This window comes from Streptomyces sp. RK62 (genome assembly GCF_018070255.1).
In the GTDB taxonomy this organism is placed as follows: Bacteria; Actinomycetota; Actinomycetes; order Streptomycetales; family Streptomycetaceae; genus Streptomyces; species Streptomyces nigra.
In genome coordinates, this window is sequence record NZ_JAGPYD010000003.1 from 168,260 (window position 1) to 279,370 (window position 111,111).

General features: G+C 72.9%; 105 protein-coding genes and 1 pseudogene (2 of these 106 only partly in view). 49 read left to right on the plus strand and 57 right to left on the minus strand.

Annotated elements, in window-relative coordinates; all coding sequences use genetic code 11:
* Both tgmA and tgmB read left to right on the plus strand, forming a co-directional pair.
* On the plus strand, window positions 1-180 hold the 3' portion of the coding sequence (tgmA, locus tag KBY32_RS07125; protein WP_055619769.1) for a putative ATP-grasp-modified RiPP. It extends 12 nt beyond the left edge of the window; only the last 180 of its 192 coding nucleotides appear in the window; its start codon lies off the left edge, out of view; the stop codon is at window positions 178-180.
* A 16-nt stretch (window positions 181-196) separates the two neighbouring features.
* Complete coding sequence (tgmB, locus tag KBY32_RS07130) at window positions 197-1,171, plus strand: ATP-grasp ribosomal peptide maturase (protein WP_055619768.1); 975 nt, start codon at window positions 197-199, stop codon at window positions 1,169-1,171.
* A gap of 10 nt (window positions 1,172-1,181) precedes the next feature.
* Here tgmB and KBY32_RS07135 read toward each other — a convergent pair whose 3' ends face one another.
* Together KBY32_RS07135 and KBY32_RS07140 are read right to left on the minus strand one after the other, a co-directional pair.
* Window positions 1,182-1,397 (minus strand): hypothetical protein, encoded by a 216-nt coding sequence (locus tag KBY32_RS07135; RefSeq protein ID WP_055619767.1) that lies wholly within the window; start codon window positions 1,395-1,397, stop codon window positions 1,182-1,184.
* 136 nt (window positions 1,398-1,533) lie between these two features.
* Complete coding sequence (locus tag KBY32_RS07140; protein ID WP_115506545.1) at window positions 1,534-1,995, minus strand: DUF2269 family protein; 462 nt, start codon at window positions 1,993-1,995, stop codon at window positions 1,534-1,536.
* Window positions 1,996-2,187: 192 nt separating this feature from the next.
* Between KBY32_RS07140 and KBY32_RS07145 the strand changes: the two genes are divergently transcribed.
* Both KBY32_RS07145 and KBY32_RS07150 read left to right on the plus strand, forming a co-directional pair.
* Entirely contained in the window at window positions 2,188-3,162 is a 975-nt protein-coding gene (locus KBY32_RS07145) for a GlxA family transcriptional regulator (RefSeq protein ID WP_210979276.1), read from the plus strand.
* A gap of 73 nt (window positions 3,163-3,235) precedes the next feature.
* A complete protein-coding gene (locus KBY32_RS07150; protein ID WP_210979277.1) occupies window positions 3,236-3,583 on the plus strand; it encodes a hypothetical protein in 348 nt (115 codons plus the stop codon).
* 13 nt (window positions 3,584-3,596) lie between these two features.
* On the opposite strand, the gene KBY32_RS07155 is transcribed toward KBY32_RS07150, so the two are convergent.
* From KBY32_RS07155 to KBY32_RS07165, 3 genes are all read right to left on the minus strand, one after another.
* Complete coding sequence (locus KBY32_RS07155) at window positions 3,597-4,436, minus strand: transferase (protein WP_210979278.1); 840 nt, start codon at window positions 4,434-4,436, stop codon at window positions 3,597-3,599.
* Window positions 4,433-5,701 (minus strand): glycosyltransferase, encoded by a 1,269-nt coding sequence (locus tag KBY32_RS07160; RefSeq protein WP_210979279.1) that lies wholly within the window; start codon window positions 5,699-5,701, stop codon window positions 4,433-4,435. Before KBY32_RS07160 ends, KBY32_RS07155 begins: the two co-directional genes overlap by 4 nt.
* Before the next feature lie 106 nt (window positions 5,702-5,807).
* Window positions 5,808-6,665: an aldo/keto reductase gene (locus KBY32_RS07165; RefSeq protein ID WP_210979280.1), complete on the minus strand. Its 858-nt coding sequence runs from the start codon at window positions 6,663-6,665 to the stop codon at window positions 5,808-5,810.
* A 232-nt stretch (window positions 6,666-6,897) separates the two neighbouring features.
* Here KBY32_RS07165 and KBY32_RS07170 point away from each other — a divergent pair, with 232 nt between their 5' ends.
* The gene (locus KBY32_RS07170; RefSeq protein WP_210979281.1) at window positions 6,898-7,785 is read left to right on the plus strand and encodes a Gfo/Idh/MocA family protein; all 888 of its coding nucleotides are present in this window, start codon (window positions 6,898-6,900) and stop codon (window positions 7,783-7,785) included.
* Between the two features lie 63 nt (window positions 7,786-7,848).
* Here KBY32_RS07170 and KBY32_RS35635 read toward each other — a convergent pair whose 3' ends face one another.
* Together KBY32_RS35635 and KBY32_RS35640 are read right to left on the minus strand one after the other, a co-directional pair.
* Entirely contained in the window at window positions 7,849-8,337 is a 489-nt protein-coding gene (locus KBY32_RS35635) for an SDR family oxidoreductase (RefSeq protein ID WP_308293667.1), read from the minus strand.
* A gap of 139 nt (window positions 8,338-8,476) precedes the next feature.
* Window positions 8,477-8,605, minus strand: a pseudogene (locus tag KBY32_RS35640) (SDR family NAD(P)-dependent oxidoreductase); the annotation flags it as partial.
* Between the two features lie 170 nt (window positions 8,606-8,775).
* Here KBY32_RS35640 and KBY32_RS07180 point away from each other — a divergent pair.
* The gene (locus KBY32_RS07180) at window positions 8,776-9,684 is read left to right on the plus strand and encodes an AraC family transcriptional regulator (protein ID WP_210979282.1); all 909 of its coding nucleotides are present in this window, start codon (window positions 8,776-8,778) and stop codon (window positions 9,682-9,684) included.
* An 11-nt stretch (window positions 9,685-9,695) separates the two neighbouring features.
* Here the strand turns inward: KBY32_RS07180 and KBY32_RS07185 are convergent, their stop codons facing one another.
* Entirely contained in the window at window positions 9,696-10,592 is an 897-nt protein-coding gene (locus KBY32_RS07185) for a GNAT family N-acetyltransferase (protein ID WP_210979283.1), read from the minus strand.
* A gap of 367 nt (window positions 10,593-10,959) precedes the next feature.
* Between KBY32_RS07185 and KBY32_RS07190 the strand changes: the two genes are divergently transcribed.
* Window positions 10,960-12,174: a glycoside hydrolase family 64 protein gene (locus KBY32_RS07190; protein WP_210979284.1), complete on the plus strand. Its 1,215-nt coding sequence runs from the start codon at window positions 10,960-10,962 to the stop codon at window positions 12,172-12,174.
* 208 nt (window positions 12,175-12,382) lie between these two features.
* Complete coding sequence (locus KBY32_RS07195; protein WP_055620155.1) at window positions 12,383-12,589, plus strand: hypothetical protein; 207 nt, start codon at window positions 12,383-12,385, stop codon at window positions 12,587-12,589.
* Between the two features lie 83 nt (window positions 12,590-12,672).
* Here the strand turns inward: KBY32_RS07195 and KBY32_RS07200 are convergent, their stop codons facing one another.
* Window positions 12,673-13,791, minus strand: coding sequence for a sulfite oxidase (locus tag KBY32_RS07200; RefSeq protein WP_210979285.1), 1,119 nt, complete (start codon window positions 13,789-13,791; stop codon window positions 12,673-12,675).
* A 92-nt stretch (window positions 13,792-13,883) separates the two neighbouring features.
* Here KBY32_RS07200 and sthA point away from each other — a divergent pair, with 92 nt between their 5' ends.
* Complete coding sequence (gene sthA / locus KBY32_RS07205; RefSeq protein ID WP_055619755.1) at window positions 13,884-15,287, plus strand: Si-specific NAD(P)(+) transhydrogenase; 1,404 nt, start codon at window positions 13,884-13,886, stop codon at window positions 15,285-15,287.
* A 19-nt stretch (window positions 15,288-15,306) separates the two neighbouring features.
* Here sthA and KBY32_RS07210 read toward each other — a convergent pair whose 3' ends face one another.
* Window positions 15,307-15,771, minus strand: a complete 465-nt coding sequence (locus KBY32_RS07210) for a DUF5709 domain-containing protein (protein ID WP_055619754.1) — start codon at window positions 15,769-15,771, stop codon at window positions 15,307-15,309.
* 313 nt (window positions 15,772-16,084) lie between these two features.
* Between KBY32_RS07210 and KBY32_RS07215 the strand changes: the two genes are divergently transcribed.
* On the plus strand, window positions 16,085-17,557 hold the full coding sequence (locus tag KBY32_RS07215) for an APC family permease (RefSeq protein ID WP_210979286.1): 1,473 nt from the start codon (window positions 16,085-16,087) through the stop codon (window positions 17,555-17,557).
* 11 nt (window positions 17,558-17,568) lie between these two features.
* The gene (locus KBY32_RS07220; RefSeq protein WP_210979287.1) at window positions 17,569-18,540 is read left to right on the plus strand and encodes a hypothetical protein; all 972 of its coding nucleotides are present in this window, start codon (window positions 17,569-17,571) and stop codon (window positions 18,538-18,540) included.
* Window positions 18,541-18,552: 12 nt separating this feature from the next.
* Here KBY32_RS07220 and KBY32_RS07225 read toward each other — a convergent pair whose 3' ends face one another.
* Both KBY32_RS07225 and KBY32_RS07230 read right to left on the minus strand, forming a co-directional pair.
* Window positions 18,553-19,494: a lysylphosphatidylglycerol synthase domain-containing protein gene (locus KBY32_RS07225; RefSeq protein ID WP_210979288.1), complete on the minus strand. Its 942-nt coding sequence runs from the start codon at window positions 19,492-19,494 to the stop codon at window positions 18,553-18,555.
* The gene (locus KBY32_RS07230) at window positions 19,491-20,987 is read right to left on the minus strand and encodes a hypothetical protein (RefSeq protein ID WP_210979289.1); all 1,497 of its coding nucleotides are present in this window, start codon (window positions 20,985-20,987) and stop codon (window positions 19,491-19,493) included. The genes KBY32_RS07225 and KBY32_RS07230 overlap by 4 nt, the downstream gene beginning before the upstream one ends.
* A 216-nt stretch (window positions 20,988-21,203) precedes the next feature.
* Here KBY32_RS07230 and KBY32_RS07235 point away from each other — a divergent pair, with 216 nt between their 5' ends.
* From KBY32_RS07235 to KBY32_RS07250, 4 genes are all read left to right on the plus strand, one after another.
* A complete protein-coding gene (locus tag KBY32_RS07235) occupies window positions 21,204-21,851 on the plus strand; it encodes a nucleoside/nucleotide kinase family protein (protein ID WP_210979290.1) in 648 nt (215 codons plus the stop codon).
* Between the two features lie 77 nt (window positions 21,852-21,928).
* Window positions 21,929-23,596 carry a phospholipid carrier-dependent glycosyltransferase gene (locus KBY32_RS07240; protein WP_210979291.1) on the plus strand — a complete coding sequence of 556 codons (1,668 nt, stop codon included), beginning with the start codon at window positions 21,929-21,931 and terminating at the stop codon, window positions 23,594-23,596.
* Between the two features lie 55 nt (window positions 23,597-23,651).
* Complete coding sequence (locus KBY32_RS07245; RefSeq protein WP_055619748.1) at window positions 23,652-24,593, plus strand: MurR/RpiR family transcriptional regulator; 942 nt, start codon at window positions 23,652-23,654, stop codon at window positions 24,591-24,593.
* 381 nt (window positions 24,594-24,974) lie between these two features.
* Window positions 24,975-25,343 carry a hypothetical protein gene (locus KBY32_RS07250; RefSeq protein WP_055619747.1) on the plus strand — a complete coding sequence of 123 codons (369 nt, stop codon included), beginning with the start codon at window positions 24,975-24,977 and terminating at the stop codon, window positions 25,341-25,343.
* Window positions 25,344-25,346: 3 nt separating this feature from the next.
* On the opposite strand, the gene KBY32_RS35800 is transcribed toward KBY32_RS07250, so the two are convergent.
* Both KBY32_RS35800 and KBY32_RS07260 read right to left on the minus strand, forming a co-directional pair.
* Window positions 25,347-26,090, minus strand: coding sequence for a cellulose binding domain-containing protein (locus KBY32_RS35800; RefSeq protein WP_210979292.1), 744 nt, complete (start codon window positions 26,088-26,090; stop codon window positions 25,347-25,349).
* Window positions 26,091-26,179: 89 nt separating this feature from the next.
* Window positions 26,180-27,013 carry a hypothetical protein gene (locus KBY32_RS07260; protein ID WP_210979293.1) on the minus strand — a complete coding sequence of 278 codons (834 nt, stop codon included), beginning with the start codon at window positions 27,011-27,013 and terminating at the stop codon, window positions 26,180-26,182.
* Between the two features lie 193 nt (window positions 27,014-27,206).
* On the opposite strand from KBY32_RS07260, the gene KBY32_RS07265 reads away from it, so the two are divergent.
* Together KBY32_RS07265 and KBY32_RS07270 are read left to right on the plus strand one after the other, a co-directional pair.
* A complete protein-coding gene (locus KBY32_RS07265; protein ID WP_108705493.1) occupies window positions 27,207-27,845 on the plus strand; it encodes an ATP-dependent Clp protease proteolytic subunit in 639 nt (212 codons plus the stop codon).
* A gap of 2 nt (window positions 27,846-27,847) precedes the next feature.
* A complete protein-coding gene (locus tag KBY32_RS07270) occupies window positions 27,848-28,450 on the plus strand; it encodes a ClpP family protease (RefSeq protein ID WP_210979294.1) in 603 nt (200 codons plus the stop codon).
* Window positions 28,451-28,465: 15 nt separating this feature from the next.
* Here the strand turns inward: KBY32_RS07270 and KBY32_RS07275 are convergent, their stop codons facing one another.
* The 3 genes from KBY32_RS07275 to KBY32_RS07285 form a co-directional block, all read right to left on the minus strand.
* A complete protein-coding gene (locus KBY32_RS07275; RefSeq protein ID WP_308293668.1) occupies window positions 28,466-28,948 on the minus strand; it encodes a helix-turn-helix transcriptional regulator in 483 nt (160 codons plus the stop codon).
* A 78-nt stretch (window positions 28,949-29,026) separates the two neighbouring features.
* Window positions 29,027-29,482, minus strand: a complete 456-nt coding sequence (locus tag KBY32_RS07280; protein WP_055619741.1) for an ATP-binding protein — start codon at window positions 29,480-29,482, stop codon at window positions 29,027-29,029.
* A gap of 98 nt (window positions 29,483-29,580) precedes the next feature.
* The gene (locus KBY32_RS07285; RefSeq protein ID WP_210979295.1) at window positions 29,581-30,744 is read right to left on the minus strand and encodes a DUF6777 domain-containing protein; all 1,164 of its coding nucleotides are present in this window, start codon (window positions 30,742-30,744) and stop codon (window positions 29,581-29,583) included.
* Window positions 30,745-30,980: 236 nt separating this feature from the next.
* Between KBY32_RS07285 and KBY32_RS07290 the strand changes: the two genes are divergently transcribed.
* A complete protein-coding gene (locus tag KBY32_RS07290) occupies window positions 30,981-32,276 on the plus strand; it encodes a streptophobe family protein (RefSeq protein WP_210979296.1) in 1,296 nt (431 codons plus the stop codon).
* Between the two features lie 18 nt (window positions 32,277-32,294).
* Here KBY32_RS07290 and KBY32_RS07295 read toward each other — a convergent pair whose 3' ends face one another.
* From KBY32_RS07295 to KBY32_RS07310, 4 genes are all read right to left on the minus strand, one after another.
* The gene (locus tag KBY32_RS07295) at window positions 32,295-33,341 is read right to left on the minus strand and encodes a serine/threonine-protein kinase (protein WP_210979297.1); all 1,047 of its coding nucleotides are present in this window, start codon (window positions 33,339-33,341) and stop codon (window positions 32,295-32,297) included.
* On the minus strand, window positions 33,331-33,876 hold the full coding sequence (locus KBY32_RS07300; protein WP_210979298.1) for a hypothetical protein: 546 nt from the start codon (window positions 33,874-33,876) through the stop codon (window positions 33,331-33,333). The genes KBY32_RS07295 and KBY32_RS07300 overlap by 11 nt, the downstream gene beginning before the upstream one ends.
* Window positions 33,877-33,883: 7 nt before the next feature.
* Window positions 33,884-36,229, minus strand: coding sequence for an FHA domain-containing protein (locus KBY32_RS07305; RefSeq protein WP_210979299.1), 2,346 nt, complete (start codon window positions 36,227-36,229; stop codon window positions 33,884-33,886).
* 67 nt (window positions 36,230-36,296) lie between these two features.
* On the minus strand, window positions 36,297-36,707 hold the full coding sequence (locus tag KBY32_RS07310; protein WP_210979300.1) for a hypothetical protein: 411 nt from the start codon (window positions 36,705-36,707) through the stop codon (window positions 36,297-36,299).
* Between the two features lie 321 nt (window positions 36,708-37,028).
* On the opposite strand from KBY32_RS07310, the gene KBY32_RS07315 reads away from it, so the two are divergent.
* A complete protein-coding gene (locus tag KBY32_RS07315; RefSeq protein ID WP_115506518.1) occupies window positions 37,029-37,316 on the plus strand; it encodes a DUF1905 domain-containing protein in 288 nt (95 codons plus the stop codon).
* Window positions 37,317-37,334: 18 nt separating this feature from the next.
* Here KBY32_RS07315 and mgrA read toward each other — a convergent pair whose 3' ends face one another.
* Window positions 37,335-38,327, minus strand: a complete 993-nt coding sequence (gene mgrA, locus KBY32_RS07320; protein ID WP_055619733.1) for an L-glyceraldehyde 3-phosphate reductase — start codon at window positions 38,325-38,327, stop codon at window positions 37,335-37,337.
* Between the two features lie 138 nt (window positions 38,328-38,465).
* On the opposite strand from mgrA, the gene KBY32_RS07325 reads away from it, so the two are divergent.
* Both KBY32_RS07325 and KBY32_RS07330 read left to right on the plus strand, forming a co-directional pair.
* Window positions 38,466-39,353, plus strand: coding sequence for a LysR family transcriptional regulator (locus KBY32_RS07325; protein WP_210979301.1), 888 nt, complete (start codon window positions 38,466-38,468; stop codon window positions 39,351-39,353).
* A 25-nt stretch (window positions 39,354-39,378) separates the two neighbouring features.
* Window positions 39,379-39,888, plus strand: a complete 510-nt coding sequence (locus tag KBY32_RS07330; RefSeq protein WP_210979302.1) for a DUF664 domain-containing protein — start codon at window positions 39,379-39,381, stop codon at window positions 39,886-39,888.
* Here KBY32_RS07330 and KBY32_RS07335 read toward each other — a convergent pair.
* From KBY32_RS07335 to KBY32_RS07360, 6 genes are all read right to left on the minus strand, one after another.
* Window positions 39,876-40,940, minus strand: a complete 1,065-nt coding sequence (locus KBY32_RS07335) for an adenosine deaminase (protein WP_210979303.1) — start codon at window positions 40,938-40,940, stop codon at window positions 39,876-39,878. The genes KBY32_RS07330 and KBY32_RS07335 overlap by 13 nt on opposite strands.
* Window positions 40,941-40,988: 48 nt before the next feature.
* A complete protein-coding gene (locus KBY32_RS07340; RefSeq protein WP_210979304.1) occupies window positions 40,989-41,375 on the minus strand; it encodes a VOC family protein in 387 nt (128 codons plus the stop codon).
* 131 nt (window positions 41,376-41,506) lie between these two features.
* Entirely contained in the window at window positions 41,507-42,412 is a 906-nt protein-coding gene (locus KBY32_RS07345) for an aldo/keto reductase (protein WP_210979305.1), read from the minus strand.
* Between the two features lie 39 nt (window positions 42,413-42,451).
* Window positions 42,452-43,159 carry a chitinase gene (locus KBY32_RS07350; protein ID WP_370592008.1) on the minus strand — a complete coding sequence of 236 codons (708 nt, stop codon included), beginning with the start codon at window positions 43,157-43,159 and terminating at the stop codon, window positions 42,452-42,454.
* A gap of 200 nt (window positions 43,160-43,359) precedes the next feature.
* Window positions 43,360-44,556, minus strand: coding sequence for an RNA polymerase sigma factor (locus KBY32_RS07355; RefSeq protein ID WP_210979306.1), 1,197 nt, complete (start codon window positions 44,554-44,556; stop codon window positions 43,360-43,362).
* Complete coding sequence (locus tag KBY32_RS07360) at window positions 44,553-44,909, minus strand: YciI family protein (RefSeq protein WP_210979307.1); 357 nt, start codon at window positions 44,907-44,909, stop codon at window positions 44,553-44,555. The genes KBY32_RS07355 and KBY32_RS07360 overlap by 4 nt, the downstream gene beginning before the upstream one ends.
* Before the next feature lie 99 nt (window positions 44,910-45,008).
* Between KBY32_RS07360 and KBY32_RS07365 the strand changes: the two genes are divergently transcribed.
* Window positions 45,009-46,076, plus strand: a complete 1,068-nt coding sequence (locus tag KBY32_RS07365) for an acyl-CoA dehydrogenase family protein (protein ID WP_210979308.1) — start codon at window positions 45,009-45,011, stop codon at window positions 46,074-46,076.
* A gap of 24 nt (window positions 46,077-46,100) precedes the next feature.
* On the opposite strand, the gene KBY32_RS07370 is transcribed toward KBY32_RS07365, so the two are convergent.
* Entirely contained in the window at window positions 46,101-46,268 is a 168-nt protein-coding gene (locus KBY32_RS07370) for a hypothetical protein (protein WP_164492252.1), read from the minus strand.
* 264 nt (window positions 46,269-46,532) lie between these two features.
* On the opposite strand from KBY32_RS07370, the gene KBY32_RS07375 reads away from it, so the two are divergent.
* The 4 genes from KBY32_RS07375 to KBY32_RS07390 all read left to right on the plus strand — a co-directional run bounded on the left by KBY32_RS07375 (window position 46,533) and on the right by KBY32_RS07390 (window position 50,474).
* A complete protein-coding gene (locus tag KBY32_RS07375) occupies window positions 46,533-48,059 on the plus strand; it encodes an SDR family oxidoreductase (protein WP_210979309.1) in 1,527 nt (508 codons plus the stop codon).
* A gap of 26 nt (window positions 48,060-48,085) precedes the next feature.
* Window positions 48,086-49,456: a deoxyribodipyrimidine photo-lyase gene (locus tag KBY32_RS07380; protein ID WP_210979310.1), complete on the plus strand. Its 1,371-nt coding sequence runs from the start codon at window positions 48,086-48,088 to the stop codon at window positions 49,454-49,456.
* Window positions 49,457-49,584: 128 nt separating this feature from the next.
* A complete protein-coding gene (locus tag KBY32_RS07385; RefSeq protein ID WP_210979311.1) occupies window positions 49,585-50,025 on the plus strand; it encodes an SPW repeat protein in 441 nt (146 codons plus the stop codon).
* Between the two features lie 185 nt (window positions 50,026-50,210).
* Window positions 50,211-50,474, plus strand: coding sequence for a GlsB/YeaQ/YmgE family stress response membrane protein (locus tag KBY32_RS07390; RefSeq protein ID WP_055619720.1), 264 nt, complete (start codon window positions 50,211-50,213; stop codon window positions 50,472-50,474).
* Window positions 50,475-50,552: 78 nt separating this feature from the next.
* On the opposite strand, the gene KBY32_RS07395 is transcribed toward KBY32_RS07390, so the two are convergent.
* The gene (locus KBY32_RS07395) at window positions 50,553-51,332 is read right to left on the minus strand and encodes a GNAT family N-acetyltransferase (protein ID WP_210979312.1); all 780 of its coding nucleotides are present in this window, start codon (window positions 51,330-51,332) and stop codon (window positions 50,553-50,555) included.
* Window positions 51,333-51,475: 143 nt separating this feature from the next.
* Between KBY32_RS07395 and KBY32_RS07400 the strand changes: the two genes are divergently transcribed.
* The 3 genes from KBY32_RS07400 (at window position 51,476) to KBY32_RS07410 (ending at window position 57,117) form a co-directional block, all read left to right on the plus strand.
* Window positions 51,476-51,961, plus strand: a complete 486-nt coding sequence (locus KBY32_RS07400; RefSeq protein ID WP_210979516.1) for a nucleoside deaminase — start codon at window positions 51,476-51,478, stop codon at window positions 51,959-51,961.
* Between the two features lie 130 nt (window positions 51,962-52,091).
* Window positions 52,092-56,381, plus strand: coding sequence for an aminotransferase class I/II-fold pyridoxal phosphate-dependent enzyme (locus tag KBY32_RS07405; RefSeq protein ID WP_210979517.1), 4,290 nt, complete (start codon window positions 52,092-52,094; stop codon window positions 56,379-56,381).
* 7 nt (window positions 56,382-56,388) lie between these two features.
* A complete protein-coding gene (locus KBY32_RS07410; RefSeq protein WP_210979313.1) occupies window positions 56,389-57,117 on the plus strand; it encodes a class I SAM-dependent methyltransferase in 729 nt (242 codons plus the stop codon).
* On the opposite strand, the gene KBY32_RS07415 is transcribed toward KBY32_RS07410, so the two are convergent.
* Window positions 57,114-57,968: a GNAT family N-acetyltransferase gene (locus tag KBY32_RS07415; protein WP_210979314.1), complete on the minus strand. Its 855-nt coding sequence runs from the start codon at window positions 57,966-57,968 to the stop codon at window positions 57,114-57,116. The two genes, KBY32_RS07410 and KBY32_RS07415, sit on opposite strands and share 4 nt — an antisense overlap.
* A 168-nt stretch (window positions 57,969-58,136) precedes the next feature.
* Window positions 58,137-58,820 carry a chaplin gene (locus KBY32_RS07420; RefSeq protein WP_164492253.1) on the minus strand — a complete coding sequence of 228 codons (684 nt, stop codon included), beginning with the start codon at window positions 58,818-58,820 and terminating at the stop codon, window positions 58,137-58,139.
* 269 nt (window positions 58,821-59,089) lie between these two features.
* Between KBY32_RS07420 and KBY32_RS07425 the strand changes: the two genes are divergently transcribed.
* Both KBY32_RS07425 and KBY32_RS07430 read left to right on the plus strand, forming a co-directional pair.
* On the plus strand, window positions 59,090-60,670 hold the full coding sequence (locus KBY32_RS07425) for an alpha/beta fold hydrolase (RefSeq protein ID WP_210979315.1): 1,581 nt from the start codon (window positions 59,090-59,092) through the stop codon (window positions 60,668-60,670).
* A gap of 78 nt (window positions 60,671-60,748) precedes the next feature.
* Window positions 60,749-61,846 (plus strand): chemotaxis protein, encoded by a 1,098-nt coding sequence (locus KBY32_RS07430; protein WP_115505822.1) that lies wholly within the window; start codon window positions 60,749-60,751, stop codon window positions 61,844-61,846.
* 69 nt (window positions 61,847-61,915) lie between these two features.
* Here KBY32_RS07430 and KBY32_RS07435 read toward each other — a convergent pair whose 3' ends face one another.
* Complete coding sequence (locus KBY32_RS07435; protein WP_108705522.1) at window positions 61,916-62,329, minus strand: SsgA family sporulation/cell division regulator; 414 nt, start codon at window positions 62,327-62,329, stop codon at window positions 61,916-61,918.
* A 426-nt stretch (window positions 62,330-62,755) separates the two neighbouring features.
* On the opposite strand from KBY32_RS07435, the gene KBY32_RS07440 reads away from it, so the two are divergent.
* The gene (locus KBY32_RS07440; protein ID WP_210979316.1) at window positions 62,756-64,123 is read left to right on the plus strand and encodes a PP2C family protein-serine/threonine phosphatase; all 1,368 of its coding nucleotides are present in this window, start codon (window positions 62,756-62,758) and stop codon (window positions 64,121-64,123) included.
* Window positions 64,124-64,147: 24 nt separating this feature from the next.
* Here the strand turns inward: KBY32_RS07440 and KBY32_RS07445 are convergent, their stop codons facing one another.
* On the minus strand, window positions 64,148-65,641 hold the full coding sequence (locus KBY32_RS07445) for a hypothetical protein (RefSeq protein WP_210979317.1): 1,494 nt from the start codon (window positions 65,639-65,641) through the stop codon (window positions 64,148-64,150).
* Between the two features lie 233 nt (window positions 65,642-65,874).
* Here KBY32_RS07445 and KBY32_RS07450 point away from each other — a divergent pair, with 233 nt between their 5' ends.
* Both KBY32_RS07450 and KBY32_RS07455 read left to right on the plus strand, forming a co-directional pair.
* Window positions 65,875-67,017, plus strand: coding sequence for an aminoglycoside phosphotransferase family protein (locus KBY32_RS07450; protein ID WP_079033439.1), 1,143 nt, complete (start codon window positions 65,875-65,877; stop codon window positions 67,015-67,017).
* A gap of 251 nt (window positions 67,018-67,268) precedes the next feature.
* Complete coding sequence (locus KBY32_RS07455; protein WP_210979318.1) at window positions 67,269-69,191, plus strand: N-acetylmuramoyl-L-alanine amidase; 1,923 nt, start codon at window positions 67,269-67,271, stop codon at window positions 69,189-69,191.
* 19 nt (window positions 69,192-69,210) lie between these two features.
* On the opposite strand, the gene KBY32_RS07460 is transcribed toward KBY32_RS07455, so the two are convergent.
* From KBY32_RS07460 to KBY32_RS07490, 7 genes are all read right to left on the minus strand, one after another.
* Window positions 69,211-69,708: a hypothetical protein gene (locus KBY32_RS07460; RefSeq protein WP_055619707.1), complete on the minus strand. Its 498-nt coding sequence runs from the start codon at window positions 69,706-69,708 to the stop codon at window positions 69,211-69,213.
* Window positions 69,709-69,805: 97 nt separating this feature from the next.
* A complete protein-coding gene (locus KBY32_RS07465) occupies window positions 69,806-70,708 on the minus strand; it encodes a universal stress protein (protein WP_210979319.1) in 903 nt (300 codons plus the stop codon).
* Window positions 70,709-70,843: 135 nt separating this feature from the next.
* A complete protein-coding gene (locus KBY32_RS07470; protein ID WP_062669662.1) occupies window positions 70,844-71,089 on the minus strand; it encodes a DUF397 domain-containing protein in 246 nt (81 codons plus the stop codon).
* A gap of 119 nt (window positions 71,090-71,208) precedes the next feature.
* On the minus strand, window positions 71,209-72,375 hold the full coding sequence (locus KBY32_RS07475; RefSeq protein WP_210979320.1) for a thiolase domain-containing protein: 1,167 nt from the start codon (window positions 72,373-72,375) through the stop codon (window positions 71,209-71,211).
* Window positions 72,372-73,421 (minus strand): thiolase domain-containing protein, encoded by a 1,050-nt coding sequence (locus KBY32_RS07480; RefSeq protein ID WP_210979321.1) that lies wholly within the window; start codon window positions 73,419-73,421, stop codon window positions 72,372-72,374. The genes KBY32_RS07475 and KBY32_RS07480 overlap by 4 nt, the downstream gene beginning before the upstream one ends.
* Window positions 73,418-74,359 (minus strand): Zn-ribbon domain-containing OB-fold protein, encoded by a 942-nt coding sequence (locus tag KBY32_RS07485; RefSeq protein ID WP_210979322.1) that lies wholly within the window; start codon window positions 74,357-74,359, stop codon window positions 73,418-73,420. Before KBY32_RS07485 ends, KBY32_RS07480 begins: the two co-directional genes overlap by 4 nt.
* Before the next feature lie 13 nt (window positions 74,360-74,372).
* Window positions 74,373-75,173: a crotonase/enoyl-CoA hydratase family protein gene (locus tag KBY32_RS07490; RefSeq protein ID WP_055619701.1), complete on the minus strand. Its 801-nt coding sequence runs from the start codon at window positions 75,171-75,173 to the stop codon at window positions 74,373-74,375.
* A gap of 178 nt (window positions 75,174-75,351) precedes the next feature.
* Between KBY32_RS07490 and KBY32_RS07495 the strand changes: the two genes are divergently transcribed.
* Window positions 75,352-76,998 carry an acyl-CoA synthetase gene (locus tag KBY32_RS07495; protein ID WP_210979323.1) on the plus strand — a complete coding sequence of 549 codons (1,647 nt, stop codon included), beginning with the start codon at window positions 75,352-75,354 and terminating at the stop codon, window positions 76,996-76,998.
* 128 nt (window positions 76,999-77,126) lie between these two features.
* On the plus strand, window positions 77,127-78,944 hold the full coding sequence (locus tag KBY32_RS07500; RefSeq protein ID WP_210979324.1) for a sulfatase: 1,818 nt from the start codon (window positions 77,127-77,129) through the stop codon (window positions 78,942-78,944).
* On the opposite strand, the gene KBY32_RS07505 is transcribed toward KBY32_RS07500, so the two are convergent.
* Window positions 78,883-79,782, minus strand: coding sequence for an alpha/beta fold hydrolase (locus KBY32_RS07505; RefSeq protein ID WP_210979518.1), 900 nt, complete (start codon window positions 79,780-79,782; stop codon window positions 78,883-78,885). The genes KBY32_RS07500 and KBY32_RS07505 overlap by 62 nt on opposite strands.
* A 195-nt stretch (window positions 79,783-79,977) precedes the next feature.
* Between KBY32_RS07505 and paaK the strand changes: the two genes are divergently transcribed.
* On the plus strand, window positions 79,978-81,276 hold the full coding sequence (gene paaK, locus KBY32_RS07510; RefSeq protein WP_055619698.1) for a phenylacetate--CoA ligase PaaK: 1,299 nt from the start codon (window positions 79,978-79,980) through the stop codon (window positions 81,274-81,276).
* On the opposite strand, the gene KBY32_RS07515 is transcribed toward paaK, so the two are convergent.
* Entirely contained in the window at window positions 81,277-82,776 is a 1,500-nt protein-coding gene (locus KBY32_RS07515) for an acyl-CoA synthetase (protein WP_210979325.1), read from the minus strand. It lies immediately after the preceding gene.
* Window positions 82,777-82,889: 113 nt separating this feature from the next.
* Here KBY32_RS07515 and KBY32_RS07520 point away from each other — a divergent pair, with 113 nt between their 5' ends.
* Window positions 82,890-85,304: a penicillin acylase family protein gene (locus KBY32_RS07520; protein WP_210979326.1), complete on the plus strand. Its 2,415-nt coding sequence runs from the start codon at window positions 82,890-82,892 to the stop codon at window positions 85,302-85,304.
* Between the two features lie 72 nt (window positions 85,305-85,376).
* Here KBY32_RS07520 and KBY32_RS07525 read toward each other — a convergent pair whose 3' ends face one another.
* Entirely contained in the window at window positions 85,377-86,954 is a 1,578-nt protein-coding gene (locus tag KBY32_RS07525) for an acyl-CoA synthetase (RefSeq protein ID WP_210979327.1), read from the minus strand.
* Complete coding sequence (locus tag KBY32_RS07530) at window positions 86,951-88,060, minus strand: nitronate monooxygenase family protein (RefSeq protein WP_210979328.1); 1,110 nt, start codon at window positions 88,058-88,060, stop codon at window positions 86,951-86,953. Before KBY32_RS07530 ends, KBY32_RS07525 begins: the two co-directional genes overlap by 4 nt.
* Window positions 88,061-88,277: 217 nt before the next feature.
* On the opposite strand from KBY32_RS07530, the gene KBY32_RS07535 reads away from it, so the two are divergent.
* A complete protein-coding gene (locus tag KBY32_RS07535; protein WP_210979519.1) occupies window positions 88,278-89,993 on the plus strand; it encodes a serine hydrolase domain-containing protein in 1,716 nt (571 codons plus the stop codon).
* Between the two features lie 7 nt (window positions 89,994-90,000).
* Here KBY32_RS07535 and KBY32_RS07540 read toward each other — a convergent pair whose 3' ends face one another.
* The 5 genes from KBY32_RS07540 to KBY32_RS07560 form a co-directional block, all read right to left on the minus strand.
* On the minus strand, window positions 90,001-91,581 hold the full coding sequence (locus tag KBY32_RS07540) for an NAD(P)/FAD-dependent oxidoreductase (protein WP_210979329.1): 1,581 nt from the start codon (window positions 91,579-91,581) through the stop codon (window positions 90,001-90,003).
* Window positions 91,582-91,680: 99 nt separating this feature from the next.
* Window positions 91,681-93,885 carry a serine/threonine-protein kinase gene (locus KBY32_RS07545; RefSeq protein ID WP_210979330.1) on the minus strand — a complete coding sequence of 735 codons (2,205 nt, stop codon included), beginning with the start codon at window positions 93,883-93,885 and terminating at the stop codon, window positions 91,681-91,683.
* A gap of 55 nt (window positions 93,886-93,940) precedes the next feature.
* Window positions 93,941-94,783 carry an oxygenase MpaB family protein gene (locus KBY32_RS07550; RefSeq protein WP_210979331.1) on the minus strand — a complete coding sequence of 281 codons (843 nt, stop codon included), beginning with the start codon at window positions 94,781-94,783 and terminating at the stop codon, window positions 93,941-93,943.
* A 9-nt stretch (window positions 94,784-94,792) separates the two neighbouring features.
* Window positions 94,793-95,968 (minus strand): acyl-CoA dehydrogenase family protein, encoded by a 1,176-nt coding sequence (locus KBY32_RS07555; protein ID WP_055619689.1) that lies wholly within the window; start codon window positions 95,966-95,968, stop codon window positions 94,793-94,795.
* Window positions 95,969-96,088: 120 nt separating this feature from the next.
* Window positions 96,089-96,472, minus strand: coding sequence for a ferredoxin (locus KBY32_RS07560; RefSeq protein ID WP_210979332.1), 384 nt, complete (start codon window positions 96,470-96,472; stop codon window positions 96,089-96,091).
* Window positions 96,473-96,568: 96 nt separating this feature from the next.
* On the opposite strand from KBY32_RS07560, the gene KBY32_RS07565 reads away from it, so the two are divergent.
* The 3 genes from KBY32_RS07565 to ppk2 all read left to right on the plus strand — a co-directional run bounded on the left by KBY32_RS07565 (window position 96,569) and on the right by ppk2 (window position 98,297).
* Window positions 96,569-96,925 carry a DUF6479 family protein gene (locus KBY32_RS07565; protein ID WP_055619688.1) on the plus strand — a complete coding sequence of 119 codons (357 nt, stop codon included), beginning with the start codon at window positions 96,569-96,571 and terminating at the stop codon, window positions 96,923-96,925.
* A gap of 68 nt (window positions 96,926-96,993) precedes the next feature.
* Window positions 96,994-97,347, plus strand: a complete 354-nt coding sequence (locus KBY32_RS07570; protein ID WP_115505840.1) for a hypothetical protein — start codon at window positions 96,994-96,996, stop codon at window positions 97,345-97,347.
* A 146-nt stretch (window positions 97,348-97,493) separates the two neighbouring features.
* Window positions 97,494-98,297 (plus strand): polyphosphate kinase 2, encoded by an 804-nt coding sequence (ppk2, locus tag KBY32_RS07575; RefSeq protein ID WP_210979333.1) that lies wholly within the window; start codon window positions 97,494-97,496, stop codon window positions 98,295-98,297.
* A gap of 9 nt (window positions 98,298-98,306) precedes the next feature.
* On the opposite strand, the gene KBY32_RS07580 is transcribed toward ppk2, so the two are convergent.
* The 7 genes from KBY32_RS07580 to KBY32_RS07610 form a co-directional block, all read right to left on the minus strand.
* Window positions 98,307-99,197 carry a universal stress protein gene (locus KBY32_RS07580; protein ID WP_210979334.1) on the minus strand — a complete coding sequence of 297 codons (891 nt, stop codon included), beginning with the start codon at window positions 99,195-99,197 and terminating at the stop codon, window positions 98,307-98,309.
* 133 nt (window positions 99,198-99,330) lie between these two features.
* Window positions 99,331-101,724: a glycosyl hydrolase family 65 protein gene (locus KBY32_RS07585; RefSeq protein ID WP_308293670.1), complete on the minus strand. Its 2,394-nt coding sequence runs from the start codon at window positions 101,722-101,724 to the stop codon at window positions 99,331-99,333.
* Window positions 101,721-102,482, minus strand: coding sequence for an HAD family phosphatase (locus tag KBY32_RS07590; protein WP_210979335.1), 762 nt, complete (start codon window positions 102,480-102,482; stop codon window positions 101,721-101,723). Before KBY32_RS07590 ends, KBY32_RS07585 begins: the two co-directional genes overlap by 4 nt.
* A gap of 245 nt (window positions 102,483-102,727) precedes the next feature.
* The gene (locus tag KBY32_RS07595) at window positions 102,728-103,447 is read right to left on the minus strand and encodes an SDR family oxidoreductase (protein WP_210979336.1); all 720 of its coding nucleotides are present in this window, start codon (window positions 103,445-103,447) and stop codon (window positions 102,728-102,730) included.
* Between the two features lie 192 nt (window positions 103,448-103,639).
* Window positions 103,640-104,404 (minus strand): SDR family NAD(P)-dependent oxidoreductase, encoded by a 765-nt coding sequence (locus tag KBY32_RS07600; RefSeq protein WP_210979337.1) that lies wholly within the window; start codon window positions 104,402-104,404, stop codon window positions 103,640-103,642.
* Window positions 104,405-104,570: 166 nt separating this feature from the next.
* The gene (locus KBY32_RS07605; RefSeq protein WP_210979338.1) at window positions 104,571-105,269 is read right to left on the minus strand and encodes an NADPH-dependent F420 reductase; all 699 of its coding nucleotides are present in this window, start codon (window positions 105,267-105,269) and stop codon (window positions 104,571-104,573) included.
* A 36-nt stretch (window positions 105,270-105,305) separates the two neighbouring features.
* Window positions 105,306-106,355 (minus strand): LLM class flavin-dependent oxidoreductase, encoded by a 1,050-nt coding sequence (locus KBY32_RS07610; RefSeq protein WP_210979339.1) that lies wholly within the window; start codon window positions 106,353-106,355, stop codon window positions 105,306-105,308.
* Between the two features lie 113 nt (window positions 106,356-106,468).
* Between KBY32_RS07610 and KBY32_RS07615 the strand changes: the two genes are divergently transcribed.
* The 7 genes from KBY32_RS07615 to dhaK form a co-directional block, all read left to right on the plus strand.
* The gene (locus tag KBY32_RS07615; RefSeq protein ID WP_210979340.1) at window positions 106,469-106,942 is read left to right on the plus strand and encodes a MarR family winged helix-turn-helix transcriptional regulator; all 474 of its coding nucleotides are present in this window, start codon (window positions 106,469-106,471) and stop codon (window positions 106,940-106,942) included.
* A 103-nt stretch (window positions 106,943-107,045) separates the two neighbouring features.
* Window positions 107,046-107,852, plus strand: coding sequence for an MBL fold metallo-hydrolase (locus KBY32_RS07620; protein ID WP_210979341.1), 807 nt, complete (start codon window positions 107,046-107,048; stop codon window positions 107,850-107,852).
* Window positions 107,853-108,004: 152 nt separating this feature from the next.
* A complete protein-coding gene (locus KBY32_RS07625) occupies window positions 108,005-108,697 on the plus strand; it encodes a type 1 glutamine amidotransferase domain-containing protein (protein WP_055619678.1) in 693 nt (230 codons plus the stop codon).
* A 50-nt stretch (window positions 108,698-108,747) separates the two neighbouring features.
* The gene (locus KBY32_RS07630; RefSeq protein ID WP_055620148.1) at window positions 108,748-109,206 is read left to right on the plus strand and encodes a MarR family winged helix-turn-helix transcriptional regulator; all 459 of its coding nucleotides are present in this window, start codon (window positions 108,748-108,750) and stop codon (window positions 109,204-109,206) included.
* 173 nt (window positions 109,207-109,379) lie between these two features.
* Window positions 109,380-110,231 (plus strand): enoyl-CoA hydratase/isomerase family protein, encoded by an 852-nt coding sequence (locus tag KBY32_RS07635; RefSeq protein ID WP_247689128.1) that lies wholly within the window; start codon window positions 109,380-109,382, stop codon window positions 110,229-110,231.
* A gap of 62 nt (window positions 110,232-110,293) precedes the next feature.
* On the plus strand, window positions 110,294-110,899 hold the full coding sequence (locus KBY32_RS07640) for an HD domain-containing protein (protein ID WP_210979342.1): 606 nt from the start codon (window positions 110,294-110,296) through the stop codon (window positions 110,897-110,899).
* Between the two features lie 184 nt (window positions 110,900-111,083).
* Window positions 111,084-111,111: the 5' end (the start) of a dihydroxyacetone kinase subunit DhaK gene (gene dhaK, locus KBY32_RS07645; protein ID WP_210979343.1), read on the plus strand. It continues 965 nt past the right edge of the window; 28 of the gene's 993 nt are visible here — the first part of the coding sequence; the start codon lies at window positions 111,084-111,086; its stop codon lies off the right edge, out of view.

Consider the following 111,111-nt stretch of genomic DNA (forward strand, 5'->3'; position numbering starts at 1 on the left):
GCGCTCAACTACGCACGGCCGGCAGCGGAGTTGGAGATCACCGCTGTGTACGTCTACGACTCCGGTCTGCAGTTGAACGTGCTGCGTGACGGGCGCATAGCCGCCCGCGACCACGCGCTCTTGCGGGAGTTGGGCACCACGACGTCCACGGCGGGATCCAAGACCCACTTCGACGACTGAACACAGGCCGCCGAAGATGACCGTCTTGATTCTGACCAACGAAGAGGACGTGACGGCGGACATGGTGGTCGTGCATCTGCACGCCACCGGTGTCCCGGTGGTCCGGCTCGATCCCGCCGACCTGACCGGCGGTGTCGCCCTGTCCGGCGAGTACGCGTACGGCGCCTTCCACGGGCATCTGTCGTCGGGTGGGCGGATGGTGACCCTGAGCGGCCTGCGGTCGGTGTGGGTGCGCCGGCCGGGCAGCGCGGCGGCGCGGGCCGCCGCGCCCTCGCCCTGGCTCACGGAGGAGGCCGGGCAGGCCCTCTACGGCATGCTGCGGGCCGGTGATCTGCGCTGGATGAACCATCCGGACGCGGCCCGCCGGGCCCGCTACAAGCCGTGGCAGTTGCGGCTCGCCCAGCGCTGCGGGCTGCCCGTGCCCGCCACGCTGATCACCACCTTTCCGCAGGCGGCGCGGGAGTTCGCCGCGCGGCACCCGGATCTCGTGGTGAAGCCGGTGTCGGGCGCGCACCCGCAGGACCCGCCGCGTGCGGTGCCGACGAGCAGGGTGGCCCCGGACGCGGACTTCTCCGCCGTGGCGTTCGGGCCGACGCTGCTGCAGCGGCGGATCGTCAAGCGCGCCGACATCCGGCTGACCGCGGTCGGCGGGCGGTTGCTGGCGGCCCGTAAGCCGACCGGCGCCGACGCCGAGGTCGACGTCCGGTTCGCGCAGTCGGACAGCCCGTGGGAGCCCGTCGAGGTGCGCCCGCGGGTCGCCGAGGCCGTCCGGTCCTACCTCCGGCAGGCCGGACTCGCCTACGGGGCCTTCGACTTCGCCGAGGACGCCGACGGGATCTGGTGGTTCCTGGAGTGCAACCAGTCCGGCCAGTTCGGGTTCATCGAGGTGGACACCGGTCAGCCGATCGCCCGGACCATCGCCGAGTGGCTCGCCGCCCCGGCGACGGGGCGGTCCGCGCACACCGACGACACCGACGCGACGATGGTCTGACCGGCCGGGATCAGAGCGGGGGCGGCCCCGGCGGGAGCGCGGCGCGCTGCCACGCCGGGGCCGGCGCGGCCTGGCCCATGGACGCCGGCGGGCGGGAGGGGGAGCGGAGCGGCTCGAGGACGAACTCCAGGTCCCGGCTCACGCGTTCCGCCTCCCTGCGCACCTGCATGGGGATGTCGCCGCGCTCCGCGATGAGCCGGTCGTAGATGGGGGAATCCTGGAACACCCGTCAACGCGCCTTTCCTGTCGTGGCCCTGTGTGCATTTTGGGCACGGCTGTGAAGTCTAGGCGCCGACGCACACTGAAGTACGAATTCTGCCAGAGCGCTTGACGGGCGACGAACCGGTGCTATGTGCCGGGACTCAGGCTCCCGTGGTGGAGCCCGGCCGGACGATCATCAGGACGGTGACGGTGGCCCACAGCAGGTTGAAGATCCCGGTGAACATGGCGAGCCGGACCGTCGCGGGACGGTCGACGGTCCGCCCCGCGTCCAAGTCCTCCAGCAGTTCCTCCTGGCGGGGCAGGACGAACGCGACGAGAAGACCGGCGGCGGCCGCGGTCAGCGCGATCGACGCGATCAGCCAGCCGCTGCCGAGCACCCCCATGGCCAGCGCGGTGGCGAGACCGAGCACCGGCACCGACACCCCGAGGGCCGCGTACGCCCGGCAGATGCGGTGCAGCAGCCGGACCGTGCCCACCTCGACCGCGCCGTCCGCCGCCGGGACGCGCCGCGCGGCGGGCGGGAACATGCTGGCGGCCACGGTGACGGGCCCGACGGCCAGGATGGCGGCCAGGACGTGCAGGGTGAGCAGGAACTTCGTCATGGGGAACGGGGTCCTCGGGGTGGGCAGCTGATGGCAGCGCCCACGCTAGAGATCGTCCCCGGCCGCGCACAGCGGCGGAAACGACAGGTGTCCACGGATTCCCGCCAACCGGTTCCACCTGCCGTTGTCCGAGTCCCCTGGCGTGCGACCGGGGTTTCCTCACGTGGCGGGAACCTGCCTAGGGTGGCGTCCATGCATACCGTGGCGATCCTGGTCCTCGACGACGTGGTGCCGTTCGATCTGGCGGCGCCCTTCCAGTTGTTCAGCTGGGCCCGGCTGCCGGACGGACACCGTCCCTACCGGGTGCGGCTGTGCGCCGAGCGGCCGGAGGTGCGGACGGAGGGCTTCGGCCTGCGGATCGACCGGGGGCTCGACGGGCTGGCGGACGCGGACACCGTCGTCGTACCGGGCTGCGACCACTCCGGGCCGCCCTCGGACGCGGTCGTGGCGGCGCTGCGCGAGGCGGCGCGGGCCGGCACCCGGATCGCCTCCGTGTGCACGGGCGCCTTCGTGCTGGCCGAGGCCGGACTGCTGGACGGGTTGCGCGCGACCACCCACTGGATGGCCACCGACGAGCTGGCCCGGCGCTTCCCCGCCGTGAAGGTGGAGCCGGATGTGCTCTACGTGGACAACGGCTCCGTCCTCACCTCGGCCGGGGCCGCCGCCGGGCTGGACATGTGCCTGCACATGATCCGCGGTGACCTGGGCTCGGCGGTGGCCGCGCACTGCGCCCGGATGTCCGTGGTTCCGCTCGAACGGGAGGGCGGGCAGGCGCAGTTCATCGTGCACGAGAACCCCCCGGTGCCCCGCGGTTCGGTGCTCGAACCGGTACTGGAGTGGATCGAGGACAATCTGGCCGGTGAGGTGACCGTCGCCGCGATGGCGGAGCGCGCCGGGATGAGCGAACGCACCTTCGGCCGTCGCTTCCGTGAGCAGACCGGGACGACTCCGCTGCAGTGGCTGCTGCGGGCGCGGGTGCGCAGGGCCCAGTATCTGCTGGAGAACAGCGACCATACGGTCGAACGCATCGCCCGGCAGGCCGGGTTCGGCTCGCCGACGGCGTTCCGCGAGCGCTTCCGCCGGGTGGTCGGCACCACGCCGTACGCGTATCACTCCGCCTTTCAGGGAAGAACGGTCTCTCAGGCGTCTTCGGTAACGGTGGGATAAATCACCCGAGTCCGAATGGCCCGCCGACAGTTGGGCAAGAGGTATCGATCCTCCCCCAAGGACGGTGAACGCCATGAACTGTTCCAGCCGCCTCCTCTGCCTCCTCTACCTGGCCACGAGCGCCGGGCTCGCCTGGATCACGGTGCTGGAGATCCGGTACGGCCCGGTGTGGGCGGCGTGCCTGTTCGCCGCCGCCAGCCTGGTGCCGGTGATCGCCGTCGTACGCGAGACGGTGATCGGTGAACAGGACCAGCAGCTGAGGGAGTTGTCCGCGAGGGCCGGGCGGGGCGGTGAAGCGGCCGAGGCGATCGTGCGGGCCGAGCTCGACGCGGCGTGCTGCGAGCGGTGGTGGACCAGCCTCGGCAGCGAGCACGATCTGACCTGCCGTCACCGGTCGCCCCACCGCAGCAGCGCCGCCTGACCGGCGGGTCCGCTCAGGTCCGCCGCAGCACCTCGACCGCCAGGTCGTTGTCGACCGTGTAGTAGGGGCGCACCGCGAACTCCCCCACCGTGGCGGCGGGATACACGTAGATCTCCTTGCGGTCCGCCACGTCGTCGAGCAGTCTGCCGACGCGGACCACGGCGGTGTCCTCCCCGGACCCGGGCCGGACGAAGACGTCCCAGACCCGGTCGCCGGTCCCGCCCTCGGCGAGCAGGTCCGCGTGGTCGATCGTGACGGCGAGGTCGCGGCCGTCGGTGCCGGGCTGTGGGTCGACGGTCCGCTCGACGCCCTTGCCGCCGCGCAGGCGCAGCAGCACGGAGGCCCCTTCGGTGAGCGAGGCGCCGTGCAGCCGGGCCCGGACGGTGGTGGACCGGTCGGTGACGTCGATGCCGGCGACCTCTGCGTGGGCCTCGCGCAGCCAGGTGCGCAGCGCGAGATACCCGTCCTTGGTGACGTAGGGGATGCGGACGGCCACCGGTGACGGCCGGTCGCGGAGGTGCCCGGCCACGAGGACCCGCAGGTCGCGCAGACCGGGGCGTGCCCGCACGCGCTCGCCGTCCGGTTCGGTCAGCAGGTAGAGGTCCCAGCGTCCCTCGGGCAGGTCGGGCGGCGGGTCGAGGACGGCGGTCAGCCGTCCGTCGCCGCCGGTGGTGAGGTCGAGTTCCCGGAGGGTCTTCTCGGGCTGTCCCTTTCCGGGGCGCAGGCGCAGCAGCAGCCGGGGGGACGGGAAGGCCGCCGGGTCGGGCGGGGCGAGATGGAAGGTGATCCGGCCGTCCGCGTCGGCCGTGCAGGCGATGGCGGGCGATGTGGTGGATGCCGTCTGCGTGTTCATCGCTTGCCTCCGCGGATCGTGCGGCGTGCGGCGGAGGCCGCGGCGTAGGCGGCGTCCCGGGCGGCGAAGCCGTGTCCGGCCAGGGCCCGGCGCAGCCGTGCCGGTTCCGGTGGCGCCGGGGGCCGGCCGGTTCTGCGGGCCGTCGCCGCCGCCTCGATCAGGCGCTCGGCCTGCTCGACCACGGGGACGGGTCCGAAGCGGCGCGCGTTGTCCAGGGCGGTACGGCCCATACGGCGGCGCAGATCGTCGTCGCGCACGAGGTCGAGCAGCGCGGCGGCCAGGGCGTCGCGGTCGCCGACGGGGACGAGCCGTCCGTCGGCGCCGTCCTCGATGATCTCGGCGGGGCCGTACGGGCAGTCGGTGCTGACGACGGGCAGTCCGCAGCGCATGGCCTCGACGATGGTCATGCCGAAGGGCTCGAAGTTGGCGGCGGTGGCCCCGATCGAGCCCTTGACCCACTCCGCCTCCATCGGCGCGGCGGCACCCATCAGTAAAGCGTTGTCACTGAGTCCGAGCCGTTCGATGAGCCGGCGCAGCCGGGTGTGCTCCTCGCCCTTGCCGTAGATGCGCAGCTGCCAGTCCGGATGGGCGGCGGCGACCGTCGCGAACGCCTCGATGAGCAGGTCGTAGCGCTTGACGGGGACGAGCCGTCCGGCCGCGACGATCACCTTGGCGGTGCCGTCCGCGGCGGGCAGCGCGGGGTCGGGCACACTGTTGGGCAGCGCCTCCACCCAGACGCCCGGCAGCCGCATCTTGCGCCGGTAGGCGGCGGCGTCGGCCTCGGTGACGGTGGTGAGCACGTCGAGCCGGCGGTAGGCGCGGCGCAGTGCGGTGCGCAGCCGAGGCGGGTGGTTGTCGAGGGTGAGGTGCTCCTGCCCGACGCGCAGGACGTGCTCGGGTGCCTGCCGTGCCAGGTGGACGTTGAGGCCGGGGCGGGTGCCGATGACGACCTCGGCGTCGGTGGCGGCCAGGGCCTCGCCGATCCGCCGGTCCGTCAGCTCGCTGTACTGGTGGTACCGGTACTCGGCGACGGGGAAGACCTTGGCCGGCCGCTGGTGCAGGGGGTGGTCCTTCTCCTGCCGCAGGTCCACCAGCGGGCGCAGCGCCACACGGGGGTCCAGGGTGTGGTTGGGGCGTTCCCGGTGCCGCAGCACCGAGACGATCTCCACTTCGTGCCGGTCTGCGAGTGCCTGGGCCAGGTTGAAGGTGGTGGTGATCGTGCCCCCTATCCCGTAGGCGTTGTGCAGCAGGAAAGAGATCTTCATGGTGGACTAGACCGTGCCGGGGGCCTGTCAGTTGCCCTGCGTTATCGCACTGTTGTCTCAGTCACTCTGCGCTCGCCCTGCCGGGCCACGGGAAGGGGGCGACGGGTCACACGGCGTCGAGCTCGGCGAACTCCTCGTCGGTGAGCCGCAGTTCGACGGCGGCGAGGGAGTCGCGGATGGTCTCGGGCCTGCTGGAGCCCGGGATCGGCACGACCACCGGGGACTTGGCGAGCATCCAGGCCAGGCAGACCTGCTGCGGGCTCACCCCGTGCGCCTCGGCGACCCGGGCGAACGGGGCGTAGGCGGAGCCGAGTTCACGGGCCTTGGAGATGCCGCCGAGCGGGCTCCACGGCAGGAACGCGATACCGCGCTCGTCGCACAGGCGCAGTTCGGGCTCGCTGGAGCGGAACGCCGGGGAGAACTGGTTCTGCACGGAGACCAGCCGGCCGTCGAGGATCTCGTCGGCCTCCCGGATCTGGTCGGGGTTCGCGTTGGAGATGCCGGCCATACGGATCTTGCCCTCGTCGAGCAGTTCGCGGACGGCTCCGACGGACTCGGCGTACGGCACCTTCGGGTCGGGGCGGTGGAACTGGTAGAGGCCGATGGCCTCGACGCCGAGCCGGCGCAGGGACGCCTCGCAGGCCTCCTTGAGGTGCCGGGGGCTGCCGTCGAGCGTCCAACTGCCGTCGCCGGGGCGCAGATGGCCGCCCTTCGTGGCGACCAGGACGTCCTTGCCCCGGTCGTGGGAGGCGAGGGCCTTGGCTATCAGGGTCTCGTTGTGGCCGACCTCGTCGGCGTCGCGGTGATACGCGTCGGCCGTGTCGATGAGGGTGACGCCCGCGTCCAGCGCGGCGTGCAGCGTGGCGAGGGACCGCTCCTCGTCCGGGCGTCCCTCGATGGACATGGGCATTCCGCCCAGTCCGATGGCGCTGACCTCGACGTCCCCGATACGGCGGGTGTGCATGGGTTCGTGACCTCTCTGGCTGTCGCGCGGTGGTGAACGCTCCCGGGCCCCACCAGCCTGACCGTCGGGCCGCGCGAGGTCCAATAGAAGAAAGAGAACGCATTCAGCGACGGCGCCGCTGAATCGCCCTGCGGGTCCCCAGCACGGTGGCCGGGAAACGGGCCGCTTGCGCGGCGCCCGGGTCGGTGTGGCACGCTCACCCGGTCTTTTCGGCACTGTGAGAGGCGGCGGCATGCGCATCGGACTGCTCGGCACCGGCCCGTGGGCCCAGATGGCCCACGCCCCGGCCCTGAGCGCACACGGCGAGCTGGACTTCGTCGGGGTGTGGGGCCGTCGTACGGCTCCCACGAAGGAACTCGCCGACGCCCACGGCGTCCGCGCCTACGACGACGTCGACGCGCTGATCGCCGACGTGGACGCGGTGGCGGTGGCGCTGCCGCCGGCCATCCAGGCGGAGCTGGCGGCGCGGGCCGCGCGGGCGGGCCGCCATCTGCTGCTGGACAAGCCGCTCGCGCCGACGGTGGAGCAGGCGCGGGCCGTCGTCGCGGCCACCGAGGAGACCGGGGTGTCCTCGGTGGTGTTCTTCACGGCGCGGTTCCAGCCGGAGACGGAGGAATGGATCGCCCGGCAGGCCGCCACGGACGGCTGGTTCACGGGGCGGGCCGAGTGGCTCGGCGCGGTGTTCAGCGGCGAGGGCAGCCCGTTCGCGGACTCGCCGTGGCGGCGGGACAAGGGCGCCCTGTGGGACGTCGGCCCGCACGCCCTGTCGGTGCTGCTGCCGGTCCTGGGCGACGCCCGGCGGGTCGCGGCGGCCGCGCACGGCCCCGGCGACACGGTCCATCTGGTCCTGGAGCACACGGGCGGCGCGTCCAGCACGCTCACCCTGAGTCTCACGGCGCCTCCGGCGGCGGCCGGCGCCACGGTGGAGCTGCGGGGCACGGCCGGGGTGGCGCTGTTCCCGGAGAGCACCGCCACCGCCGTGGACGCGCTCGGCCGGGCGGCGGACGCCCTGCTGGACGCGGTGCGCACGGGGAACCCGCACGCCTGCGACGCCCGGTTCGGCCTGCGCGTCACGGAGATCCTGGCGGACGCGGAGAGCCGGCTGGGCGCCGAAGAGTGACGGCGGGCCGCCGCCGAGCGGGCCGCCGGTGTCGTGTGGTCACGACCGGCGGCCCCGCGGCGCCTACAGGTTGTAGCCCCCGGACACCTCGATGGTCTGGGCGGTGACCCAGCGGCTCTCGTCGGAGACGAGGGTGGCGATCATCGCGCCGATGTCGTCGGGCTCCCCGACCCGGCCGAGGGCGGTGCGCTCGGCGAGCGCCGGGATGATCTCCGGGAACTTGGTGAAGGCGTCGTCGCCGAGCCGGGTGCGGGTGGCGCCCGGCGCGACGCCGTTGACCCGGATGCCGCGCGGGCTGAACTCCTTGGCCAGGGCCCGGGTCAGGACGTCCAGCCCGCCCTTGACGGCGGCGTAGGCGGAGTAGCCGGGCTGCAGTCCGGACGAGGTGACGTTGCTGCTGGTGTTGACGACGGATCCGCCGTCCGCGAGCAGCGGGAGCAGCGTCTGGGTCAGGAAGTAGGGGCCCTTGAGAAGGACCCGCATCAGCCGGTCGAAGTCGTCCTCGGTGGTGTCCTCGAACATCGCGGTGTGGGCGATGCCGGCGTTGTTCACCAGGTGGTCGAAGGTGTCCCGCTGCCAGGTGTCCCGCAGGGCGGCGACGACCGCGTCGCGGAACGCCGGGAAGGTGCCCGCTGTCGCCGACGTCCAGCGGCAGGGCGACGGCGGTGCCGCCCTCCTTCTCGATGGCGGCGACGGTCTCCAGGCCGCCCTCCTTGTTCCGGCCGTAGGTCAGGATGACCCCGACGCCACGGCGGGCGATCTCGACGGCGGCGCTCTGTCCGATGCCGGAGCTGGCCCCGGTGACGATGGCGACCTTCATGACGTCTCTCCCAATGGTCCGCTGGTGTGGTCCCGGCTTTCACCGGAACAACCTCGATGCCTCCATTCAAAGCCTCTGACCTGCACAAACGTTAGACCGATCCTCTCGCGGACCTGCACGATCCTCCCGTGTACGGGAACGGAGGCCCGGCGCGGTGCTGCAATGGGCGTATGGACCTTCTGGAAGAGCTGAGAGCGCTGCTGGCCCGGCATGTGCGGCCCGACTGGACGACCGCGATCGAGGGCGTCCACATCGCGCGCGTGGACCGGTCCGAGCCCCCGGTCCCCGAGATGACGGGGACCGTCCTCGCGGTCATCGCCCAGGGCGCCAAACGGCTCTCCCTGGGGGACCGCCTCTTCGAGTACGGCCCCGGCGAGTACCTGGTCGCCTCCGTGGACCTGCCGGTCACCGGCCAGTTCGTCCGGGTCGACCCCGATCATCCGGCGCTGGGCTTCGGCATGGTGCTGGAGCCCTCGGCGGTCGCGGAGCTGCTGCTCCAGGCCGGCCCGGGGACGGGCGCGCGGACCGGCGGGGGCACACCGTCGGGGATCGCCGTCAGCACCGCCTCCGACGCCCTGCTGGACGCGGTCGTCCGGCTGCTGCGGCTGCTGGACGAGCCGCGTGACCGCCCCGTCCTCGCCCCGCTGATCAAGCGGGAGATCCTGTGGCGGGTGATCACCGGCGAGCAGGGCGCGACGGTCCGTCAACTCGGCCTCGCCGACAGCGGGCTGAGCCATGTCTCACGGGCGGTGCGCTGGATCCGCGAGCACTACGCGGAGCCGTTCCAGGTCGAGGACGTGGCCCGGATGTCCGGGATGAGCACGTCGGCCTTCTACCGCAACTTCCAGGCGGTGACGGCGATGAGTCCCATCCAGTTCCAGAAGCGGATCCGTCTGCAGGAGGCCCGGCTGCTGCTCGCCACCCGGCCCGGCGATGTCACCGGGGTCGGCCGCACCGTCGGCTACGACAACCCCTCGCAGTTCAGCCGGGAGTACCGCCGTCAGTTCGGGACGCCGCCGAGCCGGGACGCCGCCCGCCTGCGGGACACGGTGAGCGGCGGGACGGGCGTACCGTCGTGAGCGACGACCCGTCAGTTCGCGGCGGGCGGGCTGAAGTTGACGCGCTCCTTGACGACGGGGAAGCCCGCCTTGGCGAAGTGGACGGCCATGGGGGCGTTGCCCCGGTCGGTCGAGGCGGTCACACGCTCGGCGCCGTGCTCGACGAGATGGTGGGTGCACTCGGCGAGCAGGTCGTAGGCGTAGCCGTGGCCGCGCTGTTCGGGGACGACGCCGATGAATCCGATGGTCGGCCCGGACGGGTTGTGCGCCGGTATGTGGATGCCGGCCAGTTCGCCGTCGGGGGTGTGGGCGACCTGCCACCACTCGCGCGGCGAGGGGCACCAGTGGAAGAAGTCCAGCTCCTCCTGAGCGGCCTTGTCGAGGCCGCCCTCCTCGATGGCCCGCAGCGCGTGCGCGTCGTAGGTGGCGGAGTGGATGCGGCGCAGGGCGTCGAAGAAGACGGCGTCGTCGGCTTCGGGTGAGAACCGCAGACGTCCCGGGCGCTCGGGCAGTCCGAGGTCGGGCGTCCAGCGGTACTGGAAGCGCTCCACGAGAAGGGTGTAGCCGGCGGCGCGAGCGGCGGCGAAGCGGGCCTCGGCAGCGGCCTTGAGAGCCGGATCCTCGCGCCAGTCGCCGGGCAGATTGATCTCCAGTTCGACCTGCCAGGGTGCCGAGCGCAGCAGCGCGGCGCCGGCCTCCTCCTCGCCCTCGGCGACGTCGAACCAGTTGATGTTCACCGGCTGCGCGTCGTCCGGGCCGCCCCACCAGGCGCCGCGGGCGACGACGGCTCCGTCGCGCAGGGCCACCCTCTTCCACTCGGCACGGAACACCGTCTCCCGATGCCCCTCTGCGGCGGACAGCGGGTCGGGGTGGGCGTCGAAGAGCGCGGTGTCGTCGGCGGTGAGCGTGCGGATGACCGGATCGGTCATGAAGTCCTCCGGGTTGCGGACGGTGAAAGCCCCCGGACGGTACGTGGCGGCCGTCCACCCCGTCCATGTCTTTTCGCAGATCATCCTGTCCCCGGACCCCACTTCCGGGAGCGCTCTCAAGCGATCGGCACGTCTTAAGGCCGCCTTAGGCAAGCATTAAACGATCGTGCATGTTTCATGACCATCGCTGTTTCCGCAGGTCAGCCCAATTTCGGTGCTGTGCGGACCTGTTGGCCCTTGATGGGGGCGTGCGTACCATCGGGGCCCATCGGCGGCGCGACTCCTCTGTCCCGAGAGCGCTCTCAGAACGCTCACCAGGGCCGCCGTGTCCAAGGCACCCGCTCGACCACCCCGGGAGACCCCCCACATGACATCCCGACACCAGCGCCCCCTCGGCCGCCGCCGGCTCCTGTTCGCCCTCGGCGGCGCGGCGGTCGCCGTCCCCGCCATCGCCACCGTGGCGCCGTACGCCCTCGCGGGTACGTCCGAGGACGGTGCGGCGAAGAAGGCGAAGGCCGCGGCGGACACGCTGCCGCTGACGATCGTCAACGAAACCGGCGAGTTCGACAACGCCAACGTGCACATCTACGTCGTCGGCAACCAGGACGGCCGCCAGGTCCGCCTCACCCCTGACGGCACCCTCGCGCCGATCGCCCTGTCGGACAACGGCAGCGACGGGTTCACGGACTACGCGATCAGCCTCTCCGGGAGCGGTGAGACCCGGCTGTCCCTCCCCCACATGTCCGGCCGGATCTATGTGGCGCTCGGCGAGAAGCTCAAGTTCAAGGCCGTCGCCGACGGCAACGGCGACGCGGCGCTCCAGTTCCCGGCCGGCTGGGTCTCCTCGGACCCGAACTTCCCGGTGCTGCACGACTGTGCCGAGTTCACGTTCAACTCGTCCGGGATGTTCTGCAACACCACCATGGTCGACATGTTCAGCGTGCCGCTGAGCATCCGGCTCACCGGTGCGAAGGACCAGACGACGGGCAGGCTGAAGGCGGGCGGGCGCGCGTCCGTCTTCGACGCGGTCCGCAAGGTGGAGGAGTTCTCCCGGCTCGTCGTGGACGACACCCGGGTCATCGCCCCGGGCCACGGCCTGGACGCCGGGCTGTTCGCCGAGGACTACTTCGCCCCGTACATCGACGAGGTGTGGAGCACCTACACCGGCCGGGACCTCGAGGTGACCACCAACGCGGGCACGTTCACCGGCCGGGTGCGTGGCGACCGCTTCACGTTCGACGGGCCGGCGCAGGTGTCCTTCGCCAAGCCGTCGACGCGGGACGTGCTGTTCTGCGACGGCAAGCTGGCCGCCCCGAACGACGGCACCACCGGGCCGGTGGCGGCGATCCTCGGCGCCGGTTTCAACCGCTCGACGCTGCTGAGCAAGCCGGCGCAGCCGACGACCGACCCGGCCGAGTTCTACGGCACCGATCTCACCAACCACTACGCCAAGGCCGTGCACGCGGCCACCGAGGACGGCAAGGCGTACGGCTTCGCCTTCGACGACGTGGCCGACTTCGCCTCGTACATCCAGGACACGGCGCCGACCGGGCTGACGCTGACGCTCACGCCGTTCGCCTGACGGGTCCGGGCAGCAGGTGGCGGGCGGGACGGCCGGGGTTTCCGTCCCGCCCACGGAGGTACCCCGAGGGCTCGGGGCAGCGGTCCCGCGGCGGGTCCGCGGGGTCCTCCGGATGCAGGAGCCGCTCCGGCGATGAATGGTGGTTAGCAGACCCGATGACCGCACCGGGCCCGAACCGAAGATCCCCGGATCCGAGGGAGCAGAGATGATGCCGACGTCCCAGCCCGAAGCGTCCGGGCCGTCCGAGGAGCGTTGCACCCCGGACGACCTGCTCCACGCCCGCACCGGCACCGAGGTGTCGCCCGAGGACATCGTGCTTGCCTCGGGCAAGGACATCAACGCGCGCAACCTGGAATGGGCCAAGCGCAAGATCGAGGCGGAAGGGCCCTCCGCCCTGGAGAAGCTGCTGCCTTAGAAGTCCCCCGCGTTTCCAGAGCCGCACGGCCGCCTCGGGCAGGAGCCGACGCCCGAGGCGGCCCCCGCGCTGCGCGCCCCCGACTATGCGTCCAGGCAGACGACCGGCACCCGCTGGACCGCGTTGTTGGCGAACCCGCCCCGGTTCCAGGGCTGTTCCAGGGGCTGGGTGCGGCCGTCGGCGTCGGTCGCCCGGGCGGCGAGCTCGTAGGTGCCGGGCGTGGCGGTCCACGGGTGCCGCCAGCGGCGCCAGGCCCAGCGGTGCCCGTCCTCCGGGCCCAGCTCCGCCTCCCGCCAGGAGGCGCCCGCGTCGGTGCTGACCTCGACACGGGTGACGGGCGCGAATCCGGACCAGGCCCGTCCCTCCAGGGCCACCGGGCCGGGGCGCAGCATCCGGGCGCGGGACATGAAGTCGGGGAAGCCGGGCGGGACCAGCAGGGCGCGCGGGGCGATCCGGGTGACCGGCTCCCCCACCTCCTCGGGCCGCTGCCGCAGCCGGTAGGCGACGGTCTGCTGGAACCCGGTGAACGGCTCGTCGGCGACGGTGACGTCCCGCAGCCACTTGACGTGGGCCATGCCGTACCAGCCGGGCACGACCAGGCGCAGCGGGTGGCCGTGCTGCGGAGGCAGCGGGGAGCCGTTCATCGCGTACGCCACCAGCACCTCGGGGTCGTCGCCCGTGGCCACCTCCAGGGGCAGCGCCCGCTGGTAGTCCTGCTCGACGCCGCGCTCCACCCCGTGGTCGGCGCCGGTGAACACGACGTCGACGGCCCCGTCCCGTACCGACGCCTCGGCGAGCAGCAGCCGCAGCGGGACGCCGGTCCACTCGGCGGTGCCGACGGCCCCCTCGAGCCAGGGCTGGCTGACCGGGCGGGGGCTGAGCAGGGCCCGCCCGTTGCCGGCGCACTCCAGCGTGACCCGGGTGGTGACCCGCGGGAAGGTCGCGAGGTCGGCCGGGGTCAGGCTCAGCGGACGGCGGACCCGGCCGCCGACGGTCAGCCGCCACGGGGTGCCGTCGGGGACGTGCGGGATGTCGTAGTGCGTGAGCACGTAGTGCAGGCCGGGCGGGGTGACGTCGTGGCGCAGGGTCTCCAGCGGCAGACCGTGGTTGCGCGCGGCGAGCGCCAGCTCGTCCGGGCCGATGCCCTCGCCGGGGGCGGCCAGCCGGGCCGGTGCGCTCGCGTCGGCGAGTCGATGACCCATGACCGCCATTATCCGCGCGATCGCCGTGGCCCGCGCGGACGGTTGCCCGTTCACCCTTCCGGAACGGGCCCACCGGCTGCCAGACTCCTGAGGTGCCCGACTACGACATGCTCGTCATAGGTTCCGGACCGGGTGGCCAGAAGGCCGCCATCGCCGCCGCAAAGCTCGGCCGACGCGTCGCCGTCGTGGACCGCCCCGACATGGTCGGCGGCGTCTCCATCCACACCGGCACCATCCCGTCCAAGACGATGCGCGAAGCCGTGCTGTATCTGACCGGCCTCACCCAGCGCGATCTGTACGGCCAGAGCTACCGGCTGAAGGACGACATCACGGTCGCCGATCTGACCTCGCGCACCCGGCATGTGGTGGGCCGCGAGGTCGACGTCATCCGCAGCCAGCTCTCCCGCAACCAGGTCGCCCTGTACGCCGGCGTCGGCCGCTTCGTCGACCCGCACACGGTCGCGCTGCGCGAGATCACCGGCCAGGAACGGCTGCTCACCGCCGAGCACATCGTCATCGCCACCGGCACCCGGCCCGCGCGGCCCGCCAGTGTGGAGTTCGACGGCAAGACGATCATGGACTCGGACAACGTCCTGTCGCTGGAGCGGGTCCCGCGCTCCATGGTGATCGTCGGGGCCGGTGTGATCGGCATGGAGTACGCGTCGATGTTCGCGGCGCTCGGCAGCAAGGTCACCGTGGTCGAGAAGCGCCCGGGGATGCTCGACATGTGCGACGTCGAGGTGATCGAGTCGCTCAAGTACCATCTGCGGGACCTCGCGGTGACGTTCCGGTTCGGCGAGACGGTCGCCGCGGTGGAGCGGCACGCCCGCGGCACGCTCACCGTCCTGGAGAGCGGCAAGAAGATCCCCGCCGACGCCGTGATGTACTCGGCGGGCCGGCAGGGCCTCACGGACGAACTGGACCTGGCCAAGGCGGGGCTGAGCGCGGACCCCCGCGGCCGGATCACGGTGGACGAGCACTATCGCACCGAGGTGCCGCACATCTACGCCGTCGGCGACGTCATCGGGTTCCCGGCCCTGGCGGCCACCTCGATGGAACAGGGGCGGGCGGCGGCCTACCACGCCTGCGGGGAGCCCGTCGGCCGGATGCACCACCTCCAGCCGATCGGGATCTACACCATCCCGGAGATCAGCTTCATCGGCCGGACCGAGGACCAGCTCACGGAGGACCGGGTGCCGTTCGAGGTCGGCATCTCCCGCTACCGCGAGCTGGCCCGCGGGCAGATCATCGGCGACTCGCACGGCATGCTGAAGCTGCTGGTCTCCCCCGAGGACCGCACCCTGCTGGGGGTGCACTGCTTCGGGACGGGCGCGACCGAGCTCATCCACATCGGCCAGTCGGTGATGGGGTGCGGCGGGACCGTCGACTATCTGGTGGACGCGGTGTTCAACTACCCGACGCTCGCGGAGTCCTACAAGGTGGCCGCCCTCGACGCGACGAACCGGCTGCGGCAGATCGACCACATCGTCGACTGAGGGGCCTCAACGGCCCGCGTCACAGGTCCTCGTCGTCGACGACGTGCATCGCGGCCTCCTCGGCGCCGGCCGCCCCGGCGTCGATGCCCACGTCGTCGGCGATCTCCTCCTTGACGGCGTCCTCGTGCGCCCCCTCGTCCGGGGCCACCAGCCGGCCGGCGCGCGCGTCGCCCGCCTCCGGGTCGACGGGTTCGCCCTCGCCGCCGGGCAGATCGCCCACGTCGTCGCCGACGGGCGCGCCGACGTCCGGGACCTCCTCCGCGAGCCGCTGGTCGAGGCTCTCGCCCTCGTGCTGCTCGGCCGCGGTGGTGCCGTACTTGTCCACGCCGAGCGGCTTCTCCGGTGGCGAGTAGCCCTCGTCGAGCGTGTCGTCGTACGTCCGCTCGTCCAGGGCGTCCTGCATGTCGAGCGGCGCCGCGTCCTCCTGCTCCTCGTTGCTGCCCGTGGGCTGGTACGCGTCGTCGGCCATCGGCTCGGTGCCCATGCCTGCCTCCCTCACTCAGGCGCGGCGGCTGTCGTGCCCGCGCGTGTCCTGAACCGCGTTTCCCGAAGCGCCGTCTCCAACCCACGAAGATCCCCGACGCCCCGATCAGGTCCCGGCCGGGTCGCTATCATCACTGCGCACACCGCGTGACGACCCGGCGACGCAACGGCGTACAGTGTCGCCACCCCCATGTCGGCCGCCCCCGACCCGAGGTCATCCCTTGGAGGTTCGTGGCGTTGTCCCACACCCCCCACTTCTTACGGCGCCGGGGCCGGGGTCCCGTGCGCCGTGCACGATTGAAAGCGGCGCAGCCATGAGCAACCCCAGGGGCCGAGGGCTCCAGGCCAACGCCCTCGGCACCTTCGACACCGTGGTGATGGCGGTCGCGGGCAGCGCCCCGGCCTACTCGATCGCCGCGACCACCGCGGTCCTGGTCGGCACGGTCGGTCTGGCCAGTCCCGCCGCGCTGCTGTACTGCGCGATACCCATGCTCGGCATCGCCGTCGCCTTCAGCCGGCTCAGCCGGATCGCCGTGCACGCCGGGGCCGGCTACTGCTGGGTCGCCCGTACCCTGCACCCGTTCCTCGGCTTTCTCTGCGGCTGGGCGCTGGTCGTCTCGGCGACCATCTTCATGGTGGCCGGCTCACTGCCCGCCGGGGCGATGACGCTGGCCCTCTTCGACGAGGGGCTCGCCCGGGACACCGCGCTGTCCACGCTGGTCGGCGCGGGTTGGTTCCTGGTCATGCTGCTGGTGGTGCTGGGCGGGGCCCGGCTCAGCGTACGGGCCCAACTGGTGCTCACCGGGGCCGAGCTGTCCATCCTGGCGCTGTTCGCGGTGCTCGCCCTGTTCCACGCCGACGGGGCCCGCGCCTTCGACTGGTCGTGGCTGGGCTTCGGGCACTTCGACGGGGTCGCCGGGTTCGCCTCCGGGGTGCTGATCGCCGCGTTCTACTACTGGGGCTGGGACGTCGCGAGCAACCTCAGCGAGGAGACCCGGGACAGCCGCCGTACGACGGGCCTCGCGGGCCTGATCGGGGTCGGCATCGTCTTCCTGCTGTTCGAGGTCTTCACCATCGCGGTCAACGTCATCCTGTCGTCCCGGCAGATCCGGGAGAACGACGCGAACGTGCTGGCCGCGCTCGGCGAGGAGGTGTGGCCGGGCTGGGGCGGCAAGGTGCTGATCGCGGCGGTGATGCTGTCCACCGTCGCCACCCTGCAGACGACACTGATCCAGGTGACGCGCTCCCTGTTCGCGATGGGCCGGGACCGGACGATGCCGTCGGCGCTCGGCCGGGTGCATCCGCGCTGGAACACTCCGTGGGTGGCGATCGCGGTCGTCGGGGTGGTGGCGCCGGCGATGTTCGTCGCGTCCAACCTCCTCGGCACGGTCGGCGACATCCTCTCCGAGGCGATCGCCGCGATGGGGCTGCAGATCGCCTTCTACTACGGGCTGACGGGGCTCGCGGCCGTCGTCGCCTACCGCAGGCTGCTGCTGAGGTCGGTGCCGGACTTCCTGCTGGGCGGCGTGTGGCCGCTGTTCGGGTCGCTGTTCATGTTCGCGATGCTCGTCGAGTCGCTGGGCGAGCTGAGCGGCTGCGCGATCGGCATCGGCATCGGGGGCCTGGCCGCCGGCGCGATCCCCATGCTCTGGTACTGGCGGCAGGGCAGCGACTACTACCGGCCGTCCGCACTGGACGCCACCCGGACCGTCGAGGCGGACTACGTCCCGGCCGCCCGGAGCGGCTCAGGCTCCCTCGTCCACGAGGGCTCTCCCACCGACTTCTGACGGAGGCCCAGATGGCGCGAGGCGGTTCCCGGCGCGACCTCATCCCCGACTTCGACCCCGACTGCGGCGACGCCGCCCTCACCCGTGCCCGCCAGGACATCGTCATCGGGCGCTGGCAGGGCCTGCGGGAGCTGCTGCGGGCCACCGGCCCCGACTGGCCGTCGCGCGGGCACCGGGTGCGGTCGCTCGCGCAGGCGTGCGCGGCGAACTCGACGGCGGAGTCCTGGCTGGCCGCCGAGCCGCTCGGCGCCGACCCGCTCGTGCTGCGGGCGGCGACCGAGACGACCCGGGCGTTCAGCCTCGCCGTGGCCGCGGGCCGGGGCGTCAACGTGGACCAGCGGCGGGTCGACGCGGCGGTGCTGGCCTGCCTGCGGGCCACCGAGGCGTATCCGGAGGATCCGACGCCGTGGGTGTCGCTCATCTCGGTGGCACGGCTGTATCCGTCGGGGGTGCGGCGGCAGGAACTGGGGCGCTGGTGGGACGAGTTGCACCGGCGCGATCCGTACAGCGTGGAGGGCCACCTGCAGGTGCTGCACTACTACTCGTCGCGCTGGCACGGCTCGCACGGCCTGATGTACGACTTCGCCCGGGACGCGGCCGGGGTGTCGCCGCCGGGCTGCCCGCTGCCGGTGCTGGTCCAGTACGCCCGGGTCGAGGAGTACCGCTACGCCCTGGACGCCAGCGGGGGCCAGCACGCGTCCATGGGGCTCGGCACACACTGGACCGGTCCGGGTGCCGTCGGGGACGTGCGGCGGACCTGGGAGCGCTGGATCGGAGGGCGGGGCTCGGGCGCGGTGACGCCGGCCGAGGTGCGGGACCTCAACCACCTGGCGCACGCGGCCTGTCAGGCGGGGGTCCGCGAGGTCGCCGGGCCGCTGCTGCGGATGCTGGGCGGGCGGGCGACCCGCACCCCGTGGGCGTACACCGGCGACCCCGTCAAGCAGTTCACACGGTGGCGGCGCGAGATCGAGGTGCCGGGGTGAGCTGCCCGCCGCTCACAGCGTGCGGCGCCGGACCAGCAGGGCGAGGACCAGCAGGCCCGGCAGGAGCGGCAGCCACACCGTCAGCAGCCGGTAGCCGAGGACCGCGGAGGCGGCCGTGGCCGCCGGTGTCCCGGCGGTCGTGAGGGCGTAGGCGAGCACGGCGTCCAGGGAGCCGAGGCCGCCGGGCGTCGGCAGCAGCGCGGCCGCCCCGCTCGCCGCGAGGTACAGCAGGGCCAGCCGGGCCGGGCCGAGCGTCAGCCCGACCGCGTGGGCCACGGCGCTCAACGCGGCGCAGTGCAGCAGGACATAGGCCAGCGAGCCGCCCCACAGGGCCGCCGCCCGGGCCGGCCGGGCGTGCACGGCGACGCAGTGGCCGCGCAGCGCGGCCAGGACGGCGCGGCCCCGGGACCGTACGGTGTCGCTCAGCAGCAGGACGCCGAGCGCCGCGACGCACAGAGCGGCCGGTACTCCCCCGCCCGCGCGCGGCAACCGCAGCACGCCCGGGAGGGCGAGGACGAGTGCGGCGATCAGGGCCGCCCGGACGACCACCCCGGCGGTGCCCTTGACGGCGAGCGCGGTGGCGGCGCGGGTGAGCGGCAGGCCGGCCCGGACGAGGTAGCGCAGGTTCACCGCGCCGGAGCCGAGTCCGGCGGGCAGCACATGGCCGGCGGCGGACGCGGCGAACTGCGCGGCCACCAGGGCCGTGGGCGGCAGCCGCCGCAGTACGGCGCCCTGCTGGGCGAGCGCCGCGCACGGCCAGGTCGCCAGGGTGGCCGCGGCGGCGGCCAGCAGCCAGCCCCGGTCGGCGGCGGTGAGCCGGACGGCGCCGGTGTGCAGCACCGGCCAGTGGCGCCGGGCCAGCCAGAGCACGGCTAGGAGGACGGCGAGGGTGAGGGCGGTGTGCGCGTAGGCGCGGGCGCGCCGGACGGGGGTGAGGGCCGGGTCCGGCGTCATCCAGGTCCGCCCGCGCCCGGGAGCGGGGCGACGCGGACGTCCAGGCGGGGCAGACGGTGCAGTTCCCAGGTGCGGGCGTAGGCGGGGCCCGCGCCGTGGCGTGGGGCGAGGGCGGCGACGGGGTCGCGGCGGGCGGTGTCGAGGATCGCGGCCTCGGTGGTGTCGGCGTTGTGGCCGAGGACCGCGCCGGAGGCGCACCCGGTGTAGAACGCGATGGGGATCGAGTCCCGTCCGGTGAGCAGGCAGGGCGGGCGGACGCCGAGCCGGTGGAGTTCGGAGGCCGAGCGGGCCCAGTCGATCCGGGCGCGGGTGGTGCGGTCCACGGTGGCGGTCAGGACGGAGAACTGCACACTCAGATGACCGGCGAGCGCCAGCGCGATCAGGGCGATGGCCACCGGGCGCCGCCGCCCGTCCCTGCCGACGGCCAGATGGAACAGGGCGTCGGCGACGGGGATGGCGAGGAGGGCGTAGGCGGGGAGCAGGAAGCGGGGGGCCGCGTAGCCGATGAGGAAGAGGTAGGGGACGGCGGCCGTGGTGGCGCAGGCCAGCGGGAGCAGGGTGCGCCGGGTGCGTCCGGAGCGGACGGCGACGAAGAGGCCGTATCCGGCGAGCAGCGGGAGCGTCAGCCACCAGAGGTAGATGCCGGGGTCGGGGAGTTCGCCGTTGCAGGGCCGGCACAGGGCGTATCCCATGAGGCTGCGCATCTGGTCGTCGACGGCGATGTTCCAGCCCAGGTCGCCTTGGATGCGGGAGGCCTCGTTGAGCCGTTCGCGCAGCCCGCCGAAGGCGAGGAACGCCTCGACGATCCATTCGACGCCCCCGGCGGCCAGGCCCCCGGCGAGCGCGCCGCCGAGCCGCCACAGCCGGCGGACGAGCACCAGGACGAGAAGGGGAAGCGTCACCCACACGGCGTCCGTGGGCCGCATCCAGGCCATCAGCGCGGCGCCTCCGACGATCCCCCACAGGGCGGCGGTGTCGAAGCGGTCGGCGCGGGCCCGCAGGAAGCAGCCGACGCAGATCAGGGCGCCGAACGCGACCCAGAGGTTGGGCATGGCCTGGGGGCCGTAGAACAGGGTGATCCACAGGGTGACGAGGAAGGCTCCGGCGCCGGCCAGCACCCGGGCCGGGAACAGCCCGCGCCACACGCGCAGCGCGATGTAGAGGCCGAGCCCGGACAGGACGGCGAGATAGACGCGCAGCAGGATCGTGGACGACGACCAGGAGGCGACGGGCCACACCAGCAGGGAGACGCCGCGCGAGCGGGGGGCGCTGAAGAAGGCGGCGGGCCGGTCGGCGGAGACCTGGCTGACGTAGACGATCTCGTCCCAGCCGAGGCCCATCGCGGGTCCCACGAGGAGGAGTTGCGCGACGGTGAAGGCGCCGGCCACGGCCGCGAGCAGCAGGTCGCCGCGCAGGCGCCGGGGCGCTCCGGTCCCGGTCGGTTCGTCGCGCCGTCCCGTGCTGACGAGCATGGGCTTGGTGCCGTGCGCCATCGATCACCCCTCACCCCCGCGTCGCGGGTCCTCCGGGCTCCGCGGCCCGGCGAGAGGCACGGGGAGCCGAAAAGATCATAAACACCGATAAACTAACTCGATCCGGATGCAGATGGGGGGCGGGTTCGGCCAGGTGCCGCACGGCCCGCGTGTTCGCCCCGGTCAGCGGCCCCCGCCGGGGTGGCCCGCCGTCACCCGGATGCCAGACTCTGCTGTGTGGCACCGACCTTCACCGAACTCCTGGACCGCGCCCGATCCCTGGCCGACGGCGGCGGCCGCGCCCTCCTGGGCATCGCCGGCAGCCCTGGCGCGGGCAAGACGACCCTGGCCGAGACCCTGGTGCGGGAGCTGAACGGCACGGGCGACCCATGGGTCGCGCATGTGCCCATGGACGGCTTCCATCTCGCCGACGCCGAGCTGGAGCGGCTCGGCCGCCGCGACCGCAAGGGTGCCCCGGACACCTTCGACGCGGCCGGGTACGCGGCACTGCTGCGCCGGCTGCGCGAGGAACCCGGCGACGACGTCGTCTACGCGCCCGGGTTCGAACGGGAGCTGGAGCAGCCGATCGCCGGCGCGGTGCCGGTGGAACCGACGGCCCGGCTGGTGGTCACCGAGGGGAACTACCTCCTGCTGGACTCGGGCGCCTGGGCGCGGGTGCGGGCGCAGCTGGACGAGGTGTGGTTCTGCGAACTGGACGAGGAGGAGCGGCTGCGGCGGCTGATCGCCCGTCATGAGCGGTTCGGCAAGACGCACGAGGAGGCGGTGGCCTGGGTGATGCGCTCGGACCAGCGCAACGCCGAACTGGTCACGGCGACCCGGGACCGGGCCGACCTGGTGGTCCCCGCGACCGCGCTCCCCGCGTGACACCGGCACGGCGTGAACCCCGGGCCGCCGTGGACCGTACCCCTGGGCACGGACCCGGTGGCACCCCGGAGCGGTCGATGGCGCTCGAACAGAACCCGGTCGCGTCCCCGGAGGCGGCCCCGGACGTCCCCCGGGCAAGTCCCGCCGCACGACGGTGGCTGACGCCCCTGCTGGTGGTGCTGTTGCTCGGGCAGATGGCCGTGGCCATGGTGACGACCGCCGTGCAGCAGACACCGACGATCGACGAGCCCGTGTACGTGGGGACGGCCGCCGAGTATCTGCACGAGCGCCAGGTGGTCCACAACCCCGAGCATCCGCCGCTCGGCAAGCTCGTCATCGCGGTGGGGGTGGCGCTCGCCGACCCCCGGGTGGACCCCGGATTCACCGGCGGTCAGGGCGAGTTGGGGCGGCGTCTGCTGTACGAGACGGGCAACGACCCGTGGCGGGTCATGCTGTTCGCGCGGCTCCCCGTGATCGCCCTGACGCTGGCCTTCGGCTGGGTCGTGTTCGCCTTCGCCCGTGAACTGACGGGCACGGGCGCGGGGTTGGCGGCTCTCGCGCTGTACGCCTTCTCCCCCGATCTGATCGCGCACGGTTCCCTCGCCACGCTCGATGTGCCGGCGGCCGGGTTCGTGCTGACGTCGGCGTGGCTGGCATGGCGGGCACGCGAGCGGCCGCGCCGGTACGTCCCCCTGGCCGGGGTGGCGCTCGGGGCGGCCCTGGCGACGAAGATGAGCACGCTCCCGGCCGTGCCCGTCCTGCTCGCGCTCACCGCGCTGTCGGTGTGGTCAGCGCGGGCGCCTTCGACGTCCCGGCGCCGCGCGCTGGGCCGGGCGGTCGCGGGCGCCGGAGTCGTGGCGCTGGTCGCGGTCGCCGCCGTCTGGCTGTCGTATCTGGTGGTCGATCCACGGCTGCGCTGGAACCCGGAGCAGCCGGTGCCGGTCGTGCACGGGCTGCGCGGACTGGCGGTGGACCTGCTGCCGTTCCCGGAGTCCTACCGGGACGGTATGCGCGTGCAGTTCGCCTTCGAGAACCACCCCTGGCAGGGCTTCCTGTTCGGCCGTCTCTACACGGGGGCGCTCTGGTACTACCTGCCCGCCGCGCTCCTCGTGAAGACGCCGCTCGGCATGCTCGCGCTGTGGGCGGCGGGTGTGGTGGCGGTGCTGGCGGTACGGCGGCTGCGGCCGGTAGCGCCGTATCTGCTGGCGCCCTCCGCCGTGCTGCTGGCCGCGGCGATGCTCGGGGCGCGCAACTTCGGTACGCGGTACGCCCTGTTCCTGCCGATGTTCCTGGCGGTGGCGGCGGGGTGCTCGCTCGTCGTGCGACGGCGGTGGATCACGGCCGGGGTGGTGGCGCTGGTCGCCTTCGTCGCGGTCAGTTCGCTGCGGACGTTCCCCTACTATCTCCCGTACTCCAACGAGGCGTTCGGCGGTCCGGAGCGGACTCGGCTGCGGCTGCACGACTCGAACGTGGACTGGGGCCAGGACCTGGGCCGGCTGGCCGACCGGCTGCGCGAGCGGTATCCGGGCGAGCGGGTCTGGCTCGTCTACAAGGGCAGCGGGGTGCCGTCGTACTACGGCATCCGGGCCCGCGATCCGCGCCAGGTGCCCCCGGACGAGGTGCGCGGGCTGCTCGTCGTGTCGGACTCCGCGGCGGCCAAGGCGACCGGACGGCTGGCCCGGCTGATCGCCGGCAGTCGCCCCGTCGATACCATCGGGCATTCGATCACCCTGTACCGGCGGTGAGCGGGCGCCCGTTCGATCCCTGGTCACCACGGTGTGTGGGCTATGTTGAAGCACTGTGGAAGACAAAGGAGGCGCGCCTTCGCCCTCGCCCCAGCAGGCGCGCGCGCAGGCGTCCGCGATCACCTCGGGAAAGACCGCTCCGGAAGCGGAGGCTTCCCCGACTTCCCAGCTCAGGACCCTGTTCGACCAGCCCAGGCTGTCGCCGGGGCAGCGCCGCATCGCCCAGTACCTGATCGAGCACCTCACGGAGGCGGCGTTCCTGTCGATCACCGATCTCGCGGAGCGGGTCGGGGTCAGCCAGCCCTCGGTGACGCGGTTCGCGGCGGCGGTGGGCTTCAGCGGCTATCCGGCGCTGCGGGAGAAGCTGCAGTCGATCGCCCTGGGGACGTTCGCGGGCGGCCCCTCGGAGGAGAACGGCGCCAATGAGCTGCAGTCCGCCGTGGACGCCGAGATCGAGAACCTGGAGAACCTGCGCCGGGACTTCGTCGACCCCGACAAGGTCATCGACGCCGGCCGCAAGCTGTCGCAGTCCACTCCGCTGACCATCCTCGGGCTGCGCATCTCGGCCTCCCTCGCGGAGTACTTCGCCTACGCGGCCCGCCGTATCCACCCCGACGTACGCCTGGTCACCCGGGGTGGCAGCGTCGCCTACGACGCCCTGCTCCAGTCGCGCGAGGCCGGGGGCACCTGGGTGCTGGCGTTCTCGATGCCCCGGCACGCCCAGGAGACGCTCACGGCCGTGCAGGTGGCGCGCAGCGCGGGGCTGAAGATCGCCCTCGTCACCGATCTCGCGCTCGGCCCGCTCGCCGACGCCGCCGACGTCGTCTTCGCCACCGGCACCGGCTCCCGCCTGGTCTTCGACTCGTACGCGGCCCCCGGAGTGATGGCGGCCGCGCTGCTCCAGGCGATGACCGACGCCGACCCGGAGCGCACCCAGGGGCGCCTCGAGGAGTACGAGCAGATCTCCGACCAGCACCAGTTCTTCCTGCGGGACTGACGGGACCGCTCCCACCCCACCTGCCGAAGCACGGCACAAGGGCAGCTTTCACTTCAAATCACGCATGAATGTTTTCATACGCCTTGCAAACCGGACGGCATATATAAATACTGCACACGCATCACCCGCCCGACAGAAAGCAGCCGGTCCGCTCATGCGCACGTTCTCCCATCCGTCGTGCGCATGCCGGCTGTCGTATCGGGCTCCACAACGAGCAGTCCGGGCCGCCGTCTCCTACCCGCGTCGGCGCACGGGCTGTTCGGTCGGGCACCGCGTGCGCGGCTGCCCGGTGGCGGCGGCCCCGGTCATCCCCTAGGCCGGGGCCGCGCCGAAAACCCGTCGGACACCCCGGACGACGCCGCACACCCGGAAGCGATCATCATGCCCCTGACGACGACGCGTATCAGCCCGGACTGGCCGTGCCAGGTCAAGACCCCCGGCTCCTACGACTGGGAACGCTCCGCGGCCAAGTGGCTGCGCGACCTCGTGCCGGCCCGCTACGCCAGCTACCCCGCGCTGATCCGTCACCCCGTCCTGCTGGCCCGGCACGCGCAGATCCAGGTGCAGCACGAGATCCGGGTCGCGCGGACCGCGCTGCAGACCGCGCGGGCCGATCTCCCGGCGCTCGGGCTCCCCGAGTCGGTCATCGAGCACACGATCAAGATGTACGCGGCCGAGGTCATGCAGCTGCAGCACATCGCGCGCAGTGTGCGCGCGGTGTCGCAGGCGCTGGTCGAGCGCGGGCGCTGACGGTCAGGACGCGCCGCGTGCCGCGCAGGTGACCTCCGCCGACGGCGAGGTGTCCGACGCAGTCGCCGCGAGGAAGCCGAAGGTGACGCTCGCGCCCGGGGCGAGACTGCCGTTCCAGTCCGCGTTGGCCACGGTCGCCGAGCCGTCGGCCGCGGTGGACAGCGTGCCGTCCCAGACCTGGGTCAGCCGGGCACCGTCGGCCGGTACGACCGTCGCCGTCCAGGCCTCGACGGCCGAGGCAGGGGCCCCGGTGACCGTCACCTCCCCCTGGTAGCCGCCCTGCCAGCTGGAGACGGTCCGGAAGGACGCCGTGCAGCCCGCGCCGGCGCCGGGCGCGTCCCCTCCCGGGGCGGCGGACGCGGGGGCGGAGGGCCGCGCGGACACGGAGGGCTCCCGGGCCGCCCCGGTGCCGCCGTCGTCGTCGCGTTCCACCAGCAGCAGGGCCCCGCCGAAGCCGAGGACCGCCGCGGCCGTCACGGTGACCGCGAGCGCGGTACGGCGGAAACCCACACCGTGCGGAGCGGGTGAGGGGCCGCCGCCGTACGGGACGGCGGGCAGCTCCTGGGTCGCGTCCTCCGCGCCGGGCGCCGGCCGGGGCAGGGCCACCGTCTCGTATCCGGCGCCGGTGTCCTCCTCGAACTCGCGGAACAGCTCCGCGAGCGCGTCGGTACGGCGTGGGCGCAGGACGTGGATCGGTTCCAGGGCCGGTCCGTCACCGGACTCCGCGGGGTCGGGCTGGGTGGACACACCGCTCTCCTTCCGTCCCGTCTCGTACGGGCTTCACCAATCCCCGGGAAGAGATACGGCGGTGCCGCGCCGCCGGTTCAGGCCCCCGCTCAGGCGGAACCGCTGACGAAGCGGCGCAGGGACGTCTTCATGGCGGCGACGAAGGCGTCCCTCCGGGTGTCGTCCACGGCGTCCAGCGACAGATACGGGTTGAGGTCCTCCAGCTCCACCAGCAGCAGGGAGCCGTCCGGGGCGCGGCAGGCGTCGACGCGCTGGATGCCGTGCCGGATGGTGTTCCAGTCGATGAAGCGCCGGGCGAACTCCAGGTCGGCGGCGGTCGGTTCGTACGGTTCGAGCTGCCAGCGCCGGTCGGTGTGCGGGGCGTACAGGGCGTACTGGAAGGCGTCGTCGACGAAGTAGAAGGACACCTCGTAGGCGAAGTCGACATGGGGCTGGACGAGGACGGTGCCGTCGGCGGCCTCCGCCGCCTCCTCGCGGGAGACGATCCGCAGCCCGATGGAGTCGGCGCCCAGCCTGGGCTTGACCACATACCGCCCGGCGTCGGGCAGCAGGGGCAGGTCCTCGGCCCGGTCCACGGTCGGGACGACCGGGAATCCGGCGGCGGTCAGGTCGAGCAGGTACTGCTTGCCCGCCATGTCGGCCTTGCCGGTGAGCGGGTTGTAGACGCGCGTCCCGGCGGCGAGCGCGCGGCGCCGGAAGTCGTCGTACACATCCAGATAGCCGAGGACGGGCCCGCTGTTGCGGACGACGACCGCGTCGAAGGCGTCCATCAGCGCGGCCGCGTCGCGGGGGTGGCACAGCGCCAGGTCGAAGTGCTCGCGCAGCCGGGAGGTGAGGTGGATGTCCTCGTCGCAGTAGCGGCGCCCGCGGGCCGGGTACGCGAGGTCGCTGACGTACAGGATGCGGGGACGTTCGGCCGGCATACGGGGCTCCTGGGGCTGCGGTGGCAGCCGATCGTAAGCGGAGCCGAACAGGCCGAACAAATGTCGGACGGCGCGGCCCGGGCCCGGGGGCGCTCTGCTCTCGGCCGATCTGCCGCGGGCAGAGAAAGCCGCACCCGGCGCCCGGCGCGGCCGACAGTGGGGACCACGGCAACCCACCATCCGAGGAGGACCGATGACCCCATCCGTCACGTTCGCGCCCCGCGCCGAGGAGGGCGAGACCCCGCCGACCCGGTTCGACGACCAGCTCGCCTCCCAACTGCTCGGCCAGCGGATCGTGTTGCTGGGCACCGAGGTCACCGAGGCATCCGCCAATCGGGTCTGCGCCCAGCTGCTCCTGCTGTCGGCGGAGGACCCGCGCACCGACATCAGCCTCTACATCAACAGCCCGGGCGGCTCGGTCCACGCGGGCCTGGCCATCTACGACACGATGCGGCTGATCCCGAACGACGTCGCGACGCTCGCCATGGGCTTCGCGGCCAGCATGGGCCAGTTCCTGCTGAGCGTCGGCACGGCCGGCAAGCGGTACGCGCTGCCGAACGCGCGCATCATGATGCACCAGCCGTCCGCGGGCATCGGCGGCACCACCGCGGACATCGAGATCCAGGCCGAGAACCTGGAGTTCACGAAGCGGACCATCGAGCGGATCACCGCGGAGCACACGGGCCAGACCCCGGAGACGATCTCCCGGGACGGCGACCGCGACCGCTGGTTCACGGCCGAGCAGGCCAAGGAGTACGGCATGGTGGACCGGGTCCTGGAGTCCCTCGCGGACGTCCGCCCGGCCGCCTCCCGGCGACGGATGGGACTGTGACCATGGCGAACTACACGATTCCGTACGTCACGGAACGCACCGCGAACGGCGAGCGCTCCTCGGATGTGTTCAGCCGGCTGCTGTCGGAGCGGATCATCTTCCTCGGCACCGAGATCGACGACGGCGTCGCCAACGTCGTCATCGCCCAGCTCCTGCACCTGGAGTCGTCGGCACCGGAGAGCGAGATCTCGCTCTACATCAACTCCCCCGGCGGCTCGTACACCTCGCTCATGGCGATCTACGACACCATGACGTACGTCCAGGCGCCGATCTCCACGTTCTGTGTGGGGCAGGCCGCGTCGACGGCGGCCGTGCTGCTGGCCGGGGGCGACCCGGGCCGGCGGTTCGTGCTGGAGCACGCCCGGGTCCTGCTGGGCCAGCCCGCGACCGGTGGCAGCCGGGGCGTGGTGTCCGACCTGGCGCTCCAGGCCCAGGAGATGGTCCGCATCCGCTCGCAGGTCGAGGAGGTGCTGGCGCGCCACACCCACCACGACATCGCGACGCTGCGCGCGGACATGGACCGCGACAAGGTGTTCACCGCGCCGGAGGCCGTCGCGTACGGGCTGGCCGACGAGGTGGTGAGCCGGCGCCTCGTGCGGATCTGAGGCGCCGGCCCCGGGTCACGCGGCCAGGCACAGCCCGTCGTACGACGAACCCGTCGTCCTGCCGCGGCCGGATCCGGGCACATGGCGGGAGGTGACCCGGGTCAGCTCGCCGTGGACCCGGGCCAGCAGGTCGCCCAGGCCGAGGCCCAGGGCGTGGGCGGCGGCCGCGAGGACCTCGGAGGAGGCCTCCTTGCGGCCGCGCTCGACCTCGGAGAGGTAGGGCATGGAGATCCGGGCCGCGTCGGCCACGTCCTTGAGGGTGCGCTCCTGGGCGAGGCGTTCACGGCGCAGGACGTCACCGACGAGGTCGCGCCACAGGGGTTCTCTGGGCGCGGCCGCCGGAGGCGGGGAGGCGGGGGTGCCGGGCGCGGTGGACGGCCGGGCGCTCGTGGGGCGTTCGGACGCGGGGCGGGCCGTCCCGGGGCGTACGGCGGCCGGACGGGCGGCCGCTCGGCGCAGGGGGATGACGCGGGCTTCGTTCGGCGCTTGTTCGCTCACCTTCCCAGCCTAGGAGCCGGGCGCGTCAGGGGAAGGCGCCGGCGTTCCGCCCTGGACGAAATGCGGGCGCTGGGGCCGTCACTCGGCGCCGAGGCGCATCACGGCCCGGACGCGCTTGCCGACCGGGACACGCTCGACGACGACCTCGGCGGCCAGCGCGTGGACGATCTCCAGTCCGTGCCGGCCGATGCGCTCGGGGTCCTTGGGGAAGCGGCGGGGCAGCGCGGAGCTGCTGTCGTACACGCAGACGGACACCGAGTCGTCGGTGCCTTCGAGGTCCAGGATGTACGGGCCGTTGCTGTGCCGGTCGGCGTTGGTGACCAGCTCGCTGACCACGAGGAGCACCTTCTCCTCGGCGGGCTGCCCGATCGTGGCGCACCACTCGGTCCTGAGCCGGTCGAGGAACCGCGCCGCGAAGGTCCGGGCCTCGGCGATGCAGCCCGGATCCCCGCTGAAGTGCGCCGCCCGCCTCAGCGGTTCCACGGGCACGTCGAAACCTGTCGGAATCACTGCCCCGTCCACGTGGTCGATCATGCGTTTCTCTCTCGGAAGCCGGCACCGCCGGACGCTACTGCACCAGTCCTCGTACCCAGTACGGCGCCGTGCAGTCCCTGTCCGTGACGCGCTTTACGTCACAGCGACGAGGACGCCGTCTCCGGGCCCGTGGAGGCGGAGCCCGTGGTGGTCGTACCGCCGTCCGGGGGCGGCTGCGAGGTGGTCGTCTCCGGCTCGGGCTCGGTGGTCGTCGGCTCGGACGTCTCGGTCTCCGGTGTCGACGTCCCCGGTGTGGAGGTGCCGGGAGTCTTCGGCGTCTCCGTGCGCGGTGAGGTCGACGGGGACACGCTCACCGACGGGGAGGGCTTCGCCGGGCGCTCGGTCTTCTTGTCCTTGTCCACGTCGTCGCCGGGCTTGCGGGCGATCCACTCGTCGTGCTCGTCGTCGAAGATGACGAACTCGTCGACGGGTTCCTTCGCGGGCATCACCATGACGACCTCGGAGGAGCGGAAGCCGGGCCAGGAGTCGCCGGTGTGGCGGACCGTGCCCTTCTGCGGGACCGGCGGGGTCAGCGGGTTGCCGCAGGCGCACCGCGCCCGGGGCACGCCCTTGTCGTCGACGAGGACGGCGGTGCCGGCCTGGAGGACGGCCTGGTAGCTGGTGGCGACACCGTCCTTGTAGCCGTGGTTGGTGACGCGGGTGTCCAGGCGCAGCTGCACGGGCGTCAGGGAGCGCAGATAGTCGGGCACACGGGACGGTTCGACATGGGCGACGGAGGCGAACGCCTTGTTCTTGTCGGGGTCGTCCCGGAAGAAGCGGATCTGCTTCTCGACGTCGCAGCTGGCCACGTCACGGGTGCCGCCGTAGAGGCCGGCGGCACCGCCGTCGACACCGCGCACGGCGTTCGACGGTGCCGACTCGGTGGCCGCGGACGGGGTGGCGCGCTCGGTGGTGCTGTCCTTCGCCGTCGACTCGGTGAAGGGGTCGGGGCCCTCCTTGTCGGCGGCCTGGAGGAAGACCTCGCCGTCGGCGGCGGCGGTGTCGCTCGAGCCGCCGCCGCCCCGGGAGAGCACCACGGCGACGACGACGGCGGCCACGACGACGGCGGTGATGACCGCGATCCGGGGCACGGACCGCCACCACGGCTGGGGGCCGGGGCCGCCCGGCGTACCGCCGCCGCCACCGCCGCCGCCTCCGGACGGGGGCTGGGAGGGCGGTCCCGAGGGTGGCTCGGAGGGACCCGACAGGGGGCCCGAAGGCGGTCCTGTGGGGCGGCCGGACGACGGAGGGTCGACGCTCACGAGGCCTTCTTCCCGACGCGGGCTCCCGCGGGACACCGGCGGCGCATCGCGCGCGCGGTCCCGCGACGACGGAGCACGCAGTGCCGCTCTTGTCGCAGTTCCTACATTTCGCTGTGCTTCGTTCGTTCAGCGGTCCTTCCTTCCCATTCTGTGCTCCGGCGCGGCGGGGCTCGCAAGCCGACGCGGACGGCTCTCCCGGCGGGCGCGGCACCGGGGTGCTGCTTAGCGTGGGCAGGGTGAGCACGCAGAGTCCCTCCCGTCCGGTCGTCGCCGCCCACGGCTGGGTGCAGGCCCTCCTCGTGGTACTGGCCACGGCCGTCGCGATGGGGGTGCTCGCCGCCCTGGGACTGTGGGCGGCCGGGGCGGCGGATCTGCCGGACGGCGCCTTCCCCCGGGTCGTCGCCGCGACCGTCGTGACGGCGGTCGGCGGCACCGTCGAACTCACCGGCAGCGCCGGAGGTCTGGCCGAGTCGGACGCCGAGCTGACGGTGATCCCGCTGTCCGTGACGGTCACCGGTGCGCTGGTGCTGGCGGCCGGGTTCCTGCGGCCGTTGCGGCATCGGGCGGTCGCGGGCGCGGCGGAACTGGCGGGCTGGGCGGGCCGGATCGCCGTCCTGTGGGTGCTCGCGCTGCTGGCGCTGTCGTTCGGGGCGCGCCAGACCTTCACTCTCTCGCTGAGCGACCTCGGCGAGGACGCGCTCGGCGATCTGGGGGACCTGTTCGGCATCGAACCGAAGGTCGGCTTCACGACGGATGTGGGGCTGACCGTCGTCTTCGGCACGCTGTGGCTGCTGGGGGTGCTGGCGCTGGCGCTGCTGGTCGCGCGCGGCGCCCCGCTGCCGGCCGGGCTGCTGCGCTTCCAGGAGTCGGTGCGCCCGGCCGCGTACGCCATGGTGGTGCTGCTCCTCGCGTACGTCGCCCTGGGCTTCGTCATCGGTCTGGTGGTGGCCGCGACACGGGGCCATGTGCCGGAGACGTTCGCGGTGCTGCTGCTCGGGCTGCCGAACCTGGTGTGGCTTGCGCTGACCATCGGGCTCGGCGCGACCTGGAACGGCAGGGTGGAGGGGCCGTTCGGGCTGCCCATGCCGCATGTCCTCGACGAGGTGCTGCGGGGTCAGGACGTGTCGGAGGTCAACCTGCGTACGCTCGCGGAGCAGGACGGCCGGGTGTGGTGGCTCCTCGTCGTCGACGCGGTGCTGCTGCTGGCCGCCGCGGTCGTGATGGCCCGGCGTTCACCCGCCCGGGTGCGGCCCTGGCAGCACGCGGTGCACATGGCGGTCGCGCTGGCGCTCACGGTGCTGATGATCTGCCTGGTCGGCCGGATCTCCGCACGCTACGGCCTCTCCATTCTCGGCATCGGCGACCTGGGCGGCGGCCTGTCCGGCGAACTGTTCCTGAGACCTCAGATCTGGACCGCGCTGGGCCTGGCCCTGCTGTGGGGGCTGGTCATGGGCTTCCTCGGCGGGTTGCTGGCCGTCCGGCTGCGGCATCGCGGTGAGGTGCCGCAGCCGGACGGCGCGGCCGGGCCCTGAGGACGTCGGCGGAACGGCTCAGCGGCGGTACACCGGGTGTGCCCACGCCGGGGGTTCCGGTGGCGGGGCCATCGGGCGGCCGGCGCCGGTGGCGTCCCGGGGGCCGGGGTGGTGCTGCGGCGCCGGGGTCTCGCGTAGCTGGGCGACGTCCACGTCGACCTGGGTCGGCGGGTGGGCCGCCCGGCTGCCGCCGGCCACCGCCGCGCGCAGTTCGGCGACGAAGGCGAGGCAGGAGTCCTGGCGGTCGTCGGGGCTCTTGGCCAGCGCCGAGGCGAACACGGCGTCCACGGCCGGGTCGAGGTCGGGGCGTGCCTCGGTCAGCGGGGGCGGCTCGTCGTACTGGTGTGCCCACAGCAGGGCCATGTCGTCGTCGCGCTGGAAGGGCGGTCGCATGGCCAGGCACTCGTAGACCACGCCGGCGAACCCGTAGACGTCGCAGCGCGCGTCGACCGGCTTGCCGGAGATCTGCTCGGGGGCGACGTAGTCGAGGGTGCCGACGAACTGGCCCACGGTCGTGAAGCCGGTGAGGGACAGCGACTTCTTCGTCAGCCCGAAGTCGGTGAGGTAGGCGTGCTCGGGGTGGTCGCTGTCGGTGCCGCGCGCCACGAGGATGTTGCCGGGTTTGACGTCCCGGTGGACGAGGCCGTTCTCGTGGGCCGCGTCGAGGGCGGACGCCACCTGGGCGGCGATCCGCAGGGCCGTCGGGGGCGGCAACGGTCCCTGCTGGTCCAGCAGGTGGCGCAGGTCGCTGCCGGCGACGTACCGCATGGCGATGTACAGCACGCCGTCCGTCTCGCCCGCCTCGAAGACCGGCACGATGTGCGGGTGGTCGATCGCGGCGGCCGCGCGGGACTCATGCGTGAAGCGGCGCCGGAAGGTGTCGTTGCGGGCGAGTTCGGGGGCCAGCAGCTTCAGCGCGACCGTGCGCTCCAGGCGCAGGTCCCGGGCCCGGTAGACCACGGCCATCCCGCCGCGGCCGATCTCGCGCTCGATGCGGTAGCCCGCGACCTGCCGTCCGATCAGCTCGGAGGGCCGTCCCGAGAACAGGCTGGTCTCACGGGCCATCGGGCGTCACGACCTGGGTCGGGGCGTGCCCGGGCTCGGCCCGCGCGTGGGGCGTGTCGTCCGGGGCGTACGTGCTCATCCTGGCGCCGTCCGCGTACACCCACCGCTCGTGCTCGGTGTCGTACAGCCACACGGACTCGCCGTCGACCACGATGCCGACCCGGACGCCGTGGGTGCGGGCGTGGAAGCCCTCGCGGTCCAGGCCGCCGGCGGCCAGTTCCTCGACGGCGGCGCGGTAGCCGGCGAGCGCCCGTTCGACACGGGCGAGCAGGGGGCGCGGATCGGCGGTGCGGGCGAGCGGGCCGGTGCCGGCGGTCGGCGGGTCCTGCGGCACGGCGACCAGGCAGCGGGCGTCGACCCAGGCGGACCAGCCGTTGGCGCACAGCACATGCCCCCAGTCGCCGCGGCGCTCGACGAGCTGGACAGGGAGCAGCGCGTCGAGGGCCACGGTGGGCCGTTCGGGGTCCGGGGTCTCCCAGGCGGACAGGCCGTGCTGGGGGACGACGTGGGTGGGCCGGAAGCCGGGTGTTGCCATCGGGCGCCTACTTCCGCATCACGACGGGTTCGCGCCGGCGCAGCAGCCGGGAGACGAGGAAGCCGAAGATCAGCGAGAGCACGACCAGCATGCCGATGTTGAAGAGCCAGATCGCCGCCGAGTGTTCGAACAGCGGGTCGCCGGTGAGGTCGCCCGGCACGATCCGGGACAGTTCGACGGTGCCGGCCATGGCGCCGAGCGCCCAGCGCGAGGGCACCAGCCAGGACAGCTGCTCCAGACCGGGCACGCCGTGCAGTTGGAGCAGCGCGCCGCAGAAGACGACCTGGACGATGGCGAGCAGCACCAGCAGCGGCATCGTCACCTCTTCCTTGCGCACCAGGGCGGAGACGACGAGTCCGAGCATCATCGCGGTGAACGCGAGCAGGGCGACGGCGATGATGATCTCCACGAGGGGCGGCAGCAGCACGCCTTCGCCGCGCGGGGCGCCCAGGTCGACGCCGAGCAGGGCGACCAGGGTCAGGACGACGGCCTGGAGCACGGTGATCGTCCCGAGGACCACCACCTTGGACATCAGGTACGCCGATCTGGACAGGCCGACGGCCCGTTCCCGCTGGTAGATGACGCGTTCCTTGACGAGTTCGCGCACGGCGTTCGCCGCACCGGTCAGGACGCCGCCGACGCACAGGATGAGCAGCGCGTTCATCGCCGTCTCCTGGGTCAGTCTGCTGCCGGCGAGGGCGCGGGCCATGACCCCCATCACGAACGGCAGGGCGATCATGATGATGAGGAAGGTGCGGTCGGCGCTGAGCGCGGCGGCGTAGCGGCGGATCAGGGTGCGCAGCTGGGCGCCGCGGCTGCGGGGTCTGGGCGGCGGGGTGATGACGACGGGGTCGGCGCGGTCCTGCCGGGGCTGCCCGGTGGCGTCGGCGATGTACCGGCGGTGCTGGGGGGAGACGCGGTAGTCGCCGGCCCAGTCCCGCTCCCGGTCGCGTTCGAACGCCTCGAAGGCCTCCGGCCAGTGGTCGAAGCCGAAGTAGGCCAGGGCCTCGTCGGGCGGTCCGTAGTAGGCGATGCGTCCGCCGGGGGCGAGGACGAGGAGCCGGTCGCAGACGTCGAGGCTGAGGACGCTGTGGGTGACGACGATGACGGTGCGGCCGTCGTCGGCGAGGCCGCGCAGCATGTGCATCACGGATCGGTCCATGCCGGGGTCGAGTCCGGAGGTCGGCTCGTCGAGGAAGAGCAGCGACGGCTTGGTCAGCAGTTCCAGGGCGACGCTGACGCGTTTGCGCTGGCCGCCGGAGAGGCTGTGCACGGGCTGCCCGGCGCGCTGCTCCAGGCCGAGTTCGTGGATGACCTCGTCGACCCGGGCCCGGCGCTCGGCCTTCGCGGTGTCCTGCGGGAAGCGGAGTTCGGCGGCGTACGACAGGGCGCTGCGGACGGTGAGCTGGCCGTGCAGGATGTCGTCCTGCGGGACGAGGCCGATGCGCTGCCGCAGCTCGGCATAGTCGTGGTAGAGGTCGCGGCCGTCGTAGAGGACGGTGCCGTGGTCGGCGGGGCGCTGCCCGGTGAGGGCGTTGAGAAGGGTGGACTTGCCGGCGCCGCTCGGGCCGACGACGGCGAGCAGGCACTTCTCCCCCACCGGGAAGGAGACGTGGTCGAGCAGGGTCTTGCGGCCGTGGTCGACGGCGACGGCGAGGTCCTGCACCTCCAGGGACACCTCACCGGTGTCGACGTACTCCTGGAGCTGGTCGCCGACCAGGCAGAACGCGGAGTGGCCGATGCCGACGATGTCGCCCTCGGCGATGGGGGCGGTGGTGACCGGAGTGCCGTTCAGATAGGTGCCGTTGTGGCTGCCCAGGTCGGTGATCTCGTAGGTCCCGTCGGGCAGGGCGCGCAGCTCGGCGTGGTGGCGGGAGACGATCAGGTCGTCGACGACGAGGTCGTTGTCGGCGGCGCGGCCGACGCGGATGGTCCGGGTGGGCAGCGGCCGGACGTTGGTCGGCTGCCGGAAGGTGCCGGTGCGGCTGGGCATGGACACGGCCGAGGGGCGCTCGGGCGTGGCGGCCGGGGCGGGGCGGTCGAGCAGGACGGCCCGGGGTCCGTCGGCCGGGTTGCCGAAGCGGATGACGGTGCCGGGGCCGACGTCCCGGTGGTCGACCCGGTGCCCTTCGGTGTAGGTGCCGTTGGTGCTGTTCTCGTCGTCGAGGGTCCAGTGGCCGTCCTCGGGGCGCAGCACGGCGTGGTGCCAGGAGACCCGGGCGTCGTCGATGACGATGTCGCTGAGCGGGTCGCGTCCCACGTGGTAGTCGCGGCCCGGGGTCATCACGGTGGAGCCCGCCTCGGTCTCCAGGACCAGTACGGGCGCAGTCGGTGCGATCGAACGCTCCGCCATGCCTGGATTCTATCGATCTATCCCGGTATGCGCCTGGTCGTCGTGGGCCGGGGACGCCGGCGCGCGGTCAGCCGACGGGCACGATCAGGGCGGGAACGGTGCGCTGCATGCGGAGGGCGTCCACGGACTCGGCGAGCAGTTCGTACTCGGTGGTGTCGTCGCTCACGGCGATCCGCACGAGCCTGCCCGCCGCCAACTCGTCGGCGATCAGCTCCTGCTGGTCCGGGTCACCGCACCAGGACCGCAGTACGGCGGGGACGTCGGGGACGGTGTCGGCGACCGGGACGAGCGCACCGGGAGGGATGTGCTCGGACTCCGGCCGCGGGTCTAATCGCTCGGCCATCCAGGACGCCCGGTCGCGCAGCCACCACAGGGCCAGGGCGAGGGTGGGGGCCCGGTAGGTCCCGAGCGGTACGCCGATCCGCCGTCCGTCGCAGACGCCGTACGCGGTCACCTGGCAAAGGAACTCGTCGTGCACGTAGCCTCCCCCGTGGTGCCGTGGCCGCCTGTCGGCGGACCTCGCTTTCCCGTGCGGCCCGTGAGCGGTGTGTGAGCGTGCCGTCGCCCCATGTGAAGCACCCTCGTTGTCGAGTATGTTCACTACTGAAACACTGTCACCATGACTTTCCGGCCAGTCTCCTGGCATATTCACGGCGGCTTCTGGCCGAAACGAGACGGAGACCTGGTCACCCCCCGGCGGGGGCCCGGGCGATGAGTTCTGCGGGGCGCGACGGTCTGTCCCTGCGAAGGCGGGAGTACCGCCCCCGGTCGAGGAGACCGCCACGCCCCGGAGGACGTCATGAGCACGCACACAGATCTGGACGCCGAGTTCACCGCCGTCCTGCGCAAGAGCCCCGCCGAAGGGGGCTGGACCTATGTGGTCTGGCCGCGGTCCGCCGCGTTCTTCGGCACCCGTGGACTGGTCAAGGTCCGCGGGACCGTAGACGGGCACCCGTTCCGCAGTTCGTTCATGGCGCTCGGGGACGGCACCCACAAGCTCCCCGTCAAGGCCGAGGTGCGCAAGGCCATCGGCAAGGAGGAGGGAGACACGGTCACCGTCCGCCTCATCGAGCGGATCGGCGCCTGAGCCTCCCTCCCGTGCGGGTCAGCCCTTGATCACCGCGTCGATCCGGGCCAGTTCCTCGGCGTCGAAGTCGAGGTTGCGCGTCGCGGCGACACTGTCCTCGATCTGTCGGGCGCTGCTCGCGCCGACCAGCGCCGACGTCACCCGGCCGCCGCGCAGCACCCAGGCCAGGGCCAGCTGTGCCAGCGTCTGCCCACGGGACGCGGCGATCTCGTTCAGCGCGCGCAGCCGGCCGACGAGGTCCTCGGTGACGGCGTCCGAGTTCAGGAACGGGCTGTCGCTCGCCGCCCGCGAATCCTCGGGGATGCCGTCGAGGTAGCGGCCGGTCAGCAGACCCTGCTCCAGCGGGGAGTAGACGATCGAGCCGACCTGGAGCTCGTCGAGCGCGTCCAGCACGCCCTCGTCCTCGGGACGCCGGTCGAGCATCGAGTAGCGCGGCTGGTGGATGAGGAGCGGGGTGCCCAGCTCACCCAGGATGCGGGCCGCCTCCCGGGTCTGCTCGGCCGAGTAGTTGGAGACGCCGACGTACAGCGCCTTGCCCTGCTGCACCGCCGAGTGCAGGGCGCCCATCGTCTCCTCCAGCGGAGTCTCCGGGTCGGGGCGGTGCGAGTAGAAGATGTCGACGTAGTCCAGGCCCATCCGGCTCAGGCTCTGGTCGAGCGAGGACAGCAGGTACTTGCGCGAGCCCCACTCGCCGTACGGGCCGGGCCACATCAGATAGCCGGCCTTGGTCGAGATGATCAGCTCGTCCCGGTAGGGGGCGAGGTCCGCCTTCAGGGCGTCACCGAACGCCGACTCGGCGGCGCCGGGCGGCGGGCCGTAGTTGTTGGCGAGGTCGAAGTGGGTGACACCCAGGTCGAAGGCGCGGCGCAGGATGGCGCGCTGGGTCTCGGCGGGGCGGTCGGGCCCGAAGTTGTGCCAGAGGCCGAGCGACAGCGCGGGGAGTTTGAGGCCGCTGCGTCCGGTGCGCCGGTAGGGCATGTCCGCGTAGCGGTCGGGGTGTGCGGTGTACAACGCGACTCCAGAGGGGTGGGCACACGGGGAGGCGGCTCGTGTGAGCCGCCGTTCCGGTCGGCCTCCATGCTGTCGCGACCTGCGGGCAGTGGTCCAACAGGTAAATCAGATGGGATTCAGCGGCTAGGCTGCTCAATCATGGAACTGCGCCATCTCCAGCATTTCGTGGCGGTCGCCGAGGACCAGCATTTCACCCGCGCGGCCGAACGCCTCATGGTGTCCCAGTCCGGCTTGTCGGCCTCCATCCGGGCCCTGGAGCGGGAGCTGCAGACACCGCTGTTCGTGCGGACGACCCGCCGGGTGACGCTCACCCCGGCCGGGCGGGCCCTGCTGTGCGAGGCCGAGCGCATCCTGGCCCAGGTGCGGGCCGCGCACGAGGCGGTGGCCGCGGTGCAGGGCGTCCTGCGCGGGATGCTGGCGCTCGGCTCCGAGCAGTGCATCGCCGGTGTGCATGTGGCGGGGCTGCTCGCGGCCTTCCGGCGGGAGCACCCGGACGTGGAGATCTGCCTGCGGCAGGCGGGCTCCGGCGCGCTCGCGGAGGAGGTCGCGGCCGGGCGCCTCGACCTCGCCTTCGCCGTACGGACCGCCCAGGAGGAGACCGACCAGTTGCGGACCGTCCCCCTGACCAGCGAACCCATGACCGTGCTGTGCCATCCGAGCCATCCGCTCGCCCTGACCGGCGCCCCCGTCACCCCCGAGGACCTCGGCGGCGAGGTGTTCGTCGACTTCCACCCGGACTGGGGTCCGCGCCGGGCCACCGACACGGTGTTCGCGGCCGCCGGGGTGCGCCGGACGGTCGCCCTGGAGGTCAACGACGTCCACGGGCTGCTCGACCTGGTCGACGAGAACCTGGGGATCGCCGTCGTGCCGCGTCACTTCCGGCACAAGCGCCCGTCGCTGACCGCCCTGCCGGTGAAGGGCGCGGGCGACACCGTGTACCAGACGGTCGCCCTGCTGCCGCCGGAGCAGGCCACGAGTCCGGCCGCGCGGGCGCTGATGGGACTGCTCCAGACCGAGGGCGCCTGACGCGGACATGCGCGATGGTGGACCCATGCATGCGAAGGACATCCTCATCGAGGGCTACGGCCGTATCCGCGAAGAGGTCCACGCGGCCGTCGAGGGCCTCGGCCCCGACCGGCTCGGCGCCCGCCCCTCCCCCGACGCCAATTCCATCGCCTGGCTGATCTGGCATCTCACCCGGATCCAGGACGATCACATCGCCGACGCCTTCGGGCTCGAACAGGTGTGGCTGGCGCAGGACTGGCACCGCACCTTCGGGCTCGACCTGCCGCGCCACGACACCGGCTACGGGCACACCTCCGCGAAGGTCGCCAAGGTCCAGGTGTCCTCGGGCGACCTGCTGACCGGCTACTACGACGCCGTGCACGAGCAGTCCCTGGGCGTGCTGCGGACGGTGGCGGCCAAGGATCTGGAGCGCGTCGTCGACGAGCACTGGGACCCGCCGGTCACCCTGGGCGTCCGGCTGGTCAGCGTCCTGTCCGACGATCTCCAGCACGTCGGACAGGCCGCCTACGTCCGCGGGCTCCTTCAGAGCGCGTAGCCCGGGAGCACGACGTCCTCCAGGAGGGCCTTGCGCTCGTCGAACGGGATGAATGCGCTCTTGACGGCGTTCACGGTGACCGTGCGCAGGTCCTCGACCGTCCAGCCGGCCTCCTCGACCAGCAGCGTCATCTCGCGGGTCATCGTCGTACCGGAGACGAGCCGGTTGTCGGTGTTGAGGGTGACCCGGAAGCCGAGGTCCTTGAGCGCGGTGATCGGGTGCTCGGCGATCGAGGTGGCCGCGCCGGTCTGGAGGTTGGACGTGGGGCACATCTCCAGCGCGATACGGCGGTCCCGCACCCATCCGGCGAGCCGGCCGAGCTTGCCGTCGACGATGTCCTCGGTGATCCGCACACCGTGGCCGACGCGCTGGGCGCCGCACACCTGCACGGCCTGGTGGATGCTCGGCAGACCGTGCGCCTCACCGGCGTGGATGGTGAAGGGCACGCTCTCGCGGCGCAGATGCTGGAAAGCGTCGAGGTGGTCGGCGGCCGGGAAGCCGTCCTCGGCCCCGGCGATGTCGAAGCCGACGACACCGGAGTCCCGGAAGGCGACGGCCAGATCGGCGGCCTCGCGCACCCGGTCGAACATCCGCATGCCGCACAGCAGCGTGCCCACCCGCACCGGGGTGCCGGCCGCGGCGGCCTTCGCCATACCGGCGGCCAGGCCCTCCTGGACGGTCTCCACGACCTCGGCCATGGTCAGCTCGCCCCGGGTGTTCAGCTCGGGGGCGTAGCGGACCTCGCCGTAGACGACACCGTCGGCGGCGAGGTCGAGGACGTACTCCTCGGCGGTGCGCAGCAGGCCCTCGCGGGTCTGCATCACGGCGAGGGTGTGCTCGAAGGTCGCTATGTAGCGGACCAGGTCGCCCGAGTTGGCGGCCTCGAAGTACCAGGCGGCGAGCTCGTCCGGGTCGGTGGTGGGCAGGGTGTGCCCGATCTCCGCCGCGAGTTCCACCACGGTGGCGGGGCGCAGTCCGCCGTCGAGGTGGTCGTGCAGGACGGCCTTGGGGAGGCAGCGGATCACAGCGGCGTCTACGCGCGTAGCGGTCATGGTGCGGTCTCTCTGGGTCGGGCGGGGTGCGACGGGGGTGCGGGCGGGTCAGCCGGCGGGCTGGAGCAGGTCCCAGCGATTGCCGTACAGGTCCTGGAAGACGGCGACGGAACCGTACGGCTCGTGCCGGGGCTCCTCCAGGAAGGTGACGCCCGCCGCGAGCATCCGGGCGTGGTCGCGGGCGAAGTCGTCGGTGTACAGGAAGAAGCCGACCCGTCCGCCGGTCTGGTCGCCGACGCGGGCCCGCTGCCCGTCGCCCTTGGCACGGGCCAGGAGCAGTCCGGTGCCGGGGCCGTCCGGGGCCACGACGACCCAGCGCGAGCCGTCGGGCCGGGGGGCGTCCTCGACGAGCCGGAAACCCAGGGCGTCGGTGTAGAAGCGGATCGCCTCGTCGTAGTCGTCGACGACGAGGGTGACCAGGGCGAGGTGCGGCATCGGGGCCTTCCGGGACGGGTGGTTAGCGGGAGAGGTTATACGTAAAACTTGGAGGACGCCAGTCCGGGGCGGGGGCTGGATCCGCTGGGCGTTTCCCGAGCACGGCCCCCCTTCCGGACCGGTATCGTCCGCTATCCCTCCTGCCGGCGCCCCGCGTCCAACCGGGCCACCTCCGTGTCCGTCAGGCGGAGGGCGCCCGCTGCCACGTTCTGCCGCAGATGGTCGGGGTTGCCGGTGCCGGGGATGGCGAGGACGTGGGGGCCCCTGCTCAGGGTCCAGGCGATGCGGATCTGGGCCGGGGTGACGCCGTGCGCCCGGGCGAGTGCGCGGACGTCCTCGTCGTGCGCGTCGGTCGCGCCCCGCTCCCCCACCTCCCCGGCCACCGCGTAGAACGGCACGAACGCGATGCCCGACTCGCCGCACAGGCGCAGCAGTTCGTCGGCGTTCGAGTCGGGGCGGTCGAGGGCGTAGCGGTTCTGGACGGCGACCACGGGCGCGATGGCGCGGGCCTCGGCCAGGTGGCGCGGCTGGACGGAGGAGATGCCGAGGTGGCGGACGAGACCGGCCTCGCGCAGTTCGGCCAGGGCGCCGAAGTGCTCGGCGATGGAGTCCTGCCGCATCCGGCGCAGGTACACGAGGTCCAGGTGGTCGCGGCCGAGTTGGCGCAGGTTCTCCTCGACGTGGCCGCGCAGTTGGTCGGGCCGGGCGGCGGTGCCCCACTCGCCGTCGTACTCGCGGTGGGGGCCGACCTTCGTGGCGATGACGAGGTCGTCGGGGTACGGCGCCAGCGCGCTGTTGATGAGTTCGTTGGCGGAGCGCAGGGCGGAGAAGTAGAAGGCGGCCGTGTCGATGTGGTTCACGCCGAGTTCGACCGCGGTGCGCAGGACGTCGAGGGAGCGTTCCCTGCGGCTGGGGACGCCGTGGTGGAAGGCGGCGCTGCCCGTCAGCCGCATCGCGCCGAGGCCGAGGCGGTGGACGGGCAGGTCGCCGAGGTTCCAGGTGCCCGAGGCGTGCGCGGTGATCGTTTCCGTCGTCATCGGCGGAGTCTCGCACACGCCAGGGGACCCGGAGGGCGGTCAGCAGTAGAGGTTGCCGCCGGGGGTGACGCCGAGGATCTGGGTGAAGCGCTGGTAGGCGTCGACGCGGCTCTGGACCTGGGCGGGGTTCTTGCCGTCGCATTCCAGGCTGCCGTTGATGGAGCGGATGGTCTGGCCGAAGCCGGCCTGGTTGACCATGGCGTTGTGGGGGGTCATGGAGCCGGGGCCGGTCTGGGTGTTCCAGTACCACAGGCCGGTCTTCCAGGCGACGGCCGCCTCGTTCTGCACCCGCCAGGGGTTGTTCAGCAGATCGATGCCGAGGGCGTCGCCGGCGGCCTTGTAGTTGAAGTTCCACGACAGCTGGATCGGACCCCGCCCGTAGTACGCGGCCTGGCCCGCCGGGCACCCGTACGGCTGACCCCAGTCGCAGTAGTGCGGGTAGTTGGCGGTGTTCTGCTCGACGATGTGGACGAGGCCGCCGGTCTCGTGGTTGACGTTGGCGAGGAAGGCGGCGGCCTCCTGCTTCTTGACCGTGTCGCTGCCCGAGTTCGCGAAACCGGGGTAGGCACTGAGCGCCGCGACCAGGCCGCTGTAGGTGTAGAAGGAGTTCCGGCCCGGGAACATCTGGTTGAACTGGGCCTCACTGACGACGAATCCGGCGGCGGAGGCACTCTGGGCGGGCTGGAGCAGCAGCGCGGTGCTGCCGAGGGCCAGCGAGGAGACGAGTGCGGCCAGACGGCGCTTCAGCACGTGATCAGCTCCTTTGCGGAGAGCACGGCCGCACCCGGACAAGGGCATGACAAATCAGAGGCCTTGTGCGCACGCGCCGACGAGGTCGGCCACGACGTGGGGGCGGCCGTGGTGGGGGGTGTGGGGACACACTCAACCGCTTTGGTCTGTACCAGTCAAGGGTGTAGACCAGTCAACTCGGCTGGAGGGAAAGGCGGTCAGGGCTCCCGGGCGATCTCCCGGCGCCGACGCGTGAGGTAGGCCCGTTCGGCGGGGCTCTCGGAGAGCTCGACGGCCCGCTCGTAGGCGCGTACGGCCTCCGCGGTCCGGTCCAGGCGGCGCAGCAGATCGGCGCGGACGGCGTGGAACACGCGGTAGCCGTCGAGGTCCAGGGCGTCGACCAGGGTGAGGGCGGGGCCCGGTCCGTCGGTCTCGGCGACCGCGACCGCCCGGTTCAGGGCCACGACCGGACTGGGGGCGACGGCCGTGAGCTGGTCGTAGAGCTGCCGGATCTGCCCCCAGTCGGTGCGGGTCGCGTGCGGCGCGTCGCTGTGCACGGCCTGGATCGCCGCCTGGATCTGGTACGGCCCCGGACGCCCGAGCCGCAGGCACCGCCGGACGAGCGCCTGCCCCTCCGCCACGAGGGAGTGGTCCCAGCGGCTCCGGTCCTGTTCGGGGAGCGGGACGAGCGCGCCGTTCTCGTCCCGCCGGGCGGCGCGGCGGGACTCGACGAGGAGCATCAGGGCGAGCAGCCCGGTCACCTCCGGTTCGTCCGGCATGAGGTCCGCGAGCAGCCGGCCGAGGCGCACGGCCTCCTCGCACAGCGCGGGCTCCCCGTCACAGCCCTGGTTGAAGATCAGGTAGACGACGGCCAGCACCGCCGTGAGCCGGTCGGGCAGGTCGGCGTCGCGCGGCAAGCGGTAGGGGATGCGGGCGTCGCGGATCTTCGCCTTGGCCCGCACCAGCCGCTGCGCCATGGTCGGTTCGGGAACCAGGAAGGCCCGGGCGATCTGCGCGGTGCTGAGCCCGCCGAGCAGCCGCAGGGTGAGGGCGACCCGGGCCGGCATCGCCAGCGCGGGGTGACAGCAGGTGAAGATCAGACGGAGCCGTTCGTCGCGCACGGGGCCCTCCTCGGGCGGTGCGTCGGGGGCGTGCAGCAGAGCCGCCTGCGCGTGCCGCCCGTCCCGGGTCGCCTCGCGGCGCAGGCGGTCGATGGCGCGGTTGCGGGCGGTGGTGATGATCCAGCCCGCGGGGCTCGGCGGCACGCCGGTGCGGGGCCAGCGCTCCAGCCCGGTGGTGAAGGCGTCCTGGACGGCCTCCTCGGCGAGGTCGATGTCGCCGAGGAGGCGGACGAGAACGGCGACCGCGCGGCCGTACTCCGCGCGGAAGACCGCCTCGACGTCCGGTCCGGTCACCGCTCCCCGGCCTCGCCGACGAAGGGCCGCACCTCGATGGGCAGTGTGGTGGCCAGGGCGAGCCGGCGGCCCCACTCCAGGGCGGCGTCCAGGTCGGGCGCCTGGATGAGGCTGATGCCGCCGAGCATCTCCTTGCCCTCGGCGTACGGCCCGTCGGTGACCAGGACGTCGCCGTCGCGGGGCCGCAGCACCGTGGTGGACTCCGGGCCGTGCAGTCCCCCGGCGAACACCCAGGCCCCCGCCTCGCGCAGGTCCTGGTTCAGGGCGTCGAGGTTCTTCCCGATCTCGGCGAGGACGTCCGGGGCGGGCGGCTCTCCGACCGGTTGCATCACACTGAGCAGGTAGTACTTCATGACGGCCTCCTGAGGCGTCGTGCCGGTCTCTCACCCTCTACACGAACGGCACGCCCCTGGATCGACACCTCGCGGACCCGTACGGCGAGAATTCTCGTCATGAGCAGCCAGGACCGCCCGCCCGTCACCGGTACCCAGGACCACCCGCTCGTCGAGCGCGCCCGGCGGCTCGCCGCCGATCTGCTCGCCCCGCAGGCCGAACGCGTCGACCAGGAGGGCGTGCCCGCCGGGCACATCGAGGCGATCCGGCGTTCGGGGCTGCTCGGGGTGAGCGCCCCACGCGAGTACGGCGGCTGGGCGGCGCCCACGGCGGTGGCGCGGCGCACGGCGGAGATTCTCGCGGGCGCCTGCTGTTCGACGTGGTTCGTGCAGACCCAGCACCACACGCCCGTGGCGACGCTGGCCGCGTGCGAGGGCCCGGCGCGGGAGCGCCTGCTCGGCCAGATGGCCCGCGGGGAGCTGCTTTCGGGGGTGGCGTACGCGCATCTGCGGGCGTACCCGCGCACCCCCGTGCGGGTCACCGAGGAGCGCGGCGGTCTGCGGTTCGACGGGCGGGTGCCCTGGTACACCGGCTGGGGGCTCAACGACGTGATGTTGCTCGCCGGCATCTCGCGGGACGGCGAAGCGGTGTTCGCCTTCACCGAGGCCAGGGAGCAGCCGGGACTGCGGCCCTCGGAACCGATGCGGCTGGCGGCACTCACGGCGTCCCGCACGGTCTCGCTGGAGCTGGACGGGCTGCGGCTCCCGCTCGAGTCCGTCGCGCTGCGGCTGCCGTACGAGGAGTGGGCGGCGCGGGACAGGGTGAAGACGGTCAGCGCCTCGCCCGCGGTGTTCGGCATCGCCGAGGCGGCGCTCGCCCTGCTGGACGACGAGGTGGCCGAGCCGTTGCGCGCCCGTGTGGCGGCGGTCCGGGAGCGGGCCTACGCACTGGCCGACGCGCCCGGCACCGAGGCGGACCTGGCGGAGCGCCTGGCGCTGCGGATCGACGCGGCCGAGCTGATGCGTACGGCCACCACGGCGGCGGTCGTGGCCGGCGGGGGCCGTTCCCTCTCCTTGTCCAGTACGGCCCAACGCCTCGCGCGGGAGGCCCTGTTCCTGCTGGTGCAGGGCCAGACGGCCACGTCGCGTGAGGCCCACCTGGGGGTGCTGGCGGCAGGCAAGCCCTAGCCGGAGCCGTGCAGCTGGGCGCGTTCAGTCCTCGTCGGCCGCCGGGACCACGACGAGGAAGGCGTCGGACTTCAGGTCCATCACGACCGTCGCCGGTTCGCCCTCGGCGCGGCGCTCGGCCGCGTACTCCTCCGCCGGCCACGATCCGCGCGGCGACCCCGCGGGAAACCGCTCCAACACCTTCGCGCCCATACCGGCAGCCACCTCCACACCATTGCCCCTGTCATCGGACGAGAACCGAATCATCGGCTCCCACCCGGTACATCCCGTCTGCCCCCGCCCGCCACGAGCATGTCCACGACTTCCCGCCCGGTCAGCGGTGTCCGTCCCGCCGGATCAACCCGAACGGACGAACCGTGCACGCACGGGGGTACGACGTGTCCCGCGGCGCATCCCGATCAGGCGTCGGCGGGGAAGTCCTCACGAAGGCCCCGACAGGTGAGGACGACCGACGGCATGGAACACGACGTGGCGGGTGAGGGAGTGCGGTGCCTGGTGACGGGCGCCACCGGATACATCGGCGGGCGGCTGGTGCCCGAACTGCTGGCCGCCGGGCACCGGGTGCGCTGTCTGGCTCGTTCGCCGGAGCGGTTGCGCGACCACCCGTGGGCCCCGGACGCGGAGGTGGTGCGCGGCGACGTCACGGACGCCGCGTCGGTGGCCCGCGCCCTGGAGGGCGTCGACGTCGCCTACTACCTGGTGCACGCGCTGGGCACCGGCAAGGACTTCGAGGACACCGACCGCAGGGCGGCGCGCACCTTCGCCGAGCAGGCCCGCGCGGCGGGCGTACGGCGGATCGTCTACCTCGGCGGCCTCACCCCGGCCGGTGTGCCGGAGCACGAGCTGTCCCCGCATCTGCGCTCGCGGGCGGAGGTCGGGCGCATCCTGCTCGACTCCGGGGTGCCGGCGACCGTGCTGCGGGCGGCGGTCATCATCGGCTCGGGCTCGGCCTCCTTCGAGATGCTGCGCTACCTCACCGAACGGCTGCCCGTGATGGTCACGCCCAGCTGGGTGCACACCCGTATCCAGCCCGTGGCCGTACGGGACGTGCTTCGCGCCCTCGTCGGCAGCGCCCTCATGCCGCCGGACGTCGACCGGGCCTTCGACATCGGGGGTCCGGACGTGCTGACGTACCGGGAGATGATGGTCCGCTACGCGCAGGTGGCCGGGCTGCGCCGGCGGCTCATCCTGCCGGTGCCGGTCCTCACGCCGGGGCTGTCCAGCCACTGGGTGGGGCTGGTGACACCGGTGCCGTCGTCCATCGCACGGCCGCTGACCGAGTCGCTGCGCCACGAGGTGGTATGCCGTGAGCACGACATCGCCCGGTACGTGCCGGACCCGCCGGGGCATCCCATCGGCTTCGAGGAGGCGGTACGGCAGGCGCTGCGGCGGGTGCGCGACGCCAAGGTGTCCACGCGGTGGTCGTCGGCGTCGGTGCCGGGCGCGCCCAGCGATCCGCTGCCCACGGACCCCGACTGGGCCGGCGGCAGCCTCTACCGCGATCACCGGGAGCTGGTGGTGCACGCCTCGCCGGAGGCGCTGTGGCGGGTCATCGAGGGGATCGGCGGGGAGAACGGCTGGTACTCGTTCCCGCTCGCCTGGGCGGTGCGCGGGTGGCTGGACCGGCTGGTGGGCGGGGTGGGGCTGCGCCGGGGGCGCCGGGACGCCGCGCGGCTGAGGGTCGGCGACTCGCTGGACTTCTGGCGGGTCGAGGAGATCGAGCCGGGCCGGCTGCTGCGGCTGCGCGCGGAGATGCGGCTGCCGGGGCTGGCGTGGCTGGAGATGCGCGTGTTCACCGGTCCGGACGGCCGTACCCGCTACCGCCAGCGCGCCCTGTTCCATCCGCACGGGCTGGCGGGCCACGCGTACTGGTGGGGCGTGTCCCCGTTCCACGCAATCGTGTTCGGCGGGATGGCCCGCAACATCGCGCGGGCCGCGGCGGGTTCGTCCGCGCCCGCGATGGAACGCACCGCCTCTCACTAGTCCCGCACCCCCGGGGAGCACCCCTCATGAGCGTCTCGGTCGTCCTGTTCACCAGCGACCTGCGTCTGCACGACCATCCGCCGCTGCGCGCGGCCCTGGACGGCACCGACGGGACGGTTCCGCTGTTCGTGCGGGATACGGCCGTCGACGCCGCCGGGTTCGCGGCGCCCAACCGGCTGGCGTTCCTCGCGGACTGTCTGCGCGATCTGGACGCCGGGCTGCGTGAGCGGGGCGGCCGGCTGGTCCTGCGCCGGGGCGACCTGGTCGAGCAGGTGTGCCGGGTGGTGACGGAGGCGGACGCCGACGAGGTGCACATGGCGTCCGACGTCAGCGCCCACGCCCAGCGCCGCGAGGAGCGGCTGCGCCGGGCCCTGGAGGCCGAGGGCGTACGGCTGCACGTCCACGACACGGTGACGACCGCCGTCGCCCCCGGCGCGGTGACCCCGGCGTCCTCCGACCACTTCGCCGTCTTCACCCCGTATCTGCGGCGCTGGGCGGACCATCGGATGCGGGACCCGCTCGGCGCGCCGCGCGCGATGCGCGTCCCGGACGGCGTGGGGTCCGAGCCGCTGCCCGGGCGGAGCGCGCTGTCCGGGCTGTCGGAGGGGCTCGCCGCGGGCGGGGAGAAGGAGGGCCGGCGCCGGCTCACGGCCTGGCTGCGCGACGGCGTGGCCGCCTACGCGGACCGGCACGACGACCTCGCCGGTGACGCCACCTCCCGGCTCTCCCCGCATCTGCACTTCGGCACCCTCTCCCCCGTCGAACTGGTCCACCGGGCCCGCCGGGCGGGCGGCGCGGGCGCCGAGGCGTTCGTACGGCAGCTCGCCTGGCGGGACTTCCACCGGCAGGTCCTCGCGGCGCGGCCGGCGGCCGCCACGGCCGACTACCGCACGCGCGGCGACCGCTGGCGGCCGGATCGGGAGGCGGAGCGGGACATCGCCGCGTGGCGGGAGGGCCGTACCGGCTACCCGATCGTCGACGCGGCGATGCGCCAGCTGCGGCACGAGGGCTGGATGCACAACCGGGGGCGGCTGCTGACGGCGAGCTTCCTCGCCAAGACGCTGTACGTCGACTGGCGGGTCGGCGCCCGGCACTTCCTGGACCTGCTGGTCGACGGCGATCTGGCCAACAACCAGCTGAACTGGCAGTGGGTGGCCGGGACCGGCACCGACACCCGCCCGAACCGTGTGCTGAACCCGGTCCTGCAGGCCAAGCGGTACGACCCCGAGGGCCGTTACGTCCGCCGCTGGGTGCCCGAGCTGGCGGAGGTGCCGCGCGCCATGGTGCACGAGCCGTGGCGGCTCGGCGACGACGACCGTGGCGCGCTCGGCTACCCGGCCCCGGTCGTCGAGCTCGCCGAGGGTCTCGACCGCTTCAAGCGCGCCCGGGGCCGCTGAAGCGCCCGATCCTCATCAGCACCCCATCTCTACACATAAGGAAAAAATAAGAGCAGAATGGTTGAAGGTGGTATCCATCGCACACCGCTCCCCGAGCGGTCATGCGCATGAGTCGAAGGAGACGAGTCATGGCCGACGTCTCGCACACCAGAGGTGACATGGCCAGCCATCCGGACGTATCCGAGATGCGGGACCGGTACGACCGCATGCTCGGGGGCCGCGACGTGACGCTCCTGGACGGACCGGTGTTCCTGCTCGGTCTGTACTGCGCCGTGTCCCCCTGGATACTCCACTACACGACGAGCCAGCCCGCGCTGGTGACCCACAACCTGATCATGGGCATCGCCATCGGTCTGCTGGCCCTCGGGTTCACCCGGGCTCCTGAGCGCATGTACGGCCTGAGCTGGGCCTTCTGCGCGATGGGCGTCTGGATGATCATCGCGCCGTGGATCGTCGGGGACAGCCCGGACGCCGGCGTGGTCGTGAACAACATCGTCATCGGTGCGCTGGCCGTGGTCCTCGGTCTGATGTGCGCCGGCACGGCGGTAAGGAGCACCACCAGGTCGTAGCGCACTGAGGGACGGGACATCGCCCGGGGCCGGTCCGCACGGCGGGCCGGCCCTTCCGTACCCATGGCCGTGTCCATGACCGTAAGGCTGTTCGAAGTGATCCGGACTGTCCGCCGTTTCACGGGGCACTCGCTGTGATGCGGGCACAGCCCGCCGTGATGCGGGGATCGGAGAAGAGGAGCGACATGGAGATCTCGGGGATCATCAGTGCCATTGTGATCGGCATCGTCATCGGTGTGCTCGGACGGCTCGTCGTACCGGGCCGCCAGCGCATCGGCGTGCTGTGGACGATCCTCGTCGGCATCGTGGCCGCATTGATCGGTTCGGCGATCGCCGCCGGTCTGGACGTGGGCGACACGGACGGCGTCGACTGGGTCGAGTGGCTCATCCAGATCGGTCTCGCCGCGCTGGGCGTCGTCGCACTGGACCGGGCGAAGGCCCGCCGCTGACATCAGGCGCGGCGACCCACCGCGCACGAGGCACAGGCCCGCGACCGGCTCCGGTCGCGGGCCTCGGCGTGGGCGCCCTCAGGGCGTGAACACATGAGGTGTCGTCGTGGTCAGCGCCACGAAGCCGAGCCGCTCCAGGATGGGGCGGCTGGTGCTCATGGCGTCGACCTGGAGGTACCGGTAGCCGCGGTCCGCCGCCGCACGGGCGCGGTACGCGACGAGGGCCCGGTAGAGCCCGCGGCCCCGCCAGCCCTCGACCGTCCCGCCGCCCCAGAGCCCGGCGAACCGGGTGCCGGGCACGAGTTCCATCCGCGCGGCGCTCACGGGCTCACCGTCGTCCGTCACGGCGACCACGGCGAGCAGGGTGTCCTCGCCCGTGGCGAGATGCGCGAGCACCCGGTGCCGGATCGATTCCCCGTCGCCGCCGAACGCCCGGCGGTGCACCTCGGCGACGAGATCGGCACCGGCGGCGTCGGTCACGGGAACGAGGCGTAGGCCGGCCGGCGGCTGGACGTCCAGGTCCAGGGCGGCGGCCTCCGCGACCATCACCGTCTCCTCCGGCTCCGCCGTGAAGCCCGCGCCCCTCAGCCGTCGGCCCAGGTCGACGGGACGGTCGTGACCGTACAGCTTCCACTCGAACTCGAGCCCGAGGCCACCGAAGTGATCGATCTGCGCGGCGATGGCCGCGTCGGCCGTCGACTCGTCCAGCGCGGACCAGACGACGCCGTTCCACCCCGGCGCCGGCGACACCTGCCGGACGACCGGTCCTGCCCGCTCCACGACGGCGTCCGGGCCGTCCGGCCGCGCCCCCTGGCGCAGATCGCGGTCGAAGAGGGCGAGTACGGCGGCGGGATCCATGCGGTCACCTCAGCACCAACCCGGGGCGGCGGCAAGTGTATTACCGCGCGGCCCCGCCCCTGCCGGGCCTCGGCGTGCCACGGCCCCGTCCGTCGGCGACCATGGAGGACCGCACGGAACCGCTCCTGGAGGAGGACCCGGCCATGGTCGTCGAGGACGCCGAACTGCCGTATCTGCGCCGCTGTGTCGAGCTGGCCGCCGAGGCCCTGGACGCGGGCGACGAGCCGTTCGGCTCGGTCCTGGTGGGAGCGGACGGCACCGTCCTGGCCGAGGACCACAACCGGGTCGCCTCCGGTGACCGCACCCGGCACCCGGAGTTCGAGCTGGCCCGCTGGTCCGCCGCCCACATGTCCCCCGAGGAGCGGGCGGCGGCCACGGTGTACACCTCCGGCGAGCACTGCCCGATGTGCGCGGCCGCGCACGCCTGGGTGGGCCTGGGACGGATCGTGTACGTCGCCTCGTCCGAGCAACTGAGCGGCTGGCTCGCCGAGTTGGGCGTGCCCCCGGCGCCGGTGCGGCCGCTGCCGGTGCACGAGGTGGCACCCGGTGTGACCGTCGAGGGGCCGGTGCCCGAGCTGACGGAGGACATCCGGGCCCTGCATCTGCGGTTCCACGGGCGATCCGGCTGACGGCCCGTCCGCCCGAGATGCAGGCGCCGATCGGGGGTGCCTACGATCGAGGATGGACACAGACCAGGTGGAGGGCCCGGTCTCGTCCGAAGGGGCGAGTCGCCGGTCGTGGCCGCCGCCGCGGCGGCTGATGATCGCCTATGGCTCCCTGGTCGTCGCGGCGACGGCCGTGTACATGACGGTGCCGGACGCGCTCACTCCTGTGTGGGCGCTGATCGGTCTGTCCGGTGTCGTCGCGATGCTGGTCGGCACGCATGTGAACCGGCCCGCCCACCGCTGGCCCTGGTGGGTGCTGGCCGCGGCGCTGTTCTCCTTCATCGCCGGGGACACGTACTACAACGTGGTGGAGACGTACTTCCACGTCGAGAATCCGTTCCCCTCCCCCGCCGACGCCTGCTACCTCGTCACCTATCCGCTGTTCGCCATCGGCCTGTCCGGACTGGTCCACTACCGCTGGACCGGCCACGACCTGCCCGGACTGGTGGACGCGCTGATCCTGACCGCGGGACTGGCGCTGCCCGTCTGGGTGTTCCTCGTCCAGCCGCTCGCCGAGATCGACGGGCTGACCTGGGAGCAGCGGGCCATCAGCATCGCCTATCCGCTCGGCGACGTGCTCGTGCTGGCCCTGCTCGCCCGGCTGCTGACCCCGAGCGGCACGACCCGGAACAACGCGTCGCTGGCCCTGCTCGTCGTGGGCACCGTGACCCTGCTCGGCTTCGACATCACGTACGGGATCCTGCAGCTGCACGAGGAGTGGCGGACCGGCACCCTGGTGGACTCCGGGTGGATCGTCTTCTACGCGGCCTGGGGACTGGCCGCGCTGCACCCGTCGATGGTGGAGCTGACGGCGTCGGAGCCGGTGCGCGAGTCGCTGCTGCCGCCGCCGCGCCGGCTGCTGCTGCTGGCGGTGGCCACCTTCGTCGCCCCGGCCGTCCTGCTGATCGAGGGCGTGAAGGACCGGCCGCACGGTGTCCCGGTCATCGCCGCGTTCTCCGCCACGCTGTTCCTGCTGGTCATCCTGCGTCTGGCCGGCATGGTGGTGGCGCATCGCCGGGCCGTGGAGCGGGAGCTGACGCTGCGCGCGGCCGGTGCCTCGCTGGTGTCGGCGGTCCGGCAGGAGGAGGTCGTCCGCTCCTGCGAGGCCGCCGTCGACCGGCTGCTCGGTCCCGCGGTGCGGCACCGCACACTGCTCCTGCCGGCCGAGCAGACGTCGGCGCTCACCCCGCGCCACGCCCGGCTGGTCACCACCGACACCCTGGAGCCGGAGATCGCGGCCCGCCTGGACGGGCTGAGTTCCGCGCTGGTCTGCCCGATGGTGCCGCCCGACCGCCCGGCCGGAAACATCCCGGGCGTGCTGGTGGTGGCGGGGCCGCCGGGGCGGCTGAACGAGACCCGGAGCTCGCTGGAGATCCTCGCCTCGCACGCGGGTCTGGCGAAGGAGCGCGTGGTCCTGCGCCAGGAGATCATCCGGCGGGAGAGCGAGGCGTACTTCCGCACCCTCGTGCGCAACGCGTCCGACGTCATCCTGATCCTGGAGGACGACGACGTGATCCGGTACGCCAGCCCGTCCGCGGCCTCCGTGTTCGGCAGCTCGGACCTGGTGGGCCGGGTGCTGCCGGACCTCGTGGACCCCAGGGACCGGCAGCGGGCCGCCCGGCAGCTCGCGGCGGTCCGCGAGATCGGCCCGCGGGCCACCCACGACCACTGGTGGGTACGGCATCCGGACGGCCGGTGCGAGGTGGAGGTGCGGTGCAGCGACTTCCGTGACGAGCGCACCGTGGCCGGTCTGGTGGTCACGCTGCGGGACGTCACCGAGCAGCGGCGGCTGGAGCACGAGCTGACCGAGCGCGCCTTCCACGACTCGCTGACCGGGCTGCCGAACCGGACGCTGCTGCTGGAGCGCATCGAGCGCGCGCTGCTGCGCGGGCGCCGCGAGTCGTCGCTGACCTGTCTGCTCTTCATCGACCTGGACGACTTCAAGCTGGTCAACGACACGCTCGGGCACTCCGCGGGCGACCATCTGCTCAAGGACGTCGGCATCCGGCTGTCGCGGACGCTGCGGCGCACCGACACCGCGGCCCGGCTCGGCGGGGACGAGTTCGCCGTCCTGATGGAGGACGCGCGGCAGCCGCTCGACGCGGAACTGCTGGCCGCGCAGGTGATCCAGACCCTGACCCGGCCCTTCGCGCTGGGCGGCGAGTCGGTGGCCGTGTCGGCGAGCGTGGGCGTGGCGACGGCCCGGGACAGCACGGACGCGGACGAGCTGCTGGGCCACGCCGACCTGGCCCTGTACGCGGCGAAGGCCGCGGGCAAACGGCAGTGGCGCCGCTTCCGTCCGCTGCTGCACAGCCGCATGATCGAACGCCACAATCTGCAGAGCCGGCTCGCCAAGGCGGTAGCCGCCCGGGAGTTCGCGCTGCGCTACCAGCCCGTCGTGGACATCGCCGCGGGCGACGTCGTCGGCTTCGAGGCGCTGGCCCGCTGGCCGCGCACCGCGCAGCGGCCGGTCACCCCGGAGCAGTTCATCGGCCTCGCCGAGGAGACCGGGCACATCGCCGCCCTCGGCGCATGGGTCCTGGAGAAGGCGGCCCATGACATCGCGGGGCTGCAGCAGGAGCACGGGGCGGAGCGCCCGCCGTATGTCAGCGTCAACGTCTCGGCCCGGCAGTTCCGGGACAACGGGTTCGTGCAGCAGGTCGACCAGGCCCTGCGGACACCGGGGCTCGCGCCAGGCAGTCTCCAGCTGGAGCTGACGGAGACGGTGCTGCTGCGCCGGGACACCCAGGTCCAGTCGATGCTGCGGTCCCTCAAGGACCTGGGGGTGCACATCGCGGTCGACGACTTCGGCACCGGCTTCTCCTCGCTGCGCTATCTGCGGGACTTCCCCATCGACGTCCTGAAGATCGACAAGTCGTACATCGACGACATCCCGCGTGACGCCCAGCAGGTGGCGCTGGTCGAGGGCATCGTGCACATCGCGGACACCCTGGGGCTCCAGGTGATCGCCGAGGGCATCGAGGAGCCCGACCAGCGGGACCTGCTGGCCAAAATGGGCTGTCGGTTCGGCCAGGGGTATCTGTTCGCCCGGCCGATGACGCTGGAGGAGAGCCGACAGGCGCTGCGCCGGGACGGCGGCCGGTCCGCGCCGGGCACCGGAGAGCGGCGCCGCGACGGCGACCGGCGGTCCCTGCCGGTGCGGGGCCGGAGGGTGGCCCGGGAGGGCGACCTGGACCGGCTGCGCCGTACCAGCCCGATGACGGACGCCGTCCTCGACGAGGTCCGCGGCCGGCAGATCCGCAGCCGAGGACACTGGCTGATCGACTTCGCGTCCTGCAACTACCTGGGCTTCGACTGGGACCCGGAGATCGCCGCCACCATCGAGCCCGCGGTGCAGGAGTGGGGCACGCACCCGAGCTGGTCGCGGTTGCTGGGCAGTCCCCGGCTGTACCCGCGGATCGAGGAGCGGCTCGCGGAACTGCTGGGCGCCCCGGACACCCTGCTGCTGCCGACGCTGACCATCATCCACACCTCGGTGATCCCGGTCCTCGCCGACGGCGGGCAGGTCTTCGTGGAGGCGACCGCGCACCGCACGGTCTACGACGGCTGCACCGTGGCCCGCGGCCAGGGCGCGACCCTGCGCCGGTTCCACGCCGAACGCCCGGAGGAGCTGGACGCGTTGCTGGCCGCGGCCCCGGCGGGCGCACCCCGGCTGGTCTGCGTCGACGGGGTCAACAGCATGACCGGCAACATCCCCGACCTGCCCACGCTGGCCGCCGTCTGCCGGGACCGGGGCGCCACCCTGTACGTCGACGACGCGCACGGCTTCGGTGTCATCGGCGAGCGCTCCCTCGTCGAGCCGTGCCCGTACGGCCTGCGGGGCAACGCGGTCGTACGGCACACCGGTGAGTCGTACGACGGGATCGTCCTGGCCGCCGGGTTCTCCAAGGCGTACTCGTCACTGCTGGCCTTCCTGGCGCTGCCCACCGATCTGAAGAACCGGCTGAAGACGGCGGCCGCCCCCTATCTGTACTCGGGTCCCTCGCCCACGGCGTCGCTGGCGACGGCGATGGCCGGGCTCGATGTGAACGCCCGGCGCGGGGACGCCCTGCGCGCCGACCTGTACCGCCTGACGGCCCGGGTCCTGGACCATCTGGACGCCCTGGGGGTGCGCACCCTGAACAGCGACCGGCTGCCGATCGTGGAGATCCCGCTCGCCGACCCGTCCGACCTGGAGCAGGTCGCGCGGTTCCTGTGGCAGGAGGGCATCTATGTGACGGTGGCCGCCTATCCGCTGGTCCCCCGGGACCGGGTCGGCTTCCGCGTCCAGCTCACGGCACTGCACACGGACGAGGACATCGACCGGCTGAACGACGTCCTCACCCGACTCTCCGCACGCTTCCCGCTGCGGCCGAAGGACTGAGCCGAGCATGACCACGCACAACGACGACGTGGACTGGGACCGCTGGCCGGTGGCCGACTACCTCGCGGAGAACTACCGCGAGGTGCACCCCTGCGACGCGGCGGTCATCGCCCACCACTCGGCGTTCTACCGCCGGCTGCCGCCCCGCTCGCTCGGCCGCTCGGTGGAGTTCGGCGCGGGACCGAACGTGTATCCGCTGATCCTGGCCGCCGCGGCGAGCCGCCGGGTGGAGGCGGTGGAGGCCGGCGCGGGCAACGTTGCCTATCTGGAGCAGCAGATCCTGGACGGGCCGGACGCCAGCTGGCTGCCGTTCCACGATCTGTGCCGCCGGCTGAACCCCGGCCTGCCGGCCACGCTGGCCGGGGCGCTCGCCCCCGTGCACGTGGTGCACGCCGATGTACGGGACCTGCGGCCCGGCCACTACGACCTGGCCTCCATGCACTTCGTGGCGGAGGGCGCCACCGAGGACCGCGCCGAGTTCACCGCGTTCTGCCGGACGTTCGTCCGGTGCGTGGCGCCGGGCGGGTATCTGGTGGCGGCGTTCATGGAGAACATGCCGACGTACCGGATCGGCCCGGCCTCCCGCTGGCCGGGCTGCCCCGTGGACCCGGACATCGTGTCGGAGGTGTTCGCCCCGCTCACCCGCGAACTGGCCGTCACCCGCATCGACGCGGACCCGACGCTCCCGGACTACGGCGACTCGGGGATGGTGCTGCTGGCGGGGCGGGCGCGCTAGCCGAGTTCGAGGGTGGTGACGCCGAAGACCCGGTCCTGGGCGTACGGGCGGACCGGCCCGGTGTACATGCGGGCCGTCTCGAAGGACGGGGTGAAGCCGGCCGCCTCGACCAGGGCGACGCCCGCCGGGTTGGTCTCGGGCACATCGACGGCGACCTCGTGGCCGCCGGTGTGTGCGGTCAGCGCGTCGAACAGGGCCCGGGCGTCCTCGGGGCCGTCCGCGAAGAGCGGGCCGATACGCGGGCCGTCGTGTCCGGGCCGGACGACGCCGTACCCGGTGACACGGCTCCCGGAGCGCCGGACGACGGCGTGGTGGCCGGGGGCGCCGAGCCACGCGCGCAGGAAGCGGGGCCGGTCGGCCGGTGTGCACAGGGCGTCGTAGGCGAGAAGGTCCTCGATGTCCTCCGGCCGTACGGCGCGGACGCCGTCCGGTGTCCGGGTGGCGGGGGCGACGCCGGTCCAGCGGGTGGTGCGGTGGGCGTGGGCGAAGCCGGAGCGGCGGTAGTTGTCCTGCTGGGCGACGACGCCGTCGAGGCCGACGGTGCGGTCCCCGGCGTGTGCGAGGCCGGTCCGCCAGGTGGCCAGGCCGAGGCCGCGGCCGCGCAGGTCGGGGCGGACGAGGTAGCAGCCGAGGAAAGCGTAGTCCGGGCCGTAGGTGACGACGGAGATCGCGGAGACAGGCTCGCCGTCGATGCGGCCGAGGAAGAAGCCGTCGGGGTCCTGCGCGAAGAACGCGGGTCCGTCGGACAGCCCCGGGTTCCAGCCCTCGGCGGCGGCCCAGCCGCTGATGACCGGCCAGTCCTCCGGTCCTGCCCGGCCGACGACGAGGTCCGTGGGGGCCGCGAGGACCATGGGGGCGCTCCGTTCGACGGGGGTGCGGTCACGCGGCATCCTCGCCGATCCCGGGGGCCCGGGTCACGACATGATCAAGCCGATGCCACGCCGGGCCCGGTGACGCACAGAAGGCCCCACCTCCCGTGTCCAGCGGGTGGGGCCTTCACGCGATGACCGACGACGGGGTCAGCGCACCGCCTGGGCGCGGAAGCGCCGGTAGAGGACGGCACCGCCGAGGACGAGCGCCGTGGCGCCCGCCGCGAGCGGGGCGGCCGCGTCCGCACCCGTGTGGGCGAGGACCGCTCCGGCCTCGTGCGGCACGTGCGCGGGCGGCATCGACCGCACCTCGGGAGCCTTGGGCTTCGCCTTCGGCTCGGGGGCCGGCAGCGTGGTGGCGGGCGTGTCCTCGCCCGAGGTGTTCACCGACTCGTTGTCGATGGCCGCGTTGCCGACGCCGATCACGTTCACGCTGTTGCCGGTGACGTTGACCGGCACGTGCAGCGGCAGCTCCACGACGTTGCCGGAGCCGATGCCGCCGGACTCGGTCGCGACGCCCTTCGCCTTCGCCCCGCTCACCGAGGACGCGGCGGACGTGCTGTCCTCCTCCTTCTCCTTCTTCTTCGCACCTCCGTCCTCGTTGACGCAGGTGTTGCCGACGGCGGGGTTCAGCAGCCCCACCACGTTCACGGTGTTCCCGCACACGTTCACCGGAACGTGCACCGGCACCTGGACGGTGTTCCCGGAGAGCACTCCGGGCGAGTCGGCCACGGCGGCGTCCGCCGCGGAGTCGGCGTAAGCCGGGAATGTCACGGCCATCGCGCCCGAGGCGGCAGCGATGGCGATCACACCGTTTCGGGTAACCCGTCTCATAGGGTCCCTGCCTTCCAGACATGGTCACGAGCACTCGCCCGCACCGGATAAAACGCGAGCGATCCATGCGAGTTATGGCTTATCGGCCATTCACCCCATCGAGTGCCTGGTAGTCGAACTAGGGGTAAACGGTCTGATCACCGCACAAGTCGCACAGGCGGCCGACGCACAGGTGCGCCGTTCGTGCGGAGGCGACCATTCCGGGTGCCGCCTATCGTGAGCCGAGGACGCCGCTCCCCGGACCGCGACGGGCGTCCCTGGAGGCATCGATGCCGGCAAAGCTGTCCACGCGTCCCTTGCTGCGGCGCAGCGCCGTCACCTGTGCGGTCGGGCTGGCCGTGATCGGCACCGGCCTGCCGATGGGCAGACCGTCCGAGCCCGACGTGTCCCGCTTCTACGAGCAGAAGGTCGCCTGGGGCAAGTGCCCGGGCGAAGGCATGCCCAAGGACATGCAGTGCGGCAAGATCACCGTTCCGCTGGATCACGACCGCCCCCGCGACGGGACACTCGAACTGGCGCTCGCCCGCTACCGGGCGACGGGTGACCGCAAGGGTTCGGTGCTGGTGAACTTCGGCGGGCCGGGCGGCGCGGGTGTGCCCCAGTTCGCGGGCGCGGGCAAGGAGTTCATGAGCCTGACGGACGACTACGACATCGTGACGTTCGACCCCCGCGGGGTGGGCCGCTCGTCCCCGGTGAGCTGCGGGGACGGCAAGGAGCAGATCGACCTGCCCGACGACGACGCGGAGGTCCGCCGCGATCCGGAGGCCGTGCTGGACGCGCTGCGGAAGGCCGCCGACGCGTGCGCCCGGCACTCGGGCCCGGTCCTGCCGCACATAGGCACCGTCGACGCCTCGCGCGACCTGGACGTGATGCGCGCGGCGCTCGGCGACAAGAAGCTCAACTACCTCGGGTTCTCCTACGGGACACGGCTCGGCGCGGTCTACGCCGCCCAGTTCCCCGACAAGGTCGGACGGTTCGTGCTCGACGGCGTGGACACCCTGACGGAGCCGTTGGCCGAGCAGGGGGTGGCCGGCGCGGAGGGGCAGCAGAAGGCGCTGGACGAGTTCACCGACTGGTGCGCGCAGGACGTCGCGTGCCCGTTCGGAACGGACGCGCGCCAGGCCCGCCGGTATGTGGTCATGCTCGTCGACTCCCTCGACAAGGACCCGGTGCCCTCGGTGTTCGGCGAGCCGTTCACCGGGCAGGACCTGGTCGGCGCGATGGGCAGCGCCCTGTACAGCAAGGAGTTGTGGCCCTCGCTGGAGCGCGCCCTGGCCACGCTGGTCGAGGACGGCAGCACCCACGCCATCGAGGCGTTCGCCGGTGGCGGGGCCTCGCCCACGCGCCGCGCGCAGGCCGGGGACGACGACGGCCACCTGGCCGACCCGGAGGACGTCCCGCTCGACAACCCCGCCGCGGCGATGATGGCGATCAACTGCGCCGACGACCCCGACCGTCCCGGCGGCCGGCAGATCGCCGACGGCCTCGACCGGCTGCGCGCCCGCTACGAGGAGGCCTCACCGGTCTTCGGCCGGCACCGGCTGACCGAGGTGCTGATGTGCTACGGCCGCCCCCGGGGCACGGACTTCATCCGCGAGGACGTCAAGGACCTGGACACGCCGAAGATGCTGCTCGTGGGCACCCGCGGCGACCCGGCGACGCCGTACCGCTGGACCATGGAGACCGCGCGGCGGCTGGGCTCGCCCGCCGTGGTCCTGGACAACAAGGGCAGCGGGCACACCGGTTACGCCTCGTCCAAGTGCGTCCACGGCAAGGTCGACGCGTTCCTGCTGTACGGCACCCTGCCGCCGGACGGCAGTTCGTGCGCGCCCGACGAGGAGCGCGAGTAGTCGCCCGGCCGGCGGCGCCCGACCAGGTGAGGGATTGCCCCAAATGCCCGAAGGGCGAATCGGTCCTATCGTCTTCTTATGGAGCACGCACTCAGTCCCACCACCCTGTCCGAGCTGCGGCGCCCGCGCCCCTACCCGGCCGTGTCCGTGCTGACGCCCACACATCGCCGCGAGCCCTACCGGGCCCAGGACCAGGTCCGGCTGCGCAATGTCGTCGCCGAGGCCAAGAAGCAGTTGGAGAGCGATCCGTCGGTCACCCGGGAGCGCCGGGCGGAGGTCGAGCGCGAACTCGACCAGGCCCTCGCCGAAGTGGACCTCACCTACGCCGAGGACGGCCTGGTGATCTTCGCGGCGCCCGGTGAGCACCAGGTGTGGTCGCTCGCCCGGACCGTGCCCGAGCGCGTGGTGCTCTCGGACACCTTCCTCACCCGCAACCTCGTCTCCGCACAGGCCGCCGAGCGGCCGTACTGGGTGTGCTCGGTCGCCGCCGACCGCGTCACCCTGTGGACCGGCACCCTGGACCGCATCACCGAGGCCCGGATCGGCGGCTTCCCCCTCACCCGGCGTCCGGAGAACTTCGACGCCGAGCGCCGCGAGCGGATCGGCGACACCCCGAGCACCTTCCGCGACGAGGACACCCGGCACTTCCTCAAGGACGCCGACTCCGCGCTGGCCGCCGTCGTACGGCGGGATCCACGGCGCCTGTACGTCACCGGCACACCGGCGGCACTGTCCCTGCTGGACGAGATCGGCGGCGCCGCGAAGCTCGCCGTGCACATCCCGCACGGCGGTCTGGCGCACGGCACCCGGGACGCGGTGTGGCAGGCCGTCCAGCCCCGGATCACCGCCGACCTCCGGGAGAGCACGGACCAGGTGATGCGTGAACTCGTCGCGGCCCGGGGCCGCAGGGCGTACGCGGCCGGGGTCGACGAGGTCTGGCAGAGCGCCCGGGAAGGGCGGGTGCGGCTGCTGGCCGTCGAGGAGAACTTCCGGATGACGGTGCGCGGCGAGGACGGCGACCATCTGATCCCGGCGGCGAGCGGCGAACTCGACGCCCGCGAGGACATCGTGGACGAGATCGTCGAGCAGTGCCTGGAGACCGGCGCCGACGTCCGGTTCGTGCCCGACGGCACCCTGGACGACGCCGAGCGGATCGCGGGCGTCCTGCGCTACTGACGGGCGACCGGACGAGGGGATGACGAGGAGGTACGGCCGCGGTCGGCCTCCTCGTCGTTCCGCGCCCGGTCACACACCGTCGAAGAGCGCGCTCAGGCCGCGTTCCACGGCCTCGCCCAGGTCCTCCTCGCCCGGCGCGACCACCGCGCACGTGCGCAGCAGGAAGCGCTCGAGGGCGGGGGTGTCGAACTGGAGCAGCGCCATGCCGTGCGGGGAGTGCAGCTCGACGACGGTGCGCTCTCTGCCACAGGGCCAGACGCGCACGTCGCCGTCCCCGGCCGGCCCGCGCAGCCCGGCGTCCAGCAGGCCGCGGGCGAACGTCCAGACGGCGCCCCGGCCGTCGAGGGAGACCTCGCCGGGGAAGTCGAGATGCACCGCCAGCGGGTCCGTGGACCGGTACCGCAGCGTGGCGGGGACGGGGAGTTCGCGCTCCTCGCCGGTGATCAGGCGGGCGTGGGCGGGCTGCTCCAGGGCGATCTCCATGGACACTCTCCCCTGCGTCGGCGGACGGTGATTTTTGCGGCTTGCTTTTAGGAGCCCGCAATCACCTTTCGCATGACACCTTCGCGTGGATTCTTTTTGTGAACTGCATCACTTCCGCGGAGTGCAACCCTCCGACGCACGGCCGCCAGGGCTCACCCTTAGAACAGCTGACCGTCGAACATGCGCATGAGCGTCGCCGGGCGACCCCGGGCGCCCCTCATTTCACGTACGCCGCATACGCCTTCACCGCGGCGGGCACGTACACCACGCGTACCGCGTGACCTGTTCCGGAAGACTCTGGCATATGCCGGACGCACCACCGCATCGGGTATTGCCAAATCCCTTACGGGGCGTCGCGGGCTGTGCGACAGTCGTAACGGTCCCTCCGTCGTTCCTGGTCGTACCGTCCCCTCATCGGAGAGCGTCATGCCGCCCCATGTCTCTGCGGACCGCACCGCCGCACAGCCCCCCGGACCCGGTCCGGTCGACGCGCTGATCTCTCAGACGCGACGGCTCAAGGGCGAGGTGGACGCCGTGCGGAGGGACACCCCGAGCGACGCCTCCGGCCCCCGCGAGCGCTGGCAGCGCGCCCTGTGCGACCTCGCCCTGCACCAACTCGACGACCTCGACGCCCATCTGGCCCAGCTGCGCGACGGCCCCGCCCCCGCTCCGGCGGCCCGCACCGACGCCCTGCTCAGCCGGGTCGGCAGCGCCGAGTGGAACCTCCTCACCGACGAGGCCAGTTGGTCCGGCGAGCTGTACCAGATCCTCGGACGGGACCCGGCAGCGCCACCGCTGACGCTCGACGAACTGCCGTCCCTGGTGCACGACGAGGACCGGCGCCGGCTCACCACGATGGTCACGGCCTGCCTGATCGACGCACAGCCGATCGACGGGGAGTTCCGGATCGTCCGGCCCGACGGCGAGCTGCGGACCGTGCACATGATGGGCGAGCCCGTGCTCGACCCCGACGGCGGCGCCGCCTCGATGTGGGCCGTGCTCCGGGACGTCAGCGAGGTGCGCCGCCGGCGGCGCGCGGTCAGCGACACCCGGGACGCGGTGCCGGCCGAGCGGCGACTCATGGCCGAGGTGCGCGAGGCCGTGCTCCCGCCGTGGCGGACCGCCCCACGGCCGGCCCGGCAGGCCCCCGGCACCCTGGACATCGCGGCCCACCGGCTGTCGTCCCCGACGAGTGCCCCGATCGGCGTCGACTGGTACGACTCCCTCGAACTGACCGACGGGGCCACGCTGTTGACCGTCGGCGATCTCACCGGGCACGACGTCGCCGCGGCCACCGGCACGGCCACCCTGCTGGGCGCCGTACGCGGTATGGCCATGGCCGGCACCCGACCGGGACAGCTGCTCTCCTGGCTGGGACACCTTCTGGACACCGGAGACCTACCGGTCCTCGGCAGCGCGGTGTGCTGCCGCTACCGGCCGGACACCCGCACCCTCACCTGGGCGAGGGCCGGACACCCCGCCCCGCTGCTGTTCCGCGGCGGGACGGGACGCAGGCTGGACTCACCCTGCGGCCCCCTGCTGGGGGCGACCCCGGGCGCCGTGTACGGCGAGGCCGAGGAGACCCTCCAGGAGGGCGACCTGATCGTGCTGCACACCGACGGACCGGTGGCGGGGCACGACGGCATGGACTCCTCGCGCCGGCTCCTCGACCTGGCCTCCCGCTTCGTCGAGGCAGGCACCGCACAGGACTGCGTACGGCTGGTCGCCGAGGAGTTCGGTGAAAGGGAGCACGAGGGCGACACCTGCGTGCTCATGGCCAGGGTGACGTCCTAACGGATCGCGCGGACGCTTTTCCTGTTACGCCTGGCCCGTGCCGCCTTGGGGCTTCCTCGCCTTGGGCAGCGCCAGCCGGATCTCCTCCCGCAGCTCATGGATCTTCGGGTAGCTGGAGTACTCGGCGGTGAGCCGGTACATCTGCCGGAGGCGGTCCCAGGTGCGGCCGGAGGAGTTGGAGCCCATCGACATCAGCGCCAGCCGCGCGTAGCGGTCGGCCTGTTCGGGGTCGTCCGCGATGAAGCAGGCGGACGCCATGGACAGATGGTCGAAGATCTTCGACCGCTCCCGGCCGTCGACGCGCAGGGCCAGGGCCTTCTCCGCGAAGTGCTGGGCGTGGGCGGCCGCCCCCGGCTCGAACTCGGCCAGGGTGCGGTACGCCAGGGCCTGCATCCCGTACAGATCCTCGTCCTTGAAGGTCTGCATCCAACTGGGCGGCGGTACGTCGCTCTTGTCGGAGACGAAGAGGTCCTCGGCCTGCCCCAGGGTGCGGCGCATGGCCTGGCCCTTGCCCATGGACGCCTGCGCCCAGGCCTCGATGGTGTGGAACATGGCCTTGGTGCGCGGCAGGACCTCGTCGCCCGAGCCGGACTGGGCGAGCTTCATCAGGTCGAGCGCGTCGTCGGGCCGGCCCAGGTGCACCATCTGGCGCGCGGCCCGGGAGAGGGCCTCCCCGGCACGGGGCCGGTCGCCGCCCTCACGGGCCGCGTGGGCGGCGATGACGAAGTACTTCTGGGCCGTGGGCTCCAGGCCGACGTCGTGCGACATCCAGCCCGCGAGCACGGCGAGGTTGGCGGCGACGCCCCACAGGCGCCGCTGGAGATGGTCGGGGTGTCGGTAGGCGAGCATGCCGCCCACCTCGTTCAACTGGCCCACCACAGCCTTGCGCTGGAGTCCGCCGCCACGGGCGGCGTCCCAGGCCCGGAACACCTCGACCGAGCGCTCCAGCTCCTCGATCTCCTGCGATCCGATGGGGGCGGCCTCGTAACGGTCGAACCCGGCGGGGTCGGCGTGCAAGGGGTCGTCGAACTGGGGGGCGTCGGCCCTGAGGGCCGGGTCGGTGCGCAGCCAGTCGTGCATGGCGCTGCTGAGTGCGGATCCCGCGGCGAGCGCGGCACCCGCGCCCACCAAGCCGCGTCGGTTGAGCATGAGGTCCATTCCCGTGAATTCGGTGAGGACCGCGGCGGTTCGCTCGGGCGCCCACGGCACACCGTCGGGATGCTCCACGCTCCCGGCGTCCTGCCGTCTCCCCGTACGCCCGTGCCGGACCAGACCGAGGTCCTCGATGGTCACGACACGGCCGAGACGCTCGGTGAACAGGGCCGCCAGCACCCGCGGCACCGGATCGCGCGGGATCTCTCCCATGTCGATCCACCGCCGCACCCGCGAGGTGTCGGTCGCCAGCTGGGGGTGGCCCATGGCCGCCGCCTGCCGGTTGACCAGTCTCGCGAGTTCGCCCTTGGACCAGCCGGCCAGGCCGAACAGATCCGAAAGACGGGTGTTGGGTTCTCCGCTCACGTCAAGCCCCCAGGTTCTCGGCTGAGTTGACAGTAGCCCCGTGAAAGGTGCCCCGGGACTATTCGCCAGGGTTCGCCAGGGTGCGCCAGATGGTGTGCCACCTGGCGACGGGTGTCAGGTAGGAAAGCGCCACCCCGACCCGGTCGCCGGGGGACATTCCCCAGGGTGTATCCGGCGGCCGGGTCGGGAGGGCGCATTGACGTCGCAGGCACACGAAGGGATCTGTTTCTCCCATGTACGCAGCATCGTCCTCCGTGTCCGCCCCGCCCCGGCCGCTGCGTGCCCGCCCGGCGGGTGGCGGTCCCTACCTCGACCCCGCGCGTCCGGGGCCCGCTCCCGTGCTCGGCGCGGGCCGGCCGCGGCGTCCCGCGGGGCTCGGCACCCAACCGCTCAGCGGGAGACTCGACTTGTCCGGTCCCCAGGGCGCCCAGCTGCGCGCGGCGATCGCGTCGGTGCACCGGATCTGTCCGGAGTTCGCGCCGGTGCAGGTGCTGCGCCGCAGCGGACGCTCCGTGCTCCTGGTCGGCACGACCGGGCGCAGTACGGCGGTCGCCAAGTGCTTACTCGACCAGTCCCCCGCATGGGCGGAGCGGATCCGGCACGAAATAGCGGCCTACCGCTCGTTCGTCCGGCATCGCCCCCCGGTGCGGGTGCCGAGACTGATCGCGGCGGATCCGGACAACGGCACCCTGGTCATCGAGCGGATGCCCGGCCGGGTGGCGGCACTCCAGCGGCATCCGGTGGAGGCGCCGCCGCGGGCGGACATCAGAGCGGCACTCGGCGCGATCTGCCGGCTGAACGCGTGGCGCCCGCCCGCGGGGACGTTCGACGCCCCGCTGGACTACGCGACGCGGATCTCCCGGTACCACGATCTGGGTCTGCTCACCGACCGGGACATGGGGGATCTGCAGAAGCTGCTGCACGGCATCGCGGCCTCCGCGGGCCGGCAGGGCATGGGCCAGTTCTGCCACGGCGACGCACTGCTCTCGAACATCCTGCTCTCACCGGCCGGTCCAGTGCTGGTGGACTGGGAGCACGCGGGCTGGTACCTGCCGGGGTACGACCTGGCGACGCTGTGGTCGGTGCTCGGGGACGCGCCGGTGGCCCGGCGGCAGATCAGCCAGATCGCCCAGTCGGCGGGCCCGGCCTCCCGGGACGCCTTCCTGGTGAACCTGATGCTGGTCCTCACCCGTGAGATCCGCACCTACGAGATGGCGGTGCAGCGTTCGATGCACGATCCGGCCCCGACGGCACCGGGAACGGCCCACCAGGGTGCCGCGCCGTCCGGCGAGGAACAGCGGCTGCTGCTGAGGCGGCTGCACGACGACTGCCAGTTGGCCCGCCGGGCCGTACGCGCGGCGGTCGGCACTCGCTGACGGGGACCGAGGCCCGCGGCGCGCCCCGAAGATCGGGGGCGTGTCGCGGGCCTTCGTGCGTCCGGTCATTGGGTTAGGCCACTGACGCCGCGCAGGCCCGGCGCCCGCCCCCGCGAAACTCCCGGGAACACCCGGTTGACATGGGTATTCGCCCAGCCCTTGGCATGATTGACGGATCGTCGGACAGCGGGTACCACTGACCTCGCCCGGCCCGCACGGCTCAGCGCGCACGACCGTCCCAGGAGGCTGCTTTGCGAGGATCCGTCACCGCCGTCGCCGCCGCGGCCCTGTTGGTGCCCCTCATCGGGGCGGCCCCGTCCGGCACCCACGCCGACTCCGGCGACCGGCTCCAGTCGGCCTTCGCCGCGGCCGCCGCCGAGTATCACGTCCCGTCGAGCGTCCTGCTCGGCGTCGCCTACCTCCAGTCCCGCTGGGAGACGCACAGCGGCGCACCCAGCGTGTCCGGGGGCTACGGCCCGATGCATCTCACCGACGCCCGCGCGGCGCTCGCGGACACGGCCCCGCACCACAGCGAGGGCAGCGAGGACCCGCGCGGCGACAGCGCCCGCCCTGCGCCACCCCCGGTGGCCAAGGCACTGAAGACCTCCGAGATCCCGGCCCGGCTGAGGACACTGCCGAAGGCGGCGGAGCTGACGGGGCTGAGCGCTGAACGGCTGCGCAGTGACCCGGCGGCCAATGTGGCGGGCGGCGCCGCGCTGCTCGCGGCCGCGCAACGGGAGCTGGGTGAGCCGCTGAGCTCCGACCCGGCCGACTGGTACGGCGCGGTGGCCCGGTTCTCCGGCGCCGACGACTCGGCGACGGCCGCGGCGTACGCGGACGACGTCTTCGAGGTGCTGCGCACCGGGCAGGAGCGCCGCACCGACGAGGGGCAGCGCGTGGCGCTGGCCGCGCGGCCCGGTCTCGTCCCCGACACCGCGCAGCTGAAGGGGGCGGGGCTGCGCCGGGCGAAGGCGGCGGAGACTGAGTGCCCGCCGACGGTGTCCTGCGAGTGGATCCCGGCGCCCTACGAGGAGTTCGGGGACGGCGACTACGGCAACCACGACCTGGGGAACCGTCCGAAGGACCAGAAGATCGAGTACATCGTCGTCCATGACACCGAGGGCGCCTGGGAGGGCGTCCTGAACATGGTGCAGGACCCGACCTATGTGTCCTGGCAGTACACCCTGCGGTCCACGGACGGGCACATCGCCCAGCATCTGAAGGCCGAGGACGTGGCCTGGCACGCGGGGAACTGGTACGTCAACGCCAAGTCGATCGGCCTGGAGCACGAGGGTTTCCTGACCCGGCCGGACTCCTGGTACACGGAGGCGATGTACCGCTCCTCGGCGCGGCTGGTGGCCTATCTCGCGAAGAAGCACGGCATCCCGCTGGACCGGCAGCACATCCTCGGGCACGACACGGTGCCGGGGCCGACGACGTCGACGATCGGCGGGATGCACACCGACCCCGGCCCGTACTGGGACTGGCGGCACTACTTCGAGCTGCTCGGCCGGCCGCTGGTGCCGACCGCCGATGCGAAGGGCGGCCTGGTGACGATCCGCCCCGACTACGCCTCGAACCGGCCGGAGTTCACGGGCTGCACGACGGCGGGCGAGCCGTGCGCGGCCCACGGTTCCAGCGCGGTACGGCTGTACTCGGGGCCCGGTGAGTCGTACCCCCTGATCAAGGACATCGGTCTGGGGTCGGACCCGACCAAGGGTGTGAACGATCTGTCGTCGCGGGTGTCGACCGGGCAGCAGTTCGCGGTCGCCGGCCGGGACGGCGACTGGACGGCGATCTGGTACCTCGGGCAGAAGGCGTGGTTCAGGAACCCGGCCAAGACGCCGACGGCCGTCCACGCGGCCGGTGACGTGATCACGCCCAAGGCCGGCGCGGAGAGCGTGCCGGTGTACGGCCGCGCCTACCCCGAGGCGTCCGCGTATCCGGCGGACGTGCCCGCGCAGGCGGTGTCGCCGCTGCCGTACACGCTGCCGGCCGGGCAGCGGTATGTGGTGGGCGGCAAGGTGCCCGGCGAGTACTACTACGCGGTGACCTTCGACGAGGCCTCGCACCGGGTGGTGCGGGGCAAGGACCTCTACTACGAGATCCAGTACGGGCACCGGGTGGCGTTCGTGCGGGCCGCCGATGTGAAGGTGGTGCGCTCGGGCGGCTGACGGGCCGCCCCCGCCGGGCTCAGCCCTGCTGGAAGAGCTCGGCGGGCAGCGGCTTCAGCAGCGCGTAGAGGTCGTCGGTGATCGGGCGGTCCCAGGCGGCGATGGTCACCAGGACGTTGTCGCTGCGGTCGAACTGCACGCAGGAGATACGGCTCTCGGAGAGCTTGAGCCGGCGCACGATCAGCAGGTTGTCGCCCTGCATGACGGGTACGTCCTCGCTGCCGACGACGGTGACGTCCTCCTCGTTCTCCAGGGCCAGCAGCAGCTGCGCCACCTCGAACGGGATCTCGCCCTCGTCGGTCTCGCGGGCCGGGGAGCCCTCGGGCAGATTGCCGATGATCATGGCGGGGCCGCGGCCGCCGAAGAGGTCGTAGCGCAGGAAGACGCCCTGGCAGCTGCCGTCGGGGGCGGGCAGCAGCCCGGCGCCGAGGTTGCCGGGCCAGTCGCCCGGGTCCATGGCCAGTACGTCGAAGTCGGGCCCGGCGGGCGTGGCGCTGCGGCGGCGGAGGAACGACATGTCGCCATGGTACGTGGCCGGGCCTGTTCCACGTCGTGCGGGCGGGGCGTGCGGGAGGCCGGTCGCCCGGTGTCCGGCACGCCCGGGAAGGGGTGTGTCAGTCCTCCGCCGGTGCGGGCGGGACCACCGCCACGGGGCTCGCGGCGTGCAGCAGGACCGCCTGGGTGACCGAGCCCATCATGCGGGCCGGGGCCAGCAGGCGGCGGCGGTGCCGGCCGACGACGACGAGGGCGGCGTCCTGGCTGGCGGCGACGAGCGCGCCGGCCGCGTCGCCGGGGGCCGCGGTCGCCTCGGCGCGCACCTCGGGGTGGCGGGCGCGGTGCGGGGCGAGGAAGCCCTCGGCGAGGCTGCGGGTCTCGGCCTCGACGGCGTCCTGGTCCTCGGCCGGCTGCACGATCTGGGCGGTCGCCGTCGTCCACAGGTGCAGCGGCCAGGTGTAGGCGGCGACGGCCTGGAGCCGGGCGCCGCGCCGGGCGGCCTCGGCGAAGGCGAAGGACAGCGTGGCCTCGTCGGGGCTGTCGACCTGGAGTCCGACGACGACGCGGGGGCCCGGCTCGACGGGCGGGCCTTCGTGGACCCGGCGTCCCGGCTTGGGCACGACGACGACCGGGCATTCGGCGTCGCGGGCGGCGGCCAGGCCGGTGGAGCCGAGCAGAAGGCTGGCGAAGCCGCCGCGGCCCCGGGAGCCGAGCACCAGGAGCTGGGCGGTCGAGCCGAGCGCGGACAGCGTCCCGACGGCGCCTTCCAGAGCGTGGTACGCGATCGTCGGCTTCTCTTCGCGGCCCGCCAGGTAGCGGCGCGCGAGGTTCAGGACCGTGTCGTCCTCCGGCTCGGGGCGGCCGACGGGCAGGGAGTCGGGCCGGGCCCACGCGGGGTACTGCTGGACGTGGACCACGCTCAGCTGCGCGTCGCGTGTGATCGCGGCCTCGAACGCCCAGTCGAGGGCGACCAGGCTGTCGTCCGAACCGTCGACCGCCGCGATGACCGGCAGGGTGCTCATGGGATCCTCACCTCCGGAGTACGACCTTCGCGCCCCGGGGCCAGCCTGACGCAGGCGCCGGCCCGGGCACGGTTGTCCAGGTCGCGTGTCCGGAAAAACGGCCCCGACACCCCCGGAACGGCTCCGGACCAGGTGCTAGGTGAGGTCGAACTCGCCTTCCCTGGCGCCGGACACGAAGGCGCCCCACTCGGCCGGGGTGAAGATCAGGGAGGGGCTCTCCGGCCGGTCGCCGTTGCGCATGGCGATGAAGCCTTCGACGAAGGCGATCTGGACATCCCCCAGGCCACGGCTGCTCGAGTGCCAGTCGGCGTTGCTGAGGTCCAGCTCCGGCTTGTCCCAGCCCGCGAGCGGCGACTGCTGCTGGATGGTGCTCTCGGCCACGTCCGTGCTCCTCCCGGTTCGTCGTCCGCGGCCAGCCTAGCGACCGGTTCCTGGTGCCAACAGGGCACGTGAGGGGGACCTTTGTGCGGGCGGTCGGCAGCGGCGTCCGGGGGTGCCGCTCAGGCGTCGGGCGGGGCGGAGCCCACGAGCCACATCGCGAAGAACTGCGAGCCCCCGCCGTAGGCGTGCCCGAGCACCCGGCGGGCGCCGTCCACCTGGTGTTCCCCGGCCTGTCCGCGGACCTGGAGGGCCGCCTCGGCGAAGCGGATCATGCCGGAGGCGCCGATCGGGTTGGTGGACAGGACGCCGCCGGACATGTTGACGGGCAGATCGCCGTCGAGTTCGGTGACCCCGGCCTCGGTGAGCTTCCAGCCCTCGCCCTCGGCGGCGAAGCCGAGGTTCTCCAGCCACATGGGCTCGTACCAGGAGAACGGCACGTACATCTCGGCGGCGTCGATGTCCCGGCGCGGGTCGGTGACGCCGGACTGCCGGTAGACGTCGGCGGCGCAGTCGCGGCCGGCGCGGGGTGAGACGAAGTCCTTCCCGGCGAACAGGGTGGGTTCGCTGCGCATGGCGCCGCCGTGCAGCCAGGCGGCGGGCCGGGGTGAGCGGGTGGCGCCGGCCCGGTCGGTGAGGACCATGGCGCAGGCGCCGTCGGAGGAGGGGCAGGTCTCCGAGTAGCGGATTGGGTCCCACAGCATCGGCGACGCCTGGACCTTCTCCAGGGTGATGTCGTGCTCGTGGAGGTGGGCGTAGGGGTTCCTCAGCGCGTTGCGGCGGTCCTTGTAGGCGACGAGCGCGCCGATGTGGTCGGGGGCGCCGCTGCGCCGCATGTAGGCGCGCACATGGGGGGCGAAGAAGCCGCCGGCGCCGGCCAGCAGGGGCTGCTGGAAGGGGATCGGCAGGGACAGTCCCCACATGGCGTTGGACTCGGACTGCTTCTCGAAGGCGACGGTGAGTACGGTGCGGTGGACGCGGGCGGCCACCTGGGTGGCGGCGACGAGGGCGGTGGACCCGCCGACGGACCCGGCGGTGTGCACCCGGAGCATGGGTTTGCCGACCGCGCCGAGCGCGTCGGCGAGGTACAGCTCGGGCATCATCACGCCCTCGAAGAAGTCGGGTGCCTTGCCGATGACCACGGCGTCGACGTCCGCCCAGGTCAACTCGGCGTCGTCGAGGGCGCGTCGGGCGGCCTCCCGGACGAGCCCGGCGATCGAGACGTCCCGGCGGGCCGCCACGTGCCGGGTCTGGCCGATGCCGACGACGGCCACGGGTTCCTTGCTCATCGCGGATCCCCTTCGAGTACGGCGACCAGGTTCTGCTGCAGGCAGGGGCCGGAGGTGGCGTGCGCGAGCGCCCGGTCGGACGCGCCGCGGTGGATGCGGGCGGCGGCCTCGCCGATGCGGATGAGCCCGGCGGCCATGACGGGGTGGGCGGCGAGGGCGCCGCCGGAGGGGTTGACGCGGACGCCGTCGCCGAGCCGCAGCGCCTTGCGCAGGACGATCTCCTGCGAGGTGAAGGGCGCGTGCAGTTCGGCGGTGTCGACGGGGCGTTCGAAGGCGCCCGCGTGTTCGGCGGCGAGCCGGGTGGAGGGCGAGTCGGTGAGGTCCCGGACGCCGAGGCCGTGCGCCTCGACGCGGTGGTCGATGCCGCGGATCCAGGCGGGGCGTTCGGTCAGGGCGCGGGCCCGCTCCCCCGCCGCGAGGATGACGGCGGCGGCCCCGTCGCCGACGGGCGGGCAGTCGCCGCGCCGCAGCGGCCGTACGACGTGGTCGCCCTGCGGGACCGGGCCGCGGAGCTGGGCGTGCGGGTTGGCGGCGGCGTTCTCCCGGTTGCGGGCGGCGACGGCGGCGAGCGCGGGTTCGTCGGTGTCGCCCGCGTCGATCAGGGCCTGTGCCTGGAGGGCGGCCAGGGCGATGGAGTCGGGCCAGAGCGGGGCGACGTAGTAGGGGTCGAGCTGGCGGGTGAGGACGTCCCGCAGGGAGCCGGGCGAGGACTTGCCGTAGGCGTAGACGAGGGCGGTGTCGGCGTCGCCCGTCCGCAGCTTGGTCCACGCCTCGTACAGGGCCCAGGCGCCGTCCATCTCGACGTGGGACTCGGAGATCGGGGGCCAGGCGCCGACGCCGTCGAGGGCGAGGGTGAAGGAGAAGGCGCGGCCGGCCAGGTAGTCGCTGGAGCCGGAGCAGACGAAGTCGAGGTCGGCGGTGCGCAGTCCGGTCCGGGCGAGCACGTCGTGCAGGACGGGCATGAGCAGTTCGACCTCGGACAGCTCCTCGCTGGTGCGCCGGTGGTCGGTCTGGGCGAAGGCGACGACGGCGATCTCGCGGTTCACAGCAGCTCCCGGTAGGTGTCGTAGTCCGCGTCGGGTTCGCCCGTGGGCCGGTAGTGGTCGGGGTGGCGGGCGCCCTCGGTCCACACGGGTTCGACGCGCAGCCCCATGCGCACCCGGTCGTAGGGGATGCCGCCGATCCGGCCGTGCAGGGCGAGGTCGGCGCCGTCCAGGGCGATGTGGGCGTAGACGTACGGCACTTCGATGTCGAGGCCCCGTGCCTTGATGTTGACGATGCAGAACGTGGTGACGGTGCCGCGGGGGCCGACCTCGACCCGCTCGGAGGTGGCGACCCCGCAGGTGGGGCAGGCGCCGCGGGGCGGGACGTACACCTTGCGGCAGGAGGGGCAGCGCTCTCCCACGATGCGCCGCTCGGCGAGGGCGTCGAGGTGGGCGGTCTGGGCGCGGCCGGGTGTGTAGGTGTAGTTGAGGCGGGCGGGGGCGACGATCCCGGTCACCGGGTCCGCGAAGTCGCCGCGGTGACCGCCGGGTTGGGCGGGTTCACCGTCGTACGGCTCGAAGCAGGCGATGTCGGTGATGGCTCCGGAGCGTTCGGCGGCCCAGCGGACGCGGACCCGCATGCCGGTGCGTACGGCGTCCGGGCCGGGGGCGTCGAGGGCGTGCAGAAGGGCGGTGTCGGCGCCGTCGAGGCGTACGAGGACCCAGGCGAAGGGGGTGTCCAGGGGCTGGCCGCGGCGGGGGGCGTGGTTCCAGGCCCAGGTGGTGACCGTGCCGGTGGGGGCGACCTCGACGAGGTCGCGGATCTCCTCGGCGGTGACGGGGTCGTACTCGACGGGTGGGACGAGGGTGCGGCCGTCGGTGGTGCGCACGCCGAGGACGACGCGTTCGCGCAGGCCGGTGAGGAAGGCGCTCTGCACGGGTCCGAGGGACCGGGTGAAGGGGAACTCGACGACCAGGGGGGCTTTCAGGACGTCCGGCACGGTGGCTCCCTCGCTAGGCGCGTTTGTAGACGGGTGGCCGTTTCTCGGCGAAGGCGCGGGCGCCTTCCTTCGCGTCGGCGGTGTCGAAGACGGGCCAGCCGCGCGTGAGTTCGGCGGCGAGGCCGTCGGTCTCGGTCATCTCGGCTGTCTCGTACACGGACGCCTTCACGGCCTCGACGGCGAGCGGTGCGCAGGCGTTGACGCGTTCGGCGATCTCCAACGCCTTGTCTAGGGCGGTGCCGTCGGGCACGACGTGTCCGATCAGGCCGATGGCGGCGGCCTCGCGGGCGTTGTAGGGCCGTCCGGTGAGCAGCATCTCCAGGGCGTGGGTGCGGGGGATCTGGCGGGGCAGGCGCACGGTGGAGCCGCCGATCGGGAAGAGGCCGCGGCGGACCTCGAAGAGCCCGAAGACGGCCGACTCGCCGGCCACCCGGATGTCCGTGCCCTGGAGGATCTCGGTGCCGCCGGCGACGCAGTACCCCTCGACGGCGGCGATCACCGGTTTGCGCGGCCGGTGGTGGCGCAGCATGGCCTTCCAGTGCAGGTCGGGGTCGGCCTCGAGCCGGTCGCGGTACCCCTCCCCCGCCATGCCGTCGCCGGCGAGGGCCTTGAGGTCCATGCCGGCGCAGAAGGCGCCGCCCGCGCCGGTGAGCACGATCGAGCGGATCGTGTCGTCGGCGTCGGCCTCGGCCCAGCCGTCGTGGAGTCCGACCAGCATCGGCAGCGAGAGGGCGTTCCTCGCCTCGGGCCGGTCGAGCGTGAGCACCAGCGTGGCGCCCTCGCGCCGCACGGTGAGGTGTTCGGTCCCGCCCATGAGCCGTCTCCCGTCTGCCGAGAACGAGAACAGGTTGCAGGAGGCGACGGAGCAGTTCAAGGGTTTTCTGACAGACAGTCAGATTCTTTTGCGCGGAGGGTTCCCAGTCGCGCCGCCCTTTGCTCTGATGACCGGCGAACCGTCACATGGCCAGACCCCGCCGAGGTCAGGAGGAACGGTGGAGTACAACCTTGCCGACCTGTTCGAGTCGGTCGTCGACGCGGTTCCCGGCCGTGAGGCGCTCGTGCACCTCGACCACCCCGGCTCGGGCGCGGAACGCCGCCTGACCTACGCCCAGTTGGACGCGGCCGCCAACCGGATCGGCCATCACCTGATCGACAGCGGCATCCGGCCGGGCGAGCATCTGGGACTCCACCTCTACAACGGCGTCGAGTACCTGCAGACGGTGCTGGGCTGTCTCAAGGCCCGGGTCGTCCCTGTCAACGTCAACTACCGCTATGTGGAGGAGGAGCTGGTCTATCTGTACCGGGACGCCGACCTGGCGGCCCTGGTCTTCGACGCCGAGTTCACCGGGCGGGTCGCGGCGGCGCTGCCCGGCGTCGACGGGCTGCGGCATCTGGTGCGGGTCGGCCGGGTCGATCCGGGCACCACCGGGGCGCCGGTCGTGCCGGCGGTGCCGTTCCGGGCCGCTGAGGCCGCCGGGTCGCCGGAGCGCGGGTTCCCGGCCCGGTCGGGCGACGACCAGTTCATCATCTACACGGGCGGCACCACCGGGATGCCCAAGGGCGTGATGTGGCGGCAGGAGGACCTGTTCTTCGCCGGGCTAGGCGGCGGCGCGCCGACCGGTGAGCCGGTGAGCAGGCCCGAGGAGCTGGCCGAGCGGGTGGCCGCCGGCGGCGACGGCATCACGTTCTTCCCGACGGCCCCGCTGATGCACGGCACGTCCACGCTCACGGCGTTCATCGGCTTCGGCTTCGGGCAGCGGGTGGTGATCCACCGCAGGTTCGTGCCGGAGGAGGTGCTGCGCACCATCGAGCGGGAGCGGGTCACCAGCGTGTCCCTGGTCGGCGACGCGATGCTGCGGCCCCTGGTCGACGCGCTGAACGGGCCGCTGAAGGGCACGGACTGCTCGTCCCTGTTCAGTGTGTCGTCCTCCGGTGCGATCATGTCCGACACCGTGCGCCGGCAGTTCCAGGAACTGGTCCCCAACGCGCTGCTGCTGAACAACTTCGGGTCCTCCGAGTCCGGCTTCAACGGGACGGCGACGCCGGACTCCGGTCCCGAGCGCGGCTTTCGCATCCAGGTCAACTCCTGGACCCGGGTGGTCGACCCGGTGACCCGCGAACCGGTGGGCGCCGGGGAGGTGGGCCGGGTCGCGCAGTGCGGCCATGTACCGCTCGGCTACTACAACGACCCGGTGAAATCGGCCGAGACGTTCTTCGAGAAGGACGGCGAACGCTGGGTGCTGCTGGGCGACATGGCCACCGTCGACGAGGAGGGCGTCGTCACCGTGCTGGGCCGGGGCTCGCAGTGCATCAACACCGGTGGCGAGAAGGTGTATCCGGAAGAGGTCGAGCAGGCGCTCAAGTCGCACCCCGACGTGTACGACGCCCTGGTGGCCGGGGTGCCGGACCCGCGCTGGGGCCATCACGTCGCGGCGGTGGTCCAGTTGCGGACGGGCGCGGCGGCGCCGACGCTGGCGGACATCCAGACGCACTGCCGCTCCCATCTCGCGGGGTACAAGATCCCACGGCAGCTCGTCGTCACGGAGTCGATCCGGCGCTCGCCGAGCGGCAAGGCGGACTACCGGTGGGCCCGGGACGTGGCGGCGTCCGCCGACCTGCGGGGACGGGGGCGGGCGTAGTCTTTGCCCGCGGTTGACCTGCGCGCCTGAACGATGGATGACGGCGGGCCGTACGCCATGGGAGGCGGCCCCGGCCCACGGGCCCGGTCCGCCGTACCAGCAGGGAAACCGCACGGAAGGACGTACGGGTGTCGCACCTCACGCCCCCTCGCCAGCTGCCGGACACGGACGCCGACGACGACGGGAGCCCGGACCCCGACGTGCCGGCGGCGGACGAAGCGGAACAGGACCCGGAGCCCGGAGCCCGGGAACCCGCCGCCCATGACACGCGCGGCGGCTGGTTCGGCTGGCGCCGGCGTTTCCCGCGTACCGCGCGGGGGGTGTGGGTGGGTACGACCGTGCTGGCCGCAGTGCTGGTGTTCGTCGTACTGCTCGTGCCCAACCGGCTCGACCAGCTCACCGTCCAGTCGTTCCTCCGCCTCCCGGTCGAGGCCATCGTCCTCGCGGCCGTCCTGCCCGTCCTGCCGTCGCGGGCCCGGCGGATCACGGCCGCCGTCCTGGGCGTCTTCGTCGGTCTCACGGCGGTCCTGAAGTGCCTCGACATGGGTTTCCGGGAGACCCTGGCCCGGCCGTTCGACCTGGTCTTCGACTGGGTGCTGCTCGCCGACGCCGCGGACTTCCTGAAGGACTCGCTCGGCCGCACGGGCGAGGTGCTCGCGGTGATCGGGGTCATCCTCGCGACCGTGGCCCTACTCGTGCTCAGCGCGCTCGCGATGACCCGGCTGGCGAACGTGCTGGCCCGCCACCGCCCGCTGGCCCTGCGCACCACCCTGGTCCTCGGCGTCGTGTGGATCCTCTGCTTCACCCTGGGAGTGCAGTCCGGCGGCGGCCTCACACTGGCCACCAAGGGCTACACCCAGTACCTGTCGAACCGAGTGCAGTACGTCCGCGACGGCCTCGGGGACGCCGAGGTGTTCGAGAAGCAGCTCGCCGTCGACGCCTACGCCAAGACCCCGTCCGACCAGCTGCTGACCGGACTGCGCGGCAAGGACGTCATGTTCACCTTCATCGAGAGCTACGGCCGGGTCGCCATCGACGACCCGAAGATGGGCCCGAAGATCGACGCGACGCTCAGGGAGGGCGACGCCCGGCTGAAGGCCGCGGGCTTCTCCGCGCGCAGCGGCTGGCTCAAGTCGCCGGTGACGGGCGCCGGGAGCTGGCTCGCCCACTCCACGTTCCTGTCGGGGCTGTGGGTGAAGAACCAGCAGCGCTACCGGACCCTGACCACCAGCGACCGCCCCACCCTCACCAGCTACTTCCAGAAGACCGGCGCCTGGCGGACCGTCGGCATCGTCCCCGGCGTCCGCAAGGCCTGGCCCGAGGGCGACTACTTCGGACTCGACCACATCTACGACTCCGAGCACCTCGGGTACCAGGGCCCCTACTTCAGCTGGTCGCCGGTGCCGGACCAGTTCAGCCTGGAGGCGTTCCAGCGCCTGGAGCACGGCAAGAAGGACCGCGACCCGATCATGGCGGAGATCATCCTCGCCTCCAGCCACAACCCGTGGTCGCCGATCCCCCGCATGCTCGACTGGGACGAGCTCGGTGACGGCTCGGTGTTCGACGGGATCGAGAAGGAGGGCACCGACCCCACCCAGGTCTGGAAGAAGCCCGAGCGGGTGCGCACCGAGTACCGGCGTGCCATCGAGTACTCGGTGCAGAGCCTCACCGAGTGGGTCGAGCGCTACGGCACCGACGACACGGTGCTCGTCTTCCTCGGCGACCACCAGCCCGTCCCGACGGTCACGGGCGGGGACACCAACAAGGATGTGCCGATCACCATCGTCGCCCGGGACCCGAAGGTCCTGGAGCGGATCGAGGGGTGGAACTGGACGCCGGGCCTCAAGCCCGCCGACGACGCCCCGGAGTGGGGCATGGACCGCTTCAGGGACCGTTTCCTGGAGGCGTACGGTCCGAAAGGTCCGCAGGGCCCGAAGGGCCGGTGAGCGGACGGTCCAGGAAGGCCGTGATCCGCTGGACGAACCACTCGGGGTCGTCCAGCCACGGGTAGTGCCCGGCGCCGGGCTGGACGACCGTTTCGGCGTGCGGGAGGACGGCGGCGGACCGGCGGGCCAGGTCCGGGCACGGACCGCCGTCGACCTCGCCCGCGAGGACCAGGACCGGCGCGGTCAGCCGGGCCAGGGCCGCCCGGGTGGCCGCCGGGTCGAAGGCGCCCTCGGAGAAGTAGACGTCGGCCGCCTCGTCGTTGCACTCGGCGTCGGCGCGGGCGTCGTGCGCGCGGGCGGCGTCGTCCCAGCGGCCGTAGAAGAAGGGCACGATCGCGGGGTCGAAGTCGCCCTCCTCGCTCAGCCACCTCTCGAACAGCGGGAACGCCTCGGCGAACCAGGGCTCGCCCTCCCGCAGCCGGGCCGCCGCCCGGCGCTGCTCGGCCGTGGCCGGCATCCCCAGTACCCACGGCGTCACGGTGACCAGCGCCAGCCGGGCCACCCGCTCGGGGTGCCGGGCCGCGTACAGCAGGGCGAGGCTGCCGCCCGCGGAGTGGCCGAGCACATCCATGCGGGGCAGCCCCAGGTGCTCCCGTACCCGTTCGACGTCGTCCACGAGGCGGTCGCAGCGGTAGGTGGCGGGGTCGGCCGGGGTGCCGGACGCGCCGGTGCCGCGCAGGTCGAGCAGGACGAGGCGCCGGCGGTCGGACAGTCCGCCGAGGTCGCCCAGGTAGGCGGAGGCCCGCATCGGTCCGCCCGGCAGGACGAGGAGCGGTTCGCCCTCACCGCGCAGGTGGTAGGCGAGCTCGGTACCGTCGGCGGCGCGCAGGGTCGGCATGGGGTCGATCATGGTCGTGGCGCGCACCGGCCCGCAAGGTGATTCCGGGCGTCCCTCCCGTCGGCCCGTTCTCACATGGAGAAAAATCCGCTCGGCCCCCTTGCCTGATCACGCACCGCCTGAATTACTGATCCCGGAAGACCCAGACCGAATGATCGGTCGTCCGGATTGGCACGGTTGGCGGGAGATCTCCCTATGACGGAAGTGACGGACCTGCTGGACGCGGGGGAACGCCTCGACCTGGAGGGGCTGCGGGCGCTCCAGCTGGAACGGCTGCGGACCTCGCTGCGGCACGCGTACGACAACGTGCCGTTCTACCGGGAGTCCTTCGACAAGGCCGGGATCCGGCCCGAGGACTGCACCTCGCTGGCCGACCTCGCCCGGTTCCCGTTCACGACCAAGGCCGACCTGCGGGAGAACTACCCGTACGGGATGTTCGCGGTCCCCCAGGACCGTATCCGCCGTCTCCACGCCTCCAGCGGCACCACCGGGCGCCCCACGGTCGTCGGGTACACCGACGGCGATCTCTCCCTGTGGGCGGACATGGTGGCCCGGTCGATCCGGGCGGCGGGCGGGCGGCCCGGCGACAAGGTGCATGTGGCGTACGGCTACGGGCTGTTCACCGGCGGGCTCGGTGCACACTACGGGGCCGAGCGGCTCGGCTGCACGGTCATCCCCGCGTCCGGCGGTATGACCGCCCGCCAGGTGCAGCTGATCCAGGACCTCGAGCCCGAGATCATCATGGTGACCCCGTCGTACATGCTGACCCTGCTCGACGAGTTCGAGCGGCAGGGCGTCGATCCGCGCGGGACCTCGCTGCGGGTGGGCATCTTCGGGGCCGAGCCGTGGACCGAGCAGATGCGGCGCGAGATCGAGGAGCGCTTCGCGATCGACGCGGTCGACATATACGGGCTGTCCGAGGTCATCGGCCCGGGTGTGGCGCAAGAGTGCGTGGAGACCAAGGACGGCCTCCATGTGTGGGAGGACCACTTCTTCCCCGAGATCGTCGACCCGATCACCGGTGAGCCGCTGCCCGACGGCGAGGAGGGCGAGCTGGTCTTCACCTCGCTCACCAAGGAGGCCATGCCGATCATCCGCTACCGCACCCGGGATCTGACCCGGCTGCTGCCGGGCACGGCCCGGGTGTTCCGGCGGATGGAGAAGATCACCGGGCGCAGCGACGACATGGTCATCCTGCGGGGCGTCAATCTGTTCCCGACGCAGGTCGAGGAGATCGTGCTGCGCACGCCGGGCGTGGCGCCCCACTTCCAGCTGCGGCTGAGCCGGGAGGGCCGGATGGACGCGCTGACCGTGCGCGCCGAGGCCCGTCCGGACGCGTCGCCGGAGGTCCGGGACGCCGCCGCGCGGTCGATCGCGGCGGCGGTGAAGGACGGCATCGGGGTGTCGGTCACCGTGGAGATCGTCGAGCCGGAGTCACTGGAGCGCTCGGTCGGCAAGATCCGCCGGATCGTCGACCTGCGCCCGAAGGAATGACTAGGACTGCGCGAACCGGTCGCGCAGTTCGCGCTTGAGGATCTTGCCGCTGGCGTTGCGCGGGAGCCCGTCCACGAACACGACCCGCTTCGGGGCCTTGAAGTGGGCGAGCTTCTCGCGCGCGTGCTCGATCAGCTCCGCCTCGGTGACCTCGCCGCGCGGGACGACGACCGCGGTGACCGCCTCGATCCACCGGTCGTCCGGCAGTCCGATCACGGCGACCTCGGCGACGCCCTCATGGGTGTAGAGGGCGTCCTCGACCTGCCGTGAGGCGACCAGGACGCCCCCGGAGTTGATGACGTCCTTCACCCGGTCGACGATCGTGAAGTAGCCGTGCGCGTCGCGGACCGCGAGGTCGCCGGAGCGGAACCAGCCGTCCCGGAAGGCCGCGGCGGTCTCCTCGGGCTTGTCCCAGTAGCCCTCGCACAGCTGCGGGGAGCGGTACACGATCTCGCCGGGCGTGCCGTCGGGGACGTCCTCGCCGTCCTCGTCGACCACGCGCGCGTCCACGAACAGCACGGGCCTGCCGCAGGAGTCCATCCGGCCCTTGTGCTCGTCCGGGGCGAGGACGGTGGCGAGCGGGCCGATCTCGCTCTGCCCGAAGCAGTTGTAGAAGCCGAGCTTCGGGAGCCGTTCGCGCAGCCGCTCCAGGACGGGCACCGGCATGATCGAGGCGCCGTAGTACGCCTTGCGCAGCCCGCTCAGATCGCGGTCGGCGAAGTCGGGACGGCCCGCGAGGGCGATCCACACCGTGGGCGGGGCGAACAGGCTGTCCACCCGGCCGGCCTCGATCAGGTCCAGGAGCCGGTCGCCGTCGGGCGCGTCGAGGATGATGTTGGTGGCGCCGACGGCGAGGTAGGGCAGCAGGAACACGTGCATCTGCGCCGAGTGGTACAGCGGCAGGGAGTGCACGGGCCGGTCGCCCGCGCTGAGGTCGAGCGCGGTGATGGCGCTCAGATACTCGTGGACCAGCGCGCGGTGCGTCATCATCGCGCCTTTGGGCAGGGCCGTCGTCCCGGACGTGTAGAGGAGCTGGACCAGGTCCTCGGTGCGCGGCTCGGGACCGTCGTGGGGTTCCGCGTCGGTGAGCCGGGCGAGGAGGGAGTCGTCGGCGTCCCGCAGGGCCAGGGTGCTGGTGCCCTCGGGTAGTCGGCCGGCCAGGTCGGGGTCGGCGAGGACCAGCGCGCTGCCGGACTGCCGTACGAGATAGGCGAGGTCGTCTCCGATCAGGTTCTGGTTGACCGGGACGTGGACGAGGCCCGCGCGGGCGCAGGCGAGGAAGCCGATCAGATAGGCGTCCGAGTTGTGGCCGTAGGCGCCTACCCGGTCGCCGGGTTGGAGCCCCTGGCCGAGCAGGACGGTCGCCGCGCGCGAGACGGCGTCGTCGAGTTCGGCGTACGTCCATGAGCGGTCGCCGTACTCCACGGCGGTGCGTGCCGGAGTGCGGCGGGCGCTGCGCCGCAGCACCCCGTCAACCGTGCTGCCCTGTCCCTGCGTCATGACTCATGATCCTCGGTGCGCCGCCGGGGGCAGGTCAAGCATCCGGGGGGTCAACCGCACCGACCAGTAGGTACGCTCAACCGCTCCTTCCCTCAACGACGTCGGGAGGCACGATGCGCACCACCCGCCTGAGACGACTGGCCGCCGCGGCCACCGTCCTGTTCACCGCCACCGCGGCCCTGCCGGCCGCCGCGGCCGATCGGCCGGACGGTCACGACCGTCCTTCGCACGGCCGGCTGTCGGCCGAGATCCGCTACACCGAGTACGGCATCCCCCATATCGTCGCCAAGGACTACACGTCGCTTGGTTTCGGCACCGGTTGGGCGCAGGCCGCCGACCAGGTGTGCGTCCTCGCCGACGGCTTCCTGACCGTGCGCGGCGAACGCTCCCGGTTCCTCGGGCCGGACGCGGCGACCGACTTCTCGCTGTCGTCCGCGCGGACGAATCTCTCCAGCGATCTGTACTTCCGCGGTGTACGGCAGTCGCGGACCGTCGAGAAGCTGCTCGCGCGGCCCGCGCCGCTCGGGCCGAGCCGCCAGGTCTCGGATCTGCTGCGCGGTTTCGCCTCCGGGTACAACGCGTGGCTGAAGCAGAACCGCGTCACCGACCCAGCCTGCGAGGGGGCCGACTGGGTGCGGCCCGTGACGACGCTGGACGTGGCCGCGCGCTTCTACGCGTTCGCGGTGCTCGGCGGCCAGGGCGGATCCGTGGACGACATCACGGCCGCGCAGCCCCCGACCGGTTCCGCCGCCCGCTCCGGGAGCACCGCACCCGACGCGGACGCGGTGATCCGGGCGGTACGGCAGCGGACCGCCGACGCCGCGATGGGGTCGAACGCGGTGGCGTTCCGGGGCGACACCACGGCGAACGGCCGCGGTCTGCTGCTGGGCAACCCGCACTACCCGTGGCAGGGCGGCCGCCGCTTCTGGCAGGCGCAGCAGACGATTCCCGGTGAACTGAACGTCGCGGGTGGGTCGTTGCTCGGCTCGCCGACGATCTCCATCGGGTACAACGCCCATGTGGCGTGGAGCCACACCGTGTCGACCGGTGTCCCGTTCAATCTGCACCAGCTGACACTGGATCCGGCCGACCCGACCGTCTATCTCGTGGACGGCCGGCGGGAACGGATGAAGAAGCGGACCGTGACGGTCGCGGTCAAGGGCGGCGCCCCGGTGACCCGCACCCAGTGGTGGACCCGGTACGGGCCCGTCGTCGCCGATCCCACCGGCAACCCGCCGCTGCCGTGGACGGCGACCACGGCGTTCGCGCTGCACGACCCGAACGCCGCGAACATGCGGTTCGCCGACACCTCGTTGGGCTTCAGCAAGGCGCGCAGCACGGCCGACGTGCTGAAGTCGCTGTCCCGGCACCAGGGTCTGCCGTGGGTGAACACCATCGCCGCCGACTCCTCTGGGCACTCGCTGTTCAGCCAGTCGCAGGTGCTGCCCCGGATCACCGACGACCTGGCGGCGCGCTGCTCCACCCCGCTGGGCAGGGCGACGTATCCGGCGGCGGGCCTCGCGGTCCTCGACGGTTCGCGCGGTGACTGCGCGCTCGGCCGGGACGCCGACGCCGTCCAGCCGGGGACGTTCGGGCCGGCGCGCATGCCGACCCTGAAGGACGCTCCGTATGTGGAGAACTCCAACGACAGCGCCTGGCTCGCCAACGCCGACCGGCCGCTGACCGGGTACGAGCGGATCTTCGGCACGGTCGGCACCCAGCGTTCGCCGCGTACGCGCGGTGCCGTCGAGGACGTGGCGGCGATGGCGCGCGAGGGCTCGCTGACCGTACGGGACCTGGAGCGGCAGCAGTTCGCGAACCGGGTGCCCGTCGCCGATCTGGCGGCGGACGACGTGGCGACGGCGTGCGCCGCGCTGCCGGGCGGGACGGCGACGGGCGGCGACGGCAAGGCGGTCGACGTGTCGGCGGCCTGCGGGGTACTCGCGGCGTGGGACCGCACCATGGACACCGGCAGCCGTGGCGCCCTGCTGTTCGACCGGTTCTGGCGGAAGTTCAACGCGTCGGTGCCGGCGGCCGAGCGGTGGAAGGTGCCGTTCTCGGCGGCGGACCCGGTGCGCACCCCGAACACCCTCAACACCGGCGCGCCCGGGTTCGCGAGGGCGCTCGCGGACGCGGTGGCCGAGCTGAGGGCGGCGGGCATCGCGCTGGACTCCCGGCTGGGCGAGCACCAGTTCGTCGTACGGAACGGGCAGCGCATCGCCGTTCCGGGCGGCACCGAGCAGCTCGGGGTGTGGAACAAGGTCGAGCCGGTGTGGAATCCGGCGCAGGGCGGCTACACGGAGGTGACGACCGGCTCCAGCCACATCCAGGCGGTGGGCTGGGACGGCAGCCGCTGTCCGGTGGCGCGGACGCTGCTGACGTACGCGCAGTCCTCCAACTCGAAGTCGCCGCACTTCAGCGACCAGACCCGGCTGTTCTCGGGTGAGAAGTGGGTGACGGCGTGGTTCTGCGAGAAGGACGTCCTGGCGTCGCCCGCGCTGCGGATCGTGCGGGTGCGCGAGCGCTGAGCGGTCACGGCCCCGCCGCGCGTCCTCACCGGGCGCGGGGCGGGGCCGTGCCGTCTCATATGGGCATGACCCTTATACGGGCCGGGTCCGGCCCTGCCAGTACGGGTCACGCAACCGCCGTTTGTACAGCTTGCCGTTGGGGTCCCGGGGCATCTCGGGGACGAAGTCCACGCTGCGGGGCCGCTTGTAGCCGGCGAGCCGTTCGGCGCAGTGGGCGAGGACGGCGTCGGCGAGGGCGGGGCCGGGTTCATGGCCGGGGGCCGGTTCGACGACGGCCTTGACCTCCTCGCCCCAGTCGTCGTGCGGGATGCCGAAGGCGGCGGCGTCGGCGACCGCGGGGTGCGAGAGCAGCACGGACTCGATCTCGGCGGGGTAGATGTTGACCCCGCCCGAGATGATCATGTCGATCTTGCGGTCGCGGAGGAAGAGATAGCCCTCCTCGTCGAGGTAGCCGAGGTCGCCGACGGTGAAGAGGTCGCCGACGCGGTTGGCGCGCGTCTTGGCCTCGTCCTTGTGGTAGCTGAAGCCGCCGGTGTCCATCCGCAGGTAGACGGTGCCGAGTTCGCCGGGCGGGAGCCGGTCGCCGTCGTCGTCGAGGACGGCGACCTCGCTGATCGGCCAGGCCCGGCCGACCGTGCCGGGCTTCTTCAGCCAGTCCTCGGCGGTCGCGAAGGTCCCGCCGCCCTCGCTGGCGGCGTAGTACTCCTCGACGCACGGCCCCCACCAGTCGAGCATCGCCCGTTTGACGTGCTCGGGGCAGGGCGCGGCGCCGTGCAGGGCGTGCCGCATGGAGGAGACGTCGTAGCGGGCCCGTGTCTCCTCGGGCAGGGCGAGCAGCCGGTGGAACTGGGTCGGCACCATATGGGTGTGGGTGCAGCGGTGGGTGTCGATGGCGCGGAGCATGTCCTCCGGGGTCCACTTGTCCATCAGCACCAGCCGGTGGCCGATGTGCAGGGACGCGCCCGCGAACTGGAGCACGGCGGTGTGGTAGAGCGGCGAGCACACGAGGTGGACGTCGTCGAAGGACGGCCGGATGCCGAAGATGCCGAGGAAGCCGCCCAGATAGGCCTCCTCGGGGGCCCTGCCGGACAGCGGGCGGCGGATGCCGCGGGGCCGGCCGGTGGTGCCGGAGGTGTAGTTCATCACCCAGCCGAGCGTGCGGTCGGCGGGCGGCGAATCCGGTTGTCCGTCGAGGAGTTCGCGGTACGGCCGGAAGCCCTCGGCGGTGCCGACGGAGTAGCGGTGGGCGGGCGGGAGCCCTGCCTCGTCGGCGGCCTGGTGTGCGGCGGCCGCGTACCGCTCGTGTGCGATGAGCACCTTGGCGCCGGAGTCGGCGACGATCCAGGCGATCTCGGGGCCGACGAGATGGTGGTTGACGGGGACGAGGTAGAAGCCGGCCTGCCCGGCCGCCAGGTAGGCGGTGAGGAACTCGGCGGAGTTGGGGAGGACGACGGCGAAGGCGTCGCCGCGTTCCAGTCCGGCGGCCCGCAGGCCGTGCACGAGGCGGTTGGCGTCGGCGTGCAGCCGCCCGGCGGTCCATGCCTCTCCGTCGGGGGCGACGAGGACGGTGCGGCCGGGTGCGGCGGTGGCCTGGGCCCAGAAGCCGACGGGTGCCGTGTTCCCGGTGGGTGCGGTGGAGGCGCTGGTCATCGGTCGCTCCTGCCGGCGATGCGGTTGATGCGGTCCACGGCCCGTTCGAAGCCGCGGGTGAGGTCGTCGAAGACCTCCTGGACGCTGCGTTCGGCGGTCATCCGGCCGACGATCTGCCCGACCGGGGTGCCGAGGAGCGGTTCCACCTCGTACCGCTGGATGCGGGAGACGGCCTCGGCGACGAGGAGTCCCTGGAGGGGCATGGGCAGCGGGCCGGGGCTGTCCGCGCCGTCCCAGGCGTCGGTCCACTCGGTGCGCAGCTGACGGGCGGGTTTGCCGGTGAGGGCCCGGGAGCGGACCGTGTCGGAGGACGTGGCCGCGAGGAGCTTGCGGGTGAGGGCGGGCGAGTGCAGATCCGCCTCGGTGGTGGTGAGCCACATAGAGCCCAGCCACACACCCTGCGCGCCGAGACTGAGCGCGGCGCACACCTGCTCTCCGCTGCCGATGCCGCCGGCCGCGAGGACGGGCAGCGGATGGACCTCCTCCACGACCTCCGGGGTGAGCACCATGGAGGCGATCTCCCCGGTGTGGCCGCCCGCCTCGTAGCCCTGTGCGACGACGATGTCGATGCCGGCGTCCTTGTGCTTGCGGGCGTGGCGGGCGCTGCCCGCGAGGGCGGCGACGAGCACGCCCCGGTCGTGGGCGCGGGCGACGACGTCCGGGGGCGGGGAGCCGAGGGCGTTGGCGAGCAGCCGGATGGGGTGGCCGAAGGCGACGTCGAGCTGGGCGCGGGCGACCTGTTCCATCCAGCCGGTGATGCGCCAGCCTGCGGCCTCCCCGGCGGGCAGGTCGGGCACGCCGTACTTGGCCAGGGTGTCCTGGACGAACTGCCGGTGCCCGGGCGGGATCATCGCCTCGACGTCGGCCTCGCTGACGCCCTCGACCTTCCGCGCGGGCATCACGACGTCGAGGCCGTAGGGCCGCCCGCCGACGTGGGCGTCGATCCAGTCGAGGTCGCGGGCGAGGTCGTCCGGGGCCGTGTAGCGGACCGCGCCGAGCACCCCGAAACCGCCGGCCCGGCTGATGGCCGCGGCGACGGCGGGGAACGGCGTGAAGCCGAAGACGGCGTGCTCGACTCCCAGAGTGGTGCTCAGCTCCGTCTGCATGGGCGCAGGATGCCGCAGTCGTCCGGACGACGGAAGACCTTTTCTGACACATCGTCAGATCATTGTTCACGGACACACCGTTGACACGGCTCACTTCTGACAGGAAAGTTTCACCCGGCACGGCGATCACGAAAGATACTTTCAGCCGGAACGTGGGAGGACCTCGGTGACGGACGACCAAGCGGGCCTGACGCGACGTCAACTCGGCAGGGGCGTCATGGCCCTGGGCGGCGCGCTCGCGCTCGCTCCTCTCCCGGCGGTGCCCGCGGCCGCGGCGACCGGCCGCGCCGGCACCCTGCGGCGCGGCTCCGCGGAGCGCGCCGGCCTGCTCTCCTCAGCGCTGCGCCGGCTCGTCACCGACGCCGAGACCTTCCTCGGCCCCTCCCCGCAGCACCCCTGGTACGCGGGCGCGGTCCTGCTGGCCGGGCGCGGCACCACCGTCGCCCTGCACGAGCCGGTCGGCATGGCGGTGCGCTACCAGGACTACGACGACAAGACCGACACGGGTGTGGAGTTCCCCGCCGACCAGCGGATACCGATGGCCGAGGACACCGTCTTCGACCTGGCCTCGGTCTCCAAGCTGTTCACCTCGATCCTCGCCGTCCAGCAGATCGAGCGCGGCGCGCTCGGCCTGGAGGCGACGGTCGCCTCCTACCTCCCGGAGTTCGGGCGGGCCGGCAAGCAGGACATCACGATCCGTCAGCTTCTCACCCACACCTCGGGGTTCCGGGCCTGGATCCCGCTCTACAGCGCGCCCACCCACGAGGGGAAGCTCCAGCTCATCTGGGACGAGGCGCCGCTCAACGCGCCGGGCAGCACCTATCTGTACTCCGACCTCAATCTGATCTCCCTCCAGCTCGTCCTGGAGAAGATCACCGGCCGCAGCCTCGACACCCTGCTCCACGACGAGATCACCGGCCCGCTCGGCATGCGCCACACCCGCTACAACCCGCCGGCGTCCTGGAAGCCGCGGATCGCGGCCACCGAGGTCGCCCGCAGACCGTGGTCCGGCCTGGACCGGGGACTGGTGTGGGGCGAGGTGCACGACGAGAACGCCTTCAGCCTCGGTGGCGTCGCGGGGCACGCCGGGGTGTTCTCCACCGCCTGGGACCTCGCGATCCTCGGCCGGACCCTGCTCAACGGCGGCTCCTACGGCCGGGCGCGCGTCCTGGAGCCGGACTCGGTGGAGCTGATGTTCACGGACTTCAACACCGCGTTCCCCGGCGACGAGCACGGCCTCGGCTTCGAGCTCTACCAGCACTGGTACATGGGCGCCATGGCCACCCCGCGCACGGCCGGCCACACCGGCTTCACGGGCACCTCGCTGGTCCTCGACCCGACGACGGACTCCTTCCTCGTCGTGCTCGGCAACTCCGTGCACCCGGTGCGCAGTTGGCGGTCCGGTTCGGCGCCCCGGGTGGCCGCGGCGAACAACATGGCGCGCGCGGTCCCGGTGCGCCCGGCCCACGGACGGACCGCCTGGTTCTCGGGGATGGCCAGCGCCACGACCGCCACGCTCGCGCTGCCCGCCCTCGACACCTCGCGCGGCGGCGCCCGGCTGCGCTGCGCGGTGTGGTGGGACACCGAGCCGGCGGCGGACGTCCTCGCGCTGGAGGCGTCCACGGACGAGGGCGCCACCTGGTGGCCGCTGCCCTTCACGACCACCCGCAAGGGCGACGGGACCGAGGAGCACCCGGCCGGCACGGTATCCGGCTGGTCCGGCCGGGCCTGGCACCGGCTGACCGCGCCGCTGCCCACCGACCCGGCCCTGCGGGTGCGCTGGCGCTACACCACCGACCGGCTCTATGTGGGCCGGGGCGCGTATGTGGACGGGCTGCGGGTCGAGAGGTCGCACCGGGTCCTGTTCGACGAGTCCCGCCCGGCCGACGCCGCACGGCTGACCGCCACCGGCTGGACGGCCTCCGCGGACTGACGCGCCGTCACGACCCGTCGCCGGCCTCCAGCACGGCCATCGCCGCGTTGTGCCCCGGCACACCGCTCACCCCTCCCCCGCGCACAGCGCCCGCCCCGCACAGCAGGACGTTCGCGTGGCGGGTCTCCACACCCCAGCGCCCGGTGGACTCGCCGGCGTACGGCCAGGACAGTTCCCGGTGGAAGATGTTCCCGCCGGGCAGCCGCAGGTCGCGCTCCAGGTCGAGGGGCGTCTTCGCCTCGATGCAGGGGCGCCCGTCCGCGTCGGTCGCCAGGCAGTCGGCGAGCGGTTCGGCGAGATGGGCGTCCAGCTGGGCCAGCGTCGACGTCAGCAACTCCTCGCGGACCGCGTCGTTGTCCTTCTCGAACAGCCGCGCGGGCGTGTGCAGGCCGAACAGGGTGAGCGTCTGGTAGCCCTTCTCGACGAGGTCGGGGCCGAGGATCGTCGCGTCGGTCAGCGAGTGGCAGTAGATCTCGGACGGCGGCGCGGCGGGGAGCTGCCCGGCGGCCGCTTGGGCGTGGGCCGCGGCCAGTTGCTCGTAGCCCTCCGCGATGTGGAAGGTGCCGGCGAACGCCTCACGGGGGTCGACGGAGGTGTCGCGCAGCCGCGGCAGCCGCTTCAGCAGCATGTTCACCTTGAGCTGGGCGCCCTCGGCGGGCTCCGGGGCCGGGTCCCCGGTGAGGGCGGCCAGCTCCTGCGGGGAGGCGTTCACCAGGACGTGGCGGGCGGTGGCGACGCCCTCGCCGTCCGCGGTGCGGTAGGTGACCTCGGCGGTGCGGCCGTCGGTGTCGATGCGCACGGCCTCGTGGCCGGTGACCAGGACGGCGCCGGCCGCGCGGGCCGCCTCGGCGAGGGCGTCGGTGAGCGCGCCCATGCCGCCGACGGGGACGTCCCAGTCGCCGGTGCCGCCGCCGATCACGTGGTACAGGAAGCAGCGGTTCTGCCGCAGGGACGGGTCGTGGGCGTCGGCGAACGTGCCGATCAGGGCGTCCGTGAGGACGACGCCCCGCACCAGGTCGTCCTGGAAGCGTTCCTCGATGGCGACGCCGACCGGCTCCTCGAACAGGGCCCGCCAGGCGTCGTCGTCGGCCACACGCCGGCGCAGCTCGTCCCGGGTCGGCAGGGGTTCGGTGAGGGTCGGGAACACCCGCCGGGCGACCTCGCCGGTCATGCCGTAGAAGCGCTGCCACGCCTCGTACTCGCGCTCGCCACCGGTCAGCCGGGCGAACGCCTCCCGGGTGCGCTCCGGTCCGCCGCCGACCAGCAGCCCGGTCGGCCGCCCGTCCCGGTCCACCGGCGTGTACGAGGAGACGTCGCGCTTGCGGACCTGGAAGCTCAGCCCGAGATCGTGGACGATCTTGTCGGGCAGCAGGCTGACCAGGTACGAGTAGCGCGAGAGCCGGGCGTCGACCCCGGCGAAGGGGCGCGTGGACACGGCCGCCCCGCCCGTGTGGTCCAGCCGCTCCAGCACCAGCACGGACCGGCCGGCCCGGGCCAGATAGGCGGCGGCGACGAGGCCGTTGTGACCTCCGCCGACGATGACGGCGTCGTACGTACGGTGTCCGGGGCGTGCGTCGTGTACGGGCATGGTCCTTGGTAACACGGGGTGATCCACTGCGGCCAGGGCTGGGAGGGTCTCCCGCCGATCATGCCGGATCAGCGAGACGCCCCCTGGCGAGCGCCCGGGTCAGCGGCCCTCGGAGACGCTCTGCCGTCGCAGCAGCGCCACCCGGCGGTACAGCTCCGCCGCCTCCGCGACATGCCCGAGCTGTTCCAGGCAGTGGGCCTCGTCGGTGCGGCTGGCGAGGGTGTCGGGGTGATCCGCGCCCAGGACCCGTTCGCGGGCGTCGGCCACCCGACGGTACTCGGACAGGGCGTCCGGCCAGCGGCCCAGCCAGCCCAGGCCGACGGCGACCTCACGGCGGCTGACCAGGGTGTCGGGGTGATCCGCGCCGAGGACGCGCTCGCGGATCGCGCACACGTCGCGGGCCTCGGCGAGCGCCTCCTCCCAGCGGCCCAGCCGGCCGAGGTTGACGCCGAGGCCGTGGCGGGCCCGCAGGGTCTCCGGGTGGGCGGGGCCGTGCACCCGGGTGCGGTCGTCGACGAGGGCACGGTAGAGCTGGAGTGCCTCCGCGCTGCGGCCGAGGCGGCCGAGGCTGATCCCGACCTCGTAGCGGGCGGCGAGAGTGTCGGGGTGGTCGGGGCCGAGGGCGTGGGCGCGGGCGTCGGCGACCTCGCGGTAGGTCTCCAGCGCCTCCTCCCAGCGCCCCAACTGGCCCAGCGCGTACGCCACCTCGTAGCGGGTGACCAGGGTGTCGGGGTGGAGCGGGCCGAGGACGCGGGCACGGGCTGCGGCCACCTCCTCGGCCATGCGGTGGGAGTCCTCCGGTCGGCCGAGTCGGCTGAGGTTGAAGGCGAGGTTGTGGCGGCAGCGCAGGGTGTCGGGGTGGTCGGCGCCCATCGCGCGCTCCCGGTCGGCCAGCACCGAGGTGTAGACCTGGTGTGCGTCGAGGTGCCGGCCCAACTGACCGAGGACGTAGGCCATCTCCTGGCGTGCGGCGAGCGTCTCGGGGTGGTCGGGGCCGAGCGCGAGGCTGCGGGCGCGGGCGACGTGCTTGTACTCGCGCAGCGCGTCGGCGGCGCGGCCGGTGCGGCTGAGGGCGAAGGCGAGTTCGTAGCGGCTGGCGAGGGTGTCGGGGTGGTCGGGGCCGAGGAGGCGTTCGCGTTCGGCGGTCACCGTCCGGTGCACCTCGCGGGCCTCCGACCAGCGGCCCATGCGGCCGAGGCCGAGCCCGGCGTTGTGCCGTCCGGCCAGCGCGGTGAGCGTGGCGGCCGTGGGGGCGGTGCCGGAAGGCCGGGGGATCCATTCGCCGCTGAGTCCGGCGGCGGCGTCGGGGGGTGTGGTGCGCAGGCCGGCGCCGGTGGCCTTGTGGCCGGTGGTCATGCCCCGGGTCCAGGACGGCAGGCGCGGGGATCGGCCAGCGGGCCGTGCGGGCGCGGTCCCGGGCCGCTCGGTCACCACGGTGGGCACGTACTCCGGGGTCGTCCGGCCGAGGCCGATCCGGCGGACCAGTTCACGGCCGTCGTCCGGGCGTTCCTCGGGGCGCTTGGCGAGCAGATCCAGGATGACCTTCTCCAAATACTCGGGCAGGTCGGCGCGGTGGCTGCGCGGGGGGCGGGGCGGGGTGTCGCGGTGCCCGACGAGGACCGCCCAGGGGTCGTCGAGGTCGAACGGCGGGACGCCGGTGGCGATCTCGTACAGGACGCAGCCCAGGGAGTACAGGTCGCTGCGCCGGTCGACCTCCTCGCCGCCGATCTGCTCCGGCGACATGTAGTGGGGGGTGCCCATGGCGACCCCCGTGCCGGTGAGCCGGGAGGTGAACCCGATGTCGTGGGCGAGGCGCGCTATGCCGAAGTCGCAGATCTTCACGGTGCCGTCGGCGAGCCGCATGATGTTCGCCGGTTTCAGATCGCGGTGCACGATGCCCTGCTGATGGGTGTAGGCGAGGGCGGCGGCGACCTGCTCGGCGATGTCGACGACGTCCGCGACGGGCAGCGGGTGGTGCCGGTTGTCCTCCAGGAGCTGGCTGAGGTTGCGGCCCTCCAGCAGCTCCATCACGAGGAACAGCACCCCGTCGGACTCGCCGAAGTCATGGACGACCGTCACCCCGCGGTGCTGGAGCGCGGCCGCCACCCGGGCCTCGCGGCGGAACCGCTCGCGCAGGACCCGCATGAACGACGTGTCGTGGTGCGGCCCCAGCGGCTTGAGGCACTTGACGGCGACCTGCCGGCCCAGCGACTCGTCGCGGGCCCGCCACACCTCGCCCATACCGCCCCGCCCGATCGGATCGAGCAGCCGGTACCGCCCCTGGATCAGCCTGCTTTCCCCCATCTGCCGCGCTCGCCCCCCGTGTGGTCCGCCCTCCCGGCTCGTCCAGTATGGCGAGCTATCGTCCGAGTTTGTACGGTGCCGGGCGGGCACCGGGGCCGAGGCGGTCCATGGCACGCAGGATGTGTTTGGGCGGCAGTTGCCAGCGCAGACGTGCGGGAACACAGCGCAGCGCGGTGCCGGTGGCACGCAATCGCCGGGTGACGACGGCGGGTCGCGGGACCGGTCTTCCGTACAGTTCGTGGGCGTACGGCGGCAGAGCGGCGTACGCCAGCCGGGACACGCGCCGCCACAGCACCTCGCGCGCCGGGACGAGGAAGGGGTGCGTCGGCGGACGGAGCAGGAAGTCCTCCACGACGCGTGCCTCGGGCCCGCAGGACAGCTCGGGCCGCACCCGCTCGAAGTACGCCGCCATCTCCTTGCGGTCGCCGGGTACGGCGTCGGGGTCGAGGCCCACCAGACGGGCGCTGACCCGGTGTTCGGCGATGTAGCGGTCGGCCTGGGCGTCGGTGAGCGCGAACCCGGAGCGGCGCGCGACCTGGAGGTAGGAGTCGATCTCGGCGCAGTGCACCCACAGCAGCAGCGCGGGTTCGTCGACGCCGTACCGCTCGCCGGTGCCGGGGTCGGTGGCGCCCAGCATCCGGTGGATCTTCCGGACCCGGGCGCCGGCCTTCTCGGCGGCCTCGGTGGTGCCGTAGGTGATGGTGCCGACGAAGTCGGCGGTGCGCAGCAGCCGGCCCCAGGCGTCCCGCCGGAAGTCGGAGTTCTGCAGGACCCCGCGCAGGGCGCGCGGGTGCAGTGCCTGGAGGTAGAGGGCGCGGATCCCGGCGACCCACATCATGGGGTCGCCGTGCATCTGCCAGGTGACCGAGTGCGGGGTGAACAGCCCGGGATCGCCCATACCGGCAGGCTACCGGCGCACCCGCGGCATCCCCAGCCCGATCCAGGCGATGATCTCGCGCTGGATCTCGTTGTTGCCGCCGCCGAAGGTGAAGATGACCGCCGAGCGGTAGCCGCGTTCCAGTTCGCCCTTCAGGACCGCGCCCGCCGAGCCCTCCTTCAGGGCGCCGGGCGCGGCGACGACCTCCATCAGCCAGGCGTAGGCGTCGCGGCGGGCCTCGGAGCCGTAGACCTTGACGGCGGAGGCGTCCTGCGGGGTGAGGCTGCCGTCCTCGACGGCGCTGACCATCTTCCAGTTCAGCAGTCTGAGGGCGTCGAGCCGGGTGTGGGTCTGGGCGAGGCGGCGGCGCACCCAGGGCAGGTCGATCACCCGGCGGCCGTCGGCGAGCTTGGTCTCCATGGCCCAGTGCTGGACGTCGTGCAGGGCGCGGACGGCCATGGTGCCGTGGGCGGCGAGGGTGACGCGCTCGTGGTTGAGCTGGTTGGTGATCAGGCGCCAGCCCTGGTTCTCCTCGCCGACGCGGCGGGAGACGGGGACGCGGATGTTCTCGTAGTGGCTGGCCGTGGTGTCGTGGGAGGCGAGGGTGTGGATGAGGGTGCAGGAGTAGCCGGGGTCGGTGGTCGGCACCAGGAGCATGGTGATGCCCTTGTGCGGCGGGGCGTCCGGGTCGGTGCGCACCGCGAGCCACACCCAGTCGGCGGTGTCGCCGTTGGTCGTCCAGATCTTCTGCCCGTTCACGACGTAGTGGTCGCCGTCGCGGACCGCGCGGGTGCGTAACGCGGCGAGGTCGGTGCCGGCCTCGGGTTCGCTGTAGCCGATGGCGAAGTCGATGTCCCCGGAGAGGATCCTCGGCAGGAAGTACGCCTTCTGCTCATCGGTGCCGTACTGCATGATCGTCGGCCCGACGGTGTTGAGCGCCATCAGCGGCAGGGGGACGCCGGCCTGGGCGGCCTCGTCGAAGAAGACGAACTGCTCGACGGCGGTCAGTCCGCGTCCGCCGTACTCCTCGGGCCAGCCGACGCCGAGCCAGCCGTCCGCGCCGAGCCGCCGGATCGTGGCGCGGTAGTGCCGTTTCTGGGCGGCGTGGTCGCCGGGCGGGACGGGGGTGTCCGGCACCAACGTCGCGAAGTAGGCGCGCAGTTCGCTGCGCAGCCGCTGCTGCTCGGGCGTGTATGCGAGGTGCACGGCGCCTCCAGGCTCCCAGGGCTGGTCCTGTCGGCGCACACCGTAGAACGTGTTCCAGAAATTGGGAATGGCGAGGAGGGTCCGCGATCCGCGCGGGGGGGGGGATCGGCGGGGCCGGTGTCAGTCGAGCAGCGTCATGAAGTCGGTGCAGGCCCGGGCGCACGCACGGCAGGCCCGCGCGGTCTCCTCCGCCTCCGGGTGCCGCTCGAACACCTGCGCGCTCTCCAGACAGACCGTCCGGGTCCACTCCAGCTGCATCCGCAGCGTGTCCTCGGCGTCCTTGTCGAAGGGACCCTGGTCGGACAGCATCCGGCAGGTCGCGTCGCAGACCTCGGCGCACAGGATGCCCTTGCGGCGCAGCAGTTCGTGGTCCTCGGCCCCGTTCGGGTCGACGAGGCTGGCGCGCAGGGCGCACGCCCGGGCGCACTCCGTGCAGGCCTGGGCACAGGTGAAGCGGTCCTCCAGGAACCGGACGAGTTCCTGCTGCGATGCCGTCGATGTCACGTGGGCCGGGTAGCCCCGGCCGCCCGGCGTCAAACCCGCGCCCCGCGGCCGGCGCCGGGCGGGTTCACCCGGGAGTTCGGGGGTACCCGCCCGGCCATGAACATCGCATCGACGGACATCGCCGCAGAAGGTGCCCTGGGTATCGGACTGGCCGTGGTCGGCCTGGTCCTCGTGGCGCTGCTGATCGGCGCCTTCGCCCTGGGTGTGCGCTCCAAGCGCAGGGAGCCGCCCCGCCCGCGCCCCGAGGAGCAGCCGAGGCTGCCCGCGGAGGGCGCGGTCCACGAGATCCGCGAGCACCGTGAGCCCGACGAGGTGCCCCGCGGCGACGAGCGGCTGAGCCCGCACGAGATGCCGGGTGGCGGCAACGTCTCCTCCCGCGGCAGCTCGTTCAAGGGGCGCCGCCGCTGGGACGAGGGCCGCAGCGGCTCGTTCGGCAGCGGCGGCTCGGGCTGACGCCCGTCCCGACCCCGCCGGGCGCCCACCGGTCCGTCGACGCAGTCGTCCACAGGGAAGTGAGCACCATGTCCGACCGTTCCCACCACGCACTGCCGTTGCCCGACTACGACCATCTGCCGCTCGGCGGTCTGCGCAGCCGGGTGCGGTCGCTGACCGCCGGTGAGGTGGAGGAGCTGCTCGCCTACGAGCACTCCCACGGCGACCGCCTCCCGGTGACGGAGCTGCTGGACGCCCGGCTCGACCAGCTGCACTCCGGCGCCGAGCCGACCTCGGGCGATCCGGGCGCCCTGCGGCCCGAGAGCGGTGGGCGCCGCGCCGGCTCCCCGGTGTCGCCCGCGACCTCGCCGCAGCCCTTCGGCCCGCCGCCGCACGGCACCCCGGACCAGCGGGGCCGCCCGAAGGGCGACCGCACGTCGTAACGAACCGTCGCAGGGCGCGGATCCCGGGAGTGCCCGGGGTCCGCGCCGTCGTCGTGCACCGCACCGGCCGCATCCGGCGTGCGCCCGGCGGGCTCGCTCAGTACGGTGCAGTTCCGGTGTCCGGGATCGGGTAGTGGGGAGACGCCATGTCCGGCGACAAGACGGGGAAGCTGCCGCGCAAGACGTACGAGAAGGAGCTGCTGCGGCTGCAGACGGAGCTGGTGAAGCTCCAGGAGTGGGTGCGCGCGGAGGGGGCCCGGCTGGTCGTGGTCTTCGAGGGCCGGGACGCCGCGGGCAAGGGGGGCACGATCAAGCGCGTCACGGAGCATCTCAATCCCCGGGTGGCCCGGATCGCGGCGCTGCCCCGGCCGACCGAGCGCCAGCGCACCCAGTGGTACTTCCAGCGGTACATCGAGCATCTGCCGGCCGCCGGCGAGATCGTGCTGTTCGACCGCAGCTGGTACAACCGCGCGGGCGTCGAGCACGTCATGGGGTTCTGCACCAAGCAGGAGTACGAGCTGTTCCTGCGGCAGTGCCCGCAGTTCGAGCGGATGCTCGTGGAGGACGGCATTCTGCTGCGCAAGTACTGGTTCTCGGTGAGCGACGAGGAGCAGCAGGACCGGTTCCGGCGGCGTCTTCAGGACCCGCTGCGCCGCTGGAAGCTGTCCCCGATGGACCTGGAGTCGATCACCCGCTGGGAGGACTACTCGCGGGCCAAGGACGAGATGATGGTCCACACCGACATCACCGAGGCCCCCTGGTACGTCGTCGAGAGCGACGACAAGCGCCGGGCCCGGGTGAACATGATCGCCCACCTGCTGGACTCCGTGCCCTACGACGACGTCCCGCCGCCGGTCATCGAGCTGCCCGAGCGGCCGGAGTCGACCGGCTACCAGCGCCCGCCCCGCGAGCTGCGCACCTACGTCCCGGACCACGCGGCCCGTCTCTGAGCCCCGGCGTCAGGTCGGGCGGGCGCGGACGACGGCGACCGGGCACGGCGCGTGGTGCAGGACGGCCTGGCTGACCGAGCCCAGGAGCAGCCCGGCGAACCCGCCCCGGCCGCGGGCGCCGACCACGAGGAGCCCGGCGTCCGCGCCGGCCTCGATCAGGGTGTGCCGGACCCGGCCGCGCACCAGCCGGCGCTCCACGGGCACGTCCGGGTACCGGTCGCCGAGCCCGCCGAGGGCCTCGGCGAGCACCCGCTCCTCCTCGTCGCGCAGCCGCCCCTCGTCGTAGGTGACGAACGGCGGGTCGGCCGGTGAGGCGTAGGCCCGCTCGGTCCGGGTGCTCCACACGTGCACTGCCACCAGGGGTCTGCCGTGCCGGGACGCCTGCGAGAAGGCGAACTCGACGGCGCCCCGGGCGGCGGGCGAGCCGTCGACGGCGAGCAGGACCGGCCCGGACGGATGCGGATCGTCGCGCATCACCAGGACCGGGCAGGAGGCGTGCGCGGCGAGGTGCCCGGTGGTGGACCCCACCCGCAGGGCGCCGAAGCGGCCCTGGCCGCGGCTGCCGAGGACCAGCAGGGACGCGGTGCGCGACTCGATCTCCAGCACCTCCACGGGGTCGCCGACGACGACCTCGTGCTCGACGGGGACACCGGGGGCGGTGGCGCGGGCCCGCTGTTCGGCCTCGCCGAGCGTGCCGTCGATGAGCTGGGGCACCCCGGCCGCCGAGGACGGCTCCCAGGGGCGGCCGCCGGCCGGTATGTGTGCGGGCGGCCGGCCGAAGGCATGCACCACGCGCAGGCCCACGCCGTGCGCGCGGGCCTCGCGGGCGGCGGCCTCCACCGCCGCGAGGCTCGACGGCGAGCCGTCCACGCCCACCACCACCGGGCCGGCACCGTCCATCGTGTTCCCCTTTCCGGCTGAAGGCCGCGAGGCCGCGGCACCGGCCGTACGGGCTCCGGGCCGCTCCCCCGTCCTTCCAGGGTCGCCCCGCGGCGGGTGTCCCGCACGGCCCGGCCGCTCCGGCGGCGGCGGGTCAGTCGGGGAGGACGAGCCGGGCCGTGTCGCCGGGCTCGATCGACACCTCGCGGTCCGGCAGGCGGATGGTGATCGGGGAGATGTCGGAGGACGGGACCGCGATCTCCAGCAGGCCCCGCTCAAGGCGCAGCCGTACGCCCCAGTTGCCCTGGTAGAGCAGCGAGAACCCGTACGAGGACAGCTCGGGCAGCGGGACGGGGTCCAGGCGCAGCGCGCCGTCACGGGTCTCCAGACCGGTCAGTCCGCGCTGGACGAGGTCGAGGGTGCCGGCCATGGCGCCGAGGTGGATGCCCTCGCCGGTGGTGCCGCCCTGGACGTCGGCGATGTCGCCCTGGAGGGCCTCCTGGACGAACGCCCACGCGTCGCTGCGCCGGCACCGGGCCAGCACCCAGCCGTGGACCAGGCCGCTGAGGGTGGAGCCGTGACTGGTGCGGTGCAGGTAGTACTCGACCGTGCGCCGCCAGACGCCCTCGTCCAGCCGGTGCCCCAACCGGCGGAAGAGCGAGCCGAGTTCGGACGGCGAGAACAGATAGCCGAGCATCAGCACGTCGGCCTGCTTGGACGCCTTGTAGCGGTTGACGGTGTCGCCCTCGGCCTCCAGGATGCGGTCGAGCCGCCGGATGTCGCCGTACCGCTCCCGGTACCCCTGCCAATCCAGTTCGGCCAGGTCGCCGTAGCCCTCGAACTGGCTGATGACACCGTCGTGGAACGGCAGGTGCAGGGTGCGGGAGACCTCCTGCCACCGTTCCACCTCCCCGGCGTCCAGGGCGGTCCGCTCGGCGAGTTCGCGGCGGCGCGGCTCGGGCAGCATGTCCATCAGGTCGAGCGTGCGGGCCAGCACCCAGGCCGCGGTGACGTTCGTGTACGCGTTGTCGTCGAGGCCCGCGGTGTCGGCGTCCGGGTAGGCCTCGTGGTACTCGTCGGGTCCGACGACGCCCTTGATGCGGTGCCGGCCCAGCTCGTCGTCGTACTCGGCCTTGTCCGCCCAGAAGCGCGCGATCTGCAGCAGCGTCTCGGCGCCCTTGGTGTGCAGGAACTCCATGTCGCCGCTCGCCTCGCAGTACTGCCACACGTTGTACGCGATGGCGGAGCCCACATGGTGCTGGAGCCAGGAGTGGTCGGGCAGCCAGCGCCCCGAGCGCGGATTGAGGTGGAGCTGCTGGGTCTCCTCGCGTCCGTCGCTGCCGCTCTGCCACGGGTACATCGCGCCGCGCCGGCCGGCCCGCGCGGCGGTGGTGCAGGCCTGTTCCAGGCGCCGGTGGCGGTAGTGCAGCAGGGCGCGGGAGACCTCGGGGAAGTGCAGGTTGAGGAAGGGCAGGACGAACAGCTCGTCCCAGAAGACGTGCCCGCGGTAGGCCTCGCCGTGCAGGCCGCGCGCGGGCACGCCGACGTCGAGGTCGGCGGTGTGCGGGGAGAGGGTCTGCAGGACGTGGAAGAGGTGCAGCCGCAGGATGCGGCCGGGTTCGCCCGGCACCTCGAGTTCGGCGCGGCGCCACAGCTGGCCCCAGGCGACGCGGTGGGTGGCGGTCAGCGCGTCGAAGCCGGGCGCCCGGGCGACGCGGTCGACGGCGGCGTGCAGCGGGTCGCTGATGGCGGGGTCGTGGGAGGTGTGCAGGGCGACGGTCTTGTCGACGGTGACGGTGCGGCCGGGCGCGAGGTCGAGCGTGACGCACTGGACGATGCGGGACGTCTCGCGGCGGACCGTGACGAGGGCGCCTGCGGTGAACCGGGCGGCGAGGCCGATACGGACGTCGGACGTGCGGGTGCGGCAGCGCAGCCAGACCGAGTCCTCGGTGGAGACGCCGGTGTGGACGTGGGTGAGGTGGTGCCCGTCGAGGTCCCGGTAGCGCGCCACGCCCGAGTTGGTCACTCCCCCGTCCAGGGCTGCCTCGACCTCCAGCGGACCGGAAAGGCCCTCGGCGGTGAACTCGGTGCGCAGCGCGGCCACATGTGGGTCGGCCATATGTACAAGACGGCGTTGACGTACCGTCAGTGTCCGTCCGCCGCCGAGGTCGTACCGGGTCACGCGCTCCAGCACGCCCGCGGCCAGGTCGAGGGCCTGCCGGTGCTCCAGCACCTCCGTCGAGTCGGGGTCGATCCAGGCGCCGTCGGGCAGGCGGTAGCGCAGCGGAAGCCAGTTGGGGACGTTGACCATGTCCTCGTTCTCGACCGTGCGGCCGGCCACCTCCGAGGTGAGGCGGTTGTAGATGCCGGCCACATAGGTCCCCGGGTAGTGGACGTCGTCGGCATCGCACTCGGGGAGCGCGCCCCGGGTGGCGAAGTAGCCGTTGCCGAGCGTGCACAGGGACTCCCGCAGCCGCTCGTCGGCGGCCTTGTAGCCCTCGTACTCCCAGCTCCAGCCGTCCGCCCCGTCCGTGCCCACGTCCGTCACTTCGGCTCTCCTCCCGCACAGAGTTCCCCGAGGTCGCGTACGACGATGTCGGCGCCGTGCCGCAGCAGGCGCGCGGCGGTGTCCTCGCCGGCCGCCCGGTCCACGCCCACGACGAGGGCGAAGCCGCCGCGCCGCCCCGCCTCCACCCCGGCCAGGGCGTCCTCCACGACGGCGGCCCGTCCGGCGGGCACGCCGAGCCGGGCGGCCGCCTCCAGGAACAGGTCGGGCTCCGGTTTGCCGGCGAGGCCCAGCCGGGCCGCCTCGCCGCCGTCCACGAGGGCGTCGAACAGGTCGAGCACTCCGGCGCGGCTCAGCAGTTCCCCGGCGTGCCGGGACGCGGAGGCGGCGGCCCGGGGCACGCCCGCCGCCCGCAGCTCCCGCACCAGCCGTACGGTCCCCGGGTAAGCGTCGACGCCCTGTTCGCGGAGCCGGTCGGTGAACAGGCGTTCCTTGGCCGCCGCGACCTCCTGGACGGTCTCGGGGGTGGCGTCGACGCCGCGCGCGGCGAGGAAGGCGGCCGCCCCGTCGAGCCGGGACCTGCCGTCCACGTGCCGCACATAGTCGTCCCGTACGTCGAACGGGCGGCGCGCGGCGGGGTCGGCGGGCGGGTGTGCGCGCAGGTAGGCGTCGAAGGCCTCCTTCCACGCGGCGGCGTGCACGGTGGCGGACTCGGTGATCACCCCGTCGGTGTCGAAGACGACGGCGTCGACGTCCCGCAGGACGGGGGCGAGGGACCCCTCGGGAGCGGGGGCGGTCATGGCCACCGCCCCGGACGGGTGAGGCGCGGGGCCGGACGGGTGAGCGGGGAACGCGGTGCCGGTGGGCCGTCCGGGTGGTGCCCTGCGGGCCCGGCGGCGCGGATCGTGAGGCCCACGGCCTCCTCACCTCCCTGTCACGGCGGTCCCGCGCTCCGGCGGGATCCGCTCATGGGTACCCGCCGAGCCTGTCCCGTCACCGGAGTGCCGCCCATGGGCCGAACGTCCCGGGCGGCCGGCGTGGGCGATCAGAGCAGGGACGGGCCGCCGCCCAGCTCGGGGTAGAGCGCCTCGGCGCCCTGGGACAGCGCCCCCTGGACCCGTCGGCTGACGTCGTCGGCGACCACCTCGAGCAGCCCCGACTCGACCCCCTCCAGGGTGGTGCGGGCCACCACCGCGGGGTCCGCCTTCGGTCCCGGGACGGCCGCTGCCATCTCGGTGGCGAGGTAGCTGACGTGCAGGGCGGTGACCTGGGTCCCCTGACCCGCGAGGGCGAGCCGCAGCGCGTTGGTCACCGACCACTCGGCGGACTTGGCCGCGGCGTACCCGGCGCTGGGGACGATCGACACCCAGGACAGGACGGACAGGACGTTGACGAGGGCGCCGCCGCCGTTGCGGCCGAGGATCGGGGCGAAGGCCCGGCTCATGGCGAGGGTGCCGAGCACATGGGTCTCGAACTCCGTGCGGAAGGAGTCCAGTTCGGAGGTGAGGATGTGCGCCCGGGTCGTGGAGCCGGCGTTGTTGATCAGGAGGGTGACGTCCTCGGCGAGATCGGCCGCGGCGAGGACGGAAGTGTGGTCGGTGATGTCCACGGCGACCGGTTCGGCCTCCGGCACGGTGACCGTCGCGGGATCCCGTGCTCCGGCGTAGACCTTGGCGGCCCCGGCGTCGAACAGGGCCCGGACAAACTGCTCCCCGAGCCCGCGGTTGGCGCCGGTGACGAACGCGACGGAGCCTTCCACCTTCATGCGCGTACCTTCCGGGCGGGTGCTCCCGGGGGCCGGCGACCGGTCGTCGACGAGGCGGTGCGGCAGCCCGCGGCGGTCCCTACGAAGCTATATCGCCCGACCGGCCGCCACCACTTGACGCGGACCGCCCCGCCCCGCGACCCCCGCGCCCGGCCGCCGGACGTGCGGCGCCGGGCACGGGGGCCGCGCCGGTCACCAGGCGCTCGCGCCGCCGTCGACGGGGTAGTTTGCGCCGGTGATGTAGCCCGCCCGCTCCGAGGCGAGGAACGCGGCGAGTTCGACGATCTCCTCGGGTCGGGCGAAGCGCTTCAGGAGCGTCTTGCTGGTGATCGCGTCCCTGGCCGCCTGGTTGTCGCCGAGGTCACGGTCGCTGGCCGGGGTCAGCACCGGTCCGGGGCTGATCGCCACCGCGCGGATGCCGTGCGGGGCCCCCTCCAGCGCGAGTTGCCGCGTCATGCCGATGACACCGGCGTTGGCGGCCGTGTGGGCGACCATCGGAGGGGTGGCCCCGGCGATCAGTCCGGCCTCGGAGGCGATGTTGATGATGACCCCGCCGCCGCGTCGGACCAGGTGCGGCCAGGTGTACTTCGACACGAGGAAGGGGATGTCGAGTTCGCCGGCGATGGTCGCGTGCCAGTCCTCGACCGAGAAGTCCGGCATCGGGCCGAAGCGCTGCATCGCCGCGTTGTTGTAGACCACGTCGAGCCCGCCGTACGCAGCGGCGGCCTCGTCGGCCAGCCGTCGTACCGCCTCCGGGTCGGTGAGGTCGATCGGGGCGATGCTCGTCATCTCGCCGCCCGCGCGGCGGACGAGGTCGACGGTCTCCGCGTCGGCCTCGGCCTGGATGTCGGTACCGACGATCCGGGCGCCCTCGCGGGCGAGGACGAGCGCCGCGACGCGGCCCATGCCGCCGGCGGTGCCGGTGATGAGGGCCACCTTGCCGTCGAGTGTTCCCATGGCACTGCTCCTGAGTGTGAGGTGCGTGGCGCGGGTGTGTGCCACGCGAGGGGGACGGAGGCCCCGTCGGCCGGGGCGCCCCGGCGGGGGTGTGCCCTCCCGCCCTATTTACTTGACGTGTCAAGCACCTGCTGCAACCACACCCGCGGCCGATCCATTCCCGGATTCAGGCGGCCTCGCCGGACGCGCGCGCTTTCGTCACCGCACGGCCGAGTTCCGTCTGCGGGAACCGGTCCAGCATGGCGCGCAGTTCAGCGGCGTCGACGTACGCGCCGAAGGGCTCGGTGCCCGGCTGGAGCCGCACGCCGTCGGTGAGGGTCCCCGCCGCGACGGGGTCGAAGCCGAGCGCCCCGACCAGCCCGGCCACCACGGCCACGTCCTCGGGGCGGTCACCGGCGACGGCGATCGCCTTGCGGTCGGCGGCGCCGGCGGGCCGGGCCCCGCCCTCGAGGTCGTGATAGCCCATGTGGTTGAACGCCTTGACCACGCGGGCGTCCGGCAGGAACGCCTGGACCATCGCGCTGGTGGAGCGGCGCGGGTCGCCGAGGTCGTCGCGGATGCCGTCGACCTCCCACCAGTAGTTCATGGCGTCGATGACCAGCCGGCCCCGCAGCGCCTCCACCGGGACGCTCCGGTACCGGCCGAGCGGCAGGGCCAGAATCACCACGTCTGCCCCGGAGGCGGCCTCGGCGGGGGTCACCGGGACCGCGCCGGGCGCCAGGACGTTCACGGTGAGGGCGATGGCGTCGGCCCCCTTCGACCCCGCGATGAGCACGCGGAAGCCCGCCGCGAGGGCGAGCCGGGCCAGGACGGTCCCGAGCTTGCCCGCGCCGAGGATGCCGATCGTGCGGATGTCCGTGTCCATCGGATCTCCTTCCGTTCTCCTTCGGTTCCTTCGCGGTCAGCCGGCCAGGAGGTCGCGGACCATCGGGATCACCTTGGCGCCGTACAGCTCGACCGCGCGGAGCCGGGCACCGACGGGCAGCGCGCCCGCGGTGTAGAGGAGGTCGAACCGGCCGACGCCGAGCTTGCGGACATTGGCGGCGATCTTGCGGGCGACCGTCTCGGGCGAGCCGATGTAGAGCGAGCCGTGCCCGATCTCGGCCTCGAACTCGCGGCGCCGCAGCGGGGGCCAGCCGCGCTGGGCGCCGATGCGGTCGCGGATCTCCCGGTACGGCTGCCAGTACAGCTCGCGGGCCTCCTCGTCGGTGTCGGCGACGAAGCCCGGCGAGTGCATGCCGACCGGGTGGGCGGTGGTGCCGAGCTGGTCGGTGGCCTGCCGGTAGAGGTCCACGTACAGGGCGAAGCGCTCCGGGGGGCCGCCGATGATCGCGAGCATCATCGCGAGGCCGTGCCGTGCGGTGCGCACCACGGACTGGGGCGATCCGCCGACGCCGACCCAGGTGGTGAGGCGCCCGGACTCGGTCCGGGGGAGCACCTGGGCGTCCCGCAGCGGGGCGCGCACCGTGCCCTCCCAGGTGACGGGCCGCTCCTCCAGAAGGCGCACGAACAGGTCGAGCTTCTCCTCGAACAGCACCTCGTAGTCGGCGAGGTCGTGACCGAAGAGCGGGAACGACTCGGTCGAGGAGCCACGGCCGAGGATGACCTCGGCACGGCCGTGGGACAGCGCGTCGACCGTGGCGAACCGCTGGAAGACGCGGACCGGGTCGTCCGAGCTGAGGACGGTCACCCCGGAGGACAGCAGGATGCGGCTGGTGCGCGTGGCGATGCCGGCGAGCACGGTCTCCGGGGTGGACACGGCCCACTCGGGGCGGTGGTGCTCCCCCACGGCGAGCACGTCGACGCCGATGCCGTCGGCCAGGACGGCTTCGTCGACGACCTGCCGGATCGCCGCGGCGTCGGTGAGCGGGAGACCGGCGTCGTCCACGGGCACGTCACCGAAGGTGTCGAGGCCGAGAACGAGGTCGGACGGGTCGGTCACGGTGGACATGGGCGGGCTCCTTCGGACGGGGAGTCGGGCGGGCATCGGGACCTCACCCGCTATTGCTTGACACGTCAAGCATCATCGAACGATACTTGACTCGTCAAACGAAAGGGGGCGGGATGGGCGGCAGCCGCCGGGCCTACCCGACGACCGAAGAGCTGCGGATCTGGCGGGACTTCATCGAGACCGCGCAGGCCCTCCGCACCGAGCTGGCCGCACGCCTGCAGAAGGACTCGGCCCTGTCCCCCGGCGACTACGGGACGCTGCTGGCGCTCAGCGAGGCGGACGGCCGCCGCCTACGGCCCTCCGCGCTGGCCCGCACCCTCGGCTGGGAGCGCAGCCGGCTCTCCCACCAGCTGGGACGCATGGAGCGCCGGGGTCTCGTACGGCGTGAGGAGTGCGCCACCGACAGCCGGGGCGCCGAGGTGGTGCTCACCGACGAGGGCGCCCGGGCGTTCCGGGCGGCGGCACTCCCCCATCTGATCGCGATTCGCGAACTGTTCGTGGCCCCGCTCACGCCGGAGCAGATCACGGCGGTGGGCGACGCCCTGGCGGCCCTGCGGGAGGGCACGGGAACGCGATGGGACCGCTGAACACACGCCGTCGGATGCGGTCTTCGCCGGGTCGCGCCCGCGCGGGACGCCCCGGTGGTGCCGTAGATTCTGGAGCAGGACGATCACCCGGACGGAGCCGGCCATGACGACCACGCCACTCGCCCGCCAGGACTGCGCGGTCGCGGTCCTCGGCGGGCCGACCGCCGTCATCGACATCGGCGGGCTGCGGATCGTGAGCGATCCGACCTTCGACGCGGCGGGCCCGCACGGCTATCTCACCAAGACGGCGGGACCGGCCCGCACCGAGGCGGCCGTGGGCCCGGTGGACCTGGTGCTGGTCAGCCACGATCTGCACCCGGACAACCTCGACGAAAGGGGCCGCGCGTTCGCGCTGACCGCGCCGCTGGTCCTGACCGGGCCCGTCACCGCGTCCCGGCTCGGACCCCCGGCGCACGGGCTCGCCCCCTGGACCAGCCACTCCCTGCCGCGCGGCGACGGCCAGGGCGACCTCACGGTGCTCGCGGTGCCCGCGGTGCACGGCCCGGAGGACGCCGAGCGCGACGCCGACGGGAACGTCAACTGCGAGGTCACCGGCTTCGTCCTGTCCGGTGAGGGGCTTCCGACGCTGTACGTCAGTGGCGACAACGCCTCGATCCGGGTCGTGGCGGAGATCTCCCGTCGCGTCCCGGACATCACGGCGGCCGTGCTGCACGCCGGGGCCGCCCGGGTGCCGGTGAAGTACGACGGACGGCCGCTGTCCCTCGACAGCCGGCGGGCCGCCGCAGCGGCGGCCGTCCTCGGCGCCGACGTGGTGGTGCCGGCCCACTACGACGGCTGGGCGCACTTCTCCGAGGGGTTCACCGACCTGGAACTCGCCTTCCACGAGGCGGGCCTGTCCTCGCTGCTGCGGACCGCGCCGCATGGATCGTGGGTGGACCTGCGCCCCTGAGACCCCACACGGCGTGCGGCCCAGGGGCCCTCACGGTGTGCGGCCCACGGGGAAGGGGAGCAGCATGGGGCAGTGGGGTTCGTGGCCGTGACTCCCTCCGCGAGCGTGGCGCGCGCCCTGTCCGGAGCGGCGCTGTGACGGCGGGAGTGACCATGAGCGCGAAGCTGCTGTTTGTGATATCCGGAGCCTCCTACTGGACGCTCAAGGACGGGACCAGGCACGCGACCGGCTACTGGGCCGAGGAGTTCGCCGCCCCCTACCGGGCGTTCACGGACGCCGGTCACCAGGTCACGGTGGCGACGCCCCGCGGTGTGGTGCCGACCGTCGACATGATGAGTCTGCGCCCCGACATGGCCGGGAGCGCCGAGACCGCGCTCGAACTGGAGCAGATCATCCGCTCCGCGGAGGAGATGCGGCGCCCCCTCCAACTGTCCGACGCGCGGCTGGAGGACTACGACGCCGTGTACTTCCCGGGCGGCCACGGCCCGATGGAGGACCTGTGGGAGGACCCTGACGCGGGACGGCTGCTGACCGCGGCCCTCGCCTCGGGCAAGCCGCTGGCCGTGGTCTGCCACGCGCCGGCCGCCCTGCTGTCGACCAGGATCCGCGGTGTCTCCCCGTTCGCGGGCTACCGGGTCACCGGCTTCACCAACGACGAGGAGGAAGGCGTCGGGCTGGCCTCCCGGGCGCGGTGGCTGCTGGAGGACGAACTGAAGGTGCTCGGCGTGGACTTCGTCCGCGGCGACATGTGGAAGCCGTACACGGTGGTCGACCGCAACCTCTACACGGGGCAGAACCCGGCGTCGGCGGAGGCCCTGGCGGCCGAGCTGCTGAAGGTCCTGTAGCGCGGCGGCGGCCGGAACTGTCGGTCGGTTGTGCGCAATAGACTGTGTTCATGGCAGATACGACGGCGGTCGAGCCGCTCGACCAGGACGAGGAGGCGTTCCTCCGCGCGCTCGGACGCGTGATGGCGTACCTGCCGCGCGTCGTGGACGCCGACATGGCCAAGGAGCAGCCGATCACCAGCAGCGAGTACACCGTGCTGGTGCATCTGTCCGAGGCTCCCGGGAACCATCTGCGGATGAGCGATCTGGCGCGGATGTGCGGGCTCTCCCTGAGCGGTGTCACCCGTGTGGTGAAGCGCCTGGAGGCGCAGTCGCTGGTGCTGCGCGAGAAGTGCCCGGACGACGGCCGGGCCTGGCTGGCGAGCCTCACCGACGAGGGCTGGGAGCGGCTGAAGCTGGCCTGGCCGACCAACCTCGCGAGTGTGCGCCGGCACATCTTCTCCCGCCTCGAGGGCTGTGACATCGCCGCCGCCGCCCGGGTCCTGGAGCGCATCGCCGCGGACGACTGACCGGCGACGGCCGCCCCGGCCCCCGCGCGTGCGGGTGACCGGGGCGGCCGTGCGTCAGGCGGCGGTGCGCAGCGGGGCCAGCGCCGTGGACCAGGCCACGACCTTCTCCCGCGTCACCCCGACGGATGCGGTCGGGTGGGGCGGGGCGCCCCGGCCGGGCACAGTCACGAGCGATGACCTCTCGCGAAGGGCCGGAGCACATGAGCGCCGCCGAGCAGTTCGCCGTTCAGGAGGTCACGCCGTCCTACTGGCGCGTGACCTTCTCCAACGGCGCGATCAACCTGGTCGACCCCGACACCGTGGAGCAGCTCGCGGAGCTGATCACCCGTATCGAACGGGCCCCCGATCTCACGGTCGTCGTCTTCCGCAGCGCCCATGAGGACTTCTTCATGGCGCACTGGGACATGCTGTCCGACACCGCCCGGGTGGCCGCGATGAGCCCGGCCGCCTCCGGGCTGCATCCGTACGCCGACAACATGTACCGCCTGGCCCGGGTGCCCGCCCTCACCGTCAGCGAGATCGCCGGGCGGGCCCGGGGCGCCGGCAGCGAGTTCGTCCTGGCGACCGACGTCCGGTTCGCCGGGCCCCGCGCCGTCCTCGGGCACTTCGAGGTCGGTGTCGGCTCGGTGCCCGGCGGGAACCCCGCCGGGCGGCTGGCCCGGCTGCTCGGCCGGGGGCGGGCGCTGGAGGTGCTGCTGGGCGCCGACGACTTCCCGGCCGGTCTGGCGGCGGCGTACGGCTACGTCAACCGCGTGGTGCCGGAGGACCGGCTGGAGGACGTCGTGGACGCCTTCGCGCGCCGCGTCGCCGGTTTCGACAAGGTGGCGGTGTCCGGGACCAAGGCGCTGGTCGACGCGGTCACCGAGCCGCCCGTCGAGGAGTTCGCGGCGGCCCTGGCCGCGTTCTTCCGGACCTCGGGGCGGCCGGAGAACAGCGCCCGTGTCAGACGGCTCTTCGACGCCGGTCTGCAGCAGCCGGACGGCGCCGAACGCGACCTCGGGCGGCACTTGGGACCATCGACCTGACGCCGGGCCGCGCTCTCGCGGAGGCACACCTTCCCCCGGCCCGGGGAACAGGAGGACGCGCCATGCCGATCACCTTCCCGGGGGCCGTCGCGGACGCCGCCCACGCGCATGTGCGCGAGGTGCTCGACCCGCCGATCCTGCACCACAGCGTCCGGGTGTGGCTGCTGGCCGACCACATCGGCCGGCGGGAGGGCGTCGACGGCGTCGAGCGCGAAGCCCTCGCGGTCGCGTGTCTGTTCCACGACTCGGGGACGGCCGCCGTCTACGACGGGCCGCAGCGGTTCGAGGTGGAGGGCGCCGACGCGGCCCGCGCGTTCCTGGCGGCGTACGACTGGCCGGAGCCGCTCGTGCGGAGCGTCTGGGAGGCGATCGCGCTGCACACCTCCCCGGGGATCGCGGAGCGGATGGGCACCCTGCCCCGGCTGGTCCGGGAGGGCGTCCTCGCCGACTTCGGGCACACCGACCTGATCCCGCCCGGCGACGAAGAGGCTCTGGCCTCCGCCCTCGCCGCCTTCCCGCGCCAGGACATCGAGGCCGCGCTGAGCGGCGCGGTGGTCGCGCAGGCGCTCAGGAACCCGGAGAAGGCCCCGCCGTCGAGCTGGCCGGGCGGGCTGCTCGCCGCCCACCGCGCGGAGCAGGACCGGGACGGCTCCAACCCCGCTTTCTGACCCACGCGGCCGGGGGTCCCCCGGACACCAGGACTCCCGCGGAGGTGACCGGTGCGGCCACAAGGTCGATACTTCGGACAGCGGGACTTCCACGGGCCCCGCGTGCGATCGTTGCCCCGTACCCACTCCGAACAGCCCAGACGCAGGTCGCCAGGTCATCTGGTGAGCTTCCCGGGAGGTACTCATGAAGATGCTGATCAACGTCGCGGAGA

Bases quoted from the DNA above. Each gene is read 5' to 3' on its own strand.
- tgmB (WP_055619768.1), top strand. From the start codon at position 197: ATGACCGTCTTGATTCTGACCAACGAAGAGGACGTGACGGCGGACATG.
- KBY32_RS07140 (WP_115506545.1), bottom strand. From the start codon at position 1,995: ATGACGAAGTTCCTGCTCACCCTGCACGTCCTGGCCGCCATCCTGGCC.
- KBY32_RS07145 (WP_210979276.1), top strand. From the start codon at position 2,188: ATGCATACCGTGGCGATCCTGGTCCTCGACGACGTGGTGCCGTTCGAT.
- KBY32_RS07150 (WP_210979277.1), top strand. From the start codon at position 3,236: ATGAACTGTTCCAGCCGCCTCCTCTGCCTCCTCTACCTGGCCACGAGC.
- KBY32_RS07155 (WP_210979278.1), bottom strand. From the start codon at position 4,436: ATGAACACGCAGACGGCATCCACCACATCGCCCGCCATCGCCTGCACG.
- KBY32_RS07160 (WP_210979279.1), bottom strand. From the start codon at position 5,701: ATGAAGATCTCTTTCCTGCTGCACAACGCCTACGGGATAGGGGGCACG.
- KBY32_RS07165 (WP_210979280.1), bottom strand. From the start codon at position 6,665: ATGCACACCCGCCGTATCGGGGACGTCGAGGTCAGCGCCATCGGACTG.
- KBY32_RS07170 (WP_210979281.1), top strand. From the start codon at position 6,898: ATGCGCATCGGACTGCTCGGCACCGGCCCGTGGGCCCAGATGGCCCAC.
- KBY32_RS07180 (WP_210979282.1), top strand. From the start codon at position 8,776: ATGGACCTTCTGGAAGAGCTGAGAGCGCTGCTGGCCCGGCATGTGCGG.
- KBY32_RS07185 (WP_210979283.1), bottom strand. From the start codon at position 10,592: ATGACCGATCCGGTCATCCGCACGCTCACCGCCGACGACACCGCGCTC.
- KBY32_RS07190 (WP_210979284.1), top strand. From the start codon at position 10,960: ATGACATCCCGACACCAGCGCCCCCTCGGCCGCCGCCGGCTCCTGTTC.
- KBY32_RS07195 (WP_055620155.1), top strand. From the start codon at position 12,383: ATGCCGACGTCCCAGCCCGAAGCGTCCGGGCCGTCCGAGGAGCGTTGC.
- KBY32_RS07200 (WP_210979285.1), bottom strand. From the start codon at position 13,791: ATGGGTCATCGACTCGCCGACGCGAGCGCACCGGCCCGGCTGGCCGCC.
- KBY32_RS07210 (WP_055619754.1), bottom strand. From the start codon at position 15,771: ATGGGCACCGAGCCGATGGCCGACGACGCGTACCAGCCCACGGGCAGC.
- KBY32_RS07215 (WP_210979286.1), top strand. From the start codon at position 16,085: ATGAGCAACCCCAGGGGCCGAGGGCTCCAGGCCAACGCCCTCGGCACC.
- KBY32_RS07220 (WP_210979287.1), top strand. From the start codon at position 17,569: ATGGCGCGAGGCGGTTCCCGGCGCGACCTCATCCCCGACTTCGACCCC.
- KBY32_RS07225 (WP_210979288.1), bottom strand. From the start codon at position 19,494: ATGACGCCGGACCCGGCCCTCACCCCCGTCCGGCGCGCCCGCGCCTAC.
- KBY32_RS07230 (WP_210979289.1), bottom strand. From the start codon at position 20,987: ATGGCGCACGGCACCAAGCCCATGCTCGTCAGCACGGGACGGCGCGAC.
- KBY32_RS07240 (WP_210979291.1), top strand. From the start codon at position 21,929: ATGGCGCTCGAACAGAACCCGGTCGCGTCCCCGGAGGCGGCCCCGGAC.
- KBY32_RS07250 (WP_055619747.1), top strand. From the start codon at position 24,975: ATGCCCCTGACGACGACGCGTATCAGCCCGGACTGGCCGTGCCAGGTC.
- KBY32_RS07260 (WP_210979293.1), bottom strand. From the start codon at position 27,013: ATGCCGGCCGAACGTCCCCGCATCCTGTACGTCAGCGACCTCGCGTAC.
- KBY32_RS07265 (WP_108705493.1), top strand. From the start codon at position 27,207: ATGACCCCATCCGTCACGTTCGCGCCCCGCGCCGAGGAGGGCGAGACC.
- KBY32_RS07270 (WP_210979294.1), top strand. From the start codon at position 27,848: ATGGCGAACTACACGATTCCGTACGTCACGGAACGCACCGCGAACGGC.
- KBY32_RS07280 (WP_055619741.1), bottom strand. From the start codon at position 29,482: ATGATCGACCACGTGGACGGGGCAGTGATTCCGACAGGTTTCGACGTG.
- KBY32_RS07295 (WP_210979297.1), bottom strand. From the start codon at position 33,341: ATGGCCCGTGAGACCAGCCTGTTCTCGGGACGGCCCTCCGAGCTGATC.
- KBY32_RS07300 (WP_210979298.1), bottom strand. From the start codon at position 33,876: ATGGCAACACCCGGCTTCCGGCCCACCCACGTCGTCCCCCAGCACGGC.
- KBY32_RS07305 (WP_210979299.1), bottom strand. From the start codon at position 36,229: ATGGCGGAGCGTTCGATCGCACCGACTGCGCCCGTACTGGTCCTGGAG.
- KBY32_RS07315 (WP_115506518.1), top strand. From the start codon at position 37,029: ATGAGCACGCACACAGATCTGGACGCCGAGTTCACCGCCGTCCTGCGC.
- KBY32_RS07325 (WP_210979301.1), top strand. From the start codon at position 38,466: ATGGAACTGCGCCATCTCCAGCATTTCGTGGCGGTCGCCGAGGACCAG.
- KBY32_RS07330 (WP_210979302.1), top strand. From the start codon at position 39,379: ATGCATGCGAAGGACATCCTCATCGAGGGCTACGGCCGTATCCGCGAA.
- KBY32_RS07335 (WP_210979303.1), bottom strand. From the start codon at position 40,940: ATGACCGCTACGCGCGTAGACGCCGCTGTGATCCGCTGCCTCCCCAAG.
- KBY32_RS07340 (WP_210979304.1), bottom strand. From the start codon at position 41,375: ATGCCGCACCTCGCCCTGGTCACCCTCGTCGTCGACGACTACGACGAG.
- KBY32_RS07345 (WP_210979305.1), bottom strand. From the start codon at position 42,412: ATGACGACGGAAACGATCACCGCGCACGCCTCGGGCACCTGGAACCTC.
- KBY32_RS07360 (WP_210979307.1), bottom strand. From the start codon at position 44,909: ATGAAGTACTACCTGCTCAGTGTGATGCAACCGGTCGGAGAGCCGCCC.
- KBY32_RS07365 (WP_210979308.1), top strand. From the start codon at position 45,009: ATGAGCAGCCAGGACCGCCCGCCCGTCACCGGTACCCAGGACCACCCG.
- KBY32_RS07370 (WP_164492252.1), bottom strand. From the start codon at position 46,268: ATGGGCGCGAAGGTGTTGGAGCGGTTTCCCGCGGGGTCGCCGCGCGGA.
- KBY32_RS07375 (WP_210979309.1), top strand. From the start codon at position 46,533: ATGGAACACGACGTGGCGGGTGAGGGAGTGCGGTGCCTGGTGACGGGC.
- KBY32_RS07380 (WP_210979310.1), top strand. From the start codon at position 48,086: ATGAGCGTCTCGGTCGTCCTGTTCACCAGCGACCTGCGTCTGCACGAC.
- KBY32_RS07385 (WP_210979311.1), top strand. From the start codon at position 49,585: ATGGCCGACGTCTCGCACACCAGAGGTGACATGGCCAGCCATCCGGAC.
- KBY32_RS07390 (WP_055619720.1), top strand. From the start codon at position 50,211: ATGGAGATCTCGGGGATCATCAGTGCCATTGTGATCGGCATCGTCATC.
- KBY32_RS07395 (WP_210979312.1), bottom strand. From the start codon at position 51,332: ATGGATCCCGCCGCCGTACTCGCCCTCTTCGACCGCGATCTGCGCCAG.
- KBY32_RS07400 (WP_210979516.1), top strand. From the start codon at position 51,476: ATGGTCGTCGAGGACGCCGAACTGCCGTATCTGCGCCGCTGTGTCGAG.
- KBY32_RS07405 (WP_210979517.1), top strand. From the start codon at position 52,092: ATGATCGCCTATGGCTCCCTGGTCGTCGCGGCGACGGCCGTGTACATG.
- KBY32_RS07410 (WP_210979313.1), top strand. From the start codon at position 56,389: ATGACCACGCACAACGACGACGTGGACTGGGACCGCTGGCCGGTGGCC.
- KBY32_RS07415 (WP_210979314.1), bottom strand. From the start codon at position 57,968: ATGGTCCTCGCGGCCCCCACGGACCTCGTCGTCGGCCGGGCAGGACCG.
- KBY32_RS07420 (WP_164492253.1), bottom strand. From the start codon at position 58,820: ATGAGACGGGTTACCCGAAACGGTGTGATCGCCATCGCTGCCGCCTCG.
- KBY32_RS07425 (WP_210979315.1), top strand. From the start codon at position 59,090: ATGCCGGCAAAGCTGTCCACGCGTCCCTTGCTGCGGCGCAGCGCCGTC.
- KBY32_RS07430 (WP_115505822.1), top strand. From the start codon at position 60,749: ATGGAGCACGCACTCAGTCCCACCACCCTGTCCGAGCTGCGGCGCCCG.
- KBY32_RS07435 (WP_108705522.1), bottom strand. From the start codon at position 62,329: ATGGAGATCGCCCTGGAGCAGCCCGCCCACGCCCGCCTGATCACCGGC.
- KBY32_RS07440 (WP_210979316.1), top strand. From the start codon at position 62,756: ATGCCGCCCCATGTCTCTGCGGACCGCACCGCCGCACAGCCCCCCGGA.
- KBY32_RS07450 (WP_079033439.1), top strand. From the start codon at position 65,875: ATGTACGCAGCATCGTCCTCCGTGTCCGCCCCGCCCCGGCCGCTGCGT.
- KBY32_RS07460 (WP_055619707.1), bottom strand. From the start codon at position 69,708: ATGTCGTTCCTCCGCCGCCGCAGCGCCACGCCCGCCGGGCCCGACTTC.
- KBY32_RS07465 (WP_210979319.1), bottom strand. From the start codon at position 70,708: ATGAGCACCCTGCCGGTCATCGCGGCGGTCGACGGTTCGGACGACAGC.
- KBY32_RS07475 (WP_210979320.1), bottom strand. From the start codon at position 72,375: ATGAGCAAGGAACCCGTGGCCGTCGTCGGCATCGGCCAGACCCGGCAC.
- KBY32_RS07490 (WP_055619701.1), bottom strand. From the start codon at position 75,173: ATGGGCGGGACCGAACACCTCACCGTGCGGCGCGAGGGCGCCACGCTG.
- KBY32_RS07505 (WP_210979518.1), bottom strand. From the start codon at position 79,782: ATGCCGACCCTGCGCGCCGCCGACGGTACCGAGCTCGCCTACCACCTG.
- paaK (WP_055619698.1), top strand. From the start codon at position 79,978: ATGACGGAAGTGACGGACCTGCTGGACGCGGGGGAACGCCTCGACCTG.
- KBY32_RS07515 (WP_210979325.1), bottom strand. From the start codon at position 82,776: ATGACGCAGGGACAGGGCAGCACGGTTGACGGGGTGCTGCGGCGCAGC.
- KBY32_RS07520 (WP_210979326.1), top strand. From the start codon at position 82,890: ATGCGCACCACCCGCCTGAGACGACTGGCCGCCGCGGCCACCGTCCTG.
- KBY32_RS07525 (WP_210979327.1), bottom strand. From the start codon at position 86,954: ATGACCAGCGCCTCCACCGCACCCACCGGGAACACGGCACCCGTCGGC.
- KBY32_RS07530 (WP_210979328.1), bottom strand. From the start codon at position 88,060: ATGCAGACGGAGCTGAGCACCACTCTGGGAGTCGAGCACGCCGTCTTC.
- KBY32_RS07535 (WP_210979519.1), top strand. From the start codon at position 88,278: ATGGCCCTGGGCGGCGCGCTCGCGCTCGCTCCTCTCCCGGCGGTGCCC.
- KBY32_RS07540 (WP_210979329.1), bottom strand. From the start codon at position 91,581: ATGCCCGTACACGACGCACGCCCCGGACACCGTACGTACGACGCCGTC.
- KBY32_RS07545 (WP_210979330.1), bottom strand. From the start codon at position 93,885: ATGGGGGAAAGCAGGCTGATCCAGGGGCGGTACCGGCTGCTCGATCCG.
- KBY32_RS07550 (WP_210979331.1), bottom strand. From the start codon at position 94,783: ATGGGCGATCCCGGGCTGTTCACCCCGCACTCGGTCACCTGGCAGATG.
- KBY32_RS07565 (WP_055619688.1), top strand. From the start codon at position 96,569: ATGAACATCGCATCGACGGACATCGCCGCAGAAGGTGCCCTGGGTATC.
- KBY32_RS07570 (WP_115505840.1), top strand. From the start codon at position 96,994: ATGTCCGACCGTTCCCACCACGCACTGCCGTTGCCCGACTACGACCAT.
- ppk2 (WP_210979333.1), top strand. From the start codon at position 97,494: ATGTCCGGCGACAAGACGGGGAAGCTGCCGCGCAAGACGTACGAGAAG.
- KBY32_RS07580 (WP_210979334.1), bottom strand. From the start codon at position 99,197: ATGGACGGTGCCGGCCCGGTGGTGGTGGGCGTGGACGGCTCGCCGTCG.
- KBY32_RS07590 (WP_210979335.1), bottom strand. From the start codon at position 102,482: ATGACCGCCCCCGCTCCCGAGGGGTCCCTCGCCCCCGTCCTGCGGGAC.
- KBY32_RS07595 (WP_210979336.1), bottom strand. From the start codon at position 103,447: ATGAAGGTGGAAGGCTCCGTCGCGTTCGTCACCGGCGCCAACCGCGGG.
- KBY32_RS07600 (WP_210979337.1), bottom strand. From the start codon at position 104,404: ATGGGAACACTCGACGGCAAGGTGGCCCTCATCACCGGCACCGCCGGC.
- KBY32_RS07605 (WP_210979338.1), bottom strand. From the start codon at position 105,269: ATGGACACGGACATCCGCACGATCGGCATCCTCGGCGCGGGCAAGCTC.
- KBY32_RS07610 (WP_210979339.1), bottom strand. From the start codon at position 106,355: ATGTCCACCGTGACCGACCCGTCCGACCTCGTTCTCGGCCTCGACACC.
- KBY32_RS07615 (WP_210979340.1), top strand. From the start codon at position 106,469: ATGGGCGGCAGCCGCCGGGCCTACCCGACGACCGAAGAGCTGCGGATC.
- KBY32_RS07620 (WP_210979341.1), top strand. From the start codon at position 107,046: ATGACGACCACGCCACTCGCCCGCCAGGACTGCGCGGTCGCGGTCCTC.
- KBY32_RS07625 (WP_055619678.1), top strand. From the start codon at position 108,005: ATGAGCGCGAAGCTGCTGTTTGTGATATCCGGAGCCTCCTACTGGACG.
- KBY32_RS07630 (WP_055620148.1), top strand. From the start codon at position 108,748: ATGGCAGATACGACGGCGGTCGAGCCGCTCGACCAGGACGAGGAGGCG.
- KBY32_RS07635 (WP_247689128.1), top strand. From the start codon at position 109,380: ATGACCTCTCGCGAAGGGCCGGAGCACATGAGCGCCGCCGAGCAGTTC.
- KBY32_RS07640 (WP_210979342.1), top strand. From the start codon at position 110,294: ATGCCGATCACCTTCCCGGGGGCCGTCGCGGACGCCGCCCACGCGCAT.